Annotated in this window: 107 protein-coding genes and 1 tRNA gene (2 of these 108 cut by a window edge); 79 read left to right on the top strand and 29 right to left on the bottom strand. The window is 34.2% G+C overall.

Annotation, left to right across the window (positions count from 1 at the left end; genetic code table 11):
• From bamH to RT250_RS04240, 6 genes are all read left to right on the top strand, one after another.
• On the top strand, positions 1 to 806 hold the 3' portion of the coding sequence (gene bamH, locus RT250_RS04265; protein WP_313112455.1) for a BamH family beta-barrel-assembly machinery protein. Its footprint begins 733 nt before the window's first position; only the last 806 of its 1,539 coding nucleotides appear in the window; its start codon lies off the left edge, out of view; its stop codon occupies positions 804 to 806.
• A gap of 9 nt (positions 807 to 815) precedes the next feature.
• Positions 816 to 2,663: a glutamine--fructose-6-phosphate transaminase (isomerizing) gene (glmS, locus tag RT250_RS04260; RefSeq protein WP_313112454.1), complete on the top strand. Its 1,848-nt coding sequence runs from the start codon at positions 816 to 818 to the stop codon at positions 2,661 to 2,663.
• 230 nt (positions 2,664 to 2,893) lie between these two features.
• Positions 2,894 to 3,622 carry a sulfotransferase-like domain-containing protein gene (locus RT250_RS04255; RefSeq protein ID WP_313112452.1) on the top strand — a complete coding sequence of 243 codons (729 nt, stop codon included), beginning with the start codon at positions 2,894 to 2,896 and terminating at the stop codon, positions 3,620 to 3,622.
• A gap of 115 nt (positions 3,623 to 3,737) precedes the next feature.
• Positions 3,738 to 4,634: an aminotransferase class IV gene (locus RT250_RS04250; protein ID WP_313112450.1), complete on the top strand. Its 897-nt coding sequence runs from the start codon at positions 3,738 to 3,740 to the stop codon at positions 4,632 to 4,634.
• Positions 4,635 to 4,896: 262 nt separating this feature from the next.
• A complete protein-coding gene (gene atpD, locus RT250_RS04245; protein WP_313112448.1) occupies positions 4,897 to 6,402 on the top strand; it encodes a F0F1 ATP synthase subunit beta in 1,506 nt (501 codons plus the stop codon).
• Between the two features lie 68 nt (positions 6,403 to 6,470).
• Positions 6,471 to 6,746 carry a FoF1 ATP synthase subunit delta/epsilon gene (locus tag RT250_RS04240; RefSeq protein ID WP_313112447.1) on the top strand — a complete coding sequence of 92 codons (276 nt, stop codon included), beginning with the start codon at positions 6,471 to 6,473 and terminating at the stop codon, positions 6,744 to 6,746.
• A gap of 90 nt (positions 6,747 to 6,836) precedes the next feature.
• Here RT250_RS04240 and RT250_RS04235 read toward each other — a convergent pair whose 3' ends face one another.
• The gene (locus RT250_RS04235; RefSeq protein ID WP_313112446.1) at positions 6,837 to 7,874 is read right to left on the bottom strand and encodes an aldo/keto reductase; all 1,038 of its coding nucleotides are present in this window, start codon (positions 7,872 to 7,874) and stop codon (positions 6,837 to 6,839) included.
• A gap of 58 nt (positions 7,875 to 7,932) precedes the next feature.
• Positions 7,933 to 8,718 carry an exodeoxyribonuclease III gene (locus RT250_RS04230; RefSeq protein WP_313112444.1) on the bottom strand — a complete coding sequence of 262 codons (786 nt, stop codon included), beginning with the start codon at positions 8,716 to 8,718 and terminating at the stop codon, positions 7,933 to 7,935.
• 205 nt (positions 8,719 to 8,923) lie between these two features.
• On the opposite strand from RT250_RS04230, the gene RT250_RS04225 reads away from it, so the two are divergent.
• On the top strand, positions 8,924 to 12,409 hold the full coding sequence (locus tag RT250_RS04225; protein WP_313112442.1) for a DUF8818 domain-containing protein: 3,486 nt from the start codon (positions 8,924 to 8,926) through the stop codon (positions 12,407 to 12,409).
• Between the two features lie 74 nt (positions 12,410 to 12,483).
• Entirely contained in the window at positions 12,484 to 12,843 is a 360-nt protein-coding gene (locus RT250_RS04220) for a hypothetical protein (protein WP_313112441.1), read from the top strand.
• Positions 12,844 to 12,922: 79 nt separating this feature from the next.
• Here RT250_RS04220 and RT250_RS04215 read toward each other — a convergent pair whose 3' ends face one another.
• Both RT250_RS04215 and RT250_RS04210 read right to left on the bottom strand, forming a co-directional pair.
• Complete coding sequence (locus tag RT250_RS04215; protein ID WP_313112439.1) at positions 12,923 to 14,461, bottom strand: glycine--tRNA ligase; 1,539 nt, start codon at positions 14,459 to 14,461, stop codon at positions 12,923 to 12,925.
• Between the two features lie 142 nt (positions 14,462 to 14,603).
• Positions 14,604 to 15,491: a DUF8428 domain-containing protein gene (locus tag RT250_RS04210; RefSeq protein WP_313112437.1), complete on the bottom strand. Its 888-nt coding sequence runs from the start codon at positions 15,489 to 15,491 to the stop codon at positions 14,604 to 14,606.
• An 85-nt stretch (positions 15,492 to 15,576) separates the two neighbouring features.
• On the opposite strand from RT250_RS04210, the gene RT250_RS04205 reads away from it, so the two are divergent.
• The gene (locus RT250_RS04205; protein ID WP_313112435.1) at positions 15,577 to 16,239 is read left to right on the top strand and encodes a ComF family protein; all 663 of its coding nucleotides are present in this window, start codon (positions 15,577 to 15,579) and stop codon (positions 16,237 to 16,239) included.
• Positions 16,240 to 16,345: 106 nt separating this feature from the next.
• Positions 16,346 to 17,950 (top strand): Ig-like domain-containing domain, encoded by a 1,605-nt coding sequence (locus RT250_RS04200; RefSeq protein WP_313112433.1) that lies wholly within the window; start codon positions 16,346 to 16,348, stop codon positions 17,948 to 17,950.
• Here RT250_RS04200 and RT250_RS04195 read toward each other — a convergent pair.
• Complete coding sequence (locus tag RT250_RS04195) at positions 17,937 to 18,713, bottom strand: amidohydrolase (protein ID WP_313112432.1); 777 nt, start codon at positions 18,711 to 18,713, stop codon at positions 17,937 to 17,939. The two genes, RT250_RS04200 and RT250_RS04195, sit on opposite strands and share 14 nt — an antisense overlap.
• 147 nt (positions 18,714 to 18,860) lie before the next feature.
• On the opposite strand from RT250_RS04195, the gene rnpA reads away from it, so the two are divergent.
• From rnpA to RT250_RS04170, 5 genes are all read left to right on the top strand, one after another.
• On the top strand, positions 18,861 to 19,226 hold the full coding sequence (rnpA, locus tag RT250_RS04190) for a ribonuclease P protein component (protein WP_313112430.1): 366 nt from the start codon (positions 18,861 to 18,863) through the stop codon (positions 19,224 to 19,226).
• A 177-nt stretch (positions 19,227 to 19,403) separates the two neighbouring features.
• The gene (locus tag RT250_RS04185) at positions 19,404 to 21,026 is read left to right on the top strand and encodes a S41 family peptidase (RefSeq protein WP_313112429.1); all 1,623 of its coding nucleotides are present in this window, start codon (positions 19,404 to 19,406) and stop codon (positions 21,024 to 21,026) included.
• Positions 21,027 to 21,095: 69 nt separating this feature from the next.
• Positions 21,096 to 21,590: a hypothetical protein gene (locus RT250_RS04180; RefSeq protein ID WP_313112428.1), complete on the top strand. Its 495-nt coding sequence runs from the start codon at positions 21,096 to 21,098 to the stop codon at positions 21,588 to 21,590.
• A 19-nt stretch (positions 21,591 to 21,609) separates the two neighbouring features.
• Entirely contained in the window at positions 21,610 to 22,428 is an 819-nt protein-coding gene (locus RT250_RS04175) for a sterol desaturase family protein (protein ID WP_313112427.1), read from the top strand.
• A 72-nt stretch (positions 22,429 to 22,500) separates the two neighbouring features.
• Positions 22,501 to 22,872 carry a hypothetical protein gene (locus RT250_RS04170; RefSeq protein WP_313112425.1) on the top strand — a complete coding sequence of 124 codons (372 nt, stop codon included), beginning with the start codon at positions 22,501 to 22,503 and terminating at the stop codon, positions 22,870 to 22,872.
• On the opposite strand, the gene RT250_RS04165 is transcribed toward RT250_RS04170, so the two are convergent.
• The 4 genes from RT250_RS04165 to RT250_RS04150 form a co-directional block, all read right to left on the bottom strand.
• Complete coding sequence (locus RT250_RS04165) at positions 22,862 to 23,302, bottom strand: GNAT family N-acetyltransferase (protein WP_313112424.1); 441 nt, start codon at positions 23,300 to 23,302, stop codon at positions 22,862 to 22,864. The genes RT250_RS04170 and RT250_RS04165 overlap by 11 nt on opposite strands.
• A 15-nt stretch (positions 23,303 to 23,317) precedes the next feature.
• Positions 23,318 to 24,235: a cation diffusion facilitator family transporter gene (locus RT250_RS04160; RefSeq protein WP_313112423.1), complete on the bottom strand. Its 918-nt coding sequence runs from the start codon at positions 24,233 to 24,235 to the stop codon at positions 23,318 to 23,320.
• A 9-nt stretch (positions 24,236 to 24,244) separates the two neighbouring features.
• Complete coding sequence (gene rpiB / locus RT250_RS04155) at positions 24,245 to 24,676, bottom strand: ribose 5-phosphate isomerase B (RefSeq protein ID WP_313112422.1); 432 nt, start codon at positions 24,674 to 24,676, stop codon at positions 24,245 to 24,247.
• 639 nt (positions 24,677 to 25,315) lie between these two features.
• Positions 25,316 to 25,555, bottom strand: a complete 240-nt coding sequence (locus RT250_RS04150; protein WP_139854163.1) for a DUF2007 domain-containing protein — start codon at positions 25,553 to 25,555, stop codon at positions 25,316 to 25,318.
• A 170-nt stretch (positions 25,556 to 25,725) separates the two neighbouring features.
• On the opposite strand from RT250_RS04150, the gene rnr reads away from it, so the two are divergent.
• Together rnr and RT250_RS04140 are read left to right on the top strand one after the other, a co-directional pair.
• Positions 25,726 to 27,918: a ribonuclease R gene (gene rnr / locus RT250_RS04145; protein WP_313112420.1), complete on the top strand. Its 2,193-nt coding sequence runs from the start codon at positions 25,726 to 25,728 to the stop codon at positions 27,916 to 27,918.
• A 113-nt stretch (positions 27,919 to 28,031) separates the two neighbouring features.
• On the top strand, positions 28,032 to 28,751 hold the full coding sequence (locus tag RT250_RS04140; protein WP_313112418.1) for a LysE family translocator: 720 nt from the start codon (positions 28,032 to 28,034) through the stop codon (positions 28,749 to 28,751).
• Positions 28,752 to 28,872: 121 nt separating this feature from the next.
• On the opposite strand, the gene RT250_RS04135 is transcribed toward RT250_RS04140, so the two are convergent.
• Together RT250_RS04135 and folB are read right to left on the bottom strand one after the other, a co-directional pair.
• Positions 28,873 to 28,946: transfer RNA gene (locus RT250_RS04135), tRNA-Cys, on the bottom strand.
• Positions 28,947 to 29,001: 55 nt separating this feature from the next.
• The gene (folB, locus tag RT250_RS04130) at positions 29,002 to 29,358 is read right to left on the bottom strand and encodes a dihydroneopterin aldolase (protein WP_313112416.1); all 357 of its coding nucleotides are present in this window, start codon (positions 29,356 to 29,358) and stop codon (positions 29,002 to 29,004) included.
• A gap of 142 nt (positions 29,359 to 29,500) precedes the next feature.
• Between folB and RT250_RS04125 the strand changes: the two genes are divergently transcribed.
• Complete coding sequence (locus RT250_RS04125) at positions 29,501 to 31,177, top strand: glutamine--tRNA ligase/YqeY domain fusion protein (protein WP_313112414.1); 1,677 nt, start codon at positions 29,501 to 29,503, stop codon at positions 31,175 to 31,177.
• A gap of 1 nt (position 31,178) precedes the next feature.
• Here the strand turns inward: RT250_RS04125 and RT250_RS04120 are convergent, their stop codons facing one another.
• On the bottom strand, positions 31,179 to 31,937 hold the full coding sequence (locus RT250_RS04120) for an FAM151 family protein (RefSeq protein WP_313112412.1): 759 nt from the start codon (positions 31,935 to 31,937) through the stop codon (positions 31,179 to 31,181).
• Positions 31,915 to 33,525: a sulfatase-like hydrolase/transferase gene (locus RT250_RS04115; RefSeq protein ID WP_313112410.1), complete on the bottom strand. Its 1,611-nt coding sequence runs from the start codon at positions 33,523 to 33,525 to the stop codon at positions 31,915 to 31,917. The genes RT250_RS04120 and RT250_RS04115 overlap by 23 nt, the downstream gene beginning before the upstream one ends.
• A 258-nt stretch (positions 33,526 to 33,783) precedes the next feature.
• On the opposite strand from RT250_RS04115, the gene RT250_RS04110 reads away from it, so the two are divergent.
• The 3 genes from RT250_RS04110 to RT250_RS04100 are packed head-to-tail and all read left to right on the top strand — an operon-like array spanning position 33,784 to position 34,866.
• Entirely contained in the window at positions 33,784 to 34,164 is a 381-nt protein-coding gene (locus RT250_RS04110) for a YtxH domain-containing protein (protein ID WP_313112408.1), read from the top strand.
• A 2-nt stretch (positions 34,165 to 34,166) separates the two neighbouring features.
• Positions 34,167 to 34,619: a phage holin family protein gene (locus RT250_RS04105; protein WP_313112407.1), complete on the top strand. Its 453-nt coding sequence runs from the start codon at positions 34,167 to 34,169 to the stop codon at positions 34,617 to 34,619.
• Positions 34,620 to 34,629: 10 nt separating this feature from the next.
• Positions 34,630 to 34,866, top strand: coding sequence for a hypothetical protein (locus RT250_RS04100; RefSeq protein ID WP_313112405.1), 237 nt, complete (start codon positions 34,630 to 34,632; stop codon positions 34,864 to 34,866).
• A gap of 133 nt (positions 34,867 to 34,999) precedes the next feature.
• Here the strand turns inward: RT250_RS04100 and RT250_RS04095 are convergent, their stop codons facing one another.
• Positions 35,000 to 35,992, bottom strand: coding sequence for an SPFH domain-containing protein (locus tag RT250_RS04095; RefSeq protein ID WP_313112403.1), 993 nt, complete (start codon positions 35,990 to 35,992; stop codon positions 35,000 to 35,002).
• A 57-nt stretch (positions 35,993 to 36,049) separates the two neighbouring features.
• On the bottom strand, positions 36,050 to 37,567 hold the full coding sequence (gene gltX, locus RT250_RS04090; RefSeq protein WP_313112401.1) for a glutamate--tRNA ligase: 1,518 nt from the start codon (positions 37,565 to 37,567) through the stop codon (positions 36,050 to 36,052).
• Between the two features lie 162 nt (positions 37,568 to 37,729).
• Between gltX and RT250_RS04085 the strand changes: the two genes are divergently transcribed.
• The 4 genes from RT250_RS04085 (at position 37,730) to RT250_RS04070 (ending at position 44,424) form a co-directional block, all read left to right on the top strand.
• Positions 37,730 to 41,131, top strand: a complete 3,402-nt coding sequence (locus tag RT250_RS04085; RefSeq protein WP_313112399.1) for a DUF4175 family protein — start codon at positions 37,730 to 37,732, stop codon at positions 41,129 to 41,131.
• Positions 41,128 to 41,541 (top strand): rRNA maturation RNase YbeY, encoded by a 414-nt coding sequence (ybeY, locus tag RT250_RS04080; protein ID WP_313112396.1) that lies wholly within the window; start codon positions 41,128 to 41,130, stop codon positions 41,539 to 41,541. The genes RT250_RS04085 and ybeY overlap by 4 nt, the downstream gene beginning before the upstream one ends.
• 109 nt (positions 41,542 to 41,650) lie before the next feature.
• On the top strand, positions 41,651 to 43,522 hold the full coding sequence (gene mnmG, locus RT250_RS04075) for a tRNA uridine-5-carboxymethylaminomethyl(34) synthesis enzyme MnmG (protein WP_313113057.1): 1,872 nt from the start codon (positions 41,651 to 41,653) through the stop codon (positions 43,520 to 43,522).
• A 56-nt stretch (positions 43,523 to 43,578) separates the two neighbouring features.
• On the top strand, positions 43,579 to 44,424 hold the full coding sequence (locus RT250_RS04070; protein ID WP_313112395.1) for a class I SAM-dependent methyltransferase: 846 nt from the start codon (positions 43,579 to 43,581) through the stop codon (positions 44,422 to 44,424).
• Positions 44,425 to 44,564: 140 nt separating this feature from the next.
• On the opposite strand, the gene RT250_RS04065 is transcribed toward RT250_RS04070, so the two are convergent.
• On the bottom strand, positions 44,565 to 45,713 hold the full coding sequence (locus RT250_RS04065) for a DNA polymerase III subunit (protein WP_313112393.1): 1,149 nt from the start codon (positions 45,711 to 45,713) through the stop codon (positions 44,565 to 44,567).
• Positions 45,714 to 45,852: 139 nt separating this feature from the next.
• On the opposite strand from RT250_RS04065, the gene RT250_RS04060 reads away from it, so the two are divergent.
• The 3 genes from RT250_RS04060 (at position 45,853) to RT250_RS04050 (ending at position 49,777) form a co-directional block, all read left to right on the top strand.
• Entirely contained in the window at positions 45,853 to 47,037 is a 1,185-nt protein-coding gene (locus tag RT250_RS04060) for a phosphoglycerate kinase (protein ID WP_313112391.1), read from the top strand.
• 179 nt (positions 47,038 to 47,216) lie between these two features.
• Positions 47,217 to 48,779, top strand: a complete 1,563-nt coding sequence (locus tag RT250_RS04055) for a LysM peptidoglycan-binding domain-containing protein (RefSeq protein ID WP_313112389.1) — start codon at positions 47,217 to 47,219, stop codon at positions 48,777 to 48,779.
• A gap of 20 nt (positions 48,780 to 48,799) precedes the next feature.
• A complete protein-coding gene (locus tag RT250_RS04050) occupies positions 48,800 to 49,777 on the top strand; it encodes a DUF4837 family protein (RefSeq protein WP_313112387.1) in 978 nt (325 codons plus the stop codon).
• Between the two features lie 107 nt (positions 49,778 to 49,884).
• Here the strand turns inward: RT250_RS04050 and tatA are convergent, their stop codons facing one another.
• Positions 49,885 to 50,079, bottom strand: coding sequence for a twin-arginine translocase TatA/TatE family subunit (gene tatA / locus RT250_RS04045; protein ID WP_139854182.1), 195 nt, complete (start codon positions 50,077 to 50,079; stop codon positions 49,885 to 49,887).
• A gap of 461 nt (positions 50,080 to 50,540) precedes the next feature.
• Here tatA and RT250_RS04040 point away from each other — a divergent pair, with 461 nt between their 5' ends.
• From RT250_RS04040 to RT250_RS03960, 17 genes are all read left to right on the top strand, one after another.
• Positions 50,541 to 51,404 carry a M23 family metallopeptidase gene (locus RT250_RS04040; protein ID WP_139854183.1) on the top strand — a complete coding sequence of 288 codons (864 nt, stop codon included), beginning with the start codon at positions 50,541 to 50,543 and terminating at the stop codon, positions 51,402 to 51,404.
• 6 nt (positions 51,405 to 51,410) lie between these two features.
• A complete protein-coding gene (locus tag RT250_RS04035) occupies positions 51,411 to 52,907 on the top strand; it encodes a GH3 auxin-responsive promoter family protein (RefSeq protein WP_313112384.1) in 1,497 nt (498 codons plus the stop codon).
• 23 nt (positions 52,908 to 52,930) lie between these two features.
• The gene (locus RT250_RS04030) at positions 52,931 to 54,631 is read left to right on the top strand and encodes a DUF6909 family protein (protein ID WP_313112382.1); all 1,701 of its coding nucleotides are present in this window, start codon (positions 52,931 to 52,933) and stop codon (positions 54,629 to 54,631) included.
• Positions 54,632 to 54,633: 2 nt separating this feature from the next.
• The gene (rfbB, locus tag RT250_RS04025) at positions 54,634 to 55,644 is read left to right on the top strand and encodes a dTDP-glucose 4,6-dehydratase (RefSeq protein ID WP_313112381.1); all 1,011 of its coding nucleotides are present in this window, start codon (positions 54,634 to 54,636) and stop codon (positions 55,642 to 55,644) included.
• Between the two features lie 64 nt (positions 55,645 to 55,708).
• Positions 55,709 to 55,945 (top strand): hypothetical protein, encoded by a 237-nt coding sequence (locus tag RT250_RS04020; RefSeq protein ID WP_313112379.1) that lies wholly within the window; start codon positions 55,709 to 55,711, stop codon positions 55,943 to 55,945.
• Between the two features lie 112 nt (positions 55,946 to 56,057).
• The gene (gene rfbA / locus RT250_RS04015) at positions 56,058 to 56,915 is read left to right on the top strand and encodes a glucose-1-phosphate thymidylyltransferase RfbA (RefSeq protein WP_139854188.1); all 858 of its coding nucleotides are present in this window, start codon (positions 56,058 to 56,060) and stop codon (positions 56,913 to 56,915) included.
• A gap of 3 nt (positions 56,916 to 56,918) precedes the next feature.
• Positions 56,919 to 57,464 (top strand): dTDP-4-dehydrorhamnose 3,5-epimerase, encoded by a 546-nt coding sequence (rfbC, locus tag RT250_RS04010; RefSeq protein ID WP_313112377.1) that lies wholly within the window; start codon positions 56,919 to 56,921, stop codon positions 57,462 to 57,464.
• A complete protein-coding gene (rfbD, locus tag RT250_RS04005; RefSeq protein ID WP_313112375.1) occupies positions 57,461 to 58,339 on the top strand; it encodes a dTDP-4-dehydrorhamnose reductase in 879 nt (292 codons plus the stop codon). The genes rfbC and rfbD overlap by 4 nt, the downstream gene beginning before the upstream one ends.
• The gene (gene wecB, locus RT250_RS04000) at positions 58,340 to 59,464 is read left to right on the top strand and encodes a non-hydrolyzing UDP-N-acetylglucosamine 2-epimerase (protein ID WP_313112374.1); all 1,125 of its coding nucleotides are present in this window, start codon (positions 58,340 to 58,342) and stop codon (positions 59,462 to 59,464) included.
• A gap of 1 nt (position 59,465) precedes the next feature.
• Complete coding sequence (gene wecC / locus RT250_RS03995; protein ID WP_313112373.1) at positions 59,466 to 60,674, top strand: UDP-N-acetyl-D-mannosamine dehydrogenase; 1,209 nt, start codon at positions 59,466 to 59,468, stop codon at positions 60,672 to 60,674.
• A 211-nt stretch (positions 60,675 to 60,885) separates the two neighbouring features.
• The gene (locus tag RT250_RS03990; protein WP_313112372.1) at positions 60,886 to 61,848 is read left to right on the top strand and encodes a hypothetical protein; all 963 of its coding nucleotides are present in this window, start codon (positions 60,886 to 60,888) and stop codon (positions 61,846 to 61,848) included.
• Positions 61,849 to 61,927: 79 nt separating this feature from the next.
• Positions 61,928 to 63,166 carry a lipopolysaccharide biosynthesis protein gene (locus RT250_RS03985; protein ID WP_313112370.1) on the top strand — a complete coding sequence of 413 codons (1,239 nt, stop codon included), beginning with the start codon at positions 61,928 to 61,930 and terminating at the stop codon, positions 63,164 to 63,166.
• Positions 63,163 to 64,290 (top strand): glycosyltransferase family 4 protein, encoded by a 1,128-nt coding sequence (locus RT250_RS03980; protein ID WP_313112369.1) that lies wholly within the window; start codon positions 63,163 to 63,165, stop codon positions 64,288 to 64,290. Before RT250_RS03985 ends, RT250_RS03980 begins: the two co-directional genes overlap by 4 nt.
• Positions 64,290 to 65,561, top strand: a complete 1,272-nt coding sequence (locus RT250_RS03975) for an O-antigen ligase family protein (RefSeq protein ID WP_313112368.1) — start codon at positions 64,290 to 64,292, stop codon at positions 65,559 to 65,561. The genes RT250_RS03980 and RT250_RS03975 overlap by 1 nt, the downstream gene beginning before the upstream one ends.
• Entirely contained in the window at positions 65,551 to 66,489 is a 939-nt protein-coding gene (locus RT250_RS03970; protein WP_313112366.1) for an SGNH/GDSL hydrolase family protein, read from the top strand. The genes RT250_RS03975 and RT250_RS03970 overlap by 11 nt, the downstream gene beginning before the upstream one ends.
• Before the next feature lie 382 nt (positions 66,490 to 66,871).
• Positions 66,872 to 67,687, top strand: coding sequence for an O-antigen ligase family protein (locus tag RT250_RS03965; protein ID WP_313112364.1), 816 nt, complete (start codon positions 66,872 to 66,874; stop codon positions 67,685 to 67,687).
• A gap of 5 nt (positions 67,688 to 67,692) precedes the next feature.
• Complete coding sequence (locus RT250_RS03960) at positions 67,693 to 68,859, top strand: hypothetical protein (RefSeq protein ID WP_313112363.1); 1,167 nt, start codon at positions 67,693 to 67,695, stop codon at positions 68,857 to 68,859.
• Positions 68,860 to 68,874: 15 nt separating this feature from the next.
• Here RT250_RS03960 and RT250_RS13615 read toward each other — a convergent pair whose 3' ends face one another.
• From RT250_RS13615 to RT250_RS03950, 4 genes are all read right to left on the bottom strand, one after another.
• Positions 68,875 to 68,982 (bottom strand): T9SS type A sorting domain-containing protein, encoded by a 108-nt coding sequence (locus RT250_RS13615; protein ID WP_353963214.1) that lies wholly within the window; start codon positions 68,980 to 68,982, stop codon positions 68,875 to 68,877.
• A complete protein-coding gene (locus RT250_RS13610) occupies positions 68,979 to 69,176 on the bottom strand; it encodes a T9SS type A sorting domain-containing protein (RefSeq protein ID WP_353963213.1) in 198 nt (65 codons plus the stop codon). The genes RT250_RS13615 and RT250_RS13610 overlap by 4 nt, the downstream gene beginning before the upstream one ends.
• 75 nt (positions 69,177 to 69,251) lie before the next feature.
• On the bottom strand, positions 69,252 to 69,545 hold the full coding sequence (locus RT250_RS03955; protein WP_313112361.1) for a hypothetical protein: 294 nt from the start codon (positions 69,543 to 69,545) through the stop codon (positions 69,252 to 69,254).
• 69 nt (positions 69,546 to 69,614) lie between these two features.
• Complete coding sequence (locus RT250_RS03950; RefSeq protein ID WP_313112359.1) at positions 69,615 to 69,854, bottom strand: hypothetical protein; 240 nt, start codon at positions 69,852 to 69,854, stop codon at positions 69,615 to 69,617.
• Between the two features lie 79 nt (positions 69,855 to 69,933).
• On the opposite strand from RT250_RS03950, the gene RT250_RS03945 reads away from it, so the two are divergent.
• The 6 genes from RT250_RS03945 to RT250_RS03920 all read left to right on the top strand — a co-directional run bounded on the left by RT250_RS03945 (position 69,934) and on the right by RT250_RS03920 (position 77,760).
• Positions 69,934 to 71,430: a T9SS type A sorting domain-containing protein gene (locus RT250_RS03945; RefSeq protein WP_313112357.1), complete on the top strand. Its 1,497-nt coding sequence runs from the start codon at positions 69,934 to 69,936 to the stop codon at positions 71,428 to 71,430.
• Between the two features lie 92 nt (positions 71,431 to 71,522).
• On the top strand, positions 71,523 to 72,275 hold the full coding sequence (locus RT250_RS03940; RefSeq protein WP_494337394.1) for a WecB/TagA/CpsF family glycosyltransferase: 753 nt from the start codon (positions 71,523 to 71,525) through the stop codon (positions 72,273 to 72,275).
• Between the two features lie 355 nt (positions 72,276 to 72,630).
• Positions 72,631 to 73,875, top strand: coding sequence for an O-antigen ligase family protein (locus RT250_RS03935; RefSeq protein ID WP_313112354.1), 1,245 nt, complete (start codon positions 72,631 to 72,633; stop codon positions 73,873 to 73,875).
• A gap of 120 nt (positions 73,876 to 73,995) precedes the next feature.
• Complete coding sequence (locus RT250_RS03930; RefSeq protein ID WP_313112352.1) at positions 73,996 to 75,309, top strand: UDP-glucose dehydrogenase family protein; 1,314 nt, start codon at positions 73,996 to 73,998, stop codon at positions 75,307 to 75,309.
• Positions 75,310 to 75,415: 106 nt separating this feature from the next.
• Positions 75,416 to 76,405, top strand: a complete 990-nt coding sequence (locus RT250_RS03925) for a UDP-glucuronic acid decarboxylase family protein (RefSeq protein ID WP_313112351.1) — start codon at positions 75,416 to 75,418, stop codon at positions 76,403 to 76,405.
• Between the two features lie 2 nt (positions 76,406 to 76,407).
• Complete coding sequence (locus RT250_RS03920; RefSeq protein WP_313112349.1) at positions 76,408 to 77,760, top strand: exopolysaccharide biosynthesis polyprenyl glycosylphosphotransferase; 1,353 nt, start codon at positions 76,408 to 76,410, stop codon at positions 77,758 to 77,760.
• Here RT250_RS03920 and RT250_RS03915 read toward each other — a convergent pair.
• Positions 77,757 to 78,920, bottom strand: a complete 1,164-nt coding sequence (locus RT250_RS03915; protein ID WP_313112347.1) for a glycosyltransferase family 4 protein — start codon at positions 78,918 to 78,920, stop codon at positions 77,757 to 77,759. The two genes, RT250_RS03920 and RT250_RS03915, sit on opposite strands and share 4 nt — an antisense overlap.
• Before the next feature lie 12 nt (positions 78,921 to 78,932).
• Positions 78,933 to 80,240, bottom strand: a complete 1,308-nt coding sequence (locus tag RT250_RS03910; RefSeq protein WP_313112346.1) for a phenylacetate--CoA ligase family protein — start codon at positions 80,238 to 80,240, stop codon at positions 78,933 to 78,935.
• Positions 80,241 to 80,448: 208 nt separating this feature from the next.
• On the opposite strand from RT250_RS03910, the gene purD reads away from it, so the two are divergent.
• A complete protein-coding gene (gene purD, locus RT250_RS03905) occupies positions 80,449 to 81,720 on the top strand; it encodes a phosphoribosylamine--glycine ligase (protein WP_313112344.1) in 1,272 nt (423 codons plus the stop codon).
• Positions 81,721 to 81,761: 41 nt separating this feature from the next.
• Here the strand turns inward: purD and RT250_RS03900 are convergent, their stop codons facing one another.
• Positions 81,762 to 81,989 (bottom strand): DUF6341 family protein, encoded by a 228-nt coding sequence (locus tag RT250_RS03900; protein ID WP_313112342.1) that lies wholly within the window; start codon positions 81,987 to 81,989, stop codon positions 81,762 to 81,764.
• Between the two features lie 40 nt (positions 81,990 to 82,029).
• On the opposite strand from RT250_RS03900, the gene RT250_RS03895 reads away from it, so the two are divergent.
• From RT250_RS03895 to RT250_RS03875, 5 genes are all read left to right on the top strand, one after another.
• Positions 82,030 to 82,983: a DUF6427 family protein gene (locus tag RT250_RS03895; RefSeq protein WP_313112340.1), complete on the top strand. Its 954-nt coding sequence runs from the start codon at positions 82,030 to 82,032 to the stop codon at positions 82,981 to 82,983.
• Positions 82,984 to 83,297: 314 nt separating this feature from the next.
• Positions 83,298 to 83,906 carry a DUF4254 domain-containing protein gene (locus RT250_RS03890; RefSeq protein ID WP_313112339.1) on the top strand — a complete coding sequence of 203 codons (609 nt, stop codon included), beginning with the start codon at positions 83,298 to 83,300 and terminating at the stop codon, positions 83,904 to 83,906.
• Positions 83,907 to 83,960: 54 nt separating this feature from the next.
• On the top strand, positions 83,961 to 84,998 hold the full coding sequence (locus tag RT250_RS03885; protein ID WP_313112336.1) for a glycosyltransferase family 9 protein: 1,038 nt from the start codon (positions 83,961 to 83,963) through the stop codon (positions 84,996 to 84,998).
• 341 nt (positions 84,999 to 85,339) lie between these two features.
• Positions 85,340 to 86,392, top strand: a complete 1,053-nt coding sequence (locus RT250_RS03880; RefSeq protein WP_313112334.1) for a hypothetical protein — start codon at positions 85,340 to 85,342, stop codon at positions 86,390 to 86,392.
• Positions 86,364 to 86,918, top strand: a complete 555-nt coding sequence (locus RT250_RS03875; protein WP_237606727.1) for a hypothetical protein — start codon at positions 86,364 to 86,366, stop codon at positions 86,916 to 86,918. The genes RT250_RS03880 and RT250_RS03875 overlap by 29 nt, the downstream gene beginning before the upstream one ends.
• 459 nt (positions 86,919 to 87,377) lie before the next feature.
• Here the strand turns inward: RT250_RS03875 and RT250_RS03870 are convergent, their stop codons facing one another.
• Positions 87,378 to 88,418 carry a ferredoxin--NADP reductase gene (locus tag RT250_RS03870; protein WP_139854211.1) on the bottom strand — a complete coding sequence of 347 codons (1,041 nt, stop codon included), beginning with the start codon at positions 88,416 to 88,418 and terminating at the stop codon, positions 87,378 to 87,380.
• Between the two features lie 191 nt (positions 88,419 to 88,609).
• Between RT250_RS03870 and porW the strand changes: the two genes are divergently transcribed.
• The 14 genes from porW to RT250_RS03800 all read left to right on the top strand — a co-directional run bounded on the left by porW (position 88,610) and on the right by RT250_RS03800 (position 100,117).
• Positions 88,610 to 91,153: a type IX secretion system periplasmic lipoprotein PorW/SprE gene (gene porW / locus RT250_RS03865; protein WP_313112331.1), complete on the top strand. Its 2,544-nt coding sequence runs from the start codon at positions 88,610 to 88,612 to the stop codon at positions 91,151 to 91,153.
• Between the two features lie 50 nt (positions 91,154 to 91,203).
• Complete coding sequence (locus tag RT250_RS03860; RefSeq protein ID WP_313112329.1) at positions 91,204 to 91,674, top strand: bactofilin family protein; 471 nt, start codon at positions 91,204 to 91,206, stop codon at positions 91,672 to 91,674.
• Positions 91,675 to 91,689: 15 nt separating this feature from the next.
• The gene (locus tag RT250_RS03855; protein ID WP_313112328.1) at positions 91,690 to 91,899 is read left to right on the top strand and encodes an AtpZ/AtpI family protein; all 210 of its coding nucleotides are present in this window, start codon (positions 91,690 to 91,692) and stop codon (positions 91,897 to 91,899) included.
• The gene (locus tag RT250_RS03850) at positions 91,900 to 92,295 is read left to right on the top strand and encodes a DUF6168 family protein (RefSeq protein WP_313112327.1); all 396 of its coding nucleotides are present in this window, start codon (positions 91,900 to 91,902) and stop codon (positions 92,293 to 92,295) included. It begins immediately after the preceding gene.
• Between the two features lie 93 nt (positions 92,296 to 92,388).
• Complete coding sequence (atpB, locus tag RT250_RS03845; RefSeq protein ID WP_313112325.1) at positions 92,389 to 93,579, top strand: F0F1 ATP synthase subunit A; 1,191 nt, start codon at positions 92,389 to 92,391, stop codon at positions 93,577 to 93,579.
• 49 nt (positions 93,580 to 93,628) lie between these two features.
• Positions 93,629 to 93,820: an ATP synthase F0 subunit C gene (gene atpE, locus RT250_RS03840; protein WP_073221247.1), complete on the top strand. Its 192-nt coding sequence runs from the start codon at positions 93,629 to 93,631 to the stop codon at positions 93,818 to 93,820.
• A gap of 103 nt (positions 93,821 to 93,923) precedes the next feature.
• Positions 93,924 to 94,424, top strand: a complete 501-nt coding sequence (locus RT250_RS03835) for a F0F1 ATP synthase subunit B (RefSeq protein ID WP_313112322.1) — start codon at positions 93,924 to 93,926, stop codon at positions 94,422 to 94,424.
• A 6-nt stretch (positions 94,425 to 94,430) separates the two neighbouring features.
• Positions 94,431 to 94,967 (top strand): ATP synthase F1 subunit delta, encoded by a 537-nt coding sequence (gene atpH, locus RT250_RS03830; RefSeq protein WP_313112319.1) that lies wholly within the window; start codon positions 94,431 to 94,433, stop codon positions 94,965 to 94,967.
• Between the two features lie 68 nt (positions 94,968 to 95,035).
• Complete coding sequence (atpA, locus tag RT250_RS03825) at positions 95,036 to 96,616, top strand: F0F1 ATP synthase subunit alpha (protein ID WP_139854219.1); 1,581 nt, start codon at positions 95,036 to 95,038, stop codon at positions 96,614 to 96,616.
• A gap of 71 nt (positions 96,617 to 96,687) precedes the next feature.
• Complete coding sequence (locus tag RT250_RS03820) at positions 96,688 to 97,023, top strand: four helix bundle protein (protein WP_313112317.1); 336 nt, start codon at positions 96,688 to 96,690, stop codon at positions 97,021 to 97,023.
• A 37-nt stretch (positions 97,024 to 97,060) separates the two neighbouring features.
• Positions 97,061 to 97,936, top strand: coding sequence for an ATP synthase F1 subunit gamma (atpG, locus tag RT250_RS03815; protein WP_313112316.1), 876 nt, complete (start codon positions 97,061 to 97,063; stop codon positions 97,934 to 97,936).
• A gap of 248 nt (positions 97,937 to 98,184) precedes the next feature.
• Complete coding sequence (locus RT250_RS03810) at positions 98,185 to 98,628, top strand: hypothetical protein (protein WP_313112313.1); 444 nt, start codon at positions 98,185 to 98,187, stop codon at positions 98,626 to 98,628.
• 158 nt (positions 98,629 to 98,786) lie between these two features.
• Positions 98,787 to 99,728: a 2-hydroxyacid dehydrogenase gene (locus RT250_RS03805; protein WP_313112311.1), complete on the top strand. Its 942-nt coding sequence runs from the start codon at positions 98,787 to 98,789 to the stop codon at positions 99,726 to 99,728.
• Positions 99,729 to 99,730: 2 nt separating this feature from the next.
• Entirely contained in the window at positions 99,731 to 100,117 is a 387-nt protein-coding gene (locus RT250_RS03800; RefSeq protein WP_313112308.1) for a VOC family protein, read from the top strand.
• Between the two features lies 1 nt (position 100,118).
• Here the strand turns inward: RT250_RS03800 and RT250_RS03795 are convergent, their stop codons facing one another.
• From RT250_RS03795 to RT250_RS03785, 3 genes are read right to left on the bottom strand one after another with little or no spacing between them, the layout of a single operon-like run.
• The gene (locus RT250_RS03795) at positions 100,119 to 101,966 is read right to left on the bottom strand and encodes a lysophospholipid acyltransferase family protein (RefSeq protein WP_313112306.1); all 1,848 of its coding nucleotides are present in this window, start codon (positions 101,964 to 101,966) and stop codon (positions 100,119 to 100,121) included.
• Between the two features lie 50 nt (positions 101,967 to 102,016).
• Complete coding sequence (locus RT250_RS03790; RefSeq protein WP_313112304.1) at positions 102,017 to 103,276, bottom strand: aspartate kinase; 1,260 nt, start codon at positions 103,274 to 103,276, stop codon at positions 102,017 to 102,019.
• Positions 103,277 to 103,334: 58 nt separating this feature from the next.
• Entirely contained in the window at positions 103,335 to 103,805 is a 471-nt protein-coding gene (locus RT250_RS03785; RefSeq protein WP_313112302.1) for a GNAT family N-acetyltransferase, read from the bottom strand.
• 112 nt (positions 103,806 to 103,917) lie between these two features.
• On the opposite strand from RT250_RS03785, the gene fbp reads away from it, so the two are divergent.
• Positions 103,918 to 104,925 (top strand): class 1 fructose-bisphosphatase, encoded by a 1,008-nt coding sequence (fbp, locus tag RT250_RS03780; RefSeq protein ID WP_313112300.1) that lies wholly within the window; start codon positions 103,918 to 103,920, stop codon positions 104,923 to 104,925.
• A gap of 54 nt (positions 104,926 to 104,979) precedes the next feature.
• Here the strand turns inward: fbp and RT250_RS03775 are convergent, their stop codons facing one another.
• Complete coding sequence (locus tag RT250_RS03775) at positions 104,980 to 105,408, bottom strand: tellurite resistance TerB family protein (RefSeq protein ID WP_313112298.1); 429 nt, start codon at positions 105,406 to 105,408, stop codon at positions 104,980 to 104,982.
• Positions 105,409 to 105,584: 176 nt separating this feature from the next.
• Between RT250_RS03775 and RT250_RS03770 the strand changes: the two genes are divergently transcribed.
• The 7 genes from RT250_RS03770 to RT250_RS03740 all read left to right on the top strand — a co-directional run.
• Positions 105,585 to 106,655 (top strand): ligase-associated DNA damage response exonuclease, encoded by a 1,071-nt coding sequence (locus tag RT250_RS03770; RefSeq protein WP_313112296.1) that lies wholly within the window; start codon positions 105,585 to 105,587, stop codon positions 106,653 to 106,655.
• Positions 106,655 to 108,253 carry an ATP-dependent DNA ligase gene (locus RT250_RS03765; RefSeq protein ID WP_313112294.1) on the top strand — a complete coding sequence of 533 codons (1,599 nt, stop codon included), beginning with the start codon at positions 106,655 to 106,657 and terminating at the stop codon, positions 108,251 to 108,253. The genes RT250_RS03770 and RT250_RS03765 overlap by 1 nt, the downstream gene beginning before the upstream one ends.
• Before the next feature lie 108 nt (positions 108,254 to 108,361).
• On the top strand, positions 108,362 to 108,730 hold the full coding sequence (locus RT250_RS03760; RefSeq protein ID WP_313112292.1) for an endonuclease domain-containing protein: 369 nt from the start codon (positions 108,362 to 108,364) through the stop codon (positions 108,728 to 108,730).
• Positions 108,731 to 108,840: 110 nt separating this feature from the next.
• On the top strand, positions 108,841 to 111,312 hold the full coding sequence (locus tag RT250_RS03755) for a ligase-associated DNA damage response DEXH box helicase (RefSeq protein ID WP_313112290.1): 2,472 nt from the start codon (positions 108,841 to 108,843) through the stop codon (positions 111,310 to 111,312).
• Entirely contained in the window at positions 111,309 to 111,947 is a 639-nt protein-coding gene (gene pdeM / locus RT250_RS03750; RefSeq protein WP_313112288.1) for a ligase-associated DNA damage response endonuclease PdeM, read from the top strand. Before RT250_RS03755 ends, pdeM begins: the two co-directional genes overlap by 4 nt.
• Positions 111,948 to 111,958: 11 nt before the next feature.
• Positions 111,959 to 112,756 (top strand): TspO-related membrane protein, encoded by a 798-nt coding sequence (locus tag RT250_RS03745; RefSeq protein ID WP_313112286.1) that lies wholly within the window; start codon positions 111,959 to 111,961, stop codon positions 112,754 to 112,756.
• Between the two features lie 285 nt (positions 112,757 to 113,041).
• Positions 113,042 to 115,343 carry the 5' portion of a M4 family metallopeptidase gene (locus tag RT250_RS03740; RefSeq protein WP_313112284.1) on the top strand. Its footprint extends 749 nt past the window's final position, so the window shows 2,302 of its 3,051 coding nt (coding positions 1-2,302); the start codon lies at positions 113,042 to 113,044; the stop codon falls past the right edge of the window.

Below are 115,343 nucleotides of genomic sequence, written 5' to 3'. Positions count from 1 at the left end.
TTAAAGTAAACTCCCCTACCAATGATGGTAGTTTATTTTTGTTTGATCAATCGAAGGCAAATGTTTCTATTTTCTATAGTTATTACGATGAAGATAGTGAAGGAAGAAAAGACGATGTTTTTAAATTAAACTTTAATGGTATTAATGTTAATACGTTTGAAAATGAACTTCCTAGCCATATACAAACAGCTGTAGAAAATCCAAATACCGAAACAGGTAATGAGAACCTTTACGTTCGTGGAGGTGATGGAATAATTTCCGTTGTGGAACTTTTTGGAAAAGATTTAGACAATAATGGAGTTGCCGATGAACTTGAATTACTTAGAAGTAAAAAGTGGCTCGTAAATGAAGCAAACCTTGTTTTTTATGTAAATCAAGATATCGTATCGGGTGGTGAATCTGAACCAGAACGCATAATGATTTATGACCTTAAAAACAGCAATGTCTTGGTAGATTACACTTCCGACCCAACAAACGGATTAGAAGCAATTGAGGCATTTACCAATCACTTTGGAAGGTTAGAGCGCGGTACTGATGGTAATGGAAAGTATTACAAATTAAAAATTACCGATCATATCAGCAACATTATAAATAAAGATAGTACAAACGTTCCTTTAGGAATTGTTGTATCTCAAAATGTTAAAAATAGAACAACTCAAAAATTAAAAGAAGCTATGGAACCTAGTATTCAAGAGGTGCCATCTAGTAGTGTTATTTCTCCAGAAGGAACCGTTATTTACGGAAATGCAACTTCCAATCAAGAGAAAAAACTAAAACTTCAAATTTATTATACAGAACCAAATTAAAATTCGACTATGTGTGGAATAGTAGGCTATATTGGCAAAAGAGAAGCATATCCGATAATTCTAAACGGTCTTAAGCGCTTAGAGTACAGAGGATACGATAGTGCGGGAATTGCACTTTATGATGGAAAAGATATCCAACTTTGTAAAACTCAAGGTAAGGTTGCAGATTTAGAAGCAAAGGCTAAATCTGAGATAAATCGCGAAGGAAATGTTGGAATAGGACACACACGTTGGGCAACTCACGGTGTACCAAATGATGTAAATAGCCATCCTCATTATTCAAATAATGGTGAATTGGTGATGATACATAATGGTATCATTGAAAATTACGCATCAATAAAAAAAGAACTAACAAATAGAGGTTACACTTTTAAATCTGAAACAGATACAGAAGTTTTAGTCAATCTTATTGAAGACATTCAAAAACAAGAAAATGTAAAGCTTGGAAAAGCAGTGCAAATTGCACTTAACCAAGTTGTAGGAGCTTATGCCATCGCTGTTTTCGACATTAAAAAACCAAACGAAATTGTAGTTGCTAAACTAGGTAGCCCATTGGCTATTGGTGTTGGTGAAGATGAGTTTTTTATAGCCAGTGATGCTTCCCCATTTATCGAGTTTACAAATAATGCTATTTATCTTGAAGACGAAGAGTTAGCTATTATTAGACTTGGACGTGACGTAAAAATTAGAAAAATTAAAGACGACAAATTGGTTGCCCCTTACATTCAAGAGCTTCAGTTAAATCTTGAACAAATTGAAAAAGGTGGGTTTGACCACTTTATGCTAAAAGAAATTTACGAACAACCTTCTGTTATTAAAGATACTTATCGTGGAAGACTCCTTGCCGACCAAGGTATTGTAAGGCTTGGCGGACTTGAAGACCATATCGAAAAGTTTTTAAATGCCGATAGAATTATTATCGTTGCATGTGGAACTTCATGGCATGCTGGTTTAGTTGCAGAGTATATTTTTGAAGATTTAACACGTATTCCTGTTGAAGTAGAATACGCATCAGAATTCCGCTATAGAAACCCAATTATTTCAGAAAAAGATGTTGTTATTGCTATTTCACAAAGTGGTGAAACAGCCGACACGCTTGCAGCTATTAAATTAGCAAAATCTAAAGGTGCTTTTGTTTTCGGTATTTGTAATGTAGTTGGATCTACTATTTCAAGAGAAACGCATAGTGGTAGTTATACCCATGCCGGACCTGAAATTGGAGTTGCTTCAACCAAAGCCTTTACCACTCAAATTACTGTTTTAACAATGATGGCTCTTCGCCTAGCAAAAGCCAAAGGAACCATTTCTAACAGTGCTTATATGCTTTACTTACGTGAATTGGAATTAATTCCAGATCAAGTTCAAGAAGCGTTATCAAGCGAGGATAAAATAAAAGAAATCTCAGCAGTGTTTAAAGATGCTCGTAACTTCCTTTACTTGGGTAGAGGTTATAACTTCCCAGTGGCGTTGGAAGGAGCGTTGAAGTTAAAAGAGATTTCATATATCCATGCCGAAGGATATCCTGCAGCCGAAATGAAACACGGCCCTATTGCACTTATTGATGAGCATATGCCTGTTGTGGTAATCGCAATAAAGAGTGAGCATTATGAAAAAGTAGTGAGTAACATCCAAGAAATTAAAGCTAGAAAAGGAAAAATTATAGCTGTAGTTTCTAAAGGAGATACTGCGGTTAGAGACATGGCAGATTATGTAATTGAAGTACCTCATACTCCAGAAGCATTAACGCCATTGGTTACAACTATCCCGTTGCAATTACTTTCATATCATATTGCAGTGTTGCTAGATAAAAACGTAGATCAGCCGCGTAACTTAGCCAAATCGGTTACTGTGGAATAAGTTTCGAACGAAACGAAGAATATATTAAAGACGAATTTTAGAAATATTTCTAAGGTTCGTCTTTTTTAATTATAGATTATCTTAAATGGATTAAACATTCTTGTTTATGTTTACTCCTATTCGAAATTGTCAATTTAAAAGAAGACAAAAAATCTTTACACTGACAAAATTCAGTTCGAGCTATTATACAGGTTATTCTTTTTCCAAAATAATTTTGATACTTTTAATAAATGAAAGTAATCAATCTTATCTCGGGTCCGCGAAATCTTTCTACTGCCCTTATGTATTCGTTTGCACAACGAGAAGATATTTCTGTTTTAGACGAGCCTTTTTACGGTTACTATCTCGCCAATGCCACATTGGAAAATGAGCATCCTTCTCAAAAAGAAATTCTACAAACTCTGGAATTGAAAGAGGAAAAGGTGGTTGAGGCTATAAACTTGCATTCTAAAACCCAAAATGTTTTTGTAAAAGGGATGGCACATCATTATCTAACCGACACACCTCAGTTTATATTAGATTGGAAAAATGTTATTCTTATTCGTCACCCAAAAAAATTGATTGCATCCTTTTCAAAAGTAATCCACACCCCTACTTTAAATGATATTGGAATAAAAAAAGCTTCAGAATTATTCTTATTTCTGAAGAACAATAAAAAAACGCCAATCGTTATTGATAGTGACGAACTTTTAAAAAATCCCGAAGCCTATTTGAGAAATCTTTGTAAATTACTGAAAATTCCTTTTTCTGAAAAAATGCTTCGATGGGAGAAAGGCAGCATTCCAGAAGATGGAATTTGGGCAAAACACTGGTATAAAAATGTTCACAACAGCGAAGGATTCACAGTTCAAAAAAGTAGTTCTCGTGAATTGCCTAAGCATCTAGAGCCATTATTGAATGAAGCGCTGCCATATTATAAAACTTTAAAAAATAATATCTTAGTGAATGAATCAATATAAAAACTATATTGTGTCGGTTAGAGCACAATTGAAAACTATAAGCAATAACCTCAACTAAGGTCTCGACTACGCTAGCCAGACCTTTATAAACTTTTAAACTCTCAACTTCAAACAAATGCTTCAAAAATCTAATCCCAAAAACGACAATATAAAAGTATTTGTAAAAGACAAACTTTATCCTCGAGATGAAGCAAAAGTTTCAGTTTTTGACAGCTCGGTTCAAGGTGGTGATGCAGTTTGGGAGGGTTTACGCGTTTACCCTGAAGGAATAGTTTGTTTAGACAAACATTTAACTCGTTTACATGAATCGGCTAAAACTTTGGCTTTTGTGGATATTCCTTCTAAGGAATTCATAAAAAAGGCAATTAAACAAACTCTCGATGCAAACGCAATGACCGATGATACTCATATTCGATTAACCTTAACCCGAGGTGAAAAGATTACAAGTGGCATGGACCCTAGATTAAACCAGAGTGGTTCTTGTTTAATTGTTTTAGCAGAATGGAAACCTTTAGTATACGACAATGACCACGGAATAAAAGTAATTAGTACAAGTCAAAGAAGAAATTCGCCGCAATTTTTAGACAGTAAAATCCATCACAACAACTTACTTAATAACATAATTGCAAAAATTCAAGCTAATGTTGCAGGTAAAGATGCAGGTTTAATGCTCGACGATCGTGGATTTATTGCTGAATTAAATGGTAGCAATCTTTTTATGGTAAAAGATGGTAAAGTTTTTACTCCTTTTGCTCATGCCTGTTTACCGGGAATTACGAGGAACTCAGTAATTGAATTATGCGAAAAATACGAAATTGAAATTTTAGAAGCCGATATTACACTTTCACAGTTTTACAATGCCGATGGAGTAATTGCCACAGGGACTATGGGAGAGCTGACACCTGTTGTTGAAATCGATGGCCGGATTATTCCTAAAGACGACAAACTACAAAACAGAATAATTAATTTATTTTCAAAGGAGGTTCGTGGGTTTTGTGAAAAACTCGACTAACAATTTGAAAATTGCTTTAAAATAATTCTAAAGTTAATTGACTGAAACTTCTTCACAGAAACTGTTTTACGAATAGAATAAAAAAACGATTCTGCTATTCCTTTATAAGCAGTTCTAATTAACTGTTATGCAAAGAATTGTGTAGTAGTAATTTTTTTAAAAATTCCATTGCAATTATCATTCAGAAAAAACTATCTTTGCACCTGTTTAAAACAGGGCTGGTTTATTCAGTCTTAGATAACTATAAAATAAAGAGTTACTCATGTCACAAAGTACAGGAAAAGTTGCACAGATTATTGGCCCGGTAGTAGACGTTGCTTTTGAAAGCGGATCGGAACTTCCAAAAATATACGACTCGTTAGAGGTAAACAATCACGGGAACAAATTAGTTCTTGAGGTTCAATCACACATTGGTGAAAGTATGGTGCGTACCATTTCAATGGATTCTACAGACGGTTTAAGCCGTGGTGCTGAAGCTGTTGCTACAGGAGCGCCTATCCAAATGCCTATTGGAGATGATGTATATGGCCGACTTTTTAACGTAATTGGTGATGCTATTGACGGTATTGGAAATCTGCCAAAAGCTGGCGATAACGGACTACCAATTCACCGTGAAGCACCAAAATTCGAAGATCTTTCAACTTCTACTGAAGTTCTATTTACTGGTATTAAAGTAATTGACCTTATTGAACCTTATGCAAAAGGTGGTAAAATTGGTCTATTCGGTGGTGCTGGTGTAGGAAAAACAGTACTTATTCAAGAGTTAATTAACAATATTGCGAAAGGACACGGTGGACTTTCAGTATTTGCTGGTGTAGGTGAGCGTACTCGTGAGGGTAATGACTTACTTCGTGAAATGCTAGAATCTGGAATTATCCGTTACGGCGACGATTTCATGAAATCTATGGAAGAAGGTGGATGGGATCTTTCTAAAGTTGATAAAACGGCGATGAAAGAATCTAAAGCTACTTTCGTATTCGGACAGATGAACGAACCACCTGGAGCACGTGCACGTGTTGCGCTGTCAGGATTGACAATCGCTGAGTATTTCCGTGATGGAGCAGGAGAAGGACAAGGAAAAGATGTACTTTTCTTCGTAGATAATATTTTCCGTTTTACACAAGCAGGTTCTGAGGTGTCTGCACTTCTAGGACGTATGCCTTCAGCGGTAGGTTACCAACCAACTTTGGCAACAGAGATGGGTGCTATGCAAGAGCGTATTACTTCAACAAAAAGAGGTTCTATTACATCTGTACAGGCGGTATACGTACCTGCGGATGACCTTACGGATCCAGCGCCAGCGACAACGTTCGCCCACTTGGATGCAACAACAGTACTTTCTCGTAAGATTGCCGAGCTTGGTATTTACCCTGCAGTAGATCCATTAGATTCTACTTCAAGAATTCTTACAGAAGCTATTCTTGGAAAAGAACACTATGCTTGTGCACAAAGAGTAAAAGAGCTTTTACAGCGTTATAAAGAATTACAAGATATCATCGCGATTCTTGGTATGGAAGAACTTTCAGAAGAAGATAAGATGGCAGTAGGACGCGCACGTCGTGTACAACGTTTCCTTTCTCAGCCGTTCCACGTAGCAGAGCAGTTTACTGGTATTCCTGGAGTTTTAGTTGATATTAAAGAAACAATTAAAGGTTTCAATATGATTATGGATGGAGAGTTAGATCACCTTCCAGAAGCAGCATTCAACCTTAAAGGAACTATCGAAGAAGCAATTGCAGCAGGAGAAAAAATGCTTGCAGAAGCTTAATTAGACATCAGATGTAAGATGTGAGATATTAGACATTTCTCACATCTCACATCTCAATACTAAAATATATGTATTTAGAAATAGTAACCCCTGAAGCATCATTAGTTGCTGGAGAAGTAGAAAGCGTAACCGTTCCTGGTGTGGAAGGTGAATTTCAAATGCTTAACAACCACGCAGCTATTGTTTCTGTTTTACAAAAAGGAAAAGTAAAATTTAGAGGGAACCCAACATTTGCAGAAGAGTTTCAAAAAAACTTTACTCAAGAAGACGGACAATGGGTACTTCATATTTCTGGAGGAACTGTTGAATGTAACAATAATAAAGTAATGGTATTGGCGGACTAAGCTAACGCAATCTTTAAAAATATTAAAATCCCAAATTTCAGTTAACTGGAGTTTGGGATTTTTAATTTTTCACATATAACATTTATAACCTTATGGAGCAGGATTTGGGATGTTGTGGTGAACAGTATTAATGTCCTTCAAAATGTTTTTTGAAAGTTTAATATTTATACTTTCAATATTTTCTGAGAGTTGCGCTAAAGAAGTAGCACCTACAATTGGGGCGGTAACAAATTTCTTCTGAAGAATAAATGCCAGCGCTAAATGAGTAAGGCTTAAATCGTATTTTTTAGCAATTTCAAAATACTGTTTTGTTGCTTCCTTTGCAGTATTACTGCTATAACGACTATACTGTTTAAATTGATTTATACGGGAATTTTTATTTGCTTTTCCCTCTAAATATTTCCCAGTAAGTGTTCCAAAACCTAGAGGTGAATACGGTAAATATCCAATTTCTTCACGATGAAGGATCTCGGAAAGCCCAATTTCATCTTTTCGATTTAATAAATTATAGGGGTTCTGAACTGTTGCAATTTTAATACTTCCTTTTCTAGCCTCTTCCATACAACGCATGACTCCGTAAGGATTTTCGTTTGAAAGTCCGATATGGCGGATTTTACCCTCTTTTACAAAACACTCTAAATTGTAAAGTACTTCTGCGAAATTATCGCTCCAAGATTCGTTTTCTATATAGGTATAATCTCGTTGCCCAAAATAGTTAGTACTGCGCTCAGGCCAATGTAATTGATATAAATCTATATAATCGGTTTGTAGTCGTTTTAAGCTATTATTAATGGCGTTTTCCAAAGATTTTCTACTAAAATCTAATGGCAAACGAATATGGTCCATGTTTCGGCTTGGCCCAGCAATCTTGGTTGCGATTATTATATCGTTTCTGTTTTTCTTCCTTGCTAACCAATTTCCAATATAAGTTTCCGTTCGACCTTGAGTCTTAGGATTGGCGGGAACTGGATACATTTCGGCACAATCTATAAAGTTTATTCCTTTTTCAATAGCAAAATTTAATTGTTGATGCGCTTCGGCTTCCGTATTCTGTTGCCCCCACGTCATCGTTCCAAGACAGAGTTTACTGATTTTTAAATTGGTATTTGGAAGCGTTGTGTATTTCATAATATTCTATTTGATAGTACTTGACAGGTTTGTAAAACTTATCCAACCTATTGCAATTTTAGAATTCTAATTCAACCAAATGCGGGCAGTGGTCACTGTGTTTAGCATCAGGTAAAATTACTGCACGTTTTAAATTGTCTTTCAAGGGTTCGGAAACTAAGTTATAATCAATACGCCAGCCTTTATTATTGTTTCTTGCGTTTGCACGGTAGCTCCACCATGTATAGTTATGAGGTTCTTTATTGAAATGTCTAAAACTGTCTATAAAACCACTGTTTATAAAATCGTCCAACCATTCTCTTTCCACAGGCAAGAATCCAGAAACGTTTTTATTTCTTACAGGGTCGTGAATATCAATTGCCTTATGACATACGTTATAATCGCCGCAAATTATCAAATTTGGGGTTTCTTTTTTGAGGTTGTCGATATACTTTCGGAAATCGTCCATGTATGTGAGTTTGTGCTCTAATCGTTGAATATTTGTTCCACTTGGCAAATACAAACTCATAACAGAAATCTGTCCACCAGGAAGAGCAGGAGCATCAAAATCTACACGAATATTACGCCCTTCGAAGTCCATATAATCAACCCCTGTTCCGTATTCTACATGATTGGGGATAATTTTTGAAAATATTGCAACGCCGCTATACCCTTTTTTTTGAGCACTAAACCAATAGTGATAGGGATACCCAGCCTTTTCAATTTCCGCTACATCTACTTGATCAACATTGGCTTTAGTTTCTTGAATACAAACTACATCAGGATTTGCAGCTTTTAACCAATCAATAAATCCTTTTCGCATGGCTGCGCGAATTCCGTTTACGTTATATGAGATTATTTTCATGTAAAATGCCCTGAAGTCGGGTATTTTTTTTAGGATTAAATAAATATTTTAAGCTTGCAAGATAAATATCTCACCACCGTTTAACAACCAATACTTTATTACATTACGTATTTAAATTTGTTTTATAATTTTCCGTCCTCCTCGAATTTGAGATTGTATTTTTACCCTATCAAAATAAAAAGCTAAACGAATAGTTTTATAGTTAATGAAGTTAATCCTGTCCATTTTCATTTTTACATTCGTAGCAATAGGCTATGCACAGGATATTAACTCAAATTACATTGAGAAAAAATTTGCTGTAAGAGATACCGTTGCAATAGATAGTGCCGGGATTAACCCTACAAAGTTCAATATCTTCGACAATAAAGGAAATGAGCTTGACCCCTTTAGTTATCTAATAGATTTTAAAAAAGGAAGGATTATTTTTCCTTCCCGTATTAATGAGAATGCCGATGGACTACTTCAAAGGGAAGACTCTGTAACCATTCAGTATTTAAAGTATCCTGATTTTCTTACCCGAGATTATTTTGCACTCGACCCAAAAATAATTGTTGAAAACACAGGGCGGATTGATAAACTATATTCTCTACAAGAAAGTACTAATAAAAATACTTTTACTCCTTTTGATGGATTAAATACTTCTGGAAGTATTTCACGAGGTATCACCATTGGAAACAATCAAAATGCAGTTGTTAATAGTCAGTTAGATTTACAGATAACAGGAAAATTAAGTGATAAGGTTTCGATTCGTGCTTCTATTCAAGATGCAAATATTCCCACTCAAGAAGGCGGTTATTCACAAAGTTTAAATGAATTTGATCAGATTTTTATCGAACTTTTTGGAGAAAATTGGAATATACGAGCTGGGGATATCGATCTTCAAAACACCAATAGCTATTTCGGAAGATTTACAAAAAAAGTACAAGGAATATCCCTTGGCGGGACATTCAACAATGAGGACGGTTCCAAAATTTCAGCTTTTGCTTCTGGGGCATTAGTTAAAGGTGTTTTTTCTAAAAGTGAATTTGTTGGACAAGAAGGAAACCAAGGACCTTATAAACTCGTAGGTCCTAACGGAGAGCTTTATATTTTAGTTGTTTCAGGTAGTGAGCGAGTTTATGTAAACGGACTGCTCTTAAACAGAGGCGAAAACGAAGATTACGTAATCGATTACAATGCTGGTGAAATAAAATTTAATCCAACGTATCCAATAACTAGCGATATGCGAATTACTGTAGAATATCAATATACCGATAGAAGCTACACACGTTTTATTGGCTATGGAGGCGGAAATTATTCGAGTAATAAATTGGACTTAGGTGTATATGTTTATTCTGAAAATGATGCAAAAAATCAGCCCTTACAACAAAGTCTTTCGGAAGAACAAGTAGCAATATTAAAAGCAGCTGGAGATGATAAGGATTTAATGTCAGCACCGTCGGCAGTTCCTGATACCTATTCAGAAAACAAAATTCTCTACAAAAAAGTAATTATCAATGGGGAGGAAGTTTTCGTGTTTTCAAATAATCCAGAAGACGAACTTTACAGTGTGCGATTCTCACTTGTTGGAAGTAACAACGGTAATTATGTAATTGCCGATAATAACGCTATCAGCAGGATTTTTGAATATAAGCCTCCAGTAAATGGTGTGCCACAAGGAAATTACGAGCCAATTATTAAATTAAATGCTCCCATAAAACTTCAAATAGGTGGGTTAAATGGAAGTTATCATCCTTCTGATAAAACTCAAATAGATTTTGAGGTTGCGGGTAGTAAAAACGATCTTAATTTGTTTAGCGATATAGACGATTCTAATAACGATGGTTTTGCAGGAAGATTGGCGTTTAAACAACGAGTATTAACTACAGCAGATACATTGAAAGTTGATGCTTTTGGTTCGTTAGATTTTGTACAAAAAGATTTTCAGACCATCGAAAACCTTTACAATATTGAATTTAACAGAGATTGGAACCTATTAAACCCTCAAGGAAATCAAAGCTTTGTAATTTCTGGAGTTGAATTTTCACATCCAAAAAATGGAAGAGGTAGGTATGAATTTCAAAATTTGAATTATTCTGAAAACTTCAATGGTACGCGCCATGTAATTGCATCAGAGATTAAGCTTGATAAATTCAGATTAAGAACAAATGGAAGTTTATTAAATAGCAAAGCCGATTCAATTACTTCCAAATTCTTTCGATTAAATAATACTGCAACATATTCGTTAGACAAAGCTTGGATTGGGGCTAAAATAGCTCTAGAAGACAACCAGATTAAAGATATCCTTCGCGATAGCATTTCCCCTACAAGTCAAAAATTTAGCGCTTATGAGGCTTATATGGGTGTTGGAGATAGCACGCAGGTTTTTGTAGAAACCGGTTATCAATATCGGGTGAATGACAGTGTTAGAAACAACATACTTCAAAAAGTAAATTCGTCGCATACATTTTACTTAAAGTCGCGATTGATAAATACTGACAACACACAACTATCTGCATTTGCTAATTACAGAACGCTTAATTATGAACCTAAAGTAGGAGATGAAACTGGATTGAGTCAAGAATTTCCTACAATTATAACTAAGCGTGAAATAGACCGTTCTTTAAACTCCAGAATTATTTACAACCAAGCGTTGTTGCAAGGAGGAATTCGATGGAATACTACTTTAGAATCTAACAATGGGGTTATTCCACAGCAGGAATTTACCTATGTTAAAACAGAACCAGGACAGGGTGTTTACACTTGGATTGATTATAATAATAATGGAATTCAAGAATTAGAAGAATTTGAAGTTGCGCAGTTTCAAGATCAGGCAGAATACGTTAGGATATTACTACCCAATCAAGTTTTTTTAAAAATCCGTCAGAATAAATTCAGTCAGATACTTACTTTAAATCCTCAAAAATGGTTAAATGAAGTAGGATTTAAAAAGTTTCTTTCTCACTTTTACAACCAAACTTCTTACATTTTAGATAGAAAGGTAAAACGAAGAAATGATGCTTTTAATATTAACCCTTTTGAAGATGGAGGGGAGGACCAACTTGGGTTGATTTCAAATTTTAGAAATGCGTTATTTTTCAATCGCGGAAAACAGTATTTTACAACTAGTTACACTTACATTTCTTCGTCTAGTGACAATCTGCTTGCTATTGGCTTACAACAAAACAAATCGAAAAGTCATCAGCTGAACTTTAATCACAAGATTAAAGAAAGCTGGTTGATGAATTTCAAAAGTCAAATTAGCAATAATGAAAGTCTTTCAGAAAATTTTTCAAATAGAAGTTACCAACTCGAATCATATTCTTTCAGTCCAAAAATATCGTATTTATTGAGCCAGCAAACTCGCTTCGATGTTTTTTATGAATTTGAAAAACAAGCCAATCAATTAGGCGAAATGGAAAAATTAGACCAACAGCTAATTGGGTTTTCATTTGCTTATTCCAATGCTGAAAAGGTTTCTTTAAATGGAGAATTTAATTATATCAATAACAAGTTTGACGGAAGTCCATTTTCTCCTGTAGCATATCAAATGTTGGAAGGCCTACAACCAGGAACTAACTTCACTTGGCGAATGCTTTTACAAAAACGAATAACCAAATATTTGGATGCCAACCTATCGTATTTTGGACGTAAAAGCGAAACTAATAAAACAGTACATACAGGAAGTGTGCAGTTGAGAGCTTATTTTTAGCAAGAGATATGCTAAATCATTTCTTTAAAATGGGTTCAATTTTGTACCTTCATAAATCAAAAACACACCAATAAATGATATTTAAAACAACTATAGCACTCTTCTCAGTATTTATAATTTCTTGTGGTCCTATGCAAAACCAATCTGCAGGCGATGAGAATAATTCACCAGAAATGGAAGCAAAAAAAATGATAGCAGAAGGGTATTTAGCAGGAAAAATTATTCACTCAAATTTAAAAGACGATTGTGAATATACCATCCAATTAGAAAGTAATGAAAGAGGAGTTTACTACGTTGATCCTGTAAATTTAAGCGAAAAATTTAAATTAGAGAATCGGGCTGTATGGGTAAAATATAATGGCTTAAGACAGATGAATAGATGTAATAAAGCGATTCCAGTAGAAGTTACTTCAATTGTAAATAGAACAGAATAATTATTTCTTAGGTATAAAAAAAGGAGGATATTTAGTTATCCTCCTCCCTTTGAAATATATAATTAACCACTTAAAAATACTATTTAGAAAGCCAACTTTGGTACGAGATAGTTTCCTTCATTTTATCTGAAATTTCGGAAATACTAATTCTTTCCTGTTCCATGGTGTCTCTGTTACGGATGGTTACGGTATTATCTTCAATTGTTTGATGATCTACTGTAATACAAAAAGGTGTTCCAGCTGCATCTTGACGGCGGTATCGTCTTCCAACGGCATCTTTTTCGTCGTAAGCTACATTGTAATCCCATTTAAGAGTATCGATAATCTGTTGTGCAATTTCTGGAAGTCCATCTTTCTTAACAAGAGGAAGAACTGCAGCTTTAACCGGTGCTAAAATTGCTGGTAATTTTAATACAGTACGTGTGCTCCCATCTTCTAAGGTTTCCTCTTGAAGAGAATTAGTCAAAACAGCAAGAAACATTCTGTCTAAACCAATTGAAGTTTCAACTACGTAAGGAACGTAGCTTTCATTCATTTCATGATCGAAAAACTGTAATTTCTTACCAGAGAATTTTTCGTGAGCTTTAAGGTCGAAATCTGTTCTTGAATGAATTCCTTCCAATTCCTTAAATCCGAAAGGATAGTTAAATTCGATATCTGCAGCTGCATTTGCATAATGGGCAAGTTTATCATGGTCGTGGAAACGGTAATTTTCTTCTCCCATTCCCAATGAAAGGTGCCATTTTAAGCGTGTTCCCTTCCAGTATTCGTACCATTTAAGTTCTTCGCCAGGACGAACAAAGAATTGCATTTCCATTTGTTCAAACTCTCTCATTCGAAAAATAAACTGTCGTGCTACAATCTCGTTACGGAAAGCTTTTCCTGTTTGAGCGATTCCGAATGGAATTTTCATTCTTCCACTCTTTTGAATATTTAAAAAGTTTACAAAAATACCTTGAGCAGTTTCTGGGCGTAGGTAAAGATCCATCGCGCTATCTGCTGAAGCACCAAGTTTAGTTCCAAACATAAGATTGAACTGACGCACCTCTGTCCAGTTTTTCGATCCAGTTTCTGGATCTGCAATACCGAGCTCTTCAATCAATGCTTTTACGTCTGCTAAGTCTTCTTTTTCAAGTGAACTAGCCATACGCTCTAAAACAGTACGTTGTTCGGTTAGATATCTTATAACGCGAGGATTTGTAGAAACAAACTCTTCTTCATTAAAACTTTCGCCAAAACGCTTTCTTGCCTTTTCAATTTCTTTTTGCGCTTTTTGATAAAGCTTTTCAGCATAATCTTCAATAAGCACATCGGCGCGATAGCGTTTTTTTGAATCCTTATTATCGATTAAAGGATCATTAAAAGCATCTACGTGGCCCGAAGCCTTCCAAGTGGTTGGGTGCATTAATATTGAAGAATCTATTCCTACAATATTTTGATGCATATACACCATACTTCGCCACCAATATTCGCGAATATTTTTCTTTAATTCTACACCATTTTGAGCGTAATCGTAAACCGCACTAAGACCGTCGTAAATTTCGCTAGATGCAAATATGTAACCGTATTCCCTTGCGTGGGAAACTACTCTTTTAAAATGATCGTCATTGTTTGCCATGTCACAAAAATAGGAAAGTCCCCTCAACCTTCGAAGAGAGAACTTGTTTTTTTTTATTATTAAAAAACCATTGCAATAATTGCAATGGTTTTAGTTTTAATCAAACATAATGAATTTTATATCAAAATGTATGGTTTAATTGCTATTTCAATTCCATAGTTGTCGTACCAACTTGATTTGGTCCATCAAAAATATTGATTGTATATCTACCTTCCACTAGGTTTGTTTCTTTTGAATTAACTAAAATACAAACATCTAGTGCTTCGTTTTCGTAGAAAACGTTTGTAGAGGCACTGTAATTCAAGTTTTTATCTTCAAATTGTTTTACGGTATCATCGCCCATCATAACATTTTTAGGGTTGATAACTTGAATGTAAATAATTCTATCTCCACTTTTAGCAATTGAGTTTGGAGCTAATGTAAAACAGGCTCTTATTTTATCTGCCCGGCTAGAACGTCTAGTATCTACAACTTTTCCGCTGTTTCTAATAATTACAGCTTCCCCTCTCAGGTTTGTAGCTTTAACAATTGATCCTTTTTTTAAGATCTCATTCATTGCTTCGTTCTCTTGACTTACAGAATCTACCACCATTCTAGTGTTATCTAATTCTTGGAATGTACTATCGCGTTCAATAGCAAGTCTTTTATTAGCAGCAATTAAACTATCAGCTCGTTTAAACAGCATAGCTCTTTCTTGCTTTAATCTACCAACTTCAACTTTATATCTCTGGATTAATCCAATATTGGCTTTAGCATCTTTTACTGAATCTAATAGCACATTTATTCTCTCACGTGCGGCCAATAAATCTTTATCTTTCAACTCGTTATCTTTAATAACTTCATCATAATTGGCAATTAAACCTTCAAGTTCTTGCTCTATAGACTCTTTTTCAGTTTCTAGATTAGAAATTGTAGATTTATTCTCATTAAATAATGTTACGGTATATACTGCTAATGCAATGAGCAACAAAGAAAGAACTCCTATAAGGATCTTAAATTTGCCACTATTATTTTCATTTTCTATGCTCATAATTTAATTGTATTTAGTATAATTGGTAAATGTAGGTAGGTATTTCTTTAACAAACGTTTATAAAATGATAAAAATTCATAAAAAATGTTAAATCTACTTTTTCCAAAAATATGTTATAGTTGTCATAATCCGTTACTTAAGGGAGAAAAAACAGTTTGCACTGAATGCATTCATTCATTACCTATCGCTTCGTTTCACAAAAATGAAAGTAATTTTTTAAAAAATAAGTTTTACGGAAGATTTTTAATAAAAAATGCCACATCTCTTCTTTATTTTCAAAAAAGGGGAATAACACAGGAGTTACTTCACAATTTAAAATATCGTGGAAAGGAGGAAATCAGTTATTTTTTTGGAAAATGGCTTGGTGCAGAATTGGCCGAGTGTGAAGATTACAGAAAAATAAACTTAGTAATTCCGGTACCTTTACACAAACAGAAATTAAAGAAAAGAGGGTATAATCAAGTTGAAGGTTTTGGAAAGGAAATTGCCTTAGCCCTTGATGTTGGCTATCGGGATGATATTTTGATTAAAATTTCAAAATCTGGTTCTCAAGTTTTTAAAACAAGAATGCTCCGTTTTGAAACTGAAGAAGTATTTTCCATACAGAAATTAGAAGAAATTAAAAACATGCATATACTTCTAGTAGACGACATAATCACTACAGGCGCAACGCTCGAAAATTGTGCACTACAGTTGCTTAAAGGAGAGAATGTAAGCATTAGTATCGCAACAATTGCTATGGCATAAGCGTTAATAGTTGTTTGTAAATTGCAACTAGTTCTTTCTTATTGTTTAATTTTGGGCAGATTTCAATAAATTTATTTTTAAATCTATTAACCACTAATTTTTCATCTTGAAACATCGCCTTCTATACATTCCCATTGCGCTTTTGTTTATGCTGTCATTTACAGATTGCGCCAAAAAAGGAACGCCATCAGGTGGACCAAGAGATACAATTCCTCCAGTAATTGTAAGAAGTATTCCCGAAAATTACAGCACGAATTTTAAAGGAGATGAAATCGAAATTCGCTTTGATGAATATATTAAATTAAAAGAATTAAACAATCAGTTAATTATTTCACCACCCATGAAGTATACACCGGTTATCACACCACTAAGTACTTCAAAAAGATTAAAAATAAAATTATTAGATACCTTAAAACCAAACACAACCTATTCTTTCAACTTCGGAAAAAGTATTGTTGATAACAATGAAGAAAACGAATTTGAATATTTTAAATATGTGTTTTCAACGGGAACGTATATAGATAGTTTAAAACTTTCTGGAAGAGTAAAAGACGCTAAGTTGATTTCTCCTGAAATACCAACAACGGTAATGCTTTACGAAGTAGATGAAACATTTAAAGATTCATTGATTTATTCTGAAAAACCAATGTACATTACCACTACTAAGGATAGTAGCGGAACATTTGAGCTATCAAACTTAAAACAAGGAAAATATTTATTAATCGCTTTAAAAGAAAAAAGTAACGATTACACTTTTCAACCAAAAACCGATAAAATTGGATTTGTAGATGAACTAATTACTTTACCTACAGATTCTACTTATGTGCTTACACTATTTAAGGAAACACCAAATTACAAATTAGCCAGACCTGCTTTAGTTTCTAAAAACCATATTATTTTTGGTTATGAAGGGCGAGGAGATAGCCTAAAGGTTGAAATATTATCGGATGTAGGTCAAGATTACGTCTCCACATCTTACAAAGACGAAATGAAAGATTCGCTTCATTATTGGTTTAAGCCTACACTTAAAGTAGATTCTTTGCTCTTTAAAGTTACAAATGGAAATATAGTAGATACTGCTTCGGTTAGAATACGCGAACTTTATAGTGATTCATTAAACGTTTCGGCAGTTAAAACAGGATTTTTAAGGTTAAAAGACACTTTTAAATTGCGATTAAACACACCAATAATTGCTTATAATGCTGAGAAATTTGAGGTTATTAACAAAGACTCGGTGCTTGTAGAAACCGAAATAAGATTGAATAAAAAACACAATTTAGCAGAACTGCATTTCCCTAAAGAAGAAGATGAAAGCTACAACATAAACATTATGCCTGGAGCCTTGACCGATTTTTTTGAGAAAACAAATGACACGTTGTATTTCAACGTAAAAACGCGATTGACATCAGATTACGGAACGCTTAGCCTTAATCTGGTAAATGTTAACAGATTTCCAATTATAATTCAAGTTGTGAATAGCAAATATAATGTTGTTGCAGAAAGATATTTAACCCAGAATACACCTGTTTATTTCGATGAACTTTCTCCTGAAAAATATTTTGTAAGAATTATCTACGACGACAACCAAAACGGAATGTGGGACACTGGGAGTTTTCTAAATAAGATGGAAGCCGAAAAGATTATCTACTATCCTAAAGAGATTGAAGTACGTGCCAACTGGAGTTTAAACGAAACTTTTATACTAAAGTAAAATCGTCTCTATCATTCAAAAACTGAAAATGTTTTCGGTTGTTAACAATGTGTTCTTTTTCTAAAACTACCGTTTCGGTAAATTCACCTATATCCTTTGCGGTTATTTTAACTCCTAAAGCATCGTAAATTGCCGAATGTCCAACATATTCGTGGTCGTTTCCATCAAAACCAGTTCTGTTTACCCCTACGCAATACGCCATATTCTCGATTGCTCTCGCACGTAATAAAGTATCCCAAGCTAAGGATCTTACCTTTGGCCAATTTGCTATATAAATTAGAATGTCGTAATCTTCTGTATTTCTTGCCCACACAGGAAATCGCAAGTCGTAACAAATAAGTGGACAAACTTTCCAGCCTTTATAATCTACAATTAAACGTTCGGTACCATCTTTATACGTTTCATTTTCCTTGGCTAAGGTAAAAGTATGCCTTTTGTCGTATTTTTTATAACTGCCATCAGGAAAAACAAAAAACATCCTGTTGAAAAAATTATTATCTTCCTTAATAATTACACTTCCGGTAATAGCAGTATTGTGGGTTTTTGCTTCATTAATCATCCATTTTAAAGTATTTCCATCGTTAGGTTCGGCTAATTTTTCGGCATTCATTGAAAAACCTGTTGAAAACATTTCAGGAAGTACGATTAAATCTGTTTTATCTTCAATATTTTCTATTTTCTTTGAAAACATTTTCAGATTTGCTACAGCATTTTCCCAATGAAGATTACTTTGAATTATCGATATTTTAAGCGTTTCTTTCAAAATGAATTATTTTTAAATTTGTTTTTACAATTCTAATTTAAGTACTAAAATTACAACTTTATAAGGTGATTTTCTTTAAATCTAAAAGATAGGAAAACTATTAGAATGCAACTGAAAAGCTGAGAAGTCTTTTTATATATTTACTTCGTGGACAAAAAATTTCCAAAAACCGAAAAGCTAAAAAGCACCAAAACAATTGAAACCTTGTTTTCGGAAGGGAAAACATATACAAAATTTCCTATAAAAGTATTTTTTCTACCTAATAAAGAAATCAGTTCTAATCTAGCCGCATTTGCTGTTCCCAAGCGTAATTTTAAATCTGCAGTAGATAGAAACCGATTAAAAAGACAACTTCGAGAAGCATATAGGCTAAATAAACACCTAATTGAAGTAAGTGAAAATACTAGGTTTATGATGCTTTTTCTCTATTTAGGAAAAGTAAAACCAGAATATGTTCAATTGGAAAAGTCGATGCTAAAATTACTTAAAAAATTACAAGAGGATAATAGTTGAACATTCAAGTTTATTTCAAATTATTTCGAACCCGTGAAACAATTAGTGTTTATTTTTCGTTGGAATTACAAATAGTATCATTCTTCGTATATTTCTGAAGTGTAGAATAAAATCCTGATATATTGAGTTAGTTGAAAGAATGTTGCAATTACTCATAATCTCATTAACACAACAATTATGAAAAAGAGAATACTTATTCCCATTGTGGCCGTTGGTATATTTTTTACCACTGTAAGTTTTAAAAGCGATTTTTTTGAAATTGCGAAGCAAATTGAAATTTTCACTACGCTTTACAAAGAATTAAATATGAATTATGTAGATGAAGTTACTCCAGCTACACTTATGGATAAAGCTATAAAGGGAATGTTGGACGACTTGGATCCTTACACCGTTTATTGGAACGAACAACAAGTTGAGGATGCTAAAATCAATAATTCTGGAGTTTATACAGGTATTGGTGCTACCGCTCAAACTAGAGCAGATAAAATAATTATTGTAGAACCTTACCAAGGGTATCCCGCAGATAAAGCAGGTTTAAAAGCAGGAGATGAAATTATTAAAATAGGGGATGTAACCTTAGCAAATTTTGAAGAAGATGCAGGAGAATTACTTAAAGGTGCTCCAGGTTCTAAAGTTAATGTAACTTATAAAAGACAAGGTAAAACCACTACCACAACCATTACACGCGAAGCTGTTGAAGTTAAAGCAGTTCCTTTTTATAAATTGATAAACAATGACATTGGGTATATTGTACTTTCAAAATTTAATAGTAAAACTACTTCTGAAACCAAAGCGGCGTTAATAGATTTAAAATCTCAAGGTGCGAAAAAGATAATACTAGACTTACGAGGAAATCCAGGAGGATTATTAAATGAGGCAATAAGTGTTGTAAACCTTTTTGTTGAAAAAGATCAAGTAATCACCACCACAAAATCGGTTATTGAAAAGTATAATGCAACTTATAAAACACGTTTTGAACCCGTAGATACCGAAATTCCTTTAGTAGTTTTAATCAACGGTCGTAGTGCATCGGCTAGTGAGATAGTTTCAGGAGGTTTACAAGATTTAGATCGCGCAGTTATCGTTGGGGCTCGAAGCTTCGGAAAAGGGCTTGTACAGCGTCCTAAAAAGCTAACATACGGAACTCAGTTAAAAGTTACCATTTCGAGGTATTACACCCCAAGCGGTCGTGGAATTCAAGCTGTTGATTACTGGCATAGAGATGAAAATGGCGATCCTATTCGAAAAGATCCAAAAGAATACAACAAGTTTAAAACCAAAGGAGGGAGAACTGTTTATGACGGGGGAGGAATACTGCCAGATATTGAAATGGCATCGGCTGTTTACAGTCCCATTACCACGGCATTACTAAAAGACAATGCCATTTTTGATTATGCTACAAAATACTATTACAGTCATCAAATGACGGATTGGAAAAACTTTAAGTTTGGAGAAAGTGATTTCCAAGATTTCTTAAAATATTTAAAAGCCAACAATTTTGAATACGAAACTGAAACCGAAAAGAAATTTGCAGAAGGTTTAAAAATGGCTGAATCGGACGAATTAAACAATGAAATTTCTCAAAGTTATAACCAATTAATGGCTGCTATAAGTTCAGCCAAAGAGAAAGCTATTATTGATAAAAAAGTTGAAATAGAATCGTTATTAACAGACGAAATTCTAAAGCGTTATTTCTATCGTGAAGGATTATATAACTATCAAATAGAACACAATCCCGAAATTCTAGAAGCAGTTGCTGTTTTGAATGATGAAGGAAGATATAAGAAAATTTTGAAGTGATAATTTATTTGTTCTAGCCTCAAAAAAAACGCTATAGAAATTTGATGTCATGCAACCACTTTTTTAAAAATGGACGAAATTTCGAAGTTTAAAACGTATGAAGGATTCTGTCATATTTTAGAAGAAAAAATTATTCTTACTTCTGACGGAAATTTAGAAAATTATATCTCTAAGGATACATCAGGAAATAAAGTAATTTATACAATTTCTAAAATATTTATAGGACTTTGTTTCCTGTATTTAACTTATAGTTATTTTAAAAATAGTGATTGGAATAGACTTTTATTTCTATTTGGTATAGTTGCGTTTAAAATTTACGATTCATTTAGGAATAGAAAATATTCTAATACTTCCTTAATTAAAAGAGAGAAAATAAATCGTGTAACATTCCATCAGGCTAAAAAGTGTTTTTCAAGAGCATATTTTAGGGTTGATTTTATTGATGATAAAAATAAGAGTAGAAGCAGAAAAATTATTTTGCCTGGATCTCTGTGTAGGGGTTTAAGTGATTCAAACAAAGCTTTTGATATTATGCTCGAGCAAGGAATTATTAATAGAGTTTGATTGAAAATATAACAAATAAATGCAGTCCTTCTTAACTTTCTTCGAAACAATGCCCACTTGGATGAAGGCAGGGTGGGTGTTTTTTGTCCTTACTATATTTTGGATTTTAGAGGGGTATTACAAACTAGTTTTTACGAAATACAACAAATGGCAGCACGCTAAAACAAATTTTATTTTACTTGCATTTGTAATGTTAATAAACTTGTTTTTCGGAATAGTTACGGCTGGAATATTTCTTTGGTTAGACAATTACAACTTTGGTTTATTACAGTATATAACCGCTCCTGTTTGGGTAGAATTATTACTTTCAATATTAATATTAGATTTAATCGCTCAGTATGTTGTACATTTTTTACTTCATAAAGTTCAATGGATGTGGCGTTTACATACCGTTCACCACTCCGATAAAAATGTAGATGTTACCACTGGAACTAGACATCATCCTTTCGATTTTATTATTCGGGAAACCTTTGCATTACTCACGGTTTTAATAATGGGAATGCCCATAGCTTTTTATCTTTTTTACAGGATTTTAAGTGTGTTGTTTACTTATTTTACTCATGAAAATATTTCGATTCCAACCAAGTTAGATAAAGCCTTGAGCTATGTTTTTGTAACTCCAAATATGCATAAGTTTCACCATCACTATAAGATGCCTTGGACAGATACTAATTTTGGAAATATGTTTTCTATTTGGGATCGCTTATTTGGAACTTACGTTTATGAAAATACAAGAGAAATAAAGTACGGATTAGACATTACCGACCATAAGGATGATAATAATATTCTACATCAATTAAAGCTTCCATTTGATAAAACTGTTAAATATAAAAATTGAATTAACACTCTGTAATTGAGCTTAACATAACCTTAACCCATTGTTAATCAAGATATTCTTATTTTAGCTGTTATGATACAAGCAGATAGAGAAGAAAACAAAGAAATTATTAAAGAATCGGTTTCTTTTTTAGAGAAAAGAGGGTTTGAAGAAATAAAAGCTAATGTAGAAGGATATGAAGCTCCAAAATCTTATCTTAAGAAAGATAGTGACGTAGTAATAACTCCAGATATAGTAGCAAACCGCGCTGGAATTAAGCATTATTTTGAAATCAGTTTAAAAACTGAAAAACCTAGATTATTAAAGTCTAAATGGCAGTTTTTGGATACCATTACTCGAATGCGTAATCAGCGATTTAAAATAATAACACGTCGTGGACATTACAAGTTTACAGATGAATTATTAAAAGAGCTAAATCTTGAAAAGAATTTAATTAAACTTTAAGCATTGCAATGTGAGGTATTCCATCTTCCGAATAGCGATCACCAATAGTTTTAAAACCATGGCTTTCGTAAAAAGTAACTAGATAAGTTTGAGCCGATATTTTTATTTTGTTGGCCTTATAATTTTCTTCTATTGCCTTAATTGCCGCGTCAGTAATTTTATGTCCATAGCCTAATTTGCGATAGTTGTCTCGAACAACCACGCGACCGATAGATGATTCGTCAAAATAATCGCCCTCCTTAAAACACCTAGCGTAAGCAACCATTTTTCCATCCTCTCTACCAATAATATGTAATGCGCGTTGATCTTTTCCATCTATATCTTGATAAACACAATCCTGCTCCAAAACAAAAACTTCACTTCTCAATCTTAAAAGATTATAAAGTTCATCGGTGTTTAATTCTTCAAATTTTTTTACTTCAATTTTCATAGTTTCTCAATTAAATCAATCTTGAACAATAATATCTTTAGGATCGTCTTTTTGGTGTTCAGGTTGAATGGTAACATGATTTATTCCGAAGTTTTTAAAAAGAACTTCTTCAACTTTAGTTAATACCGCATCAAATTCTGAAAGTGTAACATCTTCGTGAAAATCTAAATGTGCTTCTAAATGCGTTTCTTGTTCGTTAAGCTGCCAGATATGAATATGGTGCATATTCTTCACCCCTGGAATTTCACAAACGGTATTAATTATTTCTTCCAAATTTAAGTCGTCTGGAGTAAAAAGCATCAATACTTTAAAAGAACTTTTTATTAAATCGTACCCCATTATTAACAAGTATAATGCTATTAATACCGTTAATATACTATCTACCCAATACCATTCAAAATATAGCATTAAAACTCCACCTATTAAAACCGCTACAGATGCAGCCATATCCGAAAATAAGTGTAAATATGCTGAACGCATATTCATATTTGTTTTAGATTCTTTAAAGAGTAGCAGAACGCTAAATCCGTTAAATATAATTCCTAAAATCGCTAACCATATTACCAAACCACTTTTTATGGGTTGTGGATCCATAAACCTAAAAATGGCTTCGTAAATAAGGTAAATAGCAACTATAACTAATGTTACAGAATTTACGAACGCTGCAAGAATTTCAGCTCGTTTATATCCAAAAGTTTTAGTGACTGAAGCGTCTTTTTTTGAATATCTATCTGCTATGAAGCTAACAATTAATGAAAGTACGTCACTAAAATTATGCAAGGCATCAGATAGTAATGATAAACTTCCAGATACTATTCCACCAATAACTTGAGCGACAGTAATACCTATATTAAGAAAAATAGAAAGCAGAAGTTTTCTACCTTTCATATCGGGATGTGAATGGCTATTAGAATGTGCGTGATTATGCGACATACTAAAAGTTTATGAGCAAGCTATTTTTTCTACTCGTTTTTGATGACGGCCACCTTCAAAACCGGTATTTAGAAATGTTTTTACCATTTCAACAGCTTGTTGTTTACTTGTAAATCGTGCTGGAATACTTAAAATATTAGCATCATTATGTTGACGCGCTAATTCGGTAATTTCTTTTGTCCAACATAAAGCAGAACGTACTTTTTGATGTTTATTAGCCGTCATATTAGCTCCGTTTCCACTTCCGCATACAATGATTCCAAAATCTACATTTCCTTTTTCAACGTCTTCAGCAACAGGATGCACAAAATCTGGATAATCAACACTAGAATTTTCATCGGTTCCATGATTGATAACAGTATGACCTTCTTTTTCTAAATAAGAGATTATTTCAAACTTATAATTTGTACCTGCGTGGTCGTTTCCAATAGAAATTTTCATAATTTTTAATTTTTATCAAAGATAATGATTTAAGCAGCAGAAATATTATTGTTCTATTTAATATTGCTTTTCCTATATAATTTAGGTTATCAACATAGTTAAGATGCTTAAATTCAATATATTAAATTAGCAGTAGTGTAAATTAATCGTTTCTTAACCTTAGCTTCATATAATGGTTAACAACATTGTTGATATTTGTTAATTGAATTCCTATAAGTAAAATTGCAGGTATGAAAAATATTTACAATAGGTTTTAAAATTTCAATAATGCAAATTATTTAACCGTTTTTTATCGGTCAGTTATGGGATAAAAATTTTCAGTTAACAACATCAAATTTAAAAATACTTATCAATTTTAGATTGTAGAAATAGGTTGTTCACAGTTGTTAATTACTATAGCTATTTAACTATAATTTAAGCTGTTCAGATTATAATATTATGTTAATAACCTATTACTAAAAGAAAACAAGTTAATTTCAAAACAAAACATCAAAAAGTTATTGTACATATTAACACACTATAATAAACATCATTTTATTTAATTAAATTTTAAAAAAGAAAAATGTAATATTAATATATGTTGATAACTATAAAAATGTAAAATGAAGATTTTTGAATCTATAGATAGACTAGGATTTTTTAAACGATTTTTAAATTGGATGGATTGTTGAAATCGTTCATTATTTGTTCTGCTTGAGAAATATCGTCTATATGTACTTGAAGCCTAATTCCACCTATAGCATTTGAGTAAAACGGAAATACACTAATCATTGTTTCATTCTGAAATACATACCTAATTCCTTCTTGATCGAACAAAAGTTGAAGCACTGCGTATTCTGCAGGGTATTGGAATATAGCTATGGTTTTAAAATGTTCCATTTTAGTTATTTAAGTAGCTTATAAAATTATTATTACTTTTAAATTCCGACGCATAAGTAGAATTCTCGTTTATATTATTTACAAACCTTCTCTAAGGTACTAAATCTTTGCTAATGTAAACCAATCATTATGAGATATGTATTACATTTACAACAATTACAAATTAAACTATGCCAAAAAATAAACGTAAAAAGAGTAAAAATAAAATAGATAATCTTTCTCAAACAATTCTTAATATACTTCGGAAGGATCATTCACAAGCTTTTAATTATAAGCAAATTGCCGCTAAACTTCAATTAGATGACCCTAGTAGTAGAAACCAAATAATCAAAAAATTAAAGAATTTACAAGGAAAAGGGAGTATTCAAGAGATAGATCGCGGAAAATATATTCTTACCCCTTCACAAAATTACTATACTGGAAAAGTTGATATTGCAGGTCGTGGACAAGGCTACATTATTGTAGAAGATCTTGAAGATGATATCTATGTGAGTAGTAAAAATTTAAATAAAGCTTTAAATGGTGATATTGTTGAAGTTTACGTATTTAAACGCAAAAGAGGAGGGAAGACGGAAGGTGAAATAACTAAAATAATAGAAAGAAAACGTACAGAATTTGTAGGTACTATTGATGTACAGGAAAACTTTGCATTCGTAGATGTTACAGATTACAAAATGTACACCGATATATTTGTTCCAAAGAATAAAATAAACGGTGCTAAATCTGGAGAAAAGGTTTTAGTTGAAATGCTAGAATGGCCAGAGAAAGAAGATTCTCCAATAGGAAACGTGATTAAAGTGCTAGGAATGCCTGGAGAACATAATACCGAAATTCACTCTATTCTAGCACAATATGGATTACCGTATGACTTCCCTCAAGAGGTTGAGGTTTATGCTAACAAAATAGATACTTCAATTAAGGAATCTGAAATAAAAAAGCGTCGCGATATGCGCGAAACTTTAACTTTTACCATAGATCCAAAGGATGCAAAAGATTTTGATGATGCTCTTTCTTTTAAAAAACTTGAAAATGGAAACTACGAAATAGGAATTCACATTGCTGATGTTTCACATTATGTTACTCCTGGGAATGAACTTGACGATGAAGCCTATGAACGTGCAACTTCTGTTTACCTAGTAGATAGAGTAGTACCAATGCTGCCAGAGATTCTTTCAAACAATGCTTGTTCTCTTCGTCCTAATGAAGAAAAATATACTTTTTCAGCTGTTTTTGAAATGAATCAAAAAGCGGAAGTTATAAAACAGTGGTTTGGAAAGACAGTTACATTAAGTGATGCGCGATTTGCTTACGAAGAAGCACAACACGTAATTGAAAATCCTGATGATGAAACACATAAAATTCCTTCCGATATTTCGATTACTGATAAAGAATATGTGGTTAAACCTGAAATTGCTGAAGCTATTTTAGAAATGGATAGGCTTGCTAAAAAATTACGAACTAAACGTATGCGTGCTGGTGCTATTTCATTTGATAAGGTAGAGGTAAAATTTATTTTAGACGAAAATAAGAACCCTGAAGGCGTGTATTTTAAAGAGAGTAAAGACGCTAATAAAATGATTGAAGAATTTATGCTTCTGGCTAATAGAAGTGTAGCCGAATTTATTGGAAAACAGAATCCAAAAAAGACGTTTGTTTACCGAGTTCACGATGAACCGGATGATGAAAAAATTGCAGCTCTTGAAAATATAATTAAACGATTTGGTTATAAACTAAACACAAAAGATCGTCATACCACAGCAACTTCTATGAATAAATTATTAAAGGATGTTCAAGGAAAAAAAGAACAAAATTTAATAGATACTATTGCTATTAGAAGTATGAGTAAGGCAATGTACACAACCAAAAATATCGGTCACTACGGATTAGCTTTTGACTATTATACCCATTTTACTTCACCTATACGTCGATATCCTGATGTTATGGTTCACAGACTTCTTCAGCATTATCTAGAAAACGGAAAAAGTGCTAATGAAGAAGAATATGAAGAAAAATGCAGTCATAGTAGTGATATGGAAGGTCTTGCAACTAATGCCGAACGCGATAGTATTAAGTATATGCAAGTTAAGTATATGCAAGATCACCAAGATGAAGAGTTTGTTGGAGTAATTTCAGGGGTAACCGAATGGGGAATCTATATTGAAATTATTTCGAATAAATGTGAAGGAATGGTTCGTTTACAAGATCTAAATGACGATCACTACGAATTTGATAAAGACGAATATGCTGTAATTGGAAAACGCACCAATAACGTCTATCGACTTGGTGATGAAGTTAATGTAAAAGTAAAAAATGCCGATTTAGTTAAGAAGCATTTAGATTTTACAATGCTAGGTCATAAATAAAACATTTAAAATAAAGGATTTATACTTTTTAGTAACTAAATATTAAATAGTAGAAACTAAAATTTATTTTTTTACAGACATTGGGTAAAAGTAATTTGTATTTTTACCCTATTATGTTTGACGGTTTACTTTACGCTGCATTTTATGGATTCTTATTGGCTTTTGCAGTCGGTCCAGTATTTTTCACCCTAATTGAAACTGCTATAACAAAAGGGGTTAAGGCCGCTATATTCTTTGATTTGGGTGCAATCGTTGCTGATATCTTATTTGTAATAATAGCCTTTTATAGTACAAGTAGAATTCTTGAACAAGTTAAGAATGATCCTGGCTTGCTAATTTTTGGAGGAGGGATTCTTATTGCCTATGGAATTATATCCTATATCCGAACCAATAAATCAATCTTCAAAATTGTGCGAGAACACTATGCTGTAAAAGTGAAAAAAAACCTCGGTGGACTATTCTTAAAGGGATTTCTACTGAATTTTGTAAACTTTGGTGTTTTAGCGGGTTGGATTGGAACCTTGATTATGGCTAATGCCCTTACAACTTCAGAAAATGGCGTATTTTTATTTATTTCTACAGTATTAGCAACCTTCTTTCTTACCGATCTTTTAAAAATACTTTTAGCCAAAAAATTAAAAAATAAAATGACTCCACGTTTTATATTTAAAACCAAAAAGTGGGTAAGTATTTTAATTTTTGGATTTGGTATTCTACTTCTTATTCAAGGAATTTTTCCTAAAGGTGTTGAAGCTGGACTTGAAAAAATTCCAGGACAAGGCAATCCTATAGAAATAGAAAAGCCTATTCCTCCTGTAGAGGATTTACAATAATAAATTCTATTTTTTTTATTTTTTTGAGTGTATCAAGTGCTCTTCCCGAAGTTTTGAGCTCGTAGGAACCGTAGTAATTATTAAAAATAAAAAAAACCCTAACTAAAAAGTTAAGGTTTCTTGGAGGCATCGAGCGGACTCGAACCGCTGTAGCAGCTTTTGCAGAGCTGAGCCTAGCCACTCGGCCACGATGCCATATTGTGGTGCAAATGTAAATAATTAAACATTTAATTCCTACATAAAAACTAAATTAGCGTTTCTTCTTCATTGTTACACTTACTTCAGCAACGTCTCCACCAATTGGAGGATTTTGTTTTGCCACCGTAACTTTCACTGTATTAACCATTTCTAGTTTTAATAATACAGAATTAATAATACGCTTAGCTACGTGCTCTAATAACTTTGCACGTATACTCATTTCTTCTCTTACGATATTTTGAAGCATAACATAATCAACAGTATCTGCTAATTCATCAGTTTTTGAAGCTTTAGATAAATCGGCTTTTACTGTAAGATTTACTAAATAATCTGATCCTATTTGTCCTTCTTCCACTAAACACCCGTGGAAGGCATAAATCTTTATGTTTTTTAAATGAATGGTTCCCATAAAATAATTTTTTACAAATATATTAAACAAAGTCAGTTTGAGTCCTTCGGCTTCGCTCAGGATAAACCAAGGTGGAAACCTACTTTTAAAGAACATCTTTTTCACTTAATTCCTTACCTTTGCACGACTTAAAAATACAGATATGAGTAACGAAGCAGCACCTCTTAATTTTATAGAGCATATTATAGAAGAAGACCTTAAAAAAGGCTACAAAAAAGATGATTTATGTTTCCGATTTCCACCAGAGCCAAATGGGTATTTACATATTGGCCATGCTTCATCAATTTGTTTAAACTTTGGTTTAGGAGAAAAATACAACGCCCCTGTAAATCTTCGATTTGACGATACAAACCCAGCAAAAGAAGAACAGGAATTTGTTGATGCCATTAAAAGAGATGTTTCTTGGTTGGGCTATAAATGGGCAACCGAATGTTACGCTTCCGATTATTTTCAACAGTTATACGATTGGGCTGTTCAATTGATTAAGGATGGAAAAGCTTATGTAGATTCTCAAACTTCAGAAGAAATTGCCGAACAAAAAGGCACTCCAAACACACCAGGAAAAGCTAGTCCTTATAGAAATCGCTCTGTTGAGGAAAACTTAGACTTACTCGAGAAAATGAAGAATGGAGATACCAAAGAAGGGGAACACGTACTTCGTGCTAAAATTGATATGGAATCGCCTAATATGTTAATGCGCGATCCTGTTATGTATAGAACCTTGTTTAAATCACATCACCGTACTGGAACCGATTGGAAAATTTTTCCAATGTACGATTGGACGCACGGAGAGAGTGATTATATAGAACAAGTATCACATTCTTTCTGTACGCTTGAATTCCTACCTCATAGAGAGCTTTACGATTGGTTTTTAGACCAAGTGGTGGAAGAAGATAAATTACGTCCTAAACAACGCGAATTTGCACGTAGAAATCTAAGTCATACTGTTGTGAGTAAACGAAAACTCGCTCAATTAGTAGCAGCGGGTGTTGTAAATGGTTGGGACGATCCTCGTATGCCTACTATTTCTGGTTTACGCCGAAGAGGTTATACCCCAGAATCGATTAAAAACTTTGCCGATAGTATTGGCGTGGGGAAACGTGAAAACTTGATTGATGTTTCTCATCTAGAATTTAACGTTCGTGAAGATTTAAATAAAAAGGCACCGCGAATTATGGTGGTTTTAGATCCTGTAAAATTGATTATTGATAATTATCCAGAGGGTCAAACTGAAATGCTGGAAGCAGAAAATAATCAAGAAGACGAAAGTGCTGGAAATAGAGAAGTACCTTTTTCTAAAGAATTATTGATTGAAAGAGACGATTTTAAAGAAGAGGCAAATCGCAAGTTTTTTAGATTGACAATTGGGAAAGAAGTCCGCTTAAAAAATGCATATATCATCAAAGGAGAAAGTGTAGTAAAAGACGCTGATGGAAACATCACCGAAATTCACTGTACTTATGATCCGGATAGTAAAAGTGGTAGTGGAACTGAGGCTTCTTTAAGAAAAGTAAAAGGAACGTTACACTGGGTTTCTGCAGCGCACGCTTTACCTGTTGAAGTTCGACTTTACGACAGACTATTTACAGAACCATCACCAGATACTAACAAGGAAAAGGATTTTATGGAATTTATAAATCCAAATTCTTTAGAAATAATTACAGGATATGCTGAACCTAGTATAAAAAATGCGGAACCAGAAGATAAATTTCAATTTCAGCGTTTAGGGTATTTCGTGGTTGATAAAGACACAACAAAAGATAATATTGTATTTAATCGTACAGTGCCATTGCGCGATTCTTGGGCAAAACTTTCATAAGTTACCTGTGTCCTTTAATTACTTTAAAGCTGATTAAAACAGCTTTTACAGTACTGTCTGTCAATATTTTTTTAGGAGTTGAAAAACCGTGCTTTCTTATTGATGATGTTATCCAAAAATATTTATCTCTTGTAGGAAATGCTTTCGACATAACTTTATAATCAGTGTAATTTGATGAAATAGCTAAATCTGGTTGATGGTCAAGAATATTCGCAATTTTTTGAAGTTTAATACTTCGGGTTTCAGCTGACATTTTTGCTAATCCGAAGGGTAAGTAATAACTTGTTTTAAATCCTAATTCCGAAAAATCTAATAATGCCTCTGGATATCGTGTTTCAACAAGTACTTTGTCCAGAGGATATTTTTTTTCAGAAAATAGCTTCATTAACTTTTTAAGAATAGCATCCTTATTCTCTGAGTTTAAATTTTTTATGTCCAACCATAAATACGGTTTTTTTACTTTATCGATATAAGATAAGTACTTTTCAAAAGAAAGATCTATCGATGGCACAGGAGGGTGGGTTACATCCAGAATATCTTCTTGTTCACTATACACCAAATCTAATTCAACCCCTTTAAAGTATTTTAAAGCACTTTCAAGTTTTTCAGGGCTATTAACCCTATGAGCCCATATTTTGTCGTAATATCCAAGGTATTCAACCTTATAAGGCGAATAGCGATAAGCCATTCCTAACAATATAGTTAAAAATAGTACCGATATGAGTATTATGAGTTTTTTACCTATTATCATAATCTTCATTCTCTTTAATCCATCGTGTACGTTCTTGAAACTCTATGTTGAAAACACTTCGCGTTTTGTCCATTAAATTGAATTCAATTCTACTTAAATCGGAAAAGCTATGTATAAAATCTTCAAGATTGTATTTCCTATCAATAAAGCTATTTAAATCAGGTAAATTTGGATGTTGACTTTTGTATTCAGGAGACGTCCAAATTACAAATGGAACTTCATACATAGGGGGAGTGCCGTAATACTCATTATGCCCTCTTAAATCCATTGTATCGTGTAATTCATCTCCATGGTCGGAAAAATAAATCACATAACTAGACTTTTCTACTTTTCGAACTGTTTCAATAATGTTTCGAACTATGTAATCGTTATAGCGAATTGCATTGTCGTATTCATTTACATAGTGTTCATTAGACTTGTTGATAAATGGAGTTTTCGGTGGACTGTCGTTAAAAAAGGCATATTTTTCTGGGTATCTTTTTTTATAATCTCCGTGGGTTCCTATTAAATGGATAAAAACCATTTTCTTTTCGTCACCTTGATTTAGAACTTCATCAAGCTTTGGCAATATTACTTCGTCATATATATTACTGTTGTAGTTATCTGTAGCTAAAAAATACGTTTGGTCTGATGCATTGCCTATTAATGTAGAAACACTTTCGTGAAGTCCCACTGGTCTTTGATTTGATATCCAATACGTTGTAAAACCCGCTTGATTTGCTAATTGAACTATAGATGCATTTTCTTCTTTGTTAGGATGGTTATAATCTGAAAACGTCAATATTTTATCAAGCGCTAAGATGGTGTGGACATTAGGAGTAATTACATCTTTAAAAATCACTAATTCATCCTTTATTTCTGTTAATAACGGATTTGTTTCTCTTCCATAACCGTACAGTTGCATATGCCATCTGGAAGTAGATTCCCCAATAATAACAACAAAGGTTTGTGGCTTTTCATCTGAAGAATAAACTTTTAAAATTTCACTTTCGCTCTTAGCTAAGGTTTTTTTAAGATTGGCTTTAGTTGTTTGATAATCGGAGTAAGATGCTATGCTGGTGTAAATAATATTATGTTCACTAAATTTCTTGTGTATCACAAAAAGCGATAATACAATTCCTAAAACAATTAATATTTTCCATTTTACCGATTTTAATCTATCAGTAAATGGTAAACTCGATTCTTGTTTTAATATAAATGGAATTAATATAAACCAGGGGAGAAACAATACAATAGCAAGAAGAATGACGGACGTATTTAAATAATAACTCAGAAACTCACTAGATTCTTGTGTGTTAGTTTCAAATATCACAAAAAGTGCAGATCCACTTAGTTTTACGCTGTAGTGATAGTAGAAAGAAAGTTTTATAAAAGCTAAGGCAGCGAGTAAAAAAATTGAAGCTATTAAAAACCACTTTTGGATTCTTAATTTTGGAATTAATAAATACAAACTAAATAGAATAGTTGTTACTATTCCAAATCCAATTATTTCTTTTAAATATGGTTTAAAATAAGGGATGAGAAACCAACCCAGAATTGTAACTATTAAAAGAGGGTAGAATAATATAACAGAAAAGTATTTCTTAATGTTTTTCAAGCTTTGGTATGAGTATTAGAGAGTATTTGTTTCAAATTTACCACAACATTTAAACATCTCCATCTAATATATTTCATTTTATAAACATGCGTTTAACATTTAGAATTATATTTAATCTTTCTTTTAAGACGAATTCTTTTAAATTATCAATTTTTAAGACAATTTTATATGTTTATTTTAACTATTAACCGCTTGTTAACAAGAACTTATATAGAGGACATCTATCTTTGTATTATTAACCTATAAAACAAATTAAAAATGGCGTCAAATAATACAGGACAAACACTATTAGCTTTATTAACAGGAGCAGCAATCGGAGCAGGAATTGGAATTTTATATGCTCCAGACAAAGGTGCTACAACTAGAAATAAACTTAATAAAGAAGCTAAAAAAACTCAAAAGAAATTAAACAAACAACTTAAAGAAACTAGTAAGAATTTGAGTGATAAAGCACAAAAAGCACGTTATAGTTTCGATCAAAAGCTAAATGACACTTTATCTACTGCAAGTCATAAAGCAGATGATATTTTAGTAGCAATGGAAGAAAAGCTTGAGGCTTTAAGAAAACAAAATGCTAAATTACAAGCTGATTCAACGTTAGATGAAGCTAAAGCAACTGCGAAAAAAGTAGTATCGTAAATATGTTTAAAGATCTAACAGATAGTTTAAATAAAATTACCCAAAAGATTGAAGATTACGGATTAAGCAGTGCGGAGTACTACAAACTCCGCTTGTTTAAATCTGTTATGAAAGGAAGCATATCCTTAGTTAATCTTCTTGTTTATGGTAGTCTTTTTCTATTTGTTCTAGTCTTTCTTTCTGTGGGTGCAGCATTTTGGCTAGGCACTTATTTTGAACATGTGTACGTAGGTTTTCTATTAATAGGTGCATTTTATGGTATTCTATTACTTTTGATGTTCGTTTATGGAAGGAAAGTAATAGAACGAAAGATGCTATACAAGTTCTCTAGTATCTTATACGATGAAGATGATATTGAGCCTAAAGAGAAGGCTGAACAAGAAATAGAAGATTATCAAGATATCCTTAAAAATGATACTCTAGCAGAAGATAGGCTTAAGGAAATGAATCTTTAATATTGATACTATGAAAAGATATACTACTTTCGAAGAAATAGATAGGGATCTGAAATACTTGCGTTTAAAGTCTCAAATAGACCTTGAAGAAGTAAAATTAGGATTTACTAGAAGTAAAGAAACCGCTAAAGAATCATTTTCACCGATGAATTTAATTGCTAGTACGGCATCATCAGTTATTAAGAAAGCTTTTGTTTTAAAATTAGTTGATAAGCTTATTGGTATTAAAACTGTAAAGACAAAATAAGTTTTTTCATTTAATTGAACTTAAAACTTATTTCTATATAGAGGATTATCCTCAAAAATCTTGAATTAACACATTAAAAAAGCCGTCTCAAAACAAACTGAGACGGCTTTTTTAATACTATATATTAGTGAGATTAATAGTTTAAATCTTCTCCTTCTTCAGGTCTTTCTGGAGCTTCTCGCTTAGTTTTCTGTTTGGGAACTATACCTTTTTTAAGATTTTGTTTTTTCATTTCCTCCCCAATTTGATTACTAGCAACAAATGATGCAATCATGTCATTAAGCATATTGCTTCCCGCTTGTGGTGAATTAGGCAATAGGATAAGGTTGGTATTGGTTTCTTCACCTATGGATTGCAGCGTGTCATAATGTTGAGTTACTACAATAAGCGCAGACGCTTCTTGCGAATTGATTCCTACATTATTTAAGACATCCACACTTTCTTCGAGTCCACGTGCAATTTCACGACGTTGATCGGCAATACCTTGTCCTTGTAATCGCTTGCTTTCAGCTTCAGCACGTGCCTTAGCAACAATTTTAATACGCTCCGCTTCAGCTTCAAATTCTGCAGCTACTTTTTCACGTTCTGCGGCATTAATTCTATTCATAGCTGCTTTTACTTGAATGTCTGGGTCAATATCGGTAACGAGTGTTTTAATAATATCGTAACCGTATTCGCTCATAGCTTCGTTTAATTCGGCTTTAACTGCAATAGCTACATCATCTTTTCTTTCGAAAACATCATCTAACTTCATTTTTGGAACTTCAGCACGTACTACGTCAAAAACATAGGAAGTAATCTGATCGTGTGGGTTTTCAAGCTTATAAAAAGCATCGTAAACCTTTAATTTTAATACTTGAAATTGAACTGATATTTTTAGTCTAACAAAAACGTCATCTTTTGTTTTCGTTTCAACTATTACATCGAGTTGTTGAATCTTCAAATTTATTCTTCCTGCAATTCGGTCAATAAAGGGTATTTTAAACTGTAATCCAGAATTTCTCATACTTTGAAATCTTCCGAATCGCTCTATAATAGCGGCAGTTTGTTGTTTAACTGTAAAAAATGCACCTAGAATAATAAATAAACCAAGGAGTAGAAGTGGCACTAAAATAATATAACCCATATATTTAATTTTAATTGATAATTATTAGTTGTTTAAGGTACAAAATTTTAGTAATTATTAAGCTATTGCTTCAATTGCCGTATTTATTCTAGATACGCCCTCTTTTTTTCCTAAAATTGAAAGAATTTCAAAAACATCTGGTCCTTTCATTTCACCTACTAGTGATAGACGTAATGGCATCATAACTTTACCAAATCCTATATTTTCAGAGGTAATCCAACCTTTTACTTTTTCTGAAAGATTTTCTGCAGTAAAATTATCTTCATTTTTAAGGATCTCTACTACTTTTTGAAGTAATTCTGGTGTTTCTTCTTTAAACGCTTTAGCTGAAGCCTTTTCATCGTAATTTGAAGGTGCTTGAAAAAAGAAACTTCCTTGCTCCCAAAGGTCACTTACAAATGTTGCGCGCTCTTTTAAAATTGAAACAATTTTAGTTATGTCTAGACCAGTATCAGTCGATACATTCTTTTCTTTTAAAAACTGAATAAAATCCTCTGAGAGTGTAGCGTCGTCAACCTTTTGTAAATACTGATTCTGAAACCATTTTGTCTTTTCAGGATCAAATTTTGCACCTGCCTTATGAACGCGCTCTAATTCGAAAGCTTCAACCAATTCTTCTAGACTAAAGATTTCTTGTTCCGTACCAGGATTCCATCCCAAAAACGCCAACATATTTACTACTGCATCAGGTAAATAACCATCTTCACGGTAGCCTGAGAATATATCTCCATCCGCAGTTTTCCATTGTAATGGAAATACAGGAAAGCCCATTTTATCTCCGTCTCGCTTGCTTAATTTTCCATTACCAGTAGGTTTTAGAATTAGAGGTAAGTGAGCAAATTCAGGAGCTCTCCAGCCAAATGCACGATATAATAAAACGTGTAATGCCAATGAAGGCAACCATTCTTCTCCGCGAATTACGTGAGTAATATTCATTAAATGGTCGTCTACAATATTTGCTAAGTGATAGGTTGGCATTCCGTCACTTTTAAACAAAACCTTATCATCAAGAATGTTTGAATCTACTTGAATACCCCCGCGAATAATATCGTGAAGCATTAGCATTTCATTTTCTGGTGACTTAAAACGAATTACATACTCATCTCCGTTATCAATTTTTTGTTGCGTTTCTTCAGCCGATAAAACCAAAGAGTTATTCAATTTCAAGCGGTTATGCCAGTTATAAATAAAGGTTTTTCCTTTCTCTTCGTGGTCTTTGCGATGTGCATCAAGTTCATCTGAAGTATCAAAAGCAAAATATGCATTTCCAGACTCTATTAACGCATCTGCATATTGTTTATAGAGCTCTTTTCTTTCGCTTTGGCGATATGGAGCACAATTACCTTCTTTATTTGGACCTTCATCGTAAGGAATATTTAACCAGTTTAAAGCTTCAATAATGTATTGCTCAGCGCCTGCTACATAACGGTTTTGGTCGGTGTCTTCAATTCTTAATAAAAAATCACCTCCGTGTTTTTTTGCAAATAAATAATTGTACAATGCGGTGCGTACACCTCCAATATGTAAAGGACCTGTAGGACTAGGGGCAAAACGTACCCGAACTTTTTCTGACATAATATGCATTCTTTTTATGAAGTTACAAAGGTACAATTATGGTACCTCATATTAAAGCTATTGGTGGCTGCGGTTCGTTTCTTTTTTTGGAGCAATATTTGTACCTTATAGAGAGCAAAATTTATTGTAATTTAGAAGATTTGAATATCATTAAGCACAATTATGAGCACCTTTAGTATCATTCAGCAAAAGCTGGAAGAATTTATTAGGAAATACTACACCAATGAGCTTATAAAAGGAGGCATCCTTTTCTTTGCAATAGGACTGTTGTACCTCCTAATTACGCTATTGGTTGAATACTTCCTTTGGCTAAATCCGTTAGGAAGACGTATTTTATTTTGGACATTTATAGTTGTTGAAATAAGCTTATTTATTCGATTTATCGCTTTCCCACTTGCGAAACTTTTTAAACTTCAAAAAGGTATTAATTATGAGGAAGCATCAAGAATAATTGGAAATCATTTTCCTGAGGTTAATGATAAACTATTAAATGTAATTCAACTTAATCACAACAAACACGAAAGTGAATTGCTTGCAGCCAGTATCGATCAAAAAGCTTCTGAACTACAACCAATTCCTTTTAAGAGTGCTATAAATTTCAAAAAGAATGCTAAATACTTGAAATATGCAGCAATACCTGTTTTAATATTTCTTCTATTTAGTGCTTTAGGAGGAACTGATATTTTTTCGAGTAGTTATAAACGCGTTGTTCATTACGACACAGCATTTGAACCACCAGCGCCATTTTCTTTTTTTGTATTAAACGAAAACCTCAAAGCAATTGAAAATAATTCTTTTGTTTTAAAAGTTAAAGCGGAAGGTTCCGCAGTTCCTGAAAATGCGAGTATTATTTACAACGGTGAATCGTACTATATGCAACAAACCCTGCCAGGATTGTTTGAATACACTTTCCAGCAACCTGTTGCGAATATTTCTTTTAATTTAAAAGCCAATAAAGTTACTTCTCGTCAATATGTATTAGATGTTGTTAAAACACCTTCTTTACTTAATTACGAAATGGTTTTAGACTATCCTTCCTATACAGGAAAGCGAGATGAAACCTTAAAAAGCACTGGAAATGCTTCAATTCCGGAGGGAACTAGAGTTAGATGGAATCTTATAACTAAAAACACCGAGTTTGTGTCCTTAAAAACTGCTGATACAAGCTATTCTTTTGCTCCAAATAATGAAAGTTTTCATTTTGAAAAAGCAGTTTACAATAAATTAGATTACACGATTACTACATCTAACGAAAAATTAAAAGAATATGAAAATCTTGCTTTTACTTTAAATGTCGTAAAAGATCAATATCCAGAAATTAGCGTACAGTCTAAACAAGATAGCGTCGATATTCAACGTGTTTTATTTCTTGGCCAGATTTCAGACGATTACGGGCTTACTAAACTGCGGTTGGTGTATTTCCCTGAAGGAGAGGAGAAACTGGCTAAAACGGAAGGATTACCTATTAGCAAAACCAATTTCGACCAATTTACGTATTCATTTCCAGGTAATTTAGAATTAGGAGAAGGTGTAGCTTATGAATATTATTTTGAAGTTTTTGACAACGATGTAATTCACAATCACAAATCGTCTAAATCTGCAGTTTATTCTTTTAGAAAATTAACAAAGAGTGAATTTGAAGATGAGCAGCTTAAAAATCAACAAGACGCTATCAAAGGTTTAGATGAGTCATTGGATGATTTAAAAGAACAAAAGGAATCTCTTGATGAGTTATCTAGAATGCAAAAAGAAAAAAACGAGCTTAATTATAACGACAAGAAAAAACTTGAGAACTTTATTAAGCGTCAGAAGCAGCAGGAGGAAATGATGAAGAATTTTTCAGAAGAGATGAAGAAGGAACTCGATAATTTCCAACCAGAAAATAAAGAAAACGATCCTTTTAAAGAAGAATTACAAAAGCGTCTTGAGGAAAATGAAGAGCGTTTAAAAGAGAATGAAAAATTATTAGAAGAGCTCGAAAAACTTCAAGATAAAATAAACAAAGAAGAGCTTACAGATAAACTAGAAAAGTTAGCTAAGCAAAATAAGAACCAAGAGAAAAATTTAGAGCAACTTGTAGAGTTGACCAAGAGGTATTACGTAGAAAAGAAAGCTGAAAAACTAGCTGAGGAACTTTTTAAAATGGGGGAAGAGCAAGAAAAGCTTGCCGACAAACCTGAAAGTGAAAACACAAAAGAAGCACAAGAACAACTCAATAAAAAATTTGAGGATTATCAAAAGCAAATGGAGGACCTTCAAAAAGAAAATGAAGGTTTAAAGGCCCCAATGGATATTCCTCAGGATAAAGCCGGGGAGCAAGAAGTAGAACAAGAGCAACAAGATGCAACTGATAAACTTGAAGATCAGAAACCAAGTGAAGCTGGAAAAAATCAGAAGAAGGCCGGTGAGAAGATGAAGGAAATGAGTAAACAGATGCAAATGCAAATGCAATCAGGTGGGATGGAATCTATGGAAGAAGACCTAAAAATGGTTCGGCAGATAGTAGATAACCTTGTTGTGTTTTCTTTTGAACAAGAGATTTTAATGGAAGATTTCAAAAAAATTGAATACGGTAATCCTATCTACGGTATTAAATTAAATGTTCAAAACGACCTTAGAACTAATTTTGAACATATAGATGACAGTTTATTTGCTTTGTCACTTAGACAACCAATGATAGGCTCACAAATAACAACTTCCTTAATTGATATTCAGTATAATTTAGATAAATCTTTAGAGCGTTTAGCAGAAAATAAAATGCGTCAAGGAATTGGAAATCAGCAATATACAATGACTGGCTCCAATGATTTGGCTGTTTTATTGAGTGAAGTGATGAACAATATGCAAATGCAGATGTCAATGTCTATGGGTTCTGGTTCGGGTGAAGGTATGCCTAGTCCTGGATCGGGTATGGGGAAGGAGTTTCAACTACCTGATATAATTGAAGGACAAGAAAGTTTAGGTGAAAAGATGAAGAATGCTATGAATAAAGGCCAAGAAGGAGAGCAAGGTGATGGGGAAAGTGAAGGTGAAGGTCAGGGAGAAGGGGAAGGTCAGGGTGATGGCGATGGTGGAAATGGTAAAAACGGCCAAAATGGGAACTCTTGGAATGAAAAGGGTGGTGATAAAGAAGGTTACGGAGATAGTGAAGAAATGAACGGTGAGCTATTCGAAATTTACAAGCAACAACAAGAACTTAGGCAGAAACTTCAAGATAGATTAAGCAAAGAAGGCCTAAATGGGAATGGAGGTGCTTTACTTAAAAAGATGGAGGGAATAGAACAACAATTACTTGATAAGGGTTTTAACCAAAGTACACTTCAAGAAATCCTTAATCTTAAATATGAATTATTAAAGTTAGATGAAGCCGATTTTGAACAAGGTCAGGAAACGAGAAGAGAAGGCGAAACTAATTTTAAAGATTATCGAAATAACGTTCAGTTGTCTCCAGAAGAGGTAAAAAAATACTTTAATACAACTGAAATTTTAAATCGTGAGGCCTTACCTTTGCGCCAAGATTACAAAAATAAAGTGCAAGACTATTTTAAGGACAATAATGAATGATAGAATTTAATTTTGAAACAGACTTTAAATTGGATAATGAAGCTTTGTTAAAAAAGTGGATTTCCAATGTAATTACTTCTGAAAGTTTTGAAGTAGGCGAGGTTCATTATATTTTTTGTGATGATGAATTTTTACATAAATTAAATGTAGAGTTTTTAAATCACGATACTCTTACCGATGTAATCAGTTTCGATTATAGAATGGGCAATCAAATTAATGGTGAAATTTTTATTTCTATTGAGCGAGTTCAGGATAACGCACAAGATTTTGAAAATAGTTTTGAAGAAGAATTACACCGTGTAATGATTCACGGAATTCTTCACTTCTGTGGTTATAAAGATAAAACAGATGATGAAGAAGCCTTAATGCGGAACAAAGAAAATGAAGCTTTGTCTCTTTTACTTCGTTAAATGGATGTTTCTTAATCTAACTTGTTTAATGTTAGATTATTATTGTAATTTTGCACCCCTTTTTTAATAAGAATATTAAATGTTCCACGTGGAACAATTGAAAGAATTTATGTTTGATAGTGAATATGATGTTATTGTAGTTGGTGGTGGTCATGCAGGTTCAGAAGCCGCTGCCGCTGCTGCTAATCTAGGTTCTAAAACTCTTTTAGTTACGATGAGTTTACAGACCATTGCTCAAATGAGTTGCAACCCTGCCATGGGTGGAATTGCAAAAGGTCAAATAGTTCGTGAAATTGATGCGCTAGGAGGTTATAGCGGGATTGTTTCCGATAAATCTGCTATTCAGTTTAAGATGCTTAATAAATCTAAAGGACCTGCTATGTGGAGTCCGAGGGTTCAGAGTGACCGAATGCGTTTTGCTGAAACTTGGAGGTTAATGCTTGAGCAAACACCTAATCTAGATTTTTATCAAGAGATGATTTCTGGTATTATAGTTGAAAATGGAGTTGTAAAAGGAGTAAGAACTTCTCTTGGATTAGAAATTAAAGCCAAAAGTGTTGTGCTTACAAATGGTACTTTTTTAAATGGTTTAATTCATATCGGTGAAAAGCAATTTGGAGGAGGACGTGCTGGTGAAAAAGCCTCCACAGGAATTACTAAAGATTTGACCGATTTAGGTTTTGAAGCAGGAAGAATGAAAACAGGAACACCACCTAGAGTAGATGGTCGGTCTTTAGATTTTTCCAAAATGATTCCTCAACCTGGAGATGATGTTCCAGAAAAATTTTCATTTACAGACCTAACAAAACCTTTAACCAAACAACGCTCTTGTCATATGAGTCATACAAGTTTGGAAGTACATAATATTTTAAAAGAAGGTTTCGATAGATCACCAATGTTTAACGGAGCGATTCAAAGTACTGGTCCGCGTTATTGTCCTTCTATAGAAGATAAGATAAATCGTTTTGCTGATAAAGACAGACATCAACTTTTTGTAGAGCCTGAAGGATGGGATACTGTTGAATACTATATCAATGGTTTTTCAACTTCTTTACCTGAAGATATCCAATTTAAAGCGTTACGTCAAGTTAGAGGTTTTGAAAATGTAAAATTTTTCCGTCCAGGTTATGCTATTGAGTACGATTATTTCCCGCCAACACAATTAAAGCACACGTTGGAAACTAAAATTGTTTCTGGTTTATATTTTGCTGGTCAAATTAATGGTACAACTGGATATGAGGAAGCAGCTTCTCAAGGATTAATGGCTGGTATAAATGCTCACTTAAAAATTACAGAAAAGGATCCTTTTATTCTTCAACGCAACGAAGCTTACATTGGAGTTTTAATAGACGACTTAATTACAAAAGGTACAGAAGAACCATATAGAATGTTTACTTCTCGAGCAGAATATAGAACCTTATTAAGACAAGATAATGCCGATTTCCGTTTAACACCAAAATCGTTTGAAATTGGTTTGGCTAACGAAAGTCGTATGCAAAAGATGGAAGAGAAAAAAGAAAAGTCTGAAGCTTTTGTTCAGTTTTTTAAGGATACGAGTTCTGCACCAGAAGAAATAAATCCTATTCTCGAAGAAAAAAATTCTGCCTTAGTTGCTCAGAGTGATAAGATGTTTAAGTTTTTCTCTCGTCCAGAAATAACAATGGAGGATATGAAGCAAATTGAATCGGTGAAGGAATTTATTAAAGAAAATGAATTAGATTCAGAAATGATTCAACAAGCAGAAATCCAGGTTAAGTATTCTGGGTATATTGCTAAGGAAAAAAATAACGCCGATAAATTGAATCGTTTAGAAGGATTAAAAATTCCTGAGTCTTTTGATTATTCTAAATTGAAGTCTCTTTCTTATGAAGCAAGAGAAAAACTAACCAAAATAAGACCAGCTACTGTTTCGCAAGCTTCTAGAATTAGCGGTGTTTCTCCAAATGATGTTTCTGTTTTGTTAGTATATATGGGGCGATAACATAATTGTTTCACGTGGAACATTAAACTCTTATTTTATATTTAATTCGTTTTTGATTGGAAACTAATTCTAAAATACATTTATCGGTAAAAGATTATTTGGTCTCAGGAGAGACCTTTAATTTGGTATATAATGAAGAATTTGACTTTCTAAAAACAGTGCCACAACCTAAGGAAGGGGATCTTCATAAATATTATGAAAGCGAAGAGTATATCTCGCACACCGATGAGAAAAGGGGAGTGCTTTCATTTCTATATCAAACAGTAAAGAAATGGTCTTTAAAAAATAAGACAAATTTAATTGTTGAGGAAAATAACGGCGTTGGTTCGTTATTGGATATAGGGGCTGGAACTGGAGACTTTTTAATTGCAGCTAAAAATAATGGATGGAAAGTTTCCGGAGTCGAGCCAAATAAGAATGCTCTTAAGTTAGCATCCGATAAAGGAATTGGTTTGGAGTCTAATTTGGATAAATTTGTCGGAAATCAATTTGATGTCGTTACTCTTTGGCATGTTTTAGAGCATATTCCTAACCTGAAGGAAACGGTTACCAAATTATCCAACTTGGTAAAACCAAATGGGACTTTGATAATTGCTGTACCAAATTTTAAAAGTTACGATGCCAATTACTATCAAGAATTTTGGGCTGCTTATGATGTGCCTCGTCACCTTTGGCATTTTTCAAAAACTTCAATTGAAAAAATATTTGCTGATGAGTTTAAGCTTTATAAAATTAAACCGATGATTTTCGATTCATTTTATGTGAGTCTACTTTCGGAAAAATATAAAACTGGAAATAAATTTTCATTAAAAGCATTTTGGATAGGACTTAAGTCAAATTTAAGGGCTAAACAATCCAAAGAGTACTCTTCACACATTTATTGCTTCAAAAAAGCAAAATAAGCGCTTGTAGTGCGTTTCAGAGCTTATTATGGTGTGTTGCCTTTAAATTTCCTCGTTTCTACATTAAAACCAGCTTAAAAGAGCTGTTTTTCAATAGCAACTATCAATTAAAATTAAATTTTAATAGAAAATATTTATTCTTACTCAGAGCGGTGGATGAGTCGGGTTAATTTTATTGAAAGGTCGGTAAAGATAATTTTTGCATTTCCATTTCGCTCAATATGATACGAAGCATCTTCAAGTGCAGAATTAATTTCAAAAATATTGTTCTGATGAACAAAGGGAGCAAATTTTGGAAGCGAAAAAGTTTTGTCCTTAGCTTCAAAAAATAAAAGTGATTCGGCTTGGTAGTTTTTTAGAAGAGCTTGTCTAAACACTTCATTGCAATACATCAAAAATTTCTTTTGTGTTTCACGTCCTTGTCCAGCAAGTTCATCACTCCAAGATAGCAAAGTGTTTATCGCGCCCTTATTTCCTTTGGCTCTAAATGCAGTTCGAACCCATGTGATAAACCATTTCTCAAAAATCTCGTCCTCCCCAGTTTCATCTAGCAGCTGTAAAGCTTTGTTGTAGTCTCCTTGGGCTTTACGCGCAGTATTTTGGGCTAAGGATTCGGAAATATTTTGTGTTAGTATTAGTTCTTCAGAAATATCGGCTTCAGAGAGTAGTGGAAAGGAAAGCTTTTGACAACGAGATCTAATAGTAGTTATTATCTGTTCTTCCTGTTCCGTAAGAAGTAAAAGAACAGTATTATCTGAGGGTTCTTCAACCAATTTTAAAATTTTATTGGCGCATTCGACATTCATATTCTCAGCCATCCAAATTATCATCACTTTATAACCCCCTTGAAAAGACTTTAAACAGAGTTTTTTCGCGATATTTTCCGCTTCATATTTACTAATGTTACCTTGTTTTTTTTCAATACCAATGTGTTGTAGCCACTCAAAAAGTGATGCATATGGATTGTGTAAAACAAATTTTCGCCATTCTTCTGAATAATTGTCTGAAATAGCATGCTTTTTTGCAATTTTACTGGTATTTACTGGATATACAAAATGTAAATCAGGATGCGATAATTTTGAAACTTTGCTTTTACACGCAATATACTCTGGACTTCCTTCTTCGTAATTAATACACAGCAATTCTGCAGCGTAAGCAATTGCCATAGGGAGTAAACCGCTTCCGTTTACTCCTTCAAATAATTGTGCGTGTGGAATACGACCATTTTCAATGGTTTTTATAAGATGCGACTTTAAGTGCTTTTGTCCTACTACTTCTGAAAATTCCATTCGCAAATCTAATCAATTTTACGGTTTTTTTTCATTTTGAAGTTTTAGCAAGCGGTATTTTATACAAATAGGAAAATGAAAGTGTTTCGTTCTTTATAAATCTTCTAAAAAGGTATATTTGCATTTCAACATTCAGCTTATGAAAACTGTAAACGATATCAATTTTAAAGGAAAAAAGGCATTAATTCGAGTTGACTACAACGTGCCACTCGACGAAAACTTCAATGTAACAGATACAACACGTATTCGTGCATCAAAACCAACTATATTAAAAATTTTGGAAGACGGTGGAAGTTGTATTTTAATGTCTCACTTAGGAAGACCGAAAAATAAAGATGAGGAATTTTCTTTAAAACATATCGTAAAAACCTTATCTGAGATTCTTGGGGTTCAAGCTCAATTTGTTGATGATTGTATAGGTCCAAAAGCTGAGGAAGCGGTTAATAACTGTAAATCTGGCGAAATTATTTTGTTAGAAAACCTCAGATATTATGAAGAAGAAACAAAGGGTGATCGCGAATTTGCTGAAAAGCTGTCAAAACTTGGCGATGTTTATGTAAATGATGCCTTTGGAACTGCGCATCGCGCTCACGCTTCAACAGCAGTTATTGCAGATTTTTTTCCTGAAAATAAATGTTTTGGGCTCCTACTTGCTTCAGAAGTAGAAAACGTGAAAAAAGTATTAGAAACAAACGTAAAGCCAGTAACAGCCATAATTGGTGGTGCCAAGGTCTCCTCAAAAATTACAATTATTGAAAACATACTCGATAAAATCGACCATTTGATTATTGGTGGAGGTATGGCTTTCACATTTATAAAAGCCCAGGGTGGAAAAATTGGTAGCTCTTTGGTAGAAGAAGATAAACAAGACCTTGCCCTTGAAATTTTAGAAATGGCAAAAAGCAAGTCGGTACAAGTACATTTGCCTGTAGATGCTGTAATTGCTGATAGCTTTTCTGAATTTGCCAATACTAAAGTTGAAGAAGTAAATAATATTCCCGACGGCTGGATGGGATTAGATGTTGGTCCAAAAACCAATGAATTATTCGGTAACGTAATTTCAGAATCAAAAACGATACTGTGGAATGGCCCTGTAGGAGTTTTCGAAATGGAAAAATTTGAAGTAGGAACGAAAACCTTAGGTTTCAATATTGCCAAAGCTACAAAAGACGGTGCTTTTTCATTAGTAGGAGGCGGTGATTCTGTTGCTGCGGTTCACAAATTTAGTTTAAATGACAAAGTAAGCTATGTTTCTACCGGAGGTGGAGCAATGTTAGAAATGCTTGAAGGTAAGAGTTTACCGGGTATTAAGGCTTTAATGTAGAAACGTTAAATGTCAATTACTTAGTAGCTCGAAACGCTAAAATTATATAATTTCGCAAAAACGTTATTTTAAAAATAATTAAATGGTATAATTTGCGTTATTTATACTTGAGTATAGATAAATAATTCTGCTTAAAATTAATCAGGCATATTTGCCGAAATTATTATTGCACCAAGCTAATGAAAATTAATAAAATCCTTCCACTCATGTTGATGCTAGCCTTCAGTATGAGTTTTGCACAACAGGGAAAGAAACAGAGCAAAAACATTGATACTAAAAAAATTAAAGTTGTTGACTCCATAAAGGTTACCAAAATCTCTAATGATTTGCCAACCACTATTGTTGCTACAGGAGTTAAAGATAGTATTGTATACAACTTGAAAGATATGGCATTGGCCCGAAAAAAGGATAGTTTGTGGCTTAAGGAGCTTTACAAGTCCGATCTTTTTGATGATATCTATAATAGCATTGTAAACCAAGAGTACGAGCCTGTTGAATACGAAGAACTTCCTACTGAAGTTTTAAAACAACGTTTAAAAGAACTAAATGCTCGCACACCTTTTAATGTTGAGTACAATCCATCATTAGAAAGTGTAATTAAGCAATACCTAAAAAACAGACGTCGCGGAATTGAGCGATTAATGGGCTTAAGTGAATACTACTTTCCACTGTTTGAACAGGAATTAGACAAACACAACCTTCCTTTAGAGTTAAAATACTTAGCAATTGTAGAATCTGCGCTTAATCCATCGGCAAAGTCTAGAGTGGGTGCAACAGGTTTGTGGCAATTTATGTATCCTACAGGAAAAATGTTTGGATTGGATGTTAATTCATATGTAGATGAGCGTTCAGACCCTATTCGTTCTACCGAGGCAGCTTGTAAATACCTAAAAAGTTTAAACAACAGTTTTAACGATTGGGATTTAGCACTTGCGGCTTATAATTCAGGACCTGGGAATGTATCAAAGGCAATTCGTCGTTCTGGAGGAAAATCAAACTATTGGGACTTACGTAGATTTCTTCCACGTGAAACGGCGGGTTATGTTCCTGCTTTCTTAGCGACAATGTACATCTTTGAATATGCCGAAGAACACGGTTTTAAAAAGCAGGCAGCGAGAATACCTTACGTAGCTACAGATACTATTAGAGTAAAGCACCAAATTACATTAGATCAAGTTTCAAAACTCACAAACCTTGACAAAGAAGAATTGGAGTTTTTAAATCCTGCATATAAATTAGGGATTATTCCTGTAGTTAAAGGAGAAAACTATACGCTTAGATTGCCATTAACATCAGTTGGTACATTTGTAAATAATGAAGATGCTATTTATGCACATCTTAACAAAGAACAAGAAAATGAAGAAGAGGCTCCAGAAATGTACGATCAACCTGAAAAGGTTCGTTATCGTGTGCGAAGAGGAGATTTCTTAGGTAAAATTGCCCAGCGATATGGTGTAGGAGTTAGCCAAATTAAAAATTGGAATGGGATGCGAAGCAACAACTTGAAAGTAGGTCAAAATTTAATTATTTATCCTAAAAAGAATCCTCAAAACATAGCAAGTAATGCGCCTGCAAAAAGAACTAACACTGCCGAAAAAATTTACACAGTAAGGAGTGGTGACTCATTATGGACTATTTCTCAAAAATTTCCTGGTGTTTCAGTACAGAACCTTAAAAAATGGAACGATATTAGTGGTAATAATATAAAGCCCGGAACTAAACTTAAAATTTATAAAGGATAGTTCCCTAAAATATCCTTTTAATGAAATCAACATTCGTATTACTGCTTTCGTTTTTATTTGTATTTACCTCTTGTACCGACAATGGAAAGAAAGACAAATCCCTTGTTCCTGATTCTGTTGGGAATATAAACTCTCTTCAAGTTATAACTCCTAACGACTTGTGGAATGGTGCGACAGGGGAGGCAATTCGCAAACATTTTGCAGCTCCTGCAGATGGCCTTCCTCAAGATGAGCCATTGTTTTCAATGAATCAATTACAGCCTGAAATATTTACTGGTTTTGCACGTAGCAATAGGCTTTTTCTTTATGTTACCTTAGGAAATGAGGATAAGGTTACACTTGCTACTAATGAATATGCCAAGCCGCAAACCGGTGCCATAATTAAGGCTACTTCAGAAGAAAAATTGGTAGAACTTATCAATAAAAACGCCGATAAGATTATCGAATCTTTTTATAAGTCTGAAATAAAAGAGCGTCAACGAAGAACCTCAATTTCATTGCTAAAATTAGACACTTTAAAGAGTTTGATGGGGATTAGTTTAAAAGTTCCTACGGCATATCGCATTGCAAAAGCAACAGATGAGTTTTTCTGGCTTCGCAAAGATTTAAAAGATGGAACTACCAACATATTAATCTATCCTGTACCGTTAGATATGATTAAGAACGACAGTACTGCTGTAGGAGATATTATAAACATTCGCGATTCGATAGGAAGTAAATTACTACCTGTTGAAGACGATAGTGCTTTTATTACCGAAGATGCTTACGCCCCATATTTGTTTAAAACGACTATTGACGGCAAGTTTGCTTATGAGACTAAGGGAACTTGGGAGGTGAAAGATGCTTGGATGGGCGGGCCATTTATTAACTATGCGGTTAAAGATGAAAAGAACAATCGCTATTTAATATTAGAAGGTTTTACCTATGCGCCTCGAGCATCTAAGAGAGATCTACAATTTGAGCTAGAATCTATTTTAAATACAACTAAGTTTGAGTAAAAAATTAAAACGCTTCCTGCATTAAAAACACTGAAAGAGCATAAATACAAAAAGAGCCTTTCAATTTTAAACTGAAAGGCTCTTTTTATTAAATATAACAACGAAAGTTATTTGGTTTCGTCAATTTTTTTCTCTGGAGTTTCGTCTTCTTTGGAAGCGTCTTTAAATTCTTTAAGACCACTACCCAAACCGCGCATAAGTTCTGGGATTTTCTTTCCACCAAAAAGCAGTAGTACAATCACAACAATCAATACAATCTGCCAAGGCCCTATAGCGATAAAAGGTAAAAATAAACTAGTCATAATTCATAGATTTTAGTTTGGCAAAGGTAACAAGAATTGTTTAGATAGAACGTTTTCAATTCAATTTTAGCATCATTGCCTTATATTTTCTTTATATGTATAAAGTAAAGAGCTAATAAATTTCTATAGTAATCTAAATATGTGGGCAACTTCGATATAACTCTGTTTAAATAGTGTTTGTTTACTCTTACTTTCCAATTTCTAAAAGCCCTCTTATATTTAAATTTAACCTTATATCCCTTATCTAAAGATTATACGTCCTTATAATAATTTATATTTGTAGAGAGCAAATGGATTGTACTCTAAAAATTCCTTTATGGGAAATATGACTATAAAGCCATAAGACGTAAGATTAAAAATGATTTGGAGATTTAGATAATTAAATGGATTAGCCTTGCGTTATAAGAACCTTAAACTCGTCATTCCTTTAAAGGATTTAAAGGCAATTACAAATAAAAAATATGTCCATAAAAGAAAAAAGAACCAAGAAGTTCAAGAAGAAACTGTTACATAAATACCGTTTGGTAATCTTGAATGAAGAAACCTTTGAAGAGCGCTTTTCATTTAAGCTTAATAGACTAAATGTATTTATCTTTACTGTACTCTCTTCTCTTTTCTTAATAATTACTACAACAGTAATTATCGCTTTCACTCCCTTACGTGAATATATACCTGGTTATTCTTCTACCACTTTAAAGAAGAAGGCTGCAAAGCTAGCATATCAAACAGACTCGCTACAGCAAGTTATTAGTGTAAATGATCAATACCTTGCTTCGATAAAAAAAGTGCTCACAGGAGACGTAAAAACGGTTGAGTTTAATAAGGATTCAATTATTGAAGTTGCCAAAACAGACCCTTCGGTATTGGTTCGTATATCTAGAAAAGATTCTCTATTACGGGAACAAGTTGAAAAGGAAGATAAATACAATCCTCTAGCTGCTCAACAAGTTCAGAAATACGTGCTATTTGCCCCTGTAAAAGGAACCATAACAGAGCCATATGATTCTAAGGCAAAACACTATGCTGTGGATGTGGTTACTATAAAAGACTCACCCGTAAAAGCGGTAGCAGACGGTACGGTTATTTTTGCCGAATGGACTGTTGCCACAGGTTATGTGATTATCGTTAAACACGGCAACGATTTAATCTCTGTTTACAAGCACAACGGATTGTTAACCAAAGGGCAGGGGGAAGTTGTAAAGGGTGGTGAAGTAATCGCCATTGTAGGTAATACAGGCGAACTGACCACTGGACCACACCTGCATTTTGAATTGTGGCGAGACGGTTTTCCAATTAATCCAACAAGTTTCATCGATTTTGATTAATTTCCTATGTCTATAAAATCATTTTCTGCTAAAATATTTTCAAAGATTGTTGTTTTTCAAATAAAGAAATGGGCGTCAAACCCTGTTGAAACACAGCAAAAAGTTTTTAATAGTTTGATATCTCAGGCAAAAAAAACAGCCTTTGGGAAAGACCACGACTTTGAGAATATCAAAACATTTCAGGATTTTGCCACTCGAGTTCCTGTGCGAGATTATGAAGCACTAAAACCTTATGTAGATAGAACCGTTTCTGGGGAAGCAGATGTGCTTTGGCCCAATAAACCGTTGTATTTTGCAAAAACTTCAGGAACAACCTCCGGTGCCAAATACATTCCGCTTACAAAGGAGTCTATGCCATTTCATATTCAGGCGGCTCGAAACGCTATACTGTGCTATATAAACGAAACAGGAAAAGCCGATTTTGTAGATGGGAAGATGATTTTTCTTCAAGGGAGCCCAGAAATGCAGGAAAAAAATGGGATTAAACTAGGACGACTTTCAGGAATTGTTGCGCATTATGTACCGGCATACCTTCAAAAAAATCGCTTGCCAAGTTGGGAAACTAACTGCATAGATGATTGGGAGTCGAAAGTAGATGCTATTGTTGAAGAAACCAAGAATGAAGATATGACCGTAATTAGCGGCATTCCTTCTTGGGTTCAGATGTATTTTGAAAAGCTTCAAGGCAATACGGGGAAAAAAGTAGGCGATCTCTTCAAAAACTTCAACCTCTTTATTTATGGAGGGGTGAATTTTAAGCCCTACCGAGCAAAATTCGAAACTTTAATCGGACGAAAAGTTGATAGTATAGAGCTATTCCCCGCAAGTGAAGGTTTTTTTGCGTATCAAGACAGTCAAAACGACAAGGGTATGTTACTGCTCCTTAATTCAGGTATTTTTTATGAATTTATAGAAGCCTCAACATTCTTTGATGAAAACCCTAAAAGGCTTACCATTGGTGAAGTTGAAATTGGCGTTAACTATGTAATGATAATTTCAACAAATGCGGGACTTTGGGGATACAATTTGGGAGATACTATACAGTTTACTTCCACAAAACCATACAGGGTAATTGTGTCTGGTAGAATTAAACATTTCATCTCAGCCTTTGGCGAACACGTGATTGGAAAAGAAGTAGAAGAAGCGATGAACAAAGCAATTGCAAAGTTTAATTTTTCCATTTCTGAATTTACTGTAGCCCCACAAATTACACCTCCTGACGGGTCGTTACCCTATCACGAATGGTTGGTAGAATTCTCTGAAGCACCCGAAAATATTGAGGAAGTTGTTGCTTTCTTAGATGCTGAAATGCAACGTCAAAATTCGTATTACTTCGATTTAATTGAAGGAAAAATTCTTCAACCTTTAAAAGTATCTTCACTTACAAAAGATAGTTTTCAAGCATATATGAAATCTCAAGGCAAACTAGGTGGTCAAAATAAAGTGCCTCGACTTTCTAACGATCGTAAAATAGCAGATGCTTTACTCGAAATTCAACCTTAAAATTAGTCTTATATTTGCTCTAAATGAATAAATTAAAATCACATACTAGAACACGTGCTCAAGAAAGCACAGGAGCCATCGAGAGGCTATATATAACAATGCGCCACCTCTTTAATAGAGGTTTTTATAAACCAATGGGTGTATCGGGAGAATCGCTTCGAGAGTCACTGTTAACACTACGTCCCGAAATTTATGGATCGTTAACAGAAGAAAAAACCGAATTACAGGGCTTGCTCTACATTATGGATCGCTTGCCTGAAGGCATTGAAGAATGTAGATTTATTAATCTTACAAGCGATGAGGGTTATAAAGACTCACACTTTAAACCTATAATTCCGTTAAAACGTCGTCGAAACTGTTATCGCATAGACGATGAACAGATGAATATAGAAATCACCCGAGGTAGGTCGGAGATTTACGATATTCTAACACATTTAACCTTCCTTTTTATTGAATCGCACAAAATAATGGAGCAAGTGCTTATTGAGCATTCTGGAGAGGTAATTCGCGATTGGAAGAAGCTAGAGCAAGCTGTGTTTAAAAAAGGTAAACTTACCCAAGAAGAAAAAGAAGTAACACTTACACATACTGCAAACTTCTTAGGAAGAACTTTTGAAGAAGTAAAAAACATCTTCCCATATTTTGCTACTGAAAGCAACGAGAATCGCTTTTTTAACGTAATTTACTTTATGGGGAAATTAGCGATGGAAGAGGTTACTGAAAACAATAAACGTCTTATCACATTTAGTCCTGTATTGCGTGAACGCTTAGGGCATCATATACACGGTGAAGAATGGGCTTATAAAATTAAGCAAGTGCTGCAAAAGGAAGGTCTTTTAGAGCGTCCTGTTCACATAATAAGTGCAAATATGCATAGTGTAATGAACACTTTATATGCCGAAAAAGCACTACCTACCGAGTTTTCAAAGAAAAAGCCACTACAGGTTTTCGAAGCTTTAAGTAGTCCTATTAATACAAAAATGCGCGAGAAAGTAAACAAAACAGCACTTTCTGAAGGCATGATTTTTATTGAAGATCAAAGTGGTACTAATATAGATGTTCAGATTATAGACACTGCCAAAATCAAGAATAGCCCATATGTTAAGGGATTAGCCGATGTTGTTGATAATAAGAAACCTGTAATTGTTGTAATGGACTACGCTTTTGGCGAGCAGGCTTATGAAACGATGGACGAGTTGCTTAAACCATTTGAAGACGCTAATAATATTCGTCATTTATTGAATGTAGTTTCTGTTTCTATTATGGGGAAAGCAGGGATTCTTGAAGGTGGAAAAGGAGATATAATGATTCCTTCTGCGCACGTTTTCGAGGGAACAGCAGATAATTATCCATTTAAAAACAGACTAGACAAGTCCGATTTTAAAAATCACGATGTAAATGTGTACACAGGAACGATGATTTCGGTGTTGGGGACCTCACTTCAAAATAGAGATGTACTTAAGTTTTTTCACAACTCAACTTGGAATGTTATTGGTCTAGAAATGGAAGGTGCCCATTACCAAAAAGCTATTCAAGCAGCGGCAAAAATTAGACGAAGTATTAGTTCAAAAGTACAGGTTAGATATGCGTATTATGCTTCAGATAATCCATTAGAAACTGGAAGTACTTTAGCTTCTGGTGGTTTGGGTACAACTGGGGTAAAACCAACGTATTTAATCACCGAAAAAATGTTAAAACAAATATTAGACACTCCTAAAAAATAATTTTGATAAACGTTAAAGTACTGATTACCGGTGGTGCAGGATTCATAGGTTCTAATTATGTAGAATACGTCCTAAAAAATTCAGAAGACGAAATTTTTGTGCTGGACAAGCTAACTTATGCCGGAAATTTGAAGAATTTGGAGAGTGTTTTAGATAAAATCACCTTCATAGAAGGAGATATTTGTGATGCCAAATTAGTTCAAGATTTATTCGAAAAACATCAGTTTAATAAGGTAGTTCATTTTGCAGCAGAGAGTCATGTGGACAATTCAATTTCTGAACCTGGAGCGTTTATTCAAACAAACATTGTAGGCACTTTTAATTTGCTACAAAGTGCTTACAAAACTTGGATGCTTAGCCCAAACGAATTTAAGGATGGATTTGATAATGCACGTTTTCTTCACATTTCCACAGATGAGGTATATGGCACCTTAGGAGAAACGGGACTTTTTACCGAAAAAACACCTTATGCACCAAATAGCCCATATAGTGCGTCTAAAGCTTCTTCCGATTTTATAGTTCGCAGCTACTTTCACACTTATGGATTGCCAGTAGTAACCACAAATTGCTCTAACAATTACGGCCCGAATCAGCATAAAGAAAAACTTATCCCAACAATTATTCGCAAGGCAATTTCAGGAGAGCCAATTCCAATTTATGGAGACGGTAAAAATGTGCGGGATTGGTTGTATGTTGCAGACCATTGCAGCGGAATTTATTTAGCGCTAAAAAATGGAAAACTCGGGGAAACATATAATATTGGAGGTCGCAACGAACGTGAAAATCTGTATATAGCCAATGTAATATGCGAATTGCTAGATGAAATGCGTCCTAGAAATCTTTCGTATAAAGAACAAATAACTTTTGTAACGGATAGGCCAGGCCACGATTTTAGGTATGCAATTGACGCTTCAAAAATTGAAAAGGAGCTAGGTTGGAAAGCAGATGAAAATTTTGAAACAGGGATTAGAAAAACAATTGCTTGGTATTTAAACAATCAAGACAGACTTTAATAACACTTGTATAACACTCTGTTAGTTGTTAGTTTTGACAGTTCAAGTGAAAATATGATTAAGTATGAGAGTTCAAACAGCCTTCAGATTGGATAAAGAGTTACTTGATGCGGCTAAGAAAAAAGCAAAATCTCAAAAAAGAAGTTTAAATAATTATATTGAGGTATTACTGCACAAGGATTTAGAAAACTATTTGAACAACGCCTCTGAAGAATCTAATTTTGACTCTGAGATGGATGCGGATATTAATGCGGTGCAGAGTTACGGTAAATGGATAAAATCCTTAAAAAAAGGGAATTAGAAGTCTAATGTTTTTCACTTATTTAAATTTGAAGAGCGATAGTAATTTTAAAAAAATATCTTAGAACAAATTATTCGGTTTCATTCCGATCTGTTTTAATAAAGAAAAATATATGAAAGGAATAATTTTAGCAGGTGGTTCAGGAACAAGGTTACACCCTATAACCTTGGCTGTAAGCAAGCAACTTATGCCTGTTTATGATAAACCGATGATTTATTATCCGCTATCAACCTTAATGCTTGCGGGAATTAAAGATATTTTGATTATTTCTACGCCACAAGACCTTCCTCTTTTTGAGCAATTGTTAGGGGACGGTAAAAAACTAGGTTGCAACTTTCAATATGCCGAACAAGCCAATCCAAATGGACTAGCAGAAGCTTTTATTATAGGAAAAGAGTTTATCGGGAACGACAAGGTTGCCTTAATCCTGGGCGATAATATATTTTACGGATCAGGATTAAAAGAACTTTTACAATCAAACAATGATCCTGATGGAGGCGTTATCTATGCGTATCACGTTTTAGATCCCGAACGTTATGGTGTTGTGGAGTTCGACAAGTCGGGAAAAGCGCTTTCTATTGAAGAAAAACCAAAAACCCCAAAATCGAATTACGCTGTACCTGGAATTTATTTTTACGACAATAGTGTGGTTGAAATTGCTGCAAATATAAAGCCTAGTGCCCGCGGCGAATTAGAAATTACCGATGTTAATAACGAATATTTAAAACAGGGAAAACTAAGCGTAAGTATTTTGGATAAGGGTACCGCTTGGTTGGATACAGGAACATTTGCTTCTTTAATGCAAGCCGCACAATTTGTTGAGGTTATTGAAGAACGTCAAGGTTTAAAAATTGGCGCCATAGAAGAAGCAGCCTACGAAATGGGATATATTTCAAAAGAACAATTAATAGCCTTAGCCGAACCTTTACTTAAAAGCGGCTATGGAAAACATTTACTTCAACTAGATTAAACTTTGGAACTACTAAAAACCCCTTTAAAAGATTGTTTTATATTGAAACCTAGAGTTTTTCAAGATGAGCGCGGATTCTTTTATGAAACATACAACCAAAAATTATTTCAGAAAATAACCGGATTAACCATTGATTTTGTTCAGGATAATCAGTCTATTTCATCAAAAGGTGTTTTACGCGGACTTCATTTTCAACGAGGTGATATGGCTCAGGCAAAGTTGGTTCGGGTGGCTAAGGGGAAAGTGTTAGACATAGTTGTGGACATCAGAAAAAACTCTGAAACTTTTGGTAAGTCATTTTCAATAATATTAGACGATGTTGAAAACTTACAACTCTTCGTACCTAGAGGTTTCGCACACGGTTTTATAACGCTTTCGGAGCAGTCGATTTTTTCATATAAATGCGATAATTTTTACGACAAAGCTTCGGAAGGCGGAATAATCTATAACGACGCAACCTTAGCGCTAGATTGGCATCTTCCAAAGGAAGAATTTATTGTTTCAGCAAAAGATCAAGAACTTCCTAGTTTTAAGGAAGCTATTTCATGAAAAAAATACTGGTTACAGGCGCAAACGGACAATTGGGAAAATGCATACAAGATGCGGCAGCCGAATTTTCCGACTTTGAATTTGTCTTTGTTTCTAAGCAAGAATTAGATATTGAAAACCCAGAGTTGCTGAAGAAATATTTTAGCGAAAATAACTTCACACATTGCATAAACACAGCAGCATACACCAATGTAGAGAAAGCAGAAAGCGAGGCCGAAAAAGCCTTTGCTGTTAATGCAGAAGCTGTTAAAAACTTAGCTTCAATTTGCACAAATCACAATCTTATTTTATTGCACATTTCTACAGATTACGTTTTTGATGGCAAAAAAAACAAAGCGTATTCAGAAAATGATGTTACCAACCCGATTAATGTTTATGGCGCTTCAAAACTGAAGGGAGAAAGGTATATACAAGAAATCTGTAGTACATTCTTTATTCTTCGCACTTCGTGGCTTTATTCGCAATATGGCCATAATTTTCTTAAAACTATTTTGAAATACGCTGAAGCAGGAACACCGCTCACCATAACCACCGAGCAAACGGGAACGCCTACCAATGCAAATAATTTGGCGGAAGCCTTGTTGCAAATAATTGTACAAGATTCGACAGAGTATGGCGTTTATCATTACAGCAATGGAGGTGAAACAACTTGGTATGGTTTTGCGGAAGCAATACTACTGCAAACCAAAAAATTAGAAGAAACAAATCTTGCAAAAACCAACCATTACAGTACTTTTGCCGCAAGGCCAGCGTATAGTGTTTTAGACAATACAAAAGCAAAAAATGTTTTGAATTTAAAACAACCAAAATGGCAGGAAAGCTTGCAAACGCTAACAAGAAAAATGATGATTAGTAATAATTTTGAGAGAGAATAAATGAAGAAAAAAAATTTAATAGTTTTTGGTACACGCCCAGAAGCTATAAAAATGGCTCCATTAGTTAAGGAGTTTTTAAAAAACGACAATTTTGAAACAACTGTTTGCGTTACGGCTCAACATCGTGAAATGCTAGATCAGGTACTTGAATTCTTCGAAATTAAACCTAATTACGATTTAAACTTAATGCGCCCTAATCAGAACCTTTATACTTTAACGGCTTCCATAATAGAAAATATGAAGCCTGTTCTAGATGAGGTAAAGCCAGACTATGTTTACGTTCATGGAGATACAACCACCTCTATGGCAGTTGGTATAGCAGCATTTTATAGCGGCGCAAAAATATGCCACGTAGAAGCTGGACTTCGCACATTTAACAGGCAGTATCCTTTCCCAGAAGAGTTTAACCGTCAGTTGACAGGAAAAATTGCAGATTTTCATTTTTCTCCAACAGAGCTTTCAAAGAACAACCTATTAGCTGAAAACACTAAAGAAGAAAACATCTTAGTAACAGGGAATACTGTTATTGATGCACTGCTTTACGGAATCGAAAAGGTAAACGCAGCCGATTTTAAGGATGATGAAATCGAGAACTTAAAAACAGTTTTAGACTTTCAGAAAAAGATAATTTTGGTAACAGGACATAGAAGAGAAAATCACGGAGATGGGCTTATAAAAATATGTTCTGCGTTAAAAACAATTGCAGAGAATAATCCCGATGTAGAGATAATATACCCAGTTCACCTTAATCCAAATGTAAAGGGACCTGTAAACGAACTTCTTTCTGGAATCACTAATATTTATTTAGTGCCGCCATTAGCCTATCCATCTTTTATTTGGTTGATGGAAAAATCGTATTTAATTATTACGGATAGTGGTGGTATTCAAGAAGAAGCACCTAGTCTTGGTAAACCAGTATTAGTTACTAGAACAACAACAGAACGCCCCGAAGCGGTTGAAGAAGGGACTGTTATTTTATTAGGAACCGATACAGATAGAATTGTTGAAGAATCGAATAATCTATTAAATAATACAGAATACTATAACGAGATGAGCATGTTGCACAATCCTTATGGAGATGGAAAAGCATCTGAAAGAATCGTTAATTTTATTGAAAAGAAATAATATGGATAATAAACCCACAGTAGTAATGATGGGACTTGGTTATATAGGGCTGCCAACTGCAGCCTTAATAGCTAGTAGAGGAATAAATGTAACAGGTGTTGATGTAAGTCAAAGTGTAGTCGATACAATAAATGAAGGTAAAATCCATATTGTTGAGCCCGAATTAGACGGATTAGTGCATCACGTAGTGAAGAACGGCTTATTAAAGGCATCTACAGCGCCTGTAACGGCAGATGTTTATTTGATTGCAGTGCCAACTCCATTTAAAGGCAAACACGTGCCTGACCTCGCTTATGTTGAAAGTGCCGTAAAGAATATAATACCTACCCTTACAAAAGGTGCCTTGGTAATTTTAGAATCTACTAGTCCGGTAGGAACTACTCATAAAATTCGAGAAATAATTTACGAGGAACGTCCTGAGTTAAAAGACGAAATCTACATTGCTTATTGTCCAGAACGCGTATTGCCAGGAAATGTAATTTATGAACTTGAGCAAAATGATCGTGCGATAGGGGGAATTGATGAAGCTTCTACCGACAAAGCTGTAAGTTTCTATAAAAATTTTGTAAAAGGAGAATTACATAAAACCAACTCACAAACTGCAGAGATGTGCAAATTGGTTGAAAACTCATCTCGAGATGTTCAAATAGCATTTGCAAATGAGTTATCAATGATTTGTGATAAAGCAGACATCAATGTTTGGGAATTAATCCGATTGGCAAACAAACATCCTCGAGTAAATATCTTACAACCAGGAACTGGGGTTGGAGGGCACTGTATAGCAGTAGATCCGTGGTTTATTGTTTCAGAGTTTCCTGAAGAAGCAAAAATGATACGCGCTGCACGTGAGATAAATAACTACAAAACCGAGTGGGCGATAGAGAAAGTGAAAAATGCTGCACTTCAGTTTAAAATTGATAACGGAAGAGATGCAGTAATAGCTTGCATGGGCCTTGCTTTTAAACCTAATATTGATGATTTAAGAGAATCACCAGCATTACATGTAGCAGATCAACTTAGTACAGATGGGTTTAATGTTTTATTTGTTGAACCAAATTTAAGAGAGCACAGTGTGTACGAATTGACATCTTTATCAGATGCAAAGAAGAAATGTGATATTATGGTATTCTTAGTAGCTCACAACGAGTTTAAAGGTTTAAATGGAGATATAGATATGCAAGTTTTAGATTTTTGTGGGATTAGAAGTTAACATGTATTTCTCAAGAAACACTTAATTTGAGTTTAGTTGTAATCATTAAAAAAGATTTCTTGTTAAATACAAATCTTACCCTAATTTTACAATTCAAGAAACATTGTTAAAAGGGTTTAGTTTAATATTTAATATCATCTAGAAACTTATGCGATAGACTTGCATCAGTTTTAAATATTTAAAGTTAAAATAATTCATAATATTATATTTTATGGCGCAGCAAGAACCAGCAGAAGAGATTGATTTAGGGTATCTTTTCAATAAGATTAATACATTTTTTAAAAATCTAGTAAAAAGATTATTTAGTATACTATCATTTTTTATTAAATACTGGATAGTAATTTTAATACTTGTGTTAATAGGTGTGACTTACGGTTATTATATAGACTCCAATGTAAAAAAAACCTACATCAATGAAGGAATTGTTATTCCTAATTTTGAAAGTGTTGATTATTTATATGAAAACATAAACCATTTAAACGCAAAGATTAGTCAGAATGATACTGTTTTTCTTAAAAATAATTTTCCTTCTGGCTATAATAGAATTAGAGGGATTGAAGTTGAGCCTATCTCTGATGTTTATAATATGATGACAAAATCTAGAGAACAAATTGATGTTTTTAGAATATTATTTCAGAATCAAGACTTAGAAAAGTTCGTTACAGATATTACTACTAGTAAGTATTTTAAGTACCATAAGGTCTCCTTTTCAATCGTAGGAAAGGAAAACACAGAAAAGGTTATAGCCGATGTTTTTAATTATTGGAATAACAATGCACATTTCAAGCAATATGAAAATGTTTATAAAAAGAATGCAGATTTACAAATAAATGAATATAAAAAAATGCTTTCACAAGCCGATTCAATTATTAATTCTTTTACTTCTAGGTCTAAAGGGACTCAAGCAACAAACTCTGGTGTAATTATTAGCGAAAACAATAGCCTTCCCGCGCTTCTTGAAGGAAAAACAATGATCCTAAACGATCTTTTAAAAGCTGAATTACAACAAAGTGATTATACCTCAGTTATAAAGCTTGTTAAGATGGATTATAATGTTGAACAAACTACTTTGTCTAAAAAGATAAAATATCCCATCTATTTAATTGTGATATTTTCATTGATATTTTTGATTCGTAATATTTATAGGAATTTGAAAAGATATTCGGGTTCTTAATATAACTCTTAGTCCTGTGTTCATTTCACATATATGGAGTATCGTTTAGTCATGAAAAAAATCGGGGTGCGGAATAAAGATGAAACTATTTAAAGATATACTTATAAACAATGCTTCGCAAGGCCTTCAATTTGGTTCAAGATGGTTGCTGAATCTTTTTATGATTTCTGCTTTAAGTATTGAAAACTTTGCTGTCTATTCTTTTGTTTATTCCTTTTCCAATATCATTGTATCAGTACTTCCTTTTGGAAGCTCCACTTTTTTGATATCCAAAGATTATTCTAAAGATTCTAACCGAACTCAAATTAATAGTAGTCTTGTAATAACTTTAGCTTTGTTTCTTGTTATTTTGTTGATATACGGTCTTTTAAGTATTTTCATTGATGATGTTAAAGGCTGGGAACTAATAATTTACGGTCTTTTACTTGGATTGACTCTTTCTCTTAACCTAATTTTATTTTCTTTTTTTAAAGGCTTAGGAAATTTTGTAGTAGAGCTATTTGTTTATATTTTCTTCTCACTTGGATTGCTGCTTTATATTGGATTCTACTATTTTGGTAGTGGGACTATAGAGGATGTACCTTCTATTTTTTCGTTCTTAATTACTCTTAACTTCTTGGTGTTTTTAGCAACTCTTATGCTTAAAAACAAAACTTTGGATTTATTTAATTTTAAGAGATACGATTTTCGATTTTCAGCTATAAAAAACAGCTTTATTGAACGAAAATATTTTGGATATCAAGAAATTGTAACAGCCATATATACTCAAATTGGGCTATTGATTCTTTTTTATATTCTTGAAAATAAAATATATGGTCAGTATCGTGCATTGTTCGTTGTCGTAATGCCTTTTTTTATGATTACGGTTACAATTTCGCAAGTTGTTTTGAACCAATTAAAAACCCTGCAATTCAAATTTGAAAACATGCTTTCATTTTTCAGGAAAATCCAGTTGTTTACAGTTATTTTAGGAGTTTTAATTTCAGTTTTTCTGATATTAGTAAAAGACTTAATCTTTCAATACATCAAAATTGATGTAAATTCCGTGATCAACATTTCGTATTATATTATTGTAGGTGTGGTGTTTATGCGTTTTGTTTTTTCTAATTATGAAATGCTTTTGGTTACCTTGGACAAACAAAAGGAAAGATTTTGGGTAATGTCTTTTTCTGCTATAGTAAGCCTACTATTAATATTTCTTATTTTACCACAAACAGGGTTGATTGGAGCAATTTCTATTAATGCATTAGCCTATTTTATAGTGCTAATTGGCACGCTTTACCTATCTGAACATACTATAAAAACGTTCAAGTTATGAAGGTTACAGTCATAACATCTAGATATCCCCGTAAAGGAGATATATACAGCCATATGTTTGTGCATACGCGATGCTTGGAGATGATTAAACAAGGTGTGAAGGTAGAAATATTTGTTCCTGAGCAAATGTCTAGTCGTTATAAATATGAAGGCGTAGAAGTTCATAAAATGCAAGCTCATCAAATAGTTAAAAGAATTGATGCTAAAAGTGTAATTTACCTTCATCTTTTAAATATTTACCCCTTTCAGAAAAAAGATGGTTGGCCTATTTACAAATATATAATTCAACAAAAGCTTCCATTTGTTTTTTATGTTCACGGCAATGAAGTTCAAAAATACAGTGCAAGAAGGTACGAGTTTGATTTTCGATTGACTGATATTTTAAAATGGATAAAAAAGGATTTTTTTGTAATACCAAAGATGCAACAGTTTGTTCATGAAGCATACCTTGGGACTTATATTTTTCCATCAAAGTGGATGAAAGAGGAGATGCAGCGAAATTTAAAATTAGAGATTAATAAATTCCATGTTATTCCGAATGGAATCGATACCCATTTATTTATGAACAACGATTTGTCAAAAAATCGACATAAATTAATTACTATTCGCTCCTTGTCACAAAAAGTTTATGATATTGAAAAAACAGTTGAAGTCATGGAATATCTTCCAACTGAATTTACTTTGGACATTTACGGTAAAGGAGTCTATGAAAATAAATATAAAAGGCTTATTAAGAAAAAAGGTCTTGATAATCGAGTAAGAATAATTTCAGCTTTTTTTGAAAAAGCACAAATGAATAAACTTTTCAAAAATTACGGAATCTTTATTTCTACTACACGAATGGATTCCCAAGGAATAACTATGATGGAAGGAATGTCAGCTGGATTATTGGTAGCTTCAACAGATAATTCATCTAAAAGAGAATTTATTTCTGATGGTGAAACAGGTATTCTGGCTATTGAAGCTAAAGAAATTGCAGCTAAAATTATTGAAGCAGTAGAAAACCCAAACAATTTTCTTCGAATTACTAAAAATGCTAGGAGGAGAATGGAGGAAATATGTCTAGAAAAAGTAACGGCAAAAGAAATATCTGTGCTTAAGCAAACAGCAAAACTGCTCGATTAATGAATCCTGAAATAAAAAATACCAATTATTACTTCATTTCAGGAATGCTACTATTTGCTTTCGTTTTGAATTTTATGTCAGAAATCACATATGGGATATTCAGGCTTGGAGTTCTAGATGAGGTTGCTAGTTTGGTTATCCTTTCTGCAGGTGTTTTGATACTTTTTTCATTGAAAAAGGCCACTATTGTAAATATGGACTTTATCATACTCTTTACTGTACTGAGTTTGATTTACATAATTTTTTACTACAATAATTTCCTTTCTTTCATCTATGAATATTATAAACTATTTATCTTCCTTATTTTTCTGCCAATCTTAAAGTTTTTTAAACCCGACGGTTTACAGAAATTTTTAAAAATTCTCTTTTGGTTTTTTATTATTGTCCTTTTTGTCAATCTTATCTTTATTGTCCTTCAATACGTTACTTCAAACAAAATTCTTGCAATCATTCAGTATAATGAGCTTCGAGTAAGCGGATGGGAACGGTTAGGTAGATATACGGGCCTTTTTGACGTAGCAACTTTAGGGAGCACCTCGCTGCTTATTATGCTTTTAAATGAAATAGGTAATAGAGACAAAAAGAGTCATAGAGTTTTATTTGTTCTTGCCTTAATCTCTGTTGTTTTTTCAAGTTCTAAAGCATCTTATGTTATTTTAATTCTCTGGTTTATCATTTACCATAAAGATGTTCTTATAAAAAACTTTCTACAGATTTTCCTCGCCTTATCCGTTTTGATAACTGTATTTGTTGCATATACTTTTAAAGCAATTCAAGCTAAAATTGTTCAATATGGTTATTTTTTCGAAAAAATTCAAAACCCGAATCTCATAAACCTTACGGATGTTGAAAAAAGAGCTTTGTTTTGGGCAGAAAGTATAAAAATTTTTATGTCAAATCCTTTTGGAATAGGTTTTGGTACATTTGGAGATACCTCGGCAAAACTAAACCCTAAACCTTATAAAATGAACTCTCGTAGGTGGGAAGAAGGATATGTTTATATGTCCGATTCAACTTTTTCTCACTTACTTGCAGAGCAAGGAGTAACAATGTTATTATATTTTCTTGTTCTAATTTTTCCTTTGTTCATAGGGTCGAAGAGAATTGCTTGGAAGTTTTCTGTTCTTTTAGTTGTTTTTTATGTAGTCCAAATATTGTTTACAATGGGCTTTTCATCTGGTAGTTGGCCTATAATTTTTGCTTTTATTTACGCTTTAATCTATTATTCTAAAAAGTTCGATACTATCTTTGATAAAAAGCATGCGATATAAATTTTTAATAGCATTTATAGTTTTAGTGGTTATCTCATTGATAGACTTTGCATTTTATGTAGATAAGGAACTTTTCTTTAATCATAAATTTGATGTCAGTGAAACGGAGTACTTAAGTAACTTGGGAGATGTACAGGTAGTTGAGGCAACACATAATTCAATTGTTTTTAAAGATTTAAAGTCTAAACTAAAGCCTAAATATACATACAATCTAAAATTTAAAGATGGAAAGAGCTATAACTTTACTTTTCACGATTGGAAAACTGAAAACCAAAAAACTACATTAAATTATGTTGTTTGGCTATTTGTGAAACCATTACAAACCAAAGGAAAAGCAGTTTTAAAAGAAATTGAAATACCTCGGAAAGAAGAAGGGACCCAAAAAGTTGCTTTTATTTCAGAACAACTAGGATGTTGTTTGATGAATGGGAAAAAAATGCGCTTTGAATGGAATAAAATAAACAGCGATATAAATTTTGTGGGCCAAGAAAAAGACGTTTTTGGATATGGATATTACGGAGGTGAGAACATAACTACTTCAGGGTTAATTTCAAAAATTGAAAGAATTGAAAACAATGATTTTGTGATTCTTTGGACAGGTAGAAATGATGGAGAAAAACCCACTCAAGATACAGTAGACGCAATAGGATCTATGTTGAAAACACTTAAGCAAAATAACCCAAATGCTAAAATTGTGTTGATGTACCCAGCTCCTAGCCCTAATGAACAGTATGATATAAGAATTAATAAAGTGGTAAAATTATTAAGACAAACTAAATTTGATTCTGAAGTATTAGAGATTGATTTATACAAGTTTATAAAAGATCAAAATAATTGGAAAGACTCTTTTTTCTTTGAAGATTATGGATTAACAGAAGAAGCTTATAAAACAATTGTCAAGCATATTAATGGTAAAATATTTAAATAAACACTATTCTGAAATATATGGCTTTTTTATAAGCCTGCTATTTATTTCATTGCCCTTTCCATCGCCTGTGATAGCTAATATTCTCTTGGTGGTTGTTAGTTTGCTTGTAGTTTATTTTAATATTTCTCAAGGACTGCAGACGATGACTAATGCCCAAAAAAGTATTATTATAATGCTATGTATTTTTGTCCTTTCCGTCTTCATATCTTCATTTATATACGAAAACGACTTTCTTAATAATAAAATAACAAGGCCGTTATATTTTATAGTAATTCCACTCTTGTTTTTTTTGGGTGAAGGATTGGATTCTAAAAACTTGGAAACGATAAAAAGAAATTTTGTAATTGCTGTTATACTTTTCAGTTTTATAGGCTTCTTAAAAATGCTCTACTTATACTATATACAAGTAGAAAATAAATTGTTTTTCGACGCTTTTGGTAGAGCACTTAAAATCCATACTACCTCATTTGCTTATTTAACGGTGATTGCCTTTTCATTTTCATTTAGTAAACTATTCAAAGAAAGCTTTAAAACAAAATACCACCTCTTGTATTTAGGGCAGTCTCTGTATTTGATTGTGCTGTTATTTTTAATTTCAACGAGAATAGCCTTTCTTGCTTTAGTACTTCTCATTGTTGTGATTGTAATTAATCAATTCCGTAAAAGAAAGTATAAGAAAGCTATTTTTTATGCTTCTATCATTTCAATATTACTTGTTATACTTACCTTGAACGGCTATTTATCCGAAAGAGTCGAAAACCTGTATACGGCTAATATTGAAAACAAATCTGATTTAGAAAACCGCTTTGTTATTTGGAATTGTGCGCTTGAAGTGTTCAAGAATAACGACATTAAAGTGTTGGGGTTAGGATTAGTAAATAGTAATGCCTTGTTACAGGAATGTTACTATCAAAAAAGTTTCTTTGGAAAAGATTTGGGGTACCATGCGCATAATCAATATTTACAAACCCTAATTGCAGGAGGATTAATAGGGTTACTTGTATTGATCTTTCTGATAGTTTATGTCTTTACCTATGCTATAAGGCATAAAAACCTACCCTTATTATCATTTGTTTTAATTTTTTCAATATTTTTTATTACCGAATCGGTTTTCGAACAACAAATTGGTGTAACCACCTTTTCACTATTTTTAGGACTTTTCTTTTGTCATAAAAATGCCGAGAATTCAAAGCTGTAATAATCATGAATCTCATCAAACAAAAAACATATAGTAGCTGGTTACCCTCAATATTTCTTGTATTGATATTCTTATCCGAAGGCTTTGGCAAAATAGCTGAGAAAGGATGGGTAGATAAGTCAGATATTGCAAAGTGGGTTAAGTTTTCTATTCTATTGCTTATTACTCCGTATTTATTGAAATATTGGAAAAAGTCTATTTGGTTTCTAATTTTAGGATTAATATTTTTTTTAGGACAATGGACAATCACCTATGGATTTAAAAGTGAGATGATTCTCACTTTTTCTAAATATTTGTTTCCCATTGCACTGCTTATTTTGTTCAACAAATTTAATTCTACTAGAGAAACTTGGGGGTTATTGTTTAATACTTTTAGAATCGTTTTAATTGTTAATAGTGTTCTAATTCTTCTAGGTTTCATTTTTGATATAGATTGGTTCTATACGTATAAATGGGGGAGATTTGGTTTTAGTGGCCTTTTAAATGTTTCTGCAACTGCTACATACTTCTATGTTATTGGCCAGTTGTGTTTTTTGTTGTGGTACAAAGTAGATTTTTTTAAAAAATGGAGCACTTACCTTTTGATTATCGCAACAGTATTACTTGGAACTAAAGGAGCGTTGTTAGGATTGATAGCAACCCTATTAGCCTATTTTATATTTTATTCAACACTTTCACCTAGGAAGCAGAAAATGATTGTTTTCGGGTTTCTAGGTATAGGCTTATTACTGTTTTATATGTTTTTCTTTCAATTCGGAATTTTTAACGAAATAAGAGAAGAAGAAGGCTTGATAACTTCTATTCTTAGTATGAGGAATGAACTTCTTTTAGAAGAAACTTTACCATTTATACAACAAGAATGGACTTGGGTGAATTATTTATTTGGTGGATATGATGATATTTATTCGCGAACCCAAATGGGCTTTCTCGATGTTTTTTATTTCTGGGGAATTCTTGGGGGCTTACTTTATCTATTTATTTATTATAAAGAATTTGTATTATTTAAGCTTTCAATTGTAGGCATATATACAGTTTGTGTACTGCTTATAATTGTATTTTTATCAGGCAATTTTTTCGAAAATGCTTCTGTTGCCATATATATGATTGTTTTTCAAAAAGCAATATCGATTTACGAAAGCTCCCCAATATTAAAATCTTTTCCAAAGTCATAGCGGGCTTTTAATTTTCTATTCCTTAATAATCTTTTTAACGGCACTGTTATTCTGATCATCAACGAATTCAATAAAATAAACGCCACTTTGCAGATCGGCAACAATTACCTCCCTTCCGTTCAAGTTTCTATAGAAAACACTTTTTGCCCCATAGTGTTAAAAATTTGGACACTTTTAAGGTCATAATTTGAATTGATATTTAAAACGTCATAAACAGGATTCGGATAAATTTTAATTGTTTGAATAGTTTCATCTTCAATATTCAAAGCGCAAACCTCCTTTAATGTCGTGTGAGAATCTATACACCACCCTTCCATACTATTTCCCGTAAAGACACAATCAGGATAAATATAATTTTCATCATCAACTTGAATATATGAAAGTAGAGGATTCTAGAGAACATTTAAATCTTCCAAGTTTATAATATTGCCATTCTGGATATTCAAAAATGATAAATTCGAATTTGCAACCCCAACTTCTTGTAGGTTAGAATTTGCAGATAAATCTAAATCACTAATGCCAGAGCCTCCTAGTTCAACCATATTATAAAGGCGAAGTATTTCTAAGTTTATATTATTAGATAAGTCTAGAGCATTGAGAGGATTACCACTAAGATTTAGCTGTTCGAGGTTTATGTTTTCACTTAAATCAATAAAATCAAGACGATTACGATCAAGTTCTAGCAATTTTAAATGTATATTATTACTTAAATCTATTTCTGTAATATATACCGGAGATTAATAATTCTGTGAGTACTATAATTTTTCCAAAGCCGTAAAATATTGAATACCTTCTAAAGAGGCGATGGGTTGATAACTAATGGATATTTGAGTAGCATATTCAGCTTCGGAAATTTGAACTTCACCATCTCCATTTAAATCGATAACAGGATTGTGGTTCAATAGCGCATTTTTAAAATTGTTGTCTGGAAAATTGATAATCTGGCTATGGCAAACTGCAGATAAAAGTATTATTATAAAAATAGTTGACTTCACTATTGTTGATTTAAAAGAAGTTATCTACGATAAAATATATTATAAGTCTTATTTTCACAATCAATTTATATTTAACGTGATGAATAATTTACACAGTAAGATTTTTCTAGTTTCATTGTTTTTAACTTTAATGTCCAGTTATGGGCAAAGTTGGGTACAATTAGGAAATGCAATTCCTGGAAGTAGCGCTTATGATTATTCTAGTCGTGATGTTAGTATTACTTCTAATGGTTTGCGGATTGCTATTGGTGCGGAACGAAATGATGGAAATGGAACTAATTCAGGTCAAGTAAGAGTTTATGAATATTTTGATACGTTAGGTTGGTATCAAATAGGATATGATATTTATGGTCAGGGATCCTCTAACTATTTTGGCACCTCGGTCTCTCTAAGTTCAGATGGCTCTATTGTAGCTATTGGTGCAATAATGAATTACGGATCATCACCGAATACTGGTTATGTCCAAATCTATGAAAATACCCAAACATTCAATTGGGTTCAAAAGGGTGGTGATATTCTTGGAACATTAGATATGGATAAATTTGGCAGTTCTATTAGTTTAAATGCTGATGGTACTAGAGTAGCAATTGGTGCCACACAAGAATTTGGAGTTCATATTGGTTTTGTTAGAGTGTATGATTTTGACGCTATTAATGGATGGGTGCAAATTGGCAACGATATTGTTGGTGATGCTAAATTTGATGAATTCGGCTATTCAATAATGATAAATGATGATGGATCACGGGTAATAGTTGGAGCTCCTTTTAATAGTAGTAATGGTGATAATTCGGGTCAAGCTAAAGTTTATGAACTTAATAATAATGAATGGATTCAATTAGGAGAAGATTTTTTGGGCGAAAATGCCGAAGATGAATTAGGGTACTCAATTTCAATAAATTCCGATGGTTCTGTAATTGCAATCGGAGCGCCACAAAACGATGACAATGGATTAAATGCTGGACAAGTTAAGGTATATAAATACAATAATATAGATGGGTGGATACAAGTTGGTGGTGACCTCAATGGCGTACAACATTCTCGTTTTGGTTATGCAGTTAGTTTAGATGATGTTGGTAATACCTTAGCAGTTGGGGCTTATTTAAATAGTGAAATTGAACCAGCCGCCGGAAAAGTGAAAATATATAAATATGATGAAACCGTAGGTTGGACCCAGTGGGGTCAGGATATTAATGGCACTAGTAATTCGCAGTTATTAGGCCAAGCTGTTGCCCTTAATTCTTCTGGTAATACAGTAGTGATAGGTGCGCAAAGTAGTGGTGAAACAACCCTCCAAAGAGGTGAAACAAGTGTGTTTGTGTTTGATGAAACGGTAAACGTTAGAGATTTCAAAAAGAGAAAAATTGCTATTTATCCAAACCCTACAAGCGGATTAATAAAAATTAATTATCCTGATAAAATAAATAAAATTCAAATTTACAATGAATTAGGCCAAATATTATTATCAAATATAGGAGAACCAGAAATGGATATTTCACTATTAGATCGAGGGTTATATTTTGTGAAAATATTTTCTGAGAATGGGCAAATTCAAACAAAGAAAGTCGTAAAGAGATAGCCGAATTGGCCATTACGAAAAGTTTCCCCTTTTTATACTCCAATATTCAACTCCTTTATCTTCAATTAGAAGTATATTTGCGCAAATTTTCAATGCACATTTTGTCAAACACTAGAATCCACATCCTAAACACCGCTATAAACAACCTCTCCATGCAGGAAACTCTTGCTTTGGTGCAGGAAAAAATTAATAAAGGTGAGCAACTTCATCACGTAGTTGTCAACGCAGGCAAAGTTGTAGCCATGCAGAAAGATTCTGAGCTTCGTAAAAGCGTAAACGAATCAGATATCATTAATGCAGATGGACAAGCTGTAGTATGGGCTTCAAATTTTTTAGGAAAACCACTTAAAGAACGTGTTGCAGGTATCGACCTTATGGCTAATCTTGTGGATATGGCGCATAGGAATAATTATAAAATTTTTCTTTTCGGAGCTAAGGAAGAAGTGGTGAAAACGGTAGTTGAAGAATATTCTGAAACCTATAGTCCTAATATTATTGCTGGATATAGAAATGGGTACTTTGAAGCCTCAGAAGAGGAGGCGATTGCTCACCAAATAGCTGATAGTGGAACTCAAATGCTTTTTGTAGCGATTTCCTCACCTATAAAAGAGAATTTTCTATATAAATACAGAGACGTTCTTAAAAATGTAAACCTAATAATGGGCGTAGGCGGTAGTTTCGACGTGTTTGCTGGGAAAACGAAAAGAGCCCCAATTTGGATGCAAAACGCAGGACTAGAGTGGTTCTATCGTTTTTTACAAGAACCAAAACGTATGTGGAAACGCTACTTAGTTGGCAATTCAAAGTTCATCTATCTCGTAATGAAAGAGCGATTTTCTAAATAAGCTTAAAAAGTTCATTACTGCATTCGCGCTTCCCCTTTGGGGGAGCTGGAGGGGGACTCACCACTAAAAACTCGCCTCTCACTACTATTTTCTCCCAAGACTTTCCTATCTTCCCCTAAATTTTTTAAAAATATAGTAGTGTCTCATTAAAATACCTTAAAGAAATATTTGTTTCAATTATCGTACACTTTTAGCGAATTAATAAAAAGTTTGACAGCATGCTCTTGAAATTATGATTTATGCGTAACACTTTAATTGTATAAAAAACTATAGTAATTTAACGAGCAGGTTGTTATAATTTTAGTCGTACAACGTGCGTCATTGTTAGACATTAATAAAAAATACAAAATACACAATGAGGATTCTGCTCTCTGCCATATACCCATTTGCCTTTTTGCTGCTATACCTCATTATCCCTTTTGATAATTATATAAGGGTACTTCCAAACATTTTAGTAGCAGTTTTAGTTATTGCTTTTCCATTTGTAGTTAAGAAAGATGATTTTAAGAAACTTAAATCGCTTCCTATTCTTGCCTTTCTTGGGTTAATAGTCTATCTACTAATCAACTCGTATTTTGCAGGTCGATTTGATGAAGATATTACTGTTATTAATAAAGTAATGGTTGCCTTAGGATTGGCGGTGCTTTATATTCCTGTATCCGATATGAATCCGTCTTCTGGATGGGCTGGAAAAATTAACAGTGCCATCATTTTTTCGGCCTTGGCGGCTATCATCTTTTCAGTATATAACTTTGTTTTAATAACCGATGCTACGGGAAGTTTCTCCTTAGGGGAATCCCCTCAAGTTGTTGAATCTTTATTGATAGACAGGTTGTATTTAGGCATGCTAAGTACATTCAGTATATTAATCTCTTTTCAAGCAATTAAAAAGAAATATCACCCTAACAATAATTACTACTTAGCAAACATATTGGTTAATGCGATTTTCATCGTATTAATGGCTTCTAAAATTGCAATGGTTGCCTTGTTTGTATTATTGTTGGTAAGGCAGTTTTATGGGCAACGTAAAATTTGGAAAGTTGCCATTGCACTCGGGGCTATTGCAGCAGTAGTGGCGCTATTTTTTATGATAAAAAGTGACACCGATTTTGAAACTAGTATTAAAGAAAGCAAAAATAATCCGCCGGCATTTATAGAAAACTCACTTACTTACGAGCTTAGAGCAGTGGTTTGGGGATGCGCGCAACAAATAATAAATAACGATGAGGTTCCATTTAACGGAATAGGATTTTATAATACTAAGGAAAAGCTTGTGTCTTGTTACGATTCGCAAATTTCAAATCCTGAAAAACGCGAACGCTTTACTACAAAACGATACAATACCCATAATCAATTTCTAGACTTTTATTTAAGTGCGGGCTTTATTGCGGTGTTGTTGTTTTTAGTATTTATATGCTTTAGCTTTTTAAGCGTTAGAAAACAATTTTTTCCCACAGCAATGCTTACAATTTTGATAGTGTATTGTATGGTTGAAAATGTATTTCACAGGCAGATTGGAGCCTATTATTTGGGGTATATTATTATTGCTTTAACATCAAGTGCTAATCACCTTAAAAACAACAAAGCAAAAATCGAATAAAAAGATTTGCAAATAGTATTTTTGCAAATTAATAAATCTAAAAAAATACCGTTTTCAATATCCTTAAGCACTTTTTTAAATTAAAAGCGTTTAGGGTAAATAACAACGGAAGGAATAAATATGAGAATTTCAGTAATAGGAACAGGATATGTTGGTTTAGTAACAGGAACTTGTCTTGCCGAAACAGGGAACGAAGTTATTTGTGTAGATATCGATGAGGCTAAGGTAGAAAGAATGCGCAATGGTGAAGTGCCTATTTATGAACCGCACCTAGAACTTCTTTTTGAAAGAAATATTAAAGCAAATCGATTAAGATTTACAACTTCACTAGATGAAGGGCTAGCACACGCTGAAATCGTTTTTTTAGCGCTGCCAACGCCGGAAAATGAAGATGGAGCTGCAGATTTGTCTTATGTATTAAATGTAGCTGAACAAATAGGAAAAAAAATCACAGATTATAAAGTAATTGTAGATAAGAGTACGGTGCCAGTAGGTACTGCAGAAAAAGTATATGCTATAATTGCAAAACATGCTTCTTGTGAGTTTGATGTAGTATCCAACCCTGAGTTTTTACGAGAAGGTTTTGCAGTAGACGATTTTATGAAACCAGAACGTATAATAATTGGTTCTAGCAGTGAAAGAGCTACAGCGTTAATGAAACGACTTTACAGCCCTTTTGTGCGCTCAGGGAATCCAATAATCGTTATGGACGAAAAGTCGGCAGAGCTTACAAAATATGCATCTAATGCATTTTTAGCTACTAAGATTACCTTTATGAATGAAATCGCAAATTATTGCGAAAAAGTAGGTGCAGATGTAGATAAAGTTCGTGCAGGAATGGGTACAGACAGCCGTATTGGAAAGCGATTTTTATTCCCTGGAATAGGATACGGAGGATCTTGTTTTCCAAAGGATGTTAAAGCGCTAAAAAAGGCTGGAGCAGATGAAAACTACAATTTTAAAATTCTGAATTCAGTTTTAGAAATCAATTCAGACCAAAAAATAATTTTGCTACCAAAAATCGAGAAGTTTTTTAACAACGATTTAAAAGGAAAGACCATTGCAGTATGGGGCTTGGCTTTTAAACCAGAAACAGACGATATTCGCGAAGCACCATCTATCGATATGATGAATGGCTTGTTGGAATTAAATGCGAAACTTCAGGTGTTTGATCCGGAAGCAATGCCTAACATCAAAAAACGCTTTGGAGATAAATTACATTATTCAGAATCGATGTACGAAGCACTTGAGGGGGCAGATGCACTTTTAATTTGTACAGAATGGAGTATTTTCCGTACCCCTGATTATTCTAGATTAAAAAACTCATTGAATAACCCTGTGATTTTCGACGGAAGAAACCTATACAATGTAAACGATATGGAAGCAGAAGGGTTTACTTATGTTTCAATTGGGAGAAAAGCAGTGAACTTATGATGTGCACGATATTCAATTATAATATAATAGAAAATGTAAGTTGGGGTATTCTATCCCTATGTAGCGCGAAATCGAAGCATTACTTTTTCTCAAATAATTTATTCAGATGAAAAAGCGCGTGCTTATAACAGGTGCTGCCGGGTTTTTAGGCTCACATCTATGTGATAAATTTATTGCTGAAGACTTCCACGTTATCGCAATGGATAATCTTATTACTGGTGATCTAAAAAACTTAGAACATCTCTTTAAACTTGAAGACTTCGAGTTTTACCATCACGATGTTACAAAGTTTGTGCACGTACCTGGAAAAGTAGATTATATTCTTCATTTCGCTTCTCCTGCTAGTCCGATAGACTACTTAAAAATCCCTATCCAAACTTTAAAAGTTGGTTCATTAGGGACTCATAACCTTTTGGGATTAGCAAAAGAGAAAAAAGCTAGAATATTAATAGCATCGACTTCTGAAGTTTATGGCGACCCATTGGTTCATCCACAATCGGAAGAATATTATGGCAATGTAAATACCATTGGTCCTCGCGGAGTTTATGACGAAGCAAAAAGATTTCAGGAATCGTTAACCATGGCGTATCACCGATTCCATGGTTTACAAACGCGAATTGCTAGAATTTTCAATACTTATGGTCCAAGAATGCGATTGAACGACGGTCGTGTTATTCCTGCTTTTATAGGTCAAGCGCTGCGTGGAGAAGACCTAACCGTATTTGGGGATGGATTACAAACTCGTTCGTTTTGTTATGTAGACGATCAAGTTGAAGGCTTATACCGCCTCCTGCTTAGCGATTATGCGTTACCTGTAAACATTGGGAATCCTGAAGAAATTACAATTCTTGATTTCGCAAAAGAAATTATAAAACTTACGAACACAAGTCAAAAGATTGTTTTTAAACCTTTACCTCAAGACGATCCTTTACAGCGTGAACCAAACATTTCTAAAGCGAAAGAAGTACTAGGATGGGAGCCAAAAGTGCCACGAGCAGAAGGTATGCGAATTACCTTTGAATATTTTAAAAATTTATCACCAGAAGAACTCTTTAAAAGCGAACACAAAGATTTTTCAAAACACAATAGAGGGTAAGTATGTTTAAAAGCGGACGATATTCTGGATTTATAAGGCCTATTTCATACGGACTAGATCTTGTATTACTCTATTTTTTGGCTTTCGAGTTTTTTAAAGATAGCATTCCGCTATTTAACTTTATTATTTACCTAACCTTCGCTTGGATATTACTTTCGCTACGATCAGGATTTTATGAAATCTATCGTTTTACACATATGTCAAAAATATTGTCTTTGCTAGGTAAGCAAGGGATAATTTTGGCGTTAATCGTATTCTCCTTCTTTGGGTTTTATAACAATATAGAAGTTTCAGCATCACTTATTTTCAAATATATAGTTGTTGTAATGCTAAGCATATCAATAGTGAAGTTTGGAATATATTTTCTTCTAAAAAAATATCGACTATACTTAGGCGGAAACGTTCGAAAGGTGGTGATTATCGGTCTTAACCAAAAAACAGATCAGCTAAGAAAGTTTTTTAACGAAAATCCAGTATACGGGTATCAACTAGTTAAAACATTTGATTTAAAAGGACCCAATAAAACTTCTATAGAAGAATGTATGGATTACATTCTTAAAGAAAATATCGACGAGGTGTATTCTTCGGTTGCAGAAATAGGAAATAAGGATTTAATAAAGCTAATAGATTTTGTGGATAACAACCTTAAAATATTAAAGTTCCTTCCCGATAACAAGGAGATATATACCAAAAAACTTGATTTCACATATTACGGAGTACTTCCAATCCTTTCTATGCGAAAAATTCCGATGGATGAACCGTTTAATAAGTTTATAAAACGTGGTTTTGATATTATACTTTCAATACTAGTAATTGTTGGGGTACTTTCATGGCTTACACCACTTTTAGGCTTATTTATAAAACTGGAGTCGAAAGGTCCAGTGTTTTTTAAACAGAAAAGAAACGGTTTGGATTACAAAGAATTTTACTGTTATAAGTTCCGATCGATGAAACCAAATCCTATGGCCGATTTACATCAGATTAAAAAAGGGGATGAGCGGGTTACTCGAGTAGGGCGAATAATTAGAAAAACGAGCATGGATGAACTGCCGCAGTTTATCAATGTTCTGAAAGGTGAAATGTCTGTTGTGGGGCCAAGACCGCATATGGTGAGCCATACGCACATGTATGCAGAGCGTATAGACAAATTTATGGTTCGTCATTTTATTAAACCAGGAATTACAGGCTTAGCACAAGTAAGCGGATTTAGAGGAGAGGTAGAGAGTGAAAGTGATATCATTAATCGTGTGAAATACGATATTTTTTATCTTGAAAATTGGAGCTTATTTTTGGATATAAAAATTGTATTTCAAACAATTTACAATGCTCTAAGAGGAGAAGAAAAAGCGTATTAAACAGTTTCAATTGCGCTTATAAATGCCTTAAATTGTTTTTCAAAATTAAATACTGAAACTGCGGTATTCTGAATTTTTTCTTTTGGATACATATTCAATTCGTTTTCGGAAATAGTATTAATAAACTCTTGAAGTTTCTTAGTGTTATTCACAGGAATTACCCAACCCAAAGATTCTTTAGCTACAATTTTCCCTCCTTCACCTCCTGCAAAGTAAAGTATAGGAAGTCCTAAGCGTGTATATTCAAATATTTTTGAAGGTACAGACCCGTATATTCTATTTGTTAAAGGAACAAATGCAATGTCGTATTTTTCAAGCTCTGTATGTAGCACCACTCTATCGACTTCCCCATAGAAGTAAACGTTTTTAGATTGTAACAATTTTAGCCTTTCTGCATCGGGTCCTGCTCCATAGATATGAAAACTTACATTTTGTGGGAAAGTGATTTTTTCACAGATTTCAAAAATTCCTTGAGCCACGCCTAACAAGCCGGCATATACAATTTTCACCTCCTTAGAAGTAGCTCTATCACTGATTTTTGGCACTTTGAAATTCGGAATATTTCGATATAAAAAGAGTGGCTTTTTATTTTCTAGTTTTGAAATATGTTGAAGTATTTCTTTAGACTGACCTACAATTAAGTTGGATTTCTTGTAACAATAACGCTCCATTTTTAAAAGTAGCTTATAATAAAACCCTTTGTTTAAAATCCCCATTTCCAAACCTGCTAATGGCCAAAGGTCTGATATGTTTAGAATGATCTTTTTTGAAAATATTTTCCCCAAACAAACTGCTGTAAACCCAACAAATACTGGAGAATATTGGATAAATATTTTTTTTGGAGTTTTTTTAAAAAGGAAAAATACCGCTAAGCTCAATGAAAATGAAAGCATTGAAAGCAACCGAATAAACTTGTTTGTAGAATTACTGGGCCAAGTCCATAAACGCGAAACTTCCCCGAAAGGAGATTTTTCAGATATTGACAATTTTCCGCGATAACCTTCAAATATTTCTCCGTTGGGATAGTTAGGTAGGGGACAGATTACTTTAACCCTATATCCTGCTTTTCCTAAGTTCTCTGCAATGCTATGCATTCGGTTTGCCGCAGCTCCTTTTTCGGGCGGAAAATAATTTGTTATTAAGAGAATTTCTTTTTGCACACTACAGAATAATTATTTGACCATAGAAACGAATTGCTTCAGTTTTCCACTTGCTGTTCTATCTAATTGTTCTCTTCTATTAAAATGAAAATTCAAACCATTTTCTAAATACTGCTCAAGAGTTTCTGTTATAGCTTGAATTTTTTCTGGGGTTAAGGTATCATCGCTCACATAATTTATTTCAAAAGTATCTTTCGTTAGTTGGGTTACTTTGAATTCTTTTATGTTTCCACTGTCTTCCATAATCTTCTTGGTGATTACGTAAAAAGTCATGCCAGCTGCTTTTTTTCCACTTGGAAGTATGGCAAAATCATTAGTTCTCCCCAACAACTTTTTTAAAATAGGCTTTTTCGGAGTGCTTTTCTCACTTAATGTTCCATAGTCGCCAATTTCATATCTTATAAATGGATGCGCTTTATTGTGTAATGAAGTGATAACTATTTTTCCCTCCTCACCTAAAGGTACGGGGTTGTTATTGTCATCCAAAATTTCCATAAAAAGTGTTTTGGAATCTACTTCCCACTCGTCGTTTAAATTAGTGAAGGCTATTACACCTACTTCCGAACAGCCGTATTCATTAACAACAGGAATGCCTAACTGAGTTTGAAGTAATGTTTTGTCGTCTTCAAAAAGCATTTCAGATGTAACAATACAGACTTTTAAACTTGGGCAAATGTCTTTTAATATTATGTTTTGAGACTTTAAATATTTTGCAAATAAAACAATGCTACTAGTGTAACCATTGATATAATCAAAAGGTTTCTGCTTATATACTTCGAGCATTTTATCTAAAGCTTCTTCAGAAAGGTCAAGAATTGAAAATCGATGGCGCTTGGCTAAAAAGTCCTTTAGTTGAACAGTTTTATTTTCAATGGTATCTAAGGGAATTCCGTAATACCGTGCTTGCAATGACGTGTTGAAGTCTATTCCGTACCATCCAAATCGTTCCATGTGGTAGGCCCATGTAATCGCATGGCTATATTTGTCCTTTGCGAAGCGCATTGGATTACCACTCGAACCTGAAGTTTTGTTTGTATAAATGTTCTTTTCTGAAAAACCTTTGGAGAGTCTCTGTTGTAAAGGAATTTGAAAATCAGTTTTTTTCATAATTGGAAGTGATTCCCAATTTTTAAAATCCCCTTCAACCAAATCTCGGTAAAAATCATTGTGCAATAAATGATGCTTTACGATTTCAATTTTTTTGTTATTCAAAAAACACTCGTAGTTTGCCTCATCTATTTTAGAAGTTAGAAGCAATTCCTCCTTGGCTTTCTTTATAGGAAAACGTTTAAGAAAAAGTGAAATATCAAAAAGTCTCAAATGATTACTTTCAGTTTAAATCAAAAACAAATTATCAATACTCAAATTCGTTTTAAATAAATTAGTGGTTCAAGGTACAAACAATTATTTTTGACACTTGGATTTCGGTACAATTTAAAACCTAAAAGTGTTTTAAAATAACTAAATCACCAAAAATTAAATCTTACTGCAAGGTTTTGAAAACCTTGTAGGTATAAAAAATATATCTATGAATATTCTAATCCTTGGTTCTGGCGGTCGCGAACATACATTTGCATACAAAATAGCACAGAGCTCACGTTGTTCAAATCTTTTTGTTGCACCTGGAAATGCAGGTACAGCTTCAATTGCAACAAATGTAGCAATAAATGTAACCGATTTTGAAGCTATAAAAAATTGTGTTGTTGAAAACAATATCGAAATGGTTGTGGTTGGTCCAGAAGATCCGTTAGTACAAGGAGTAGCCGATTACTTTGCTGAAACTTCAGAATTGAAGAACGTAATGCTTATAGGGCCTTCTAAACGCGGCGCTTTGCTCGAAGGAAGCAAACAGCGCGCAAAAGAGTTTATGATGCAGCACAACATCCCTACGGCAGCTTACGAGAGTTTTACCGTAGAATCTTTAGAGGCTGGAAAAATATTTTTAGAAAAATTAAACCCTCCTTATGTTTTAAAAGCCGATGGATTGGCGGCAGGAAAAGGTGTTTTAATCTTAAACGACCTTAATGAAGCAAAGCAAGAGCTAGAGAATATGCTTAGCCATAGTAAGTTTGGGGAAGCTAGTTCTAAAGTTGTTATTGAAGAGTTTTTGGATGGAATTGAACTAAGCGTTTTTGTATTAACAGATGGCAAAAATTATAAAGTTCTGCCTACTGCAAAAGATTACAAACGTATAGGCGAAGGTGACACAGGCTTAAATACAGGGGGAATGGGAGCAATCTCTCCAGTGCCATTTGTAGATGAGGAGTTGATGAAAAAAATAGAAGAGCGTATTGTAAAACCAACGGTTAATGGTCTTAGCGAAGAAAACATAAACTATAAAGGCTTTGTTTTTATCGGATTAATTAAGGTAAATAACGAACCGTATGTAATAGAATACAACGTTAGAATGGGAGACCCTGAAACTGAAGTTGTTCTCCCGCGAATTAAAACAGATCTTGTAGATGTGTTGGAAGCTACATATCGTCAAAAGCTTGATACTATAGATATTGAAATTGATGAAAGAGCGGCTGCAACTGTGATGCTTGTTTCGGGAGGATATCCAGAAGATTATGAGAAAGGTAAAGAAATTTCAGGATTGGGAAATATAGAAGACTCAATCGTATTTCACGCTGGAACTAAATCTGAAGCAGGAAAAGTACTTACTAATGGAGGACGTGTAATTGCAATTACTTCAATGGATAATGACTTTAGAAAAGCGCTAAAAAAATCCTATCAAAACATAGCTAAACTAAGTTTCGATAGGATGAATTATCGTAGAGATATTGGGTTTGATCTATAATCCAATATCTCTAAAAATATTGGATTATAGATAAACGTCAATTATACTGTTTCCTCGTAAGTATGAGTGTCTTCAGTGTTTTCGTCGTATTTTTTCAATTGAATTAACCAGTATACAAAAGCTACCGATCCAATTATAAGAAATATCCAAGACACAATATTAGCGCCCCACCAAGTTTGTAATTCAAAGTCACGCATACCATCTAGTGGATTCAATAAAACGGTTTCAAAAAAGGAAGCAATTCCTTCCCAAATATCTTTCAAGGCCATATCTTTAAACTTTTAGAAAGCAAAAATATAAAAAAACCCTATGTTAACAAGCTTTTTCGGGAAATCTAATCCTATAAACTATTTAATACTCTCTGTAATTATAGTATTTGGATATTTATTGGGAGTGTTTTCTGAATCGAATATAGACGTAAGCTCTACTTCGCTATTTAAACATTTCTTATTTATTGCATTAAGTGTGTTTAGTTTGCTATTGTTTGATTTTATCATCCGAAAAAATCACCTCACAAAAAACAACACTTTCGCAATTTTGTTTTTCTCGTGCTTTATGGTGATGCTGCCTGTTGTTTTTCTTAATCACGAAATACTCCTTGCAAATTTGTTTGTCCTATTAGCATTACGCAGGATAATGAGTCTTCGAAGTGATACTAATTCTGAAAAGAAAATTCTAGACTCAAGTTTTTGGATTACAGCAGCATCCCTGTACTACTTCTGGAGCCTTCTATTTTTTATTCCTCTGTATATCGCAATTATCCAAAAACCAAACACCAACCATAAGCAAATGCTTATTCCTTTTATTGGTTTTTTTGCAGTCGTAATTTTGAATACTACCTATCAATTGTTAACAAACGATTCGTTTGCTTGGTTTTTTAGCTGGAGGGACGAAATTAGCTTGGACTTTTCAAATTATAATTCGGCATCTATATTGGTACCAGTAACGGTATTACTAGCTTTTTATATATGGGCAGGGATTTCTAGAGCAGCCAAAATTGCGAATATACCCTCTAAAAGTAAACCAAATTATCTGCTGTTGTTTTACGTGAGTTTGGTTAGTATTGTAGTAGCACTTTTAGGTCCAGAGAAAACAGGAGCTGAAATTTTATTTATAATGGCTCCGCTCGCTATTATAGCAGCCAATTATATCGAAAATTTTGGTGCAAAAGGTTTTGTGAAAGAAGATGTTATCGAATATAGATTTAAGGAAACCCTGCTTTGGATGGTTGTTTTATTACCCTTCGTATTTATGTTTTTATAATAGCCAGTTGTACAATAAATACTGAAAGTGATATTCGTTTATTCGTCATAACAAGATAAGAAGCTAAACATCATTTTCTAAATCCTAAGGCAAAATTTGATACATTTGTATTTTAAGCAAAAACCTGTGATGGTATCAATATAGGTTCCGCCTAATAAGCTCGGTGTCTGAGCTTATTTGAAGATATTAACCTGTACTCTGGCAGCGTTTTTAGCATTATCCTGCAAGGTCTTTAAAGCCTTTTAGGTAATAATTAAGTTAAGTAACAATATTAAACCTACAAGGTTCGAAAAACCTTAGATAAATAAAAAAATATGTTTTCAGACAAAGCCAATAAAATCTTCGCAGAAGTTATAAATAAATACCACGAAGTAAATACTGTAGATCAACCTTTCAGTAATCCTTACGATAAAGACAGTCAGTTACTAGAACATCTATTATATCGCAAATGTTGGATAGACACTGTTCAATGGCACTATGAAGACATCATCCGCGACCCGAATATCGATCCTGTTGCTGCGCTTAAATTAAAGCGTAAGATAGATGCTTCTAATCAGGATAGAACCGATATGGTTGAATATATCGATAGCTATTTTCTAGAAAAATATAAGGATGTAGAGGTAAACGACGATGCTACTATTAACACCGAAAGTCCTGCTTGGGGTGTCGATCGTCTTTCAATTTTAGCATTGAAAGTTTATCATATGAATGAAGAAGCTGAGCGTGAAGATGCATCACAAGAACATCAAATGGCTTGTAAAGCAAAATTGAATGTGCTGTTGGAGCAGCGTGTGGATTTGAGTACTGCAATTAACCAATTGCTAGACGATATCGCTCACGGTAGAAAGTATATGAAAGTGTACAAACAAATGAAAATGTACAACGACGATGAACTAAATCCAGTTCTTCGCGGAAAGAAATAATTTAACAATCAACCCTAATAGGTTTTAATAACTTGTTAGGGTTTCTTTATTCCTATGGCTAAAAACCCAAAACATATATTAGTAATTCGCCTATCTGCAATGGGGGATGTAGCTATGACGGTGCCTATTCTTCGGGTTTTCAGTCAAACCTATCCCGATATAAAGCTTACAGTAGCGTCCCGACCGCATTTTAAACCTTTTTTTGAGGGGATACAGAATTTAGATTTTCTTGAGGCAGATGTTTACGGCGAACATAAAAACTTGGGATTAATTAAGCTTGCTAAAAAAGCAAAAGCCAATGGGGTTGAGGTTGTGGCAGATTTACACAATGTTATACGCTCTAAAATAATCACTAAGTATCTGATTTTTAAATGGATTAAATCGGTTAAGATTGATAAGGGCAGAGCAGAGAAAAAAGTATTGGTTAACGCTAAAGGGAAAAGTATTTCGCAATTAAAAACAACGCATCAACGTTATGCCGATGTTTTTGAAAAACTTGGCTTTCCGTTAGATTTAAATCAATTTGTAGCGCCACCTAAAAAGCAACTAACCCCTAAGCTCAACGGCTTAATTGGTGTAGAGCAAAAAAAACTGATTGGCATTGCACCTTTCGCGGCTCACGACGGAAAAATGTATCCTTTAAGCTTAATGACTGAAGTTATTCAAGAGCTAGATGAAACCAATAAATACCGTATCTTTCTTTTTGGCGGAGGAAAGAAGGAAATTGAGCAACTTAAAAAGCTTGAAAATCCTTTCGCTAATGTAACCAACGTAGCTGGAAAATTAAGCTTTGAAGAAGAGTTAGCTCTAATTTCAAATTTAGACTTAATGCTTTCTATGGACAGTGGTAATGGTCATTTGGCGGCAATGTATGGCATTCCAGTAATTACGCTTTGGGGCGTTACACATCCGTATGCTGGTTTTGTGCCTTTTAACCAGCCAGAAAGCAATCAATTACTTGCTGACCGAGAAAAATTTCCTTTAATTCCAACTTCTATTTATGGAAATAAATTTCCGAAAGGGTATGAAGATGCAATAAAGACTATTGCACCGCAAACTGTTGTCATTAAAATTGTTGAGGTACTGGAATAGCTTATTTTATTTAAATTCCACGAATGGTTCCTTTACTTCGGCTTGTGTATTTCTTCACTGTGCAATGATTTTTTGACAGTAGTTGAGGCTTTCAGGCAGGGAATTTTGTCACACTTTATTACAATTCAATTCTTGGAAAAAATGAGGTTATTAAAATTTAACAATTAAAAAAATATTTGTGTCTTTTTTTGTGCTTAATTTGCCTGCTTAAACGAAATATATTTTTTGACCCATGAAAAAGAGATTTTTAACACCTACACTTATTCTCTCTCTCTCTCTCTCTCTCTCTCTTCTTTAGCAGTTGCGAAAGAGAGGAATTCAAAAATGAAACCTTAACACCGATGGAGAGCGCTTCCTCAGCGGCCCAAAGAGGTACTGAAAATGAAGAATGGTTTGAACAAAAACAAATTGTTCTTGGCGGCCAAAGGACCAATGCTTATTCGGTTGCAACAATGGATTCCGCTTTTGCATATTACAATTTATGGTACAAGGGCACGATACACAATGGTTTGATGAAATATAATTCGTATGCTGCCACGCATGGTATCGACAAGCAAATTGAGGATGCCATAGTGTGGGCCTGGGAAAACGGTAACGGTTCCGCTTCTACTCCCATGCTCCACCGTTACCCACAATTGGCGGATATGGCACAAATTGCAGGCGTTACTCAAGGTGCTTTTTGGGCTGCCATGACCAGCAATTTAATAACACTCTTGCCTGCAAACTTAAGACCTGACAATCTCTATACCGGACTCAAAGATAAGAAAGGCCCAAATGGAGATCCAAATACAGCCAGAATAGAACAAACGGTATTTCACGAATCCAGCCATTATTCCCATGCCAGAAAGGCAGGTGCGACATTTTGGGCAAATCTTTTTGCGTCTGAAATAAATAACGATATACAGCATGGCGATCCATACCATAACGGCACAAAACCAACCCTCAATGCTGCCAAGCGCATTGCAGTAGCCGAAGGCTGGGCCACGTTTATGGAATTTTATATGATGAACGATACGTATGGTAGGGCCTGGAGCGGTGGCAGTTGGCGAAATGACCCCGTTACTTTCATGGAAAATTTTGATGTTTACGATGTCCCGATGCAAATAGAAATAGAAGACAACAGAAGTTGGTTTTTAACTGGAATTTTTTGGGACATAAAGGATTCCAATAGCGATAATATTGCCGTCCACCGTAATGGTAGCGGGGTATTCCAAAACAATATTATCGACAATTACTCCATAAGTACTGGCACGAGTCTACAGCCAATTTTCAACAAGCTTACGGGCAGCATTAACTCTGCTGCCGCTTTGAAAAACAGTTTAATAGGGACGAGTTCTGGAAGTGCTGCCACTGCTGTTAAAATCAATGAATTATTCACGAGCTATGGGTATTAAAATTCATTATTTGGCAATAGCCATACTCTTTTTTGGCGTTTTATCTTGTGACCCGCCAAGAGAGTTTTGTGACGATATGGGCACCTTCGCCAGAGTTTCGGACATATTTATCTTGGAACCGCTACAGGACACATACCATAAGGGGGATGTGGTTACCCTTAAAGGAAGTATCGCAAACATATCTCCTTATTTCGCAGAACCAAACGTCAATCTTTTAGAGGTTACGGGTGTTGATACTGCATGGCTTATAGGAGGTGCGACGGCATTATTTGACGATAATTCTATAAATTATATAAAAGGCTCAAAAAGGGAAGGTGCATCTAATTGGTATAACATGCCATATAGCGAAATAGGTGATAAATATGAGTTTGAAGTAAATATCACCTTAAATCGTACAGGAACGTATAACTTTCATTCTTCTTATCTAATCGATATAATTGGCGAAGGCTGCAACACTTATAATTTTGATACAAACATTGCCGGAGCCAACGCAGACAGCAGGATTGAATTTGAGGTGCTGGAATAACTTTAATTACATCAATGAAAAGACCCCAAAGGTTTTAAAAACCTTTGGGGTCTTTTATTTCTTCAAAGATATTTTTGGATAAATTCACTAACTTGCACTAATGCAAATAGGTATGCCGACCTCATTTATCGTTTTCGGTCTTAGATTTTTCTTTTAATAATGAACACTTTAGAAAATAATATAGAAATTAAAAGACTTTGGTTTACAGACTCAAAAATATATATCGAAACCCACGATGGGCAGAAGCTAAGCCATCCATTATCCTGGTTTTCAAAGTAGAAAAATGCAAGCGAGGAAGAGAAAAACAACTACGAACTCTCCCCTTTTGGAATCCATTGTTTAAATCTTGATGAAGATTTAAGTTTCAGTGATCTTTTGATTTTAAAAAATAAAGTCTTTAGCCCTATCTTCATGCTTTTTTTTTGAAATTTGGGATTTCAAAATTTGGGATTTCAAGCTTTAAACATCATCATAATCTACAACAATCTTAGCTGTTGTAGGATGTGCTTGGCAAGTTAAGATTAAACCTTCTGCAATTTCAGAATCGGTAAGGATTTGATTTTTACGCATTTCGGCTTTTCCTTCTTTTAGGCGAGCGATACAGGTACTGCAAATTCCTCCTTGACAAGAATATGGGGGATCTAAGCCTTCGTCTAATGCCGCTTCAAGAATAGATTTCGTTTGTGGCATAACAAAGGTTTCTTCCTCATCATCAAGCATAACTACCACGCTAGTATTACCGTCATGTGCTTCTACTAAAAGTCCTTTTTCTGCAGTTGAAAACAGTTCGTGGTGGATTTGTTTTGAATTTACTCCGTTGTGTTTCAATGTAGCCGAAACCTCGTCAATCATTTCTTCAGGACCACACAAATAATAGGCTTCGTGTATATCTTCCCCATATTTATTTTTCAAGAAATAATTTGTGATAGATCGGTCTATTCTTCCAAATCTAGCACCTTCTTCTTCTTTTCTGCTGAAGACAAATTCAACATAAAATCTATCCGGATATTGATCTTTAAGCGCTACTATTTCATCGTAAAACATTGTTTCTTCTACGGTTTTATTGCCATAAATAAGTAAGAAAGTGCTTTGAGGCATTTCTTCCATAGTAGATTTTATAAGCGATAACACTGGGGTTATCCCACTTCCAGCAGCAAAAGCAACATAGTTTTTAATATTTGGCTCCAAAGTAAATTTACCTGTTGGTGGCATTACTTGCAAAGTGTCGCCAGCTTTTAAAACTGAATTTGCATATTGTGAAAATAGTCCGTTCTCAACTTTTTTAACCCCAACCTTTAGTGTTCCACTTTTTGGGGAAGAACATATGGAATAAGCGCGGCGTATCTCTTTGCCATCGGCTAGGTATTTGATTGTAATATATTGTCCAGCTTTAAAAGAAAATGTACCTTTCAAATTATCTGGAATTTGAAAACTAATTGAAACTGAATTTGGAGTTTCTTTCTTTACCTCAGAAACGGTAAGCGCATGAAATTCGCTCATAATCGTAATTTTTTTTGCAAAAGTACAAATGATATCAGTTAAATAAAGTTTCAACCACTTTAAAGTGATGTATTTTTTCAGGGTTTCATTAAGCAGATAATAAAAAGAAACGTATTTTTACCGCTCTTTAGCGATTCTACATACTAAAAAAGAACCTTTTAAGTTAGAATACCATAAAAACTGAAATCATTTTGAAGGGCACTTATAAAATTACATTATTCACTCTAGCTGTAATATTTTTTGCGGCTTGTTCACGTAAAAAGAACACTTTTATAAACCGTAATGTTCACGCGGTAACTACTGAATTCAACACCTTGTACAATGGAGATTTAGCGTTTACCGATGGTAAGAACAGACTTGCAGCAGGTTATCGCGATAACTTTTGGGAGATTTTACCTGTAGAACGTATCGAAATTAAGGAAGCTGAAATTAAAGCCCCAGGGAAAAATAACAGTGGCGACTTTAATAGAGCAGAAGAAAAAGCTGCCAAGGCAATCCAAAAACACTCGATGTATATTGATGGTCGTGAGCATAACCCACAGATAGATGAGGCTTATATTCTTTTAGGAAAAGCACGTTACTACGACGGACGTTTTGTTCCTGCACTCGATGCTTTCAACTTTATCTTAGACCGTTATCCTACTAGTAACAGCATAAATATTGCTAAAGTTTGGAAGGCAAAAACAAATATTCGTTTAAATAACGAAGAGTACGCAATCGAGAACTTAAAAAGAATGTTCCGAGATGACGATCTTAATGAAGAAGAATTAGCAGATGGTGCTGCAATGATGGCGCAAGCATTTATCAATCTTGATTCATTAGAGCCAGCGCTAGAGTATATGAAGATGGCTGTAGATAACGTTCAGGATAACGAGCTAAAAGGAAGATACACTTTTATAAAAGGTCAGCTTTACAACCGTTTGCAAGAAAAAGATAGCGCAAATATGGCTTTCGATGAGGTGATTGCAATGAATCGTAAAACTTCTCGCGTTTATATGATTAACGCTTACCTTGAAAAAGGAAAGAATTTCGATTACGAAAGTGGAGACCGTACTGCATTCTTAACACTTTTAAACGACCTAGCAGAAAACCGTGAAAACCGTCCGTTTCTAGACAAAATCTATAATCAGTTTGGAGATTATTATCGCAATAGCGATAGCATCGAGAGAGCTGTTGAGTATTACAACAAATCGATACAGGCATTTAATCAGGATAGAGTACTACAAGCAGTAAACTACCAAACTTTAGCTGAAATTAATTTTGATGATGCCGAGTACAAAAAAGCAGGAGCGTATTACGATAGTACCCTAACTTTCCTTGAACAAAACAGTCGTCAGTGGCGTAGAATTACCAAAAAGCGCGAGAATCTTGACGATGTAATTAAATATGAAGACATCGCTGCGGTAAACGACAGTGTGTTGAGGTTAGTGAAAATGAGCCCAGCAGAGCAAGAAGCGTTTTTCGTTTCGTATACCACTGCTTTAAAAGAACAAGCGCGACTAGATTCAATTGAAGCTGTAAAAACAGAACAGAGAATTGCCAATAACGAATTTTATAAAAAAGATAATACAGCGGCCGGTCCAAACAAAGGAAGCACCTTCTATTTTTACAACACTTCAACTATAGCCTACGGAAAAGGAGAGTTTAGAAAAATTTGGGGTGATAGAAAGCTTGAAGATAACTGGAGACTTTCTAGTAAAAACTCTTCATTAATTTCTGATGAAGATATTGAAGCTGAGGTTATTCCAATTTCTGAAAACGAAAAGTTTAAGCCAGAAACTTATATTGCTTTAATCCCGACCGATGAGAAGGTAATCGATAGTTTGGCAAAAGATAGAAACTTTGCATACTACCAATTAGGGCTTATTTATAAAGAGAAATTCAAGGAGTACAACCTTGCAGCAAATAGATTAGAGACATTGCTTACCAACAATCCTGAAGATAGATTAGTGGTCCCTTCTAAATATAACTTGGTTAAAATTTATGAAGAACTAGATAACGCTTCAGCTGCTGAAAAGTATAAAAATGATATTCTTACAAATCATGCTGATACGCGATATGCTGAAATATTGCGCAATCCCAATTCGCAATTACCGACAGACGAATCTAGCCCAGAATTTAAATACAAACAATTGTATAAAGAATTTGAAGCTGCAAAATACGCTGAGGTAATTGAAAAATGCGATGAATATATGATGGTGTACAATGGGAATGATATTGTACCAAAATTTGAATTACTTAAAGCTACGGCTCTTGGCCGTCAGCAAGGTTTTGAAGTGTATAAAAAAGCTTTAAACTTTATTGCGCTTAACTATCCAAGTACAGCAGAAGGAAAACAAGCTCAGCAGATTTACAGCAATGTGTTGCCTCAACTTGAATTTAAAAGCTTCGGAAAAGATGAAGATGCAAAATCTTGGAAGCTAGTTTATAAGTTTGAAAATACTGAGAGCGAAGCTGCTGAAAAACTAAAAGAAAAGTTAGATAAAGCGATAGAAAATCACCGTTATATCAATATGACTGCTTCTATTGATTACTACAATCCGCAAAGTAAATTCGTAATCGTTCACGGATTAAACACTAAAGGAGGTGCAAAAGGTTTTGCCGAGTTATTAGAAGAGAATAAAGAGTACAAGGTGAAGCACCCTTATTTTGAAATTTCTAGCGATAATTATAAAATCGTACAAATTCATAAAAACTTGGATGATTACTTAAACCAAGAAACATCCGCACAATAGTTGTTTAAAACCCCAAATGCCTAGCATAATAAATATTAAAATCTAAGTCCATGTTTTCAGAAAAAAAACCCAAGAAAAGTAATGTAGAACCAAGTTCGGCCCAAAACAGAATAAACGAAGGCACAAAGCTAAAGGGAGATATTTCTTCAACAGGTTTTTTTAGAATTGATGGCACTATAGAAGGAAATGTACATACACCTTCAAAAGTGGTTTTAGGTAAAACTGGAGTTATTTTAGGGACGCTTAGTTGTGAAAATGCAGATTTAGAAGGTAAGTTTGAAGGAAGTCTTCAAGTTTCAGGAACCTTAACACTACGATCTACAGCTTTTGTAGAAGGTGAAATTGTTGTAGGAAAACTATCTGTTGAGCCAGGAGCAGTTTTAAATGCTTCTTGTATTATGCAAGACGGTACATCAAAAGCAGGAATAAACGCTCCGAAGTTACCTGGAGACTCGCAGCCTCGTCTTTTTAACAAACAACAAAAAATTAAGGAAGCGTCTGCTCTTCCAAAATCAGACTAACCCTCTCTTTTAGTTATGTCTGCCGATAACAAGAATAATAATAGATGGATTGCCCTTTCGGGTATTGGAGTTCAAATGGGACTTACCATTTTCCTTGGAAATCTATTAGGTAAATGGCTAGACAGTACTTTCGAATTAAACTTTTTAGAACCTACAATCACTATCTTGGCAATTTTCTTGTCTATTTTTAGTGTAATTAGAGGTGTAAATAAATTAAATAAGTAAATGCTTCAGAAAAAAATACTTCATTACACCTTATTATGTGGATTGGTTTTAGTTGCAGGTTATGCAATTCACAACTTCATTCTTAACCACTTTAATGTAGAACACCCATTTAATCTTTGGAATATTTATCTTTTTCAAGGGATAGCGACGCTTATCCTAAGTGTTTCTTTTGAATTTATTTCACAAAAAATACAGCAATTAAAAGATCAGTTAGGCTTTTTGTATTTAGCAGCAATGGCTATAAAAGTTGGATTATTTTGTCTATTCTTTAATAGTATTCTTTTTTCATCATTAGTGTTGTCAAAAACAGACAGTCTTTCTTTGTTAATTCCAATATTTCTGTTTCTCTTTTTAGAGGTTCTGATTATTGTTAAAATTCTGAATAGAAACAACTAAAATATAAATTTGCAATTGTTATGGGTATTTTAAATAGAAATTCCCTACTTTTGCCGCCGAATTAGGCAGGCATTATTTTTTTCAAAAGAAGCAATGAAAATATCAAATTATTCTATTAAGTTTTTCGGAGTACTACTAACTTGTTTATTGACTATCAATGTTTTTGCTAATGAAAGCACTGTACAAGAGCAACAAGGTGACGAAAGAATAAGTACCAAAGTTGAAATTGAAGAATATATTCTTCATCACCTTAAAGATTCGCACGATTTTCATTTGGTGTCTTATACTAATGATGCTGGTGAGCGCGTGCACGTTGGTTTTCCACTTCCAGTAATTTTGTACGGTAACAATGGAGTTACAACATTCATGTCGTCTGAATTTCATCACGACTCTGATGGAGAGGTAATAGTAGAAAAAAATGGCAACCGATTTGTAAACTACCACGGTAAAATTTACGAATTAGAAGCAGGAGCCACTCAGCTTGAATTAGATGCAGAACACCATCCAGTAAATGCATCAAAACCATTAGATTTATCTATCACCAAAAGTGTTTTCGGAATTTTAATAGCTGGTTTATTAATGCTATGGTTTTTCTCTTCATTGGCAAGACAATACAAAAAGAGAAAAATTCCAAAAGGATTTGGTCGCGTATTAGAGCCATTAGTTATTTACGTTAGAGACGAGATTGCAAGACCTAACATTGGCGAGAAAAAATACAAAAAATTTACAGGATATCTTTTAACGGTATTCTTCTTTATCTGGATACTAAACTTAATGGGATTAACTCCATTTGGATTTAACGTAACAGGCCAGATAGCAGTAACTGCGGCATTAGCAGTTTTCACTTTAATTATTTATGTAGTAAGCGGTAATAGGGAATTCTGGGGTCATATTTTCTGGATGCCAGGAGTGCCAATTTTAATTCGTCCAATATTGGCTGTAATCGAATTGGTAGGAACCTTAATTATTAAACCATTCTCACTTTTAGTTCGTTTATTCGCAAACATTTCAGCGGGACACATTATTTTAATGAGCCTTATTGCAATTATGATAAACTTAAAAGCAGATTTAGGCCCAATTGGTTCTACATCTTTATCGTTTGGTTTATCATTATTTATATTTGTGATAGAACTATTAGTAGCATTTTTACAGGCGTATATCTTTACTATGCTTTCAGCGTTGTTTATTGGAATGGCTGTAGCAGAACACGATCATGAACATGAGCACGATGCACACGGAAATGAGGTGCCAGATGCTGAGGATATAAGAAGTGATTTTATTTAGTAGCGTATTTTTTGTTTAATTATTTTATATACATTTTTTTATGGAAACAATGATTCCAAATTTAGTAGGTGCTGGTATTATCGTAATTGGTGCTGGTTACGGTTTAGGTAAAATTGGTGGAAGTGCAATGGAAGCTATTGCTCGTCAGCCAGAAGCTGCCAACAAAATCCAAACTGCAATGATTATTATTGCTGCACTTTTAGAAGGTTTAGCATTCGGTGCACTTTTCTTAGGAAAGTAATCCAAAAAACCAAAATTCATCTTCCTGTAACGGTTGGTTGCAGGAGATGAATTTTTAAAGAAAAAATTAATAACAAAAATCTTTACCCCAGGGTAAAAATATTATGGAAACATTATTAAACGATTTTTCTCCAGGGCTGTTTGTAATGCAAACGGTTTTACTAATAGTGCTTATTTTACTAATGGTAAAATTTGCTTGGAAGCCTATCTTAAATTCATTAAATGAAAGAGAGGAAGGAATTCAAGGAGCTTTAGATGCTGCTGAAAAAGCAAAACTCGAAATGGCAAACCTTCAGGCGGACAATGAAAGATTGTTGCAGGAGGCACGTACAGAGCGTGAAGCTATGCTAAAAGAAGCTCGTGAGATTAAAACAAAAATGATCTCTGACGCTAAAGAGGAAGCTAAAGAAGAAGCAGATAAGATGATTACTCAAGCTCAAGGAGCTATTGAGAGTGAGAAAAAAGCTGCAATTGCTGAAATGAAAGCAACCGTAGCAACACTATCTTTAGAAATTGCTGAAAAAGTAGTAAAAAGCGAACTTTCAGACGATGGCAAGCAAATGAAGCTTGTAAATGAAATGTTAAGTGACGCAAAATTAAACTAATATTCAATGAGCAGAGCAGCTATACGATACGCGAAAGCAATTTTGCAGAAAGCAAACCAGAACAACACCGAGGCTGTTGTTTTTGGCGATATGCAATCTGTGTATAAAACCATTGAAGGCAGTCGCGAATTGCAAACAGTACTTCAAAGTCCTGTTATTAAAGCCAACGATAAAAAGGAAGCTTTGCTAAAAATATTCAGTGGTCAATCAGAAGCTACACACTCTCTAATTCATGTATTGGTGGATAATAAACGTGCACCTTTATTAAGAGCTGTGGCAAAAAGCTATATAGATATCTATAACGACCATCAAGGTGTAAAAGCCGCAACTGTTATTACAGCAGTACCACTTACCTCTGAACTTGAAACTAATGTAATGGCTAAAGTGAAAGAGTTAACGGGTAGCGATAAAGTAACACTTAAAAGTGAGGTTGATCCCGCAATAATTGGTGGGTTTATCCTTAAGGTTGGCGATATTCAATACAACGCGAGTATCTCAAACCAATTAGGAAATTTAAAAAGAGAATTTTCAAAATCAATATAATTAAAATTTACTGGTGCAGGTTTTTAAGGCCACATTCCTGAAAACTACCACCTAAAACCTAGATAAAAATGGCAGAAGTAAAACCAGCTGAAGTATCAGCAATTTTAAAGCAACAACTTACAGGTTACGAAGCAACTGCTTCCCTGGATGAAGTAGGAACTGTTTTAACCGTAGGTGACGGTATTGTTCGCGCATACGGACTTTCAAACGCCGAATATGGTGAATTGGTGGCTTTTGAAAGTGGTCTTGAAGGTATTGTATTGAACCTTGAAGAGGACAACGTAGGTATCGTACTTTTAGGTCCTTCAAAAGAAGTAAAAGAAGGTTCAACAGTAAAACGTACTCAGCGTATCGCATCGCTTAATGTAGGTGAAGGTATTGTTGGTCGTGTAGTAAACACATTGGGTCAGCCTATCGATGGTAAAGGTCCTATAACTGGTGAAACTTACGAAATGCCTTTGGAGCGTAAAGCACCAGGAGTTATTTATCGTCAGCCGGTAACTGAGCCACTTCAAACAGGTATTAAGTCTATCGATGCAATGATTCCTGTTGGCCGTGGTCAACGTGAGCTTGTAATTGGTGACCGTCAAACTGGTAAATCTACAGTATGTATTGATACTATTTTGAATCAAAAAGAATTTTATGATGCAGGTGAGCCTGTATACTGTATATATGTTGCTGTTGGACAAAAAGCTTCTACTGTTGCAAATATTGCAAACGTACTAGAAGAAAAAGGTGCAATGGCTTATACAACTATTGTTGCGGCAAACGCATCAGATCCTGCTCCAATGCAGGTATACGCTCCTTTCGCAGGTGCTGCAATTGGTGAGTACTTCCGTGATACTGGTCGTCCAGCATTAATTGTATTTGATGATTTATCTAAACAAGCGGTAGCATACCGTGAGGTGTCGCTACTTCTTCGTCGTCCACCAGGACGTGAGGCTTATCCTGGAGACGTTTTCTTCTTGCACTCAAGATTACTTGAGCGTGCAGCAAAAGTTATTGCTGATGACGATATTGCAAAAGAAATGAACGATCTTCCAGATTCATTAAAAGGAATCGTAAAAGGTGGTGGTTCTTTAACTGCTCTTCCAATTATTGAAACACAAGCAGGTGACGTTTCTGCTTATATTCCAACAAACGTTATTTCGATTACAGATGGACAGATTTTCCTTGATGGTGATTTGTTTAATTCTGGTGTTCGTCCAGCTATTAACGTAGGTATTTCGGTATCTCGTGTAGGGGGTAACGCTCAGATTAAATCGATGAAAAAGGTAGCAGGTACTTTAAAACTGGATCAAGCAGCTTTCCGTGAATTGGAGGCTTTCGCAAAATTCGGATCAGACTTAGATGCTGCAACTTTAAATGTAATTGAAAAAGGTAAACGTAACGTAGAGATATTAAAGCAATCTGAAAACGATCCTTACACAGTAGAAGATCAAATTGCAATTATCTATGCAGGTTCTAAAAACTTGATGCGTAACGTACCAGTAGAAAAGGTAAAAGAATTTGAAAGAGATTATCTAGAAATGCTTAACCTAAAGCACAGAGATACTCTAGATGCACTAAAAGCTGGTAAGCTTACAGACGAAGCAATTGACGTAATGGTGTCTGTTGCTAACGACGTGTCTGCGAAATATAAAAAATAGAAGTTATGAGTTATGAGTTAAGAGTTATGTAAGTACTCTAAACTCATAATTCTAAACTCTTAACTTGAAAAATGGGGTTAGATAATAGTCCGATTAGAATTAAAACCTTTGAATTCGCTTGCGATATAGTAGAATACTGTGACGTTTTAAAAGCTAATAAGGATTATGAATTGGCATCCCAATTACTTAGGAGTGGAACAAGTATTGGCGCAAATACTAGAGAAGCTCAACGAGGAGTAAGTACAAAAGATTTTAAAAATAAATTTGGTATTGCTCTCAAAGAGGCTGACGAAACAATGTTTTGGTTAGATATTTTAGAGGCAACTGGTAGAGAAGTACCTAAAGATATGAAGGACAAGTGTGAAGAGATAATTCGAATTTTGGTTTCGATACTTAAAAACTCTTAAACTCTGCACTCATAACTCATAACTCATAACTAGAGAAATGGCTAATTTAAAAGAAATACGTAACAGAATATCATCCGTTAGTTCAACGATGCAGATTACCAGTGCCATGAAAATGGTATCGGCTGCAAAATTGAAGAAGGCTCAGGATGCAATTACAGCAATGCGTCCTTATTCTGAAAAACTTACTGAACTTTTACAAAATTTAAGTGCAACGCTTGGAGAAGACAGCGGAAGCAAATATTCAGACCAACGCGAGGTAAATAAAGTTTTGGTGGTTGCCATTACCAGTAATCGTGGTTTGGCGGGAGCTTTTAACTCAAATATCATAAAACAAGCTAGAAACTTGGCAGCGGAAACGTATGCAGGGAAGCAAGTAGATTTTATAACTATTGGGAAAAAAGGAAATGACATTCTGAAAAAATTTGGAACAGTAATCGAAAACAACAACAATATTTTTGATGACTTAACCTTCGAAAACTCTTCAGAAATTGCTCAAAACCTAATGGATTTATTCTCTGAAGGCAAGTACGATAAAATTGTAGTGGTTTATAACCATTTCAAAAACGCGGCTACACAGTTAGTAATGACTGAGCAATTCTTACCTATTTTACCTCCAAAAGCAATTGAAGGTGAAGCAGTAAGCACAACTGAAACAGCTTACATTTTTGAACCTTCAAAAGAAGAAATTGTTGAGTCTTTAATTCCAAAAAGTTTAAAAACTCAGTTGTTCAAAGCCCTTCGTGATAGCGTTGCCAGTGAGCACGGCGCACGTATGACGGCGATGCACAAAGCAACCGATAACGCAACCGAGCTTCGCGACGATTTAAAACTAAAATACAACAAAGCACGTCAAGCAGCCATTACCAACGAAATTCTTGAGATTGTTGGCGGTGCAGAGGCATTGGCAGGATAGCTTCGGTACATCCCGAATTAAATCGGGACACTCAGTTATCTTTGTTATTATAAATTATTTAAAAGCCTTCCGAAATCGGAAGGCTTTTTTAGTCCATAAATATTAATTTTTTCCTAAACCTATCTATGTAATATTATGTTGGTAGGTTTATTGTTCAATAAAATTCGTAATTTTCCAATATGATAAAGCAAATAACAATAATACTGACCCTTCCACTCATTCTCTTTAGCCTTTCTAGTTGCGGAGGAATGAAGAATACGAACAGCAAAAAACTTGTTCAAGACCCTCCTTTTAGAGTAATTGAAGCCTTCTACCAAAATTGGGTAGCCGGAGTAGAAGAAGGTGGTTCGGGAGTAAATATCCACCTTACTTTTAGTGAAAAAGATGCCGATGTATTGATTCAAAATATCTACTTCAGAAATGCTATCCTAGAAGCCAAAGGAAACATAAACGCGCCTAATAAATTTGTTGGATACCTAACAAATAACACTAAACGAGACGTTATTATGAATGCAGACCCAATGAAAGAAGCTAAAAATACTATATCAGACGAATTTCCATTTCAGTTGAAAGATAACGAGGCGGTAGTTGAATATTGGTACGGTGGAAAAAAGAATTATTACAAAGTTGAAAACCTTGCGCAAAAAGATATGATTCCGTATCCACAAGCGAATCCAAATCAACATGAATAGATAGCAATTTCCTCCTAATGAGTGAGTTTTACGTCTTATGCCTTTCAGTCCCGATAGCTATCGGGACGGTCTTACGTCTTAACCAAACACTACTAATTTCTATTCAATAATGAACCAATCTGAAAGAAAACTTCTTGAAATTATAATATCTTCCTATTATGAAAATCCTTCACCTAGATAACAATCATCCTTTACTATTAAAAATGTTGAAGGAGGCCGGATTTACAAACGAAGAAAACTACACAATCTCTAAAGCTGATACAGAGGAAATTATTTCAGAATATGATGGTATTGTAATCCGCAGCCGTTTTAATATTGACAAAACATTCCTCAATGCGACCAAAAATCTGAAATTTATCGCGCGGGTTGGTGCTGGACTTGAAAGCATCGACATCGATTACGCAGAAAAGCTCGGTGTAAAACTAATTGCCGCCCCAGAAGGCAATAGAAACGCTGTAGGCGAACATTCACTCGGGATGCTTCTTTCGCTATTCAACAACCTAAATAGAGCCGACAGAGAGGTTAAAAATGGCTTGTGGAATCGTGAGTCCAATCGCGGAATAGAACTTGATGGAAAAACTGTTGGTATTATTGGTTATGGCAATATGGGGAAAGCATTTTCCAAAAAATTAAGCGGTTTTGATTGCGAAGTTCTCTGTTATGATATAAAAGAAAATGTAGGGGATGAAAATGCAAAACAGGTTTCATTAAAAGAACTTCAAGAACAAGTTGACGTTTTAAGTTTACATACACCTTGGACCCCGTCGACTGATAAAATGATTGATGCTGAGTTTATAAATGCCTTCTCAAAGCCTTTTTGGCTCATAAACACCGCACGCGGAAAAAGTGTAGTTACTGCAGATTTAGTTTCCGCATTAAAATCTGGAAAAATTTTAGGAGCAGGACTGGATGTTTTAGAATTTGAAAAACTCTCTTTTGAAACACTTTTCGATTCAGATAATGTACCGGATTCATTGAAAGAGCTTTTTGCTATGGACAATGTAATTTTAAGTCCGCATATTGCGGGTTGGACGGTGGAAAGCAAGGAGAAACTCGCTACAGTGATTGCTGAAAAAATTATTAGAACTTTTAAAAATTAGAGATGAAGAATAGAGTTACAGGAATTGGAGGAGTATTTTTTAAGTCAAAAGACCCAGATAAAACGAAAGAATGGTACAAAAACCATCTTGGATTAAACACAGATAATTACGGGTGTACCTTTTGGTGGAAAGATGAAAAGGGCAACAAATGCTCTACACAATGGAGCCCATTTAAAACCGATACCGAATATTTTTCTCCAAGCGAAAAAGACTTTATGTTTAATTATCGCGTGGAAAATTTAGAAGAACTTTTAAAAGTATTAAAAGCAGAAGGGGTTACAATTGTAGGTGAAATGCAAGAATTTGAATACGGGAAATTTGGTTGGATTTTAGACCCTGAAGGAAATAAAATTGAACTATGGGAACCTGTTGACAGTGCCTTTTTATGACCTAATTTTTTGACTCCTTCACATTTGTTTCAACACTTGCATCATTATCAGTAATTTCCGAGTACTTCTTCTCTAGCTCCGCTTGAAATTCCTCCATCACCGGTTTTACAGTACTTTCGGGCAAATCTGCAATACGAATATACATTAAGCCATCTACTGCATTGTTAAACAACGGATCTACGTTAAAAGCAACAACCTTGGCGTTTTGTTTAATGTATTTTTTAATAAGAACTGGCAATCGAAGACTTCCAGGTTCTACCTCATCAATTATTTTATCGAATTTATTGAGATCCGCCGCACTTTCATCAAAAATGAAGTCTTTATCGGCATCTTTCAACTTTACTTTATATTCCTTCTTCGGTTTTATGTATTGCGCCACATAAGGATCGTAATAGTTCGATTTCATAAATTCTATCATCAAGCCTTTTGAAAACTCTGAAAACTTATTGCTAATACTTACTCCTCCAATCAAGTAGCTGTGTTCTGGATAGCGCAGGGTGGTATGAACAATTCCCTTCCAAAGTAAAAACAATGGCATTGGCCGCAATTGATATTCTTTAATGACAAAAGCACGGCCCATTTCAATGGATTTGCTCATCATTTCATATAATTCTGGCTCAAAACGAAAGAGATCTTGTAGGTAGAAACCGTCAATCCCAAAGCGTGCAAATATTTCTGACCCTAAGCCCATTCTATAGGCGCCAGCCATTTTTTGAGCCTCATTATCCCATAAAAACATATGGTGATAATAGCTGTCAAACTTATCGAGGTCTGTACTGTTATTTGTTCCTTCACCTACTTCGCGAAAGGTAATTTCGCGCAACCGCCCAATTTCCTGTAAAATGTAGGGAATGGAATCTGCCTGCGCTAAGAACACCTCATAATTTTTACTTACTAAAAGACGTTTATCAGCATTACGAAGTTTTTCAATTTCGGCTTCCATTGCCTGCAGCGGAATTGGTCCAGCAATTTTTTTAGGTGGTTTTGGAAATTTTAATGTTTTTGGAATGCTGTCTAACAGCTTTTTCTTCTCAAAAGGATTAGAAAGCATATAGGTTTTCTTCCTTAGAAACTCGGTAAAATCTGATAATGATTCGTGCTCTTTTTGGTCGTTTACAGAAATTGGATTTCCAATTCGAACTTTTATTAACCGCTCTTTTTGGGTAAGAAGTTCTGATGGAAGCTTAGCTGTTCGTAAGGTGTCATTAATCTTAGCCATGCGGTAAAACAACTTGCTGTTTTTTGCGTGAAAATAGATTGGGACTACCGGCACTTCGGCTTTTTTAACCAATTTCATCGCAGCTTCTTCCCAAGGCTTATCAACCAAAAGTTTTTCTTCTCTATAGGTCGAAACCTCTCCGGCAGGAAAAATACCAAGCGGATTATCTTCGCGTAAATGGGTAAGAGCAGCTTTAAAACCTGCCACACTAGACTTTACATCCTTTCTATCTTCAAAGGGATTTACAGGCATTACATAGGGCTTTAGAGGCTCGATTCTATGTAAAAGAAAGTTGGCAATAATTTTAAAATCGGGGCGGTGTTCTAACAGTAATTTTAACAGAAGAATCCCGTCGATTCCACCTAATGGATGGTTGGAAATGGTTATAAAAGCCCCAGTTTTGGGGATTCTACGAAGATCTTCTTCGGGAATTTCGAATTTTATTTCAAATTCTTCAAGCAGTGCATTTACAAACTCAAGATCTTGGAGATGCTTGTTTCTATCGTAAATTTTATTCAGCGTGGTAATGTTTAAAATCTTCATTAAAGACCAGCCCATAAATGTGCCTAGAAAGCCGAATTTATCTACGTTTATTGCTTTTGCAACTTCCTTTGCATTGACTAACCCCATGAAATATTTTAGCTGTTTATATCCAACAAATATAACGAAACCGATTGATACTACTCCTTAATTACCAACTGTACCGTTTCTTTGCTTTCTTGCTTTAAGAGTATGTTTTTATTTTCGGCAAGTGCCTTAACCTCAGTTGGGTTAAAATGCCTAATCGTGTATAGTGTGACATTCTCATTCCATTTAACACGGAATCTTTCTCGCAATTTTGCTAATAAAGTTTCTAAATTTCCGAATTTATCGTTCACACAAACTGAAAAACTAATAGCAGAATTTTGAATTAGCTCCACTTTCATTTTATAGGTATGAAGCCATTTAAATACATCGCCGATATTGTCTTCCATCATAAATGAAAAATCTAACGATGATAATGATATTAATACTAAGTCCTTCTTTAATATGAAACAAGAGGTTTCTGGATCTATTCTGTCTCCTTTTCCAACACAAGTTCCCGGAGCTATAGGATTGAGAAATGACTTAACATAAAGCGGGATTTCCTTACGTTGTAGCGGCTGTAAGGTTTTAGGGTGTATTACCGATGCTCCATAAAAAGCGAGTTCTATAGCCTCGCGATAACTAATGCGATTTAAGAGTAATGTTTTTGTAAAATACCGGGGGTCTGCATTTAAAACTCCTGGAACATCCTTCCAAATAGTAACACTTTCTGCATTTAAGCAATATGCAAAAATTGCAGCAGTGTAATCACTCCCTTCTCGACCTAGAGTAGTGGTGAAGTTGTTTATATTTTCCGAACCTAAAAAACCTTGAGTTACACTAAGTCCCAAAGTATCTACTATTTCTGATATTTTTTGCTGCGTTAATGTCCAATCTACACTAGCATCTCGATAGTTGTCATCGGTAATTATGCATTTTCGAACGTCTAATAATTCGTTTTTTAATCCAAATTCTGTAAGATATTCAGAAACTATTGTGCTTGAAACTAATTCTCCGTATCCTACTACTTGATCATAAACAAAAGCGTGATTATTGGATTTGTTAACTTTTAAAAAAGAAACCAACTTATCAAATAACTTAGCTGTTTTTTGATATACTAGGTGGTTTGTATTCTCAAATAATCCATTTATTATCTCTAAGTGATACTCTTTAAATGTTGCAACCAATTCATTACAAGTAGTAGTGTTATTTTTTAGATATTCAGCTATTACATTTTCAAGTAAATTGGTAGTTTTTCCCATTGCTGACACCACAACTACTATATTCTTGTCTTCTGTAGCTTTAAGTATTTCAGCAACATTTTTTACACCATCTGCGTCTTTTACAGATGCTCCTCCAAACTTGAATATTCTCATAAACTTCTTATATCTATCTCTTTAACACGATTGAATACTGAAAATAGTATTTACTACATTATTTTTCAATATAGGCTTTTAGATTTTTTTCATTCATATGTACAACGCGCCATTCTTTCATAATATTTGCGCCACTGCGTTCGTAAAATCGGATTGCTCCGGTATTCCAATCTAGTACATCCCATGCAACCCTTTTTAACCCTTGATTGTAAGCAAATTTCATAACTTCGGTGTAAAGCGCTTCCCCAATACCTTTGCCGCGGTGTTCTTCTTTTACAATTAAATCTTCTAGGTGAAGCGTGCGTCCTTTCCAAGTAGAAAAACGGTAATAAATTAACGCTGCTCCAACCACTACATTATCTATTTCGGCAACAAAACATGTAAACAGTGGATTTTCGCCGAAACCATTAGTCTCTAAAACTTCAATCGAAATTTCAACAGCATCTGGTTCATTTTCAAAAACTGCAAGTTCTTTAATAAGTTCTAGAACCTGTGGCATATCCATTTTATTCGCTTTTCTAACCTTCATTCACCTTATTTTACTCGTTTTCAAAATCGAATTAAGTTTCTTCTGGCAAATATCGGTTCAATTTCTTAAAAATCCCGATATTTGCGTGAAATTCAGGAACCCCTACATCACAATGGCAAAAATAAATCAATCTCTTGGCGAGTTTATAATTGAAAATCAAGAAGAATTCAAGTATTCTTCAGGTGAGCTTTCACGACTCATAAACTCAATCCGCTTAGCGGCAAAAGTGGTAAACCACAAAGTTAATAAGGCCGGATTAGTAGACATATTAGGTACTGCAGGAAATCATAATATACAAGGTGAAGACCAGCAGAAATTAGATGTTTTTGCAAACGAAGTTTTTATAAACACACTTACAAATCGAGAAATAGTTTGCGGGATTGCAAGTGAAGAAGAAGACGACTTTATTACAATTAAAGGCAGAAACGAAAAAAACGACAATAAATACGTTGTTTTGATGGATCCATTAGACGGTTCTTCAAATATTGATGTAAACGTTTCGGTTGGAACTATCTTCTCCATTTTTAGAAGGGTAACTCCTACGGGAACTCCTGTAACTATTGAAGACTTTCTTCAACCGGGAATCAATCAAGTTGCTGCTGGATATATCGTTTACGGAACTTCAACTATGATTGTATATACAACAGGTCACGGTGTTAACGGATTTACCTTAAACCCAGCCATCGGAACTTATTACCTATCTCACCCAAATATGAAGTTTCCGAAAGAGGGACATATATACTCTGTGAATGAAGGTAATTACGTACACTTCCCACAGGGAATTAAAGACTATATTAAATATTGCCAAAAAGAAGAAGAAGACCGTCCGTATACTTCACGTTATATAGGATCGTTAGTGTCAGATATTCATAGAAATATGATTAAAGGTGGTATTTATATCTATCCAAGCACTTCAAAGGACCCTAAAGGTAAACTTAGACTCTTATACGAATGTAATCCAATAGCTATGATTGCTGAACAGGCAGGCGGAAAAGCTAGTGATGGCTTCCGACGTATATTAGAAATAGAACCAAAAAGCTTACATCAACGCGTTCCATTTATTTGTGGAAACACCGATATGGTTGAAAAAGCTGAAGAGTTTATGCAAAATTCAAAATAAATAAAAAGCCCGAAACAATTGTTTCGGGCTTTTTTTATATCTTAAAATAGAAATTTAGTCGTTTCTATTTAATAAGTATCTGTAATCTTCAAGGCTTAATCCTCCTGAATAAATAGCTATAGATCTTTTTATCAAATCTCTAGCAAGTTCTGTAGTGTATCCAAGTCCGATAGCGTATTTTTCAATTAAGAAACGCTCGTGATCGTCAATTACGTTGTCTGCAAAAATAATTTGAAATAAATCGTGCATACGCTCTAAACGTCGTTCAGCCGAGTTAGGAGGGTTAATAGGATATTTTAAAGGATTCTTTATGATTTCGGCATATTCAGATTCTACAATATCTAGTTTACGCGCCAATCGCTTAAGCATTTTCTCTTCCTCAATGTTGATTTCACCATCAACTGCAGCCATATTAACTATTGAAGCAAAATGACCTAAATTTCGGGAATGCTCCCCGCTCTCAAATAAATCTGTAAATGACATAATTTGGTTTTAAATATCTTACAAATATAAAACTTGTAAATGAAATTTACGACAAAAGCAAAGTAATCTATTTTTAGCGGTGCGTACTATTTAAATGAATAGCTATAAATTTTTCTTAATTGAGAGACCATAGGCTAATACTTTCTTTAATTTTAGAGAGATATAAAAATAAGAAAGTGAACCAACCGCTATTAGTTTTTAACGAAAAAGGCATTTATTGCCAACAAGCAGATGTGTATATAGATGCATGGAAACCTGTGGATAAATGTATCATTACGCACGGTCATGCAGATCATAGTCGTTGGGGACACAAAAAATATATCACTCATAAAAATAACGTTTCAATTATTAAACACCGATTGGGTGAAATTGTAGTTTCTGGAAAAGAATGGAATGAATCCTTTACAATAAATGGCGTTAAATTTTCACTTCATCCTGCGGGGCATATTGTAGCATCTTCACAAGTGAGGGTGGAGTACAAAGGCGAAGTGTGGGTTTTTACAGGGGATTTTAAAACTGAAAATGATGGCATAGCCGAACCTTTTGAACTTGTAAAGTGTAACACATTTATAACCGAATGTACTTTCGGACTTCCAGCATTCAAGTGGACTTCTCAAGAGGAAGTTTTTTCGGATATCAATAATTGGTGGGCGGCAAATAGGGCTGAAAATAAAACTTCTGTTCTCTTTGGGTATTCTTTGGGAAAAGCACAACGCCTACTTAAGCATCTAGACCCAGATATTGGAAAAATCTACACCCATGGAGCCATAGAAAATCTGACTCAAGTTTTAAGAGAGAATTATAATTTTCACCAAACAACTCGAGTTACCCGAGACACTAAAAAGGAAGACCTATTAGGAAATATAGTTTTAGCCCCTCCAAGTGCCCACGGCGGAACTTGGATTAGAAAAATGGTGCCTTTTGTTACTGCTAGTGCTAGTGGGTGGATGACATTTAGAGGCGCGAGAAGACGAAGAGCAATAGATAGAGGTTTTGTGCTAAGCGACCACGCAGATTGGGAAGGACTGTTAACTACAGTTAAAGAAACAGGTGCCGAAAAAGTAATTGCTACTCATGGATATACCGAAATATTCTCACGTTATCTACGTGAAGAAATAGGGCTAGATGCACGTACTGAAAAAACACAATACGAAGAAGAAGGTAGTGAAACCCTGAAAAAGGAAGAAGATGGCATTTCACCTGCGCCCAGTGATACAACGGAAGCCAAAATTAATGAAGACGACTAATGAAAGATTTCGCCCGACTCATAAAAAAACTAGATAGCACCAATAAAACTACTGAAAAGGTGGCGGCGCTTACGGCTTACTTTCAAATGGCGAACGATGAGGATAAGTTATGGACAATTGCAATATTATCGCATCGACGGCCAAAACGACCTGTAAATACTTCATTATTGCGAATATGGGCAACAGAAATTAGTGGAATTCCGCTTTGGCTTTTTGAGGAAAGTTATCACATAGTTGGCGACTTAGCAGAAACAATTGCCCTCATTTTACCTAGCAAAGAACAAACAGAAGAAACTACCAAGTCCTTGTCGCAAATTATACTTGAAATTATAAAGCTTCGAACGCTTCCAGAGGAGGAAAAGAAGAAATACCTACACGAAAATTGGCTTGCATTAAATTATTTTGAACGTTTCGTTTTTAATAAAATTATTACGGGAAGTTTTAGGATAGGTGTGAGCCAGAAGTTAATGACAAGAGCACTTTCAAAAGCCACAGAAATTGACGAAAATATTCTCGCTTATAAGCTTATGGGCGATTGGACGCCACAGAAAACCACTTTCAAAAAGTTGATTTTAGAACACAACGAAGAGGATTATCTAAGCAAACCTTACCCTTTTTACTTAGCTTATGCGGTTGAAGATAATTTTCAAGAAGATTTAGGGTCAATTTCCGATTGGAGTTTTGAACATAAATGGGATGGTATTAGAAGTCAGGTAATCATAAGAAATGACGAAGTTTTTGTTTGGTCTAGAGGAGAGGAATTAGTAACCGATAAATATCCTGAATTTCAAAAGTTTCTTTCTATAATTCCCAATGGAACTGTAATTGATGGTGAAATTTTGCCCTTTGGAAATGGCGAAATAGGAAATTTTAATGCACTTCAAACAAGAATTGGACGGAAAAATTTATCCAAAGCGCTTTTAGAGAAAACCCCGGTGATTTTAAATGCTTATGATTTATTGGAATGGAAGGGAGAAGATATACGACAGCTGCCTTTCTTAGAACGAAGAAAAACCCTAGATAATCTCATTCAAGGAATTGATAGTTTAGAAATTGGAATATATTTAAGTGAAACTATGAGCTTTAATACCTGGGAAGAAGCTGCAGCGGAACGAGAGTTATCACGGGAGAAGCGCAGCGAAGGCCTAATGCTAAAACGCAAAGATTCCCCGTATTTAGTTGGGAGAAAAAAAGGCGATTGGTGGAAGTGGAAAATAGATCCTTTCACTATTGATGCTGTTTTAACTTATGCCATGCGTGGCCATGGGCGTAGAGCTAATTTGTATACCGATTACACATTCGGACTATGGCATGAAGGTGAGCTAGTGACTTTTGCTAAAGCCTATTCAGGGTTAACAGATGCAGAATTTAGACAAGTAGATGCTTGGATTAAACGCAATACCTTGGAACGTTTTGGCCCAGTAAGAAGTGTAACTCCTCATCACGTTTTTGAAATTGCTTTTGAAGGAATAGCAGAAAGCAGCCGCCATAAAAGCGGAGTTGCAACACGTTTCCCAAGAATTTTAAGATGGCGAAAAGATAAACGCATAGAAGAAGCTAATACGCTAGATGATTTAAAAGCCTTAATTCCGAAGTAATCTATTAAAGCTATGCTTTAAACAAAGCAAGATCTCTCTCATTTTCAAATAGGAGTGTCAGCTTTGCTGAAGGGGTGGTTGAAGCGATATTTTGATTAAATTGAAGCTATGAAAAAGCAAATTCATAATCTTAAAGAAATGGAGGTCTACCGCAAAGATTTGCGAAATAATTCAACCTCAGCTGAAGCTTATTTATGGAATCATCTAAAAGGCTCTAAACTCTATGGCAGAAAATTTAGAAGGCAACATAGTATCGAGCATTATATAGTTGACTTTTATTGTCCTTCAGAAAAACTTATTGTGGAGCTTGACGGTCAAATTCATTTAAATAATACAGCCGATGAATATGATAGAAAACGAGAAATAGATTTGGAGAATTTAGGGTTTACAGTTATACGTTTTGAAAATAAAATGGTTTTCGACTTTTTACCATCTGTTTTGAAGGAAATATCGGACCATTTTAAAATTAAAGAGTAACCTATAAAAGCTTTGCATTTAAACCAAATAAGGTTCCCCTCCTTTCCAAGGAGGGGTGTCAGCTTTGCTGACGGGGTGGTTGAAGCCTAATTACTAACAAACTAAATAATTTGAATAACAAGCAACTCATATCATTAACAAGCTCATGGTTCCAATCCAAATCTTGGATCCCATTCCCATTCCAAAAACAAACTTGGAAGGCTTTTTTGGATGGGAAGCACGGGTTGTTAAACGCTCCCACCGGAAGCGGAAAAACCTACGCCTTATGGGTGCCCATAGTACTTCAGTATTTAAAAGAAAATCCAGATTACAAAACGAAACACACCAAAGGAATTAAAGCTATTTGGATTACGCCATTACGTGCGCTATCAGTAGAAATTCAACAATCAGCACAACAATTTGCAGATGACTTAGGAACTGGCATGACCGTTGGGATTAGAACTGGCGACACCTCACAAAGCGAACGTGCTAAGCAAAAGCGGCAAATGCCAGATTTGTTGATAACTACTCCTGAGAGTTTAATGCTCTTATTGGCCTCAAAAGGCTACGAAAAAATGTTTAAAACCCTTACTGCTGTGGTGGTGGACGAATGGCACGAGCTTTTAGGTAGTAAGCGAGGGGTGCAGATGGAGCTCGCCCTTTCTAGGTTGAAAACTGTTTCGCCAAATTTGAGAATTTGGGGGATTTCTGCCACTATCGGAAACTTAGAAGAAGCTCAAGATGTTCTGTTAGGAATGGACTCTGACTTCAGAAAGAACTCAGTATTAATTAAAGCCAAAGAAAAGTCTAAAATTCAGGTCCGTTCTATAATTCCCAAAAAGATGGAAACTTTTCCTTGGAGTGGGCATTTGGGTTTACACCTATTAGAAGAGATTGTTCCTATCATTAAAAGCAGTAAAACCACGATAATTTTTACAAACACCCGTAGACAATGTGAAATTTGGTTTCAAAAGTTATTAGAAAAACATCCAGAATTTGCGGGTGAAATCGCCATGCATCACGGTAGTATTGGAAAGGATACGCGTCTTTGGGTAGAGCAAGCGATACGCAATGAATCGCTACTAGCGGTAGTTGCCACCTCTAGTTTGGATTTGGGAGTAGATTTTGCACCTGTGGAAACCGTTATTCAAATTGGGGGTCCCAAAGGAATAGCCAAATTTCTGCAACGAGCCGGGAGAAGTAACCACCGACCGGGAGAACCTTCGGTAATATATTTTCTGCCTACTCACGCACTTGAACTTTTAGAAGCATCAGCGCTGAAAAAAGCGGTTAAAGATGAGGTTGTGGAAGACAGAACTCCATATTTATTAAGTTTTGACGTCTTAATTCAGTATCTAGTCACCCTTGCTGTAAGTGATGGATTTTATCCTAATAATATTTATTCAGAAATAAAAAAAACGTTTTGTTTTCAAGGAATTACAGACGAGCAGTGGAATTGGTGTCTTAATTTTATAACAGTAGGTACTCAAAGTTTACAAGCTTACGACGAATACAAAAAAGTGGAAGTTACTCCGGAAGGGCTCTTTAAAGTAGAGAACCGACGCATTGCAATGATGCATCGTTTGAGCATTGGTACTATTGTAAGCGATTCCATGATGCTTGTAAAGTATGTTTCAGGTGGTTTTATCGGAACTATAGAGGAGTGGTTTTTGAGTAAAATGAAACCTGGAGATACCTTTGTTTTCGCAGGGAGAACCTTAGAGTTGGTGCGTATAAGACAGATGCAAGCACAAGTTCGAAGAAGTAATAAACGCACGAGAAATGTAGTAAGTTTTATGGGTGGCCGTCTACCGCTTTCCTCACAGATGAGTAAGATTCTTCGAGAAGAAATGCAGACTGCACGCTCGCCTGAAGCAACCCGTAAACAAAGCATACCTGAATTAAAAGCCTTAAATCACATTTTTGAAAGACAAGAGCGTGAAAGTATAGTCCCAGGTAAAAACGAATTTTTGATAGAAACTTTTAAAACTCGTGAAGGTTACCACTCTCTTTTTTATCCATTTGAAGGGCGATTTGTACACGAAGCGATGAGTAGTTTATTAGCTTATCGAATTAGTTTGCTGTCTCCCATTACCTTTTCATTGGCTTACAATGATTATGGGTTTGAACTGTTGAGCGACCAATTTTTAGATATTCAGAATATAGTAGACAACAATCTTTTTACAGACGAATATCTCTACGACGATCTTTACAAAAGTTTAAATTCAACAGAATTGGCTCGTCGGAAATTTCGTGATATTGCGGTTATAAGCGGGATGGTTTTTCAAGGCTACCCGAATAAAGCGGTTAAAACAAAACATCTGCAAAGCAATAGTCAGTTGTTATTCGATGTGTTTAGAGATTATGAACCGGATAATTTATTATATCTTCAAGCTTATCGGGAAACCTTTGAACATCAATTGGAAGAAGGTCGCTTGCGTAAAGCCTTAGATCGTATTAATTCCCAAGAAATAATTTGGAAACAATGCGAAAAAGCGACTCCGTTTAGCTTTCCGATAATTACAGATAGACTTCGAGAAAAGCTATCTTCAGAAAAATTGGCTGATAGAATTAAAAGAATGACTTTGCAATTAGAGAAATGATTCAAACTATCGAAATAAATAAGAATATTTTTCAACTACACCCCAGTGGTGCTATTTATTGGGTAACTAATAAAATGTTACTTATCGCAGATGTGCATTTGGGAAAGGTGCTCCATTTTAGAAAATATGGCGCAGCCATTCCGGCAAGTGCTGCTTATAAAAACTTTGAGACACTCACAGAAGTTGTAAATCATTTTGAGCCAAATACAGTTTGTTTCTTGGGCGATTTGTTTCATAGTTCATTGAATAAGGAGTGGGGGGAATTTGAAAAATGGGTAGAATATTGCAAGGCAAAAGTGATTTTAGTATCAGGGAATCACGATGTTATTCCTCAATATTTATACGAAGATTTGGGAGTAAAAGTTATAGATGAATTAGTACTGGACGGTTTTCATTTAACCCACCATCCCTCTAAATTTGATAAAGGTTTTAATTTTTGTGGTCACGTACATCCTGGAATTAAAATGAGAGGTTCTGGAAGACAATTAATTAAGCTCGCTTGTTTTTATAAAACTGAAAATCAACTAATTCTGCCTGCATTTGGAAACTTTACAGGGAAATATATTTTAACCCCTTCTAGCAATGATGAGGTGTTTGTAATTGTAGAGGGAGAAGTAATTTGCGTATCAAGTTAAATAAAATTATTATGAAAAAAACATTACAAATTTCCAATATCATAGCTTTCTTAGCTACTGTATTTATTAATTATTTCGCCAATACTGGAAAAATGAATGGAACTACAGTAGGAGAAGTATCGAATAATATCAATTCCCTTTTAACGCCCGCAGGCTATGCCTTCTCTATTTGGGGAGTTATTTATTTAATGTTGTTGGGCTTTGTAGTTTATCAAGGTAGAAGTCTTTTTGCTAAAGTGCGAGATGATCAATTTATTTTAGATACAGGTTGGTGGTTTGTAATTTCGTGTATCGCCAATTGTTTGTGGATTGTATTATGGATATACGGGTTTATAGGTTATTCTATAATTGCAATATTTACACTTCTCTTTTCAATTTTAAAAATTGTAATGAAAAATAGAATGGAACTGTGGGACGCTCCAATTTCTGTAATTGCATTGGTTTGGTGGCCATTTGTATTTTATAGTGGATGGGTTACAATAGCAAGTGTCGTAAATGTAGCTGCTTATTTAAAAACTGTAAACTGGAATGGATGGGGAATAAGTGAAGTTACATGGACGGTTGTAATGATTGTGCTTGCAGGTGTAATAAATTTAATTGTCACTTGGAAAAGAAATATGCGTGAGTTTGCTTTGGTTGGAACTTGGGCCTTAGTAGCTATAGCTGTTGCAAACTGGGATGAAAACAAAATTGTTGTTTATGTGTCTTTATTAGTGGGGGCAGTACTTTTTATAAGTAGTAGCTATCACGCTTTTAAAAATCGTGAAACGAGTCCGATTAATAAGTGTAAAGAATATTTAAATAATTGAGTTTATTTTATAAAAGGACGTGTTTTTTTACTTATATATTATTTATAAATCTTTTCTTTTGTGATATTCAATACAAACCAATTAAAAGATTACTAATTATGTTAAAGTTTTAATTTTGTCCCTTTGAAAAATACTGATTTTATTGACTTTTTCATTTTTTGCTTATGAAATGATATTTTATTTGTTAAAATAATTGTTTTATATCTTTTATTTAAGTGGATTTTAGTTTTATTTTGTATAGGTAAATCAAACATTAACTGAATTATTCACTAAATCAAAGTAATCATGAAAAACATTTACAAAATTGTTTTTTCAATGTCCTTATCATTACTTTTCTTACCTGGACAGGTTTCCGGGCAAGAAAAAGATGATATAAAGAAAAGCAATAATCAACAACAAGGACTAGTAGCATTTGATGCTTCTCACTCGTATTCCCTTCAAAATTCAACTACAATTTTTAAGGATGTTTTAAACCCCTCCCCACAAACTTCCTTTACGACACTAAGACAAGAGCAAGATCACTTAGGTTTTACGCATAAAAAGATGCAACAATACCACAAGGGTATAAAGGTTGAATTTGCAACGGTAACATTAAGTAGTAAAAATGGTAAGGTTCAAACATTGAGCTCTGCTTATTTTCCTATAGAAGATGACTTAAACACTAGCCCATCAATTAGCAGTAATCAAGCGTTATCTAGAGCAATGAATCATGTGGGTGCTAGCTCCTACTTGTGGCAGAATCCAACTGAAGCAGCTTTATCTAATTATTCGAAACCTTCCGGAGAATTGGTGATTTTACCAGCTCTTGAAAATATTAACAACGCAAATCGCTTAGCATATAAATTCGATATTTATGCAACGGCTCCTTTATATAGAGCTGATGTTTATATAGACGCTAAAACAGGTCAGTTTATAATGGAAAATAAGCGAATTCATCATGCAAACGTACCTGCAACAGGAACTAGTCTTTACAATGGCAATGTATCATTTACTGCAGATAACGCATCTGGACCTTACCGTTTGCGTCAAACAGCAAGTGGTGGAGGAATTCAAACATTTGATTTAAATAACGGCACCAATTATAACAATGCTTCAGATGTAACAAGTAATTCTACAAACTTTACTGGTAATGCTACTGGTGTGCAAGCACATTGGGGTGCAGAAAGCACTTGGAATTATTTCAATCAAAAGCATGGAAGAAACTCATATAACAATGCAGGTGCAGTTATAAAATCGTATGTAAGCTATTCTAGTAATTATGTAAATGCTTTTTGGGATGGTAGCCGTATGACTTACGGAGATGGAGATGGTACCAATTATGGACCATTAGTTTCATTGGATATTTGCGGTCACGAAATTACTCACGGTGTTACTGAATATTCAGCAAACCTTGTTTATAGCTACCAATCTGGAGCTTTAAATGAATCGTTTTCAGATATTTTTGGAGAGTCTATCGAGAAATATGCTTCAGGAACAAACGATTGGTTGATGGGAGACGATATTGGAGCAGGTGGAAGCGGTGGAGCCTTGCGCTCCATGAGCAATCCTAATGCTTTTGGAGATCCAGATACTTATCAAGGAACAAATTGGCATACTGCATCAAGTGATAATGGAGGAGTGCATATAAACTCTGGAGTTCAAAACTTTTGGTTTTACGTGTTGAGCGTGGGTAAAAGCGGAACTAATGACAAAGGAGACAGCTATAATGTTACAGGAATTGGTATGGACAAAGCGGCAGCAATTGCATATAGAAACTTAACCGTTTATTTAAATGCCAATTCACAATATAGCGATGCCAGAAGTGGTGCTATCCAAGCCGCTAAAGATTTATATGGTGCAGGGAGTGCAGAAGAAATTGCAACTACAAATGCGTGGTATGCAGTAGGAGTTGGTGCAGCTTACGGCGGTGGCGGCGGAGGCGGTAGCGACTACTGTGCTTCTCAAGGAAATAATGTAAATGATGAGTATATCAGCAGAGTTCAATTAAACACTATTGACAATGCTTCTGGAGCTCAGAAATATTCAGATTTTACAAGTATCTCTACTAACTTACAAGAAGGAGCAACCTACACCATTACGGTTACACCAACTTGGACAGGAACCACCTACAACGAAGGTTATGCTGTTTGGATTGATTATAATGGAGATAAGGATTTTAACGATGCAGGAGAACTTGTTTGGTCTAAAGCAGCTTCAAAAAATACACCTAATAGCGGAACATTTACAGTGCCTTCTGGAACTGTAGGAGGCGAAACTAGAATGCGTGTTTCGATGAAGTACAACGGAATACCAACATCTTGTGAAACATTTAGCTACGGTGAAGTTGAAGATTATACAATTAACTTAGGTTCAGCTGGTCCAGATACACAAGCTCCAACAGCACCTACAAGTCTAGCAGCTTCAAATGTTGCACAAACTACACTTTCACTTTCTTGGAGTGCATCTACAGATAATGTTGGTGTTACAGGATATGAAGTTTTTCAAGGTAGCTCAAGTTTGGGTACGGTAACTGGTACTACAGCAAATATTACTGGATTATCACCAGAAACGTCCTATTCGTTTAAGGTACGAGCTTACGATGCTGCAG

This window comes from Aequorivita sediminis (genome assembly GCF_032080575.2).
Classification (GTDB): domain Bacteria; phylum Bacteroidota; class Bacteroidia; order Flavobacteriales; family Flavobacteriaceae; genus Aequorivita; species Aequorivita sediminis.
This window is presented reverse-complemented; position numbering and strand designations above follow the sequence as displayed.

Coding starts and splice junctions, on each gene's coding strand:
- RT250_RS03985 (WP_313112370.1), top strand. CDS start 61,928: ATGAAACTATTTAAAGATATACTTATAAACAATGCTTCGCAAGGCCTT.
- RT250_RS03850 (WP_313112327.1), top strand. CDS start 91,900: ATGCTTCAGAAAAAAATACTTCATTACACCTTATTATGTGGATTGGTT.
- RT250_RS03935 (WP_313112354.1), top strand. CDS start 72,631: ATGAGGATTCTGCTCTCTGCCATATACCCATTTGCCTTTTTGCTGCTA.
- RT250_RS03980 (WP_313112369.1), top strand. CDS start 63,163: ATGAAGGTTACAGTCATAACATCTAGATATCCCCGTAAAGGAGATATA.
- RT250_RS03870 (WP_139854211.1), bottom strand. CDS start 88,418: ATGAGCGAATTTCATGCGCTTACCGTTTCTGAGGTAAAGAAAGAAACT.
- RT250_RS03785 (WP_313112302.1), bottom strand. CDS start 103,805: ATGAAGGTTAGAAAAGCGAATAAAATGGATATGCCACAGGTTCTAGAA.
- RT250_RS03860 (WP_313112329.1), top strand. CDS start 91,204: ATGTTTTCAGAAAAAAAACCCAAGAAAAGTAATGTAGAACCAAGTTCG.
- RT250_RS04110 (WP_313112408.1), top strand. CDS start 33,784: ATGGCGTCAAATAATACAGGACAAACACTATTAGCTTTATTAACAGGA.
- atpE (WP_073221247.1), top strand. CDS start 93,629: ATGATTCCAAATTTAGTAGGTGCTGGTATTATCGTAATTGGTGCTGGT.
- RT250_RS03960 (WP_313112363.1), top strand. CDS start 67,693: ATGAATCTCATCAAACAAAAAACATATAGTAGCTGGTTACCCTCAATA.
- RT250_RS04085 (WP_313112399.1), top strand. CDS start 37,730: ATGAGCACCTTTAGTATCATTCAGCAAAAGCTGGAAGAATTTATTAGG.
- RT250_RS03990 (WP_313112372.1), top strand. CDS start 60,886: ATGGCGCAGCAAGAACCAGCAGAAGAGATTGATTTAGGGTATCTTTTC.
- RT250_RS03810 (WP_313112313.1), top strand. CDS start 98,185: ATGAAGAATACGAACAGCAAAAAACTTGTTCAAGACCCTCCTTTTAGA.
- RT250_RS03875 (WP_237606727.1), top strand. CDS start 86,364: ATGAATTATTCACGAGCTATGGGTATTAAAATTCATTATTTGGCAATA.
- ybeY (WP_313112396.1), top strand. CDS start 41,128: ATGATAGAATTTAATTTTGAAACAGACTTTAAATTGGATAATGAAGCT.
- rnr (WP_313112420.1), top strand. CDS start 25,726: ATGCCAAAAAATAAACGTAAAAAGAGTAAAAATAAAATAGATAATCTT.
- folB (WP_313112416.1), bottom strand. CDS start 29,358: ATGGGAACCATTCATTTAAAAAACATAAAGATTTATGCCTTCCACGGG.
- RT250_RS03965 (WP_313112364.1), top strand. CDS start 66,872: ATGCTCTACTTATACTATATACAAGTAGAAAATAAATTGTTTTTCGAC.
- rpiB (WP_313112422.1), bottom strand. CDS start 24,676: ATGAAAATTTCTATTGGAAACGACCACGCAGGTACAAATTATAAGTTT.
- RT250_RS03775 (WP_313112298.1), bottom strand. CDS start 105,408: ATGTCATTTACAGATTTATTTGAGAGCGGGGAGCATTCCCGAAATTTA.
- RT250_RS04250 (WP_313112450.1), top strand. CDS start 3,738: ATGCTTCAAAAATCTAATCCCAAAAACGACAATATAAAAGTATTTGTA.
- RT250_RS04060 (WP_313112391.1), top strand. CDS start 45,853: ATGAAAACTGTAAACGATATCAATTTTAAAGGAAAAAAGGCATTAATT.
- mnmG (WP_313113057.1), top strand. CDS start 41,651: ATGTTTGATAGTGAATATGATGTTATTGTAGTTGGTGGTGGTCATGCA.
- RT250_RS13610 (WP_353963213.1), bottom strand. CDS start 69,176: ATGGAAGGGTGGTGTATAGATTCTCACACGACATTAAAGGAGGTTTGC.
- RT250_RS04095 (WP_313112403.1), bottom strand. CDS start 35,992: ATGGGTTATATTATTTTAGTGCCACTTCTACTCCTTGGTTTATTTATT.
- RT250_RS03930 (WP_313112352.1), top strand. CDS start 73,996: ATGAGAATTTCAGTAATAGGAACAGGATATGTTGGTTTAGTAACAGGA.
- rfbA (WP_139854188.1), top strand. CDS start 56,058: ATGAAAGGAATAATTTTAGCAGGTGGTTCAGGAACAAGGTTACACCCT.
- RT250_RS03820 (WP_313112317.1), top strand. CDS start 96,688: ATGGGGTTAGATAATAGTCCGATTAGAATTAAAACCTTTGAATTCGCT.
- glmS (WP_313112454.1), top strand. CDS start 816: ATGTGTGGAATAGTAGGCTATATTGGCAAAAGAGAAGCATATCCGATA.
- RT250_RS03805 (WP_313112311.1), top strand. CDS start 98,787: ATGAAAATCCTTCACCTAGATAACAATCATCCTTTACTATTAAAAATG.
- RT250_RS04225 (WP_313112442.1), top strand. CDS start 8,924: ATGAAGTTAATCCTGTCCATTTTCATTTTTACATTCGTAGCAATAGGC.
- RT250_RS03925 (WP_313112351.1), top strand. CDS start 75,416: ATGAAAAAGCGCGTGCTTATAACAGGTGCTGCCGGGTTTTTAGGCTCA.
- RT250_RS04185 (WP_313112429.1), top strand. CDS start 19,404: ATGAAAAAGAGAATACTTATTCCCATTGTGGCCGTTGGTATATTTTTT.
- RT250_RS04035 (WP_313112384.1), top strand. CDS start 51,411: ATGTCTATAAAATCATTTTCTGCTAAAATATTTTCAAAGATTGTTGTT.
- RT250_RS03940 (WP_494337394.1), top strand. CDS start 71,523: ATGCACATTTTGTCAAACACTAGAATCCACATCCTAAACACCGCTATA.
- atpB (WP_313112325.1), top strand. CDS start 92,389: ATGAAAATATCAAATTATTCTATTAAGTTTTTCGGAGTACTACTAACT.
- RT250_RS03765 (WP_313112294.1), top strand. CDS start 106,655: ATGAAAGATTTCGCCCGACTCATAAAAAAACTAGATAGCACCAATAAA.
- RT250_RS03945 (WP_313112357.1), top strand. CDS start 69,934: ATGAATAATTTACACAGTAAGATTTTTCTAGTTTCATTGTTTTTAACT.
- RT250_RS04180 (WP_313112428.1), top strand. CDS start 21,096: ATGGACGAAATTTCGAAGTTTAAAACGTATGAAGGATTCTGTCATATT.
- RT250_RS04125 (WP_313112414.1), top strand. CDS start 29,501: ATGAGTAACGAAGCAGCACCTCTTAATTTTATAGAGCATATTATAGAA.
- RT250_RS04120 (WP_313112412.1), bottom strand. CDS start 31,937: ATGAAGATTATGATAATAGGTAAAAAACTCATAATACTCATATCGGTA.
- purD (WP_313112344.1), top strand. CDS start 80,449: ATGAATATTCTAATCCTTGGTTCTGGCGGTCGCGAACATACATTTGCA.
- RT250_RS03835 (WP_313112322.1), top strand. CDS start 93,924: ATGGAAACATTATTAAACGATTTTTCTCCAGGGCTGTTTGTAATGCAA.
- RT250_RS04040 (WP_139854183.1), top strand. CDS start 50,541: ATGTCCATAAAAGAAAAAAGAACCAAGAAGTTCAAGAAGAAACTGTTA.
- RT250_RS04165 (WP_313112424.1), bottom strand. CDS start 23,302: ATGAAAATTGAAGTAAAAAAATTTGAAGAATTAAACACCGATGAACTT.
- RT250_RS04175 (WP_313112427.1), top strand. CDS start 21,610: ATGCAGTCCTTCTTAACTTTCTTCGAAACAATGCCCACTTGGATGAAG.
- fbp (WP_313112300.1), top strand. CDS start 103,918: ATGGCAAAAATAAATCAATCTCTTGGCGAGTTTATAATTGAAAATCAA.
- RT250_RS04105 (WP_313112407.1), top strand. CDS start 34,167: ATGTTTAAAGATCTAACAGATAGTTTAAATAAAATTACCCAAAAGATT.
- wecB (WP_313112374.1), top strand. CDS start 58,340: ATGAAGAAAAAAAATTTAATAGTTTTTGGTACACGCCCAGAAGCTATA.
- RT250_RS03745 (WP_313112286.1), top strand. CDS start 111,959: ATGAAAAAAACATTACAAATTTCCAATATCATAGCTTTCTTAGCTACT.
- rfbD (WP_313112375.1), top strand. CDS start 57,461: ATGAAAAAAATACTGGTTACAGGCGCAAACGGACAATTGGGAAAATGC.
- RT250_RS04050 (WP_313112387.1), top strand. CDS start 48,800: ATGAAATCAACATTCGTATTACTGCTTTCGTTTTTATTTGTATTTACC.
- RT250_RS04100 (WP_313112405.1), top strand. CDS start 34,630: ATGAAAAGATATACTACTTTCGAAGAAATAGATAGGGATCTGAAATAC.
- RT250_RS03795 (WP_313112306.1), bottom strand. CDS start 101,966: ATGGGGTTAGTCAATGCAAAGGAAGTTGCAAAAGCAATAAACGTAGAT.
- RT250_RS03970 (WP_313112366.1), top strand. CDS start 65,551: ATGCGATATAAATTTTTAATAGCATTTATAGTTTTAGTGGTTATCTCA.
- RT250_RS03855 (WP_313112328.1), top strand. CDS start 91,690: ATGTCTGCCGATAACAAGAATAATAATAGATGGATTGCCCTTTCGGGT.
- RT250_RS04055 (WP_313112389.1), top strand. CDS start 47,217: ATGAAAATTAATAAAATCCTTCCACTCATGTTGATGCTAGCCTTCAGT.
- RT250_RS04240 (WP_313112447.1), top strand. CDS start 6,471: ATGTATTTAGAAATAGTAACCCCTGAAGCATCATTAGTTGCTGGAGAA.
- RT250_RS04160 (WP_313112423.1), bottom strand. CDS start 24,235: ATGTCGCATAATCACGCACATTCTAATAGCCATTCACATCCCGATATG.
- atpD (WP_313112448.1), top strand. CDS start 4,897: ATGTCACAAAGTACAGGAAAAGTTGCACAGATTATTGGCCCGGTAGTA.
- atpA (WP_139854219.1), top strand. CDS start 95,036: ATGGCAGAAGTAAAACCAGCTGAAGTATCAGCAATTTTAAAGCAACAA.
- RT250_RS04140 (WP_313112418.1), top strand. CDS start 28,032: ATGTTTGACGGTTTACTTTACGCTGCATTTTATGGATTCTTATTGGCT.
- RT250_RS04235 (WP_313112446.1), bottom strand. CDS start 7,874: ATGAAATACACAACGCTTCCAAATACCAATTTAAAAATCAGTAAACTC.
- RT250_RS03920 (WP_313112349.1), top strand. CDS start 76,408: ATGTTTAAAAGCGGACGATATTCTGGATTTATAAGGCCTATTTCATAC.
- RT250_RS04210 (WP_313112437.1), bottom strand. CDS start 15,491: ATGAGCATAGAAAATGAAAATAATAGTGGCAAATTTAAGATCCTTATA.
- RT250_RS04030 (WP_313112382.1), top strand. CDS start 52,931: ATGAATAAATTAAAATCACATACTAGAACACGTGCTCAAGAAAGCACA.
- RT250_RS03760 (WP_313112292.1), top strand. CDS start 108,362: ATGAAAAAGCAAATTCATAATCTTAAAGAAATGGAGGTCTACCGCAAA.
- RT250_RS03895 (WP_313112340.1), top strand. CDS start 82,030: ATGTTAACAAGCTTTTTCGGGAAATCTAATCCTATAAACTATTTAATA.
- RT250_RS03790 (WP_313112304.1), bottom strand. CDS start 103,276: ATGAGAATATTCAAGTTTGGAGGAGCATCTGTAAAAGACGCAGATGGT.
- RT250_RS04220 (WP_313112441.1), top strand. CDS start 12,484: ATGATATTTAAAACAACTATAGCACTCTTCTCAGTATTTATAATTTCT.
- RT250_RS03900 (WP_313112342.1), bottom strand. CDS start 81,989: ATGGCCTTGAAAGATATTTGGGAAGGAATTGCTTCCTTTTTTGAAACC.
- RT250_RS04170 (WP_313112425.1), top strand. CDS start 22,501: ATGATACAAGCAGATAGAGAAGAAAACAAAGAAATTATTAAAGAATCG.
- RT250_RS04020 (WP_313112379.1), top strand. CDS start 55,709: ATGAGAGTTCAAACAGCCTTCAGATTGGATAAAGAGTTACTTGATGCG.
- RT250_RS04205 (WP_313112435.1), top strand. CDS start 15,577: ATGTTAAATCTACTTTTTCCAAAAATATGTTATAGTTGTCATAATCCG.
- gltX (WP_313112401.1), bottom strand. CDS start 37,567: ATGTCAGAAAAAGTTCGGGTACGTTTTGCCCCTAGTCCTACAGGTCCT.
- pdeM (WP_313112288.1), top strand. CDS start 111,309: ATGATTCAAACTATCGAAATAAATAAGAATATTTTTCAACTACACCCC.
- RT250_RS03890 (WP_313112339.1), top strand. CDS start 83,298: ATGTTTTCAGACAAAGCCAATAAAATCTTCGCAGAAGTTATAAATAAA.
- RT250_RS03975 (WP_313112368.1), top strand. CDS start 64,290: ATGAATCCTGAAATAAAAAATACCAATTATTACTTCATTTCAGGAATG.
- atpH (WP_313112319.1), top strand. CDS start 94,431: ATGAGCAGAGCAGCTATACGATACGCGAAAGCAATTTTGCAGAAAGCA.
- wecC (WP_313112373.1), top strand. CDS start 59,466: ATGGATAATAAACCCACAGTAGTAATGATGGGACTTGGTTATATAGGG.
- RT250_RS03800 (WP_313112308.1), top strand. CDS start 99,731: ATGAAGAATAGAGTTACAGGAATTGGAGGAGTATTTTTTAAGTCAAAA.
- RT250_RS04215 (WP_313112439.1), bottom strand. CDS start 14,461: ATGGCAAACAATGACGATCATTTTAAAAGAGTAGTTTCCCACGCAAGG.
- tatA (WP_139854182.1), bottom strand. CDS start 50,079: ATGACTAGTTTATTTTTACCTTTTATCGCTATAGGGCCTTGGCAGATT.
- RT250_RS04230 (WP_313112444.1), bottom strand. CDS start 8,718: ATGAAAATAATCTCATATAACGTAAACGGAATTCGCGCAGCCATGCGA.
- RT250_RS03885 (WP_313112336.1), top strand. CDS start 83,961: ATGGCTAAAAACCCAAAACATATATTAGTAATTCGCCTATCTGCAATG.
- atpG (WP_313112316.1), top strand. CDS start 97,061: ATGGCTAATTTAAAAGAAATACGTAACAGAATATCATCCGTTAGTTCA.
- RT250_RS04065 (WP_313112393.1), bottom strand. CDS start 45,713: ATGGAATTTTCAGAAGTAGTAGGACAAAAGCACTTAAAGTCGCATCTT.
- RT250_RS04255 (WP_313112452.1), top strand. CDS start 2,894: ATGAAAGTAATCAATCTTATCTCGGGTCCGCGAAATCTTTCTACTGCC.
- RT250_RS03880 (WP_313112334.1), top strand. CDS start 85,340: ATGGAGAGCGCTTCCTCAGCGGCCCAAAGAGGTACTGAAAATGAAGAA.
- RT250_RS04150 (WP_139854163.1), bottom strand. CDS start 25,555: ATGGAACATTTTAAAACCATAGCTATATTCCAATACCCTGCAGAATAC.